104 protein-coding genes, 1 tRNA gene and 1 riboswitch (2 of these 106 running past the window's edge) are annotated in these 115343 nt (G+C 59.8%); of the genes, 54 read left to right on the forward strand and 51 right to left on the reverse strand.

All coding sequences use genetic code 11. The annotated features are described in order from the left end of the window. Together gyrB and WFJ47_RS08480 are read left to right on the forward strand one after the other, a co-directional pair. Positions 1-1943: the 3' portion of a DNA topoisomerase (ATP-hydrolyzing) subunit B gene (gyrB, locus tag WFJ47_RS08475; protein WP_127102162.1), read on the forward strand. Its footprint begins 511 nt before the window's first position; only the last 1943 of its 2454 coding nucleotides appear in the window; the start codon falls outside the window, past its left edge; it ends in the stop codon at positions 1941-1943. Further along, the gene (locus WFJ47_RS08480; RefSeq protein ID WP_158625384.1) at positions 1933-2787 is read left to right on the forward strand and encodes a DUF3108 domain-containing protein; all 855 of its coding nucleotides are present in this window, start codon (positions 1933-1935) and stop codon (positions 2785-2787) included. The genes gyrB and WFJ47_RS08480 overlap by 11 nt, the downstream gene beginning before the upstream one ends. A gap of 52 nt (positions 2788-2839) precedes the next feature. Here the strand turns inward: WFJ47_RS08480 and WFJ47_RS08485 are convergent, their stop codons facing one another. Further along, the gene (locus WFJ47_RS08485; RefSeq protein ID WP_336762279.1) at positions 2840-3514 is read right to left on the reverse strand and encodes an HAD-IA family hydrolase; all 675 of its coding nucleotides are present in this window, start codon (positions 3512-3514) and stop codon (positions 2840-2842) included. Between the two features lie 105 nt (positions 3515-3619). Here WFJ47_RS08485 and glmU point away from each other — a divergent pair, with 105 nt between their 5' ends. From glmU to WFJ47_RS08520, 7 genes are all read left to right on the forward strand, one after another. Then, a complete protein-coding gene (gene glmU / locus WFJ47_RS08490; protein WP_336762281.1) occupies positions 3620-4987 on the forward strand; it encodes a bifunctional UDP-N-acetylglucosamine diphosphorylase/glucosamine-1-phosphate N-acetyltransferase GlmU in 1368 nt (455 codons plus the stop codon). Further along, on the forward strand, positions 4987-6810 hold the full coding sequence (gene glmS, locus WFJ47_RS08495) for a glutamine--fructose-6-phosphate transaminase (isomerizing) (protein ID WP_336762283.1): 1824 nt from the start codon (positions 4987-4989) through the stop codon (positions 6808-6810). The genes glmU and glmS overlap by 1 nt, the downstream gene beginning before the upstream one ends. Before the next feature lie 31 nt (positions 6811-6841). Further along, the gene (gene thiO, locus WFJ47_RS08500; RefSeq protein WP_336762285.1) at positions 6842-7813 is read left to right on the forward strand and encodes a glycine oxidase ThiO; all 972 of its coding nucleotides are present in this window, start codon (positions 6842-6844) and stop codon (positions 7811-7813) included. Between the two features lie 98 nt (positions 7814-7911). Then, positions 7912-8109, forward strand: coding sequence for a sulfur carrier protein ThiS (gene thiS / locus WFJ47_RS08505; RefSeq protein WP_127102304.1), 198 nt, complete (start codon positions 7912-7914; stop codon positions 8107-8109). A 3-nt stretch (positions 8110-8112) separates the two neighbouring features. Continuing rightward, entirely contained in the window at positions 8113-8886 is a 774-nt protein-coding gene (locus WFJ47_RS08510; RefSeq protein WP_336762288.1) for a thiazole synthase, read from the forward strand. Next, the gene (locus WFJ47_RS08515; RefSeq protein ID WP_336762290.1) at positions 8883-9494 is read left to right on the forward strand and encodes a thiamine phosphate synthase; all 612 of its coding nucleotides are present in this window, start codon (positions 8883-8885) and stop codon (positions 9492-9494) included. The genes WFJ47_RS08510 and WFJ47_RS08515 overlap by 4 nt, the downstream gene beginning before the upstream one ends. 105 nt (positions 9495-9599) lie before the next feature. Further along, a complete protein-coding gene (locus WFJ47_RS08520; RefSeq protein ID WP_336762292.1) occupies positions 9600-12188 on the forward strand; it encodes a cation:proton antiporter in 2589 nt (862 codons plus the stop codon). A 260-nt stretch (positions 12189-12448) separates the two neighbouring features. Here the strand turns inward: WFJ47_RS08520 and WFJ47_RS08525 are convergent, their stop codons facing one another. The 12 genes from WFJ47_RS08525 to WFJ47_RS08580 form a co-directional block, all read right to left on the reverse strand. Next, the gene (locus WFJ47_RS08525; RefSeq protein WP_336762294.1) at positions 12449-13957 is read right to left on the reverse strand and encodes a SpoVR family protein; all 1509 of its coding nucleotides are present in this window, start codon (positions 13955-13957) and stop codon (positions 12449-12451) included. Beyond that, entirely contained in the window at positions 13954-15264 is a 1311-nt protein-coding gene (locus tag WFJ47_RS08530; RefSeq protein ID WP_336762296.1) for a YeaH/YhbH family protein, read from the reverse strand. The genes WFJ47_RS08525 and WFJ47_RS08530 overlap by 4 nt, the downstream gene beginning before the upstream one ends. Before the next feature lie 20 nt (positions 15265-15284). Further along, positions 15285-17231, reverse strand: coding sequence for a PrkA family serine protein kinase (locus tag WFJ47_RS08535; RefSeq protein WP_127102310.1), 1947 nt, complete (start codon positions 17229-17231; stop codon positions 15285-15287). A gap of 296 nt (positions 17232-17527) precedes the next feature. Beyond that, positions 17528-18313 (reverse strand): MBL fold metallo-hydrolase, encoded by a 786-nt coding sequence (locus WFJ47_RS08540; protein WP_127102311.1) that lies wholly within the window; start codon positions 18311-18313, stop codon positions 17528-17530. Continuing rightward, entirely contained in the window at positions 18310-19092 is a 783-nt protein-coding gene (locus WFJ47_RS08545; RefSeq protein WP_336762435.1) for a TatD family hydrolase, read from the reverse strand. The genes WFJ47_RS08540 and WFJ47_RS08545 overlap by 4 nt, the downstream gene beginning before the upstream one ends. Positions 19093-19103: 11 nt before the next feature. Next, a complete protein-coding gene (gene metG / locus WFJ47_RS08550) occupies positions 19104-20645 on the reverse strand; it encodes a methionine--tRNA ligase (RefSeq protein WP_336762299.1) in 1542 nt (513 codons plus the stop codon). Next, on the reverse strand, positions 20642-21583 hold the full coding sequence (locus tag WFJ47_RS08555; protein ID WP_336762302.1) for an AAA family ATPase: 942 nt from the start codon (positions 21581-21583) through the stop codon (positions 20642-20644). The genes metG and WFJ47_RS08555 overlap by 4 nt, the downstream gene beginning before the upstream one ends. Further along, entirely contained in the window at positions 21580-22209 is a 630-nt protein-coding gene (gene tmk, locus WFJ47_RS08560) for a dTMP kinase (RefSeq protein WP_336762303.1), read from the reverse strand. The genes WFJ47_RS08555 and tmk overlap by 4 nt, the downstream gene beginning before the upstream one ends. A gap of 3 nt (positions 22210-22212) precedes the next feature. After that, positions 22213-23451, reverse strand: a complete 1239-nt coding sequence (locus tag WFJ47_RS08565; RefSeq protein WP_199751775.1) for a D-alanyl-D-alanine carboxypeptidase family protein — start codon at positions 23449-23451, stop codon at positions 22213-22215. A 9-nt stretch (positions 23452-23460) separates the two neighbouring features. Then, on the reverse strand, positions 23461-24333 hold the full coding sequence (locus tag WFJ47_RS08570) for an RlpA-like double-psi beta-barrel domain-containing protein (RefSeq protein ID WP_336762304.1): 873 nt from the start codon (positions 24331-24333) through the stop codon (positions 23461-23463). After that, positions 24320-25333 carry a lytic transglycosylase domain-containing protein gene (locus tag WFJ47_RS08575; RefSeq protein ID WP_408868640.1) on the reverse strand — a complete coding sequence of 338 codons (1014 nt, stop codon included), beginning with the start codon at positions 25331-25333 and terminating at the stop codon, positions 24320-24322. The genes WFJ47_RS08570 and WFJ47_RS08575 overlap by 14 nt, the downstream gene beginning before the upstream one ends. Before the next feature lie 53 nt (positions 25334-25386). Beyond that, positions 25387-25803, reverse strand: coding sequence for a hypothetical protein (locus tag WFJ47_RS08580; RefSeq protein WP_336762306.1), 417 nt, complete (start codon positions 25801-25803; stop codon positions 25387-25389). Between the two features lie 519 nt (positions 25804-26322). On the opposite strand from WFJ47_RS08580, the gene WFJ47_RS08585 reads away from it, so the two are divergent. The 13 genes from WFJ47_RS08585 to WFJ47_RS08645 all read left to right on the forward strand — a co-directional run bounded on the left by WFJ47_RS08585 (position 26323) and on the right by WFJ47_RS08645 (position 42150). After that, positions 26323-27360, forward strand: a complete 1038-nt coding sequence (locus WFJ47_RS08585; RefSeq protein ID WP_336762308.1) for a LacI family DNA-binding transcriptional regulator — start codon at positions 26323-26325, stop codon at positions 27358-27360. Between the two features lie 319 nt (positions 27361-27679). Continuing rightward, positions 27680-29095, forward strand: coding sequence for an MFS transporter (locus WFJ47_RS08590; protein ID WP_336762310.1), 1416 nt, complete (start codon positions 27680-27682; stop codon positions 29093-29095). 170 nt (positions 29096-29265) lie between these two features. After that, the gene (locus WFJ47_RS08595; protein ID WP_336762311.1) at positions 29266-30057 is read left to right on the forward strand and encodes a fumarylacetoacetate hydrolase family protein; all 792 of its coding nucleotides are present in this window, start codon (positions 29266-29268) and stop codon (positions 30055-30057) included. 82 nt (positions 30058-30139) lie between these two features. After that, the gene (locus tag WFJ47_RS08600; RefSeq protein ID WP_336762437.1) at positions 30140-31063 is read left to right on the forward strand and encodes a 2-hydroxyacid dehydrogenase; all 924 of its coding nucleotides are present in this window, start codon (positions 30140-30142) and stop codon (positions 31061-31063) included. A gap of 50 nt (positions 31064-31113) precedes the next feature. Continuing rightward, complete coding sequence (locus WFJ47_RS08605; RefSeq protein WP_336762312.1) at positions 31114-32556, forward strand: carbohydrate porin; 1443 nt, start codon at positions 31114-31116, stop codon at positions 32554-32556. Between the two features lie 64 nt (positions 32557-32620). Continuing rightward, positions 32621-33598 (forward strand): LysR family transcriptional regulator, encoded by a 978-nt coding sequence (locus WFJ47_RS08610; protein ID WP_336762314.1) that lies wholly within the window; start codon positions 32621-32623, stop codon positions 33596-33598. A gap of 75 nt (positions 33599-33673) precedes the next feature. After that, entirely contained in the window at positions 33674-35698 is a 2025-nt protein-coding gene (denD, locus tag WFJ47_RS08615) for a D-erythronate dehydrogenase (RefSeq protein ID WP_336762315.1), read from the forward strand. Beyond that, positions 35695-36693: a hypothetical protein gene (locus WFJ47_RS08620; RefSeq protein ID WP_336762316.1), complete on the forward strand. Its 999-nt coding sequence runs from the start codon at positions 35695-35697 to the stop codon at positions 36691-36693. The genes denD and WFJ47_RS08620 overlap by 4 nt, the downstream gene beginning before the upstream one ends. Before the next feature lie 28 nt (positions 36694-36721). Continuing rightward, positions 36722-38437 carry a dihydroxyacetone kinase family protein gene (locus WFJ47_RS08625; RefSeq protein WP_336762317.1) on the forward strand — a complete coding sequence of 572 codons (1716 nt, stop codon included), beginning with the start codon at positions 36722-36724 and terminating at the stop codon, positions 38435-38437. A gap of 110 nt (positions 38438-38547) precedes the next feature. After that, entirely contained in the window at positions 38548-39486 is a 939-nt protein-coding gene (locus WFJ47_RS08630) for an amidohydrolase family protein (protein WP_336762318.1), read from the forward strand. 75 nt (positions 39487-39561) lie between these two features. Then, on the forward strand, positions 39562-40323 hold the full coding sequence (locus WFJ47_RS08635) for an SDR family NAD(P)-dependent oxidoreductase (RefSeq protein WP_336762320.1): 762 nt from the start codon (positions 39562-39564) through the stop codon (positions 40321-40323). Between the two features lie 104 nt (positions 40324-40427). Further along, on the forward strand, positions 40428-41024 hold the full coding sequence (locus WFJ47_RS08640; RefSeq protein ID WP_336762321.1) for a VTT domain-containing protein: 597 nt from the start codon (positions 40428-40430) through the stop codon (positions 41022-41024). A gap of 7 nt (positions 41025-41031) precedes the next feature. Then, positions 41032-42150 carry a D-alanine--D-alanine ligase gene (locus WFJ47_RS08645; RefSeq protein ID WP_336762323.1) on the forward strand — a complete coding sequence of 373 codons (1119 nt, stop codon included), beginning with the start codon at positions 41032-41034 and terminating at the stop codon, positions 42148-42150. Positions 42151-42286: 136 nt separating this feature from the next. Here the strand turns inward: WFJ47_RS08645 and WFJ47_RS08650 are convergent, their stop codons facing one another. Further along, positions 42287-42739 carry an MlaD family protein gene (locus WFJ47_RS08650; protein ID WP_127102325.1) on the reverse strand — a complete coding sequence of 151 codons (453 nt, stop codon included), beginning with the start codon at positions 42737-42739 and terminating at the stop codon, positions 42287-42289. Positions 42740-42867: 128 nt separating this feature from the next. On the opposite strand from WFJ47_RS08650, the gene WFJ47_RS08655 reads away from it, so the two are divergent. Together WFJ47_RS08655 and WFJ47_RS08660 are read left to right on the forward strand one after the other, a co-directional pair. Continuing rightward, positions 42868-43713, forward strand: coding sequence for an undecaprenyl-diphosphate phosphatase (locus tag WFJ47_RS08655; protein WP_127102326.1), 846 nt, complete (start codon positions 42868-42870; stop codon positions 43711-43713). A 199-nt stretch (positions 43714-43912) separates the two neighbouring features. Next, a complete protein-coding gene (locus tag WFJ47_RS08660; RefSeq protein WP_336762327.1) occupies positions 43913-45319 on the forward strand; it encodes an amino acid permease in 1407 nt (468 codons plus the stop codon). Between the two features lie 242 nt (positions 45320-45561). On the opposite strand, the gene WFJ47_RS08665 is transcribed toward WFJ47_RS08660, so the two are convergent. The 9 genes from WFJ47_RS08665 to WFJ47_RS08705 form a co-directional block, all read right to left on the reverse strand. Then, entirely contained in the window at positions 45562-47283 is a 1722-nt protein-coding gene (locus WFJ47_RS08665; protein ID WP_336762329.1) for a dihydroxyacetone kinase family protein, read from the reverse strand. A gap of 54 nt (positions 47284-47337) precedes the next feature. Beyond that, positions 47338-48348 carry an ABC transporter permease gene (locus WFJ47_RS08670; protein WP_127102329.1) on the reverse strand — a complete coding sequence of 337 codons (1011 nt, stop codon included), beginning with the start codon at positions 48346-48348 and terminating at the stop codon, positions 47338-47340. Beyond that, positions 48338-49843 (reverse strand): sugar ABC transporter ATP-binding protein, encoded by a 1506-nt coding sequence (locus WFJ47_RS08675; RefSeq protein ID WP_336762332.1) that lies wholly within the window; start codon positions 49841-49843, stop codon positions 48338-48340. Before WFJ47_RS08675 ends, WFJ47_RS08670 begins: the two co-directional genes overlap by 11 nt. 31 nt (positions 49844-49874) lie before the next feature. Then, complete coding sequence (locus WFJ47_RS08680) at positions 49875-50798, reverse strand: substrate-binding domain-containing protein (protein WP_336762334.1); 924 nt, start codon at positions 50796-50798, stop codon at positions 49875-49877. Between the two features lie 31 nt (positions 50799-50829). Beyond that, the gene (locus WFJ47_RS08685; protein WP_127102332.1) at positions 50830-51297 is read right to left on the reverse strand and encodes an RpiB/LacA/LacB family sugar-phosphate isomerase; all 468 of its coding nucleotides are present in this window, start codon (positions 51295-51297) and stop codon (positions 50830-50832) included. Next, positions 51294-52148, reverse strand: coding sequence for a DeoR/GlpR family DNA-binding transcription regulator (locus WFJ47_RS08690; protein ID WP_127102333.1), 855 nt, complete (start codon positions 52146-52148; stop codon positions 51294-51296). The genes WFJ47_RS08685 and WFJ47_RS08690 overlap by 4 nt, the downstream gene beginning before the upstream one ends. Continuing rightward, positions 52145-52909 (reverse strand): triose-phosphate isomerase, encoded by a 765-nt coding sequence (locus WFJ47_RS08695; protein WP_336762336.1) that lies wholly within the window; start codon positions 52907-52909, stop codon positions 52145-52147. The genes WFJ47_RS08690 and WFJ47_RS08695 overlap by 4 nt, the downstream gene beginning before the upstream one ends. Positions 52910-53398: 489 nt before the next feature. Beyond that, positions 53399-55090, reverse strand: coding sequence for a glycerol-3-phosphate dehydrogenase/oxidase (locus WFJ47_RS08700; RefSeq protein ID WP_336762338.1), 1692 nt, complete (start codon positions 55088-55090; stop codon positions 53399-53401). Positions 55091-55102: 12 nt separating this feature from the next. Beyond that, the gene (locus WFJ47_RS08705) at positions 55103-56713 is read right to left on the reverse strand and encodes an FGGY-family carbohydrate kinase (RefSeq protein WP_336762340.1); all 1611 of its coding nucleotides are present in this window, start codon (positions 56711-56713) and stop codon (positions 55103-55105) included. 280 nt (positions 56714-56993) lie between these two features. On the opposite strand from WFJ47_RS08705, the gene WFJ47_RS08710 reads away from it, so the two are divergent. Next, positions 56994-57809: a DeoR/GlpR family DNA-binding transcription regulator gene (locus tag WFJ47_RS08710; RefSeq protein WP_127102337.1), complete on the forward strand. Its 816-nt coding sequence runs from the start codon at positions 56994-56996 to the stop codon at positions 57807-57809. A gap of 98 nt (positions 57810-57907) precedes the next feature. Here WFJ47_RS08710 and WFJ47_RS08715 read toward each other — a convergent pair whose 3' ends face one another. The 4 genes from WFJ47_RS08715 to WFJ47_RS08730 form a co-directional block, all read right to left on the reverse strand. After that, positions 57908-58963, reverse strand: coding sequence for an NAD(P)-dependent alcohol dehydrogenase (locus tag WFJ47_RS08715; RefSeq protein WP_336762341.1), 1056 nt, complete (start codon positions 58961-58963; stop codon positions 57908-57910). A gap of 116 nt (positions 58964-59079) precedes the next feature. After that, positions 59080-62226, reverse strand: a complete 3147-nt coding sequence (locus tag WFJ47_RS08720) for a CusA/CzcA family heavy metal efflux RND transporter (protein WP_336762343.1) — start codon at positions 62224-62226, stop codon at positions 59080-59082. 2 nt (positions 62227-62228) lie between these two features. Continuing rightward, positions 62229-63422 carry an efflux RND transporter periplasmic adaptor subunit gene (locus tag WFJ47_RS08725; protein ID WP_336762344.1) on the reverse strand — a complete coding sequence of 398 codons (1194 nt, stop codon included), beginning with the start codon at positions 63420-63422 and terminating at the stop codon, positions 62229-62231. After that, complete coding sequence (locus tag WFJ47_RS08730) at positions 63419-64801, reverse strand: TolC family protein (RefSeq protein WP_336762346.1); 1383 nt, start codon at positions 64799-64801, stop codon at positions 63419-63421. Before WFJ47_RS08730 ends, WFJ47_RS08725 begins: the two co-directional genes overlap by 4 nt. A gap of 735 nt (positions 64802-65536) precedes the next feature. On the opposite strand from WFJ47_RS08730, the gene WFJ47_RS08735 reads away from it, so the two are divergent. Both WFJ47_RS08735 and WFJ47_RS08740 read left to right on the forward strand, forming a co-directional pair. Further along, positions 65537-66151: a DUF2239 family protein gene (locus WFJ47_RS08735; protein ID WP_336762349.1), complete on the forward strand. Its 615-nt coding sequence runs from the start codon at positions 65537-65539 to the stop codon at positions 66149-66151. 2 nt (positions 66152-66153) lie between these two features. Next, positions 66154-66615, forward strand: coding sequence for an ester cyclase (locus WFJ47_RS08740; protein ID WP_336762351.1), 462 nt, complete (start codon positions 66154-66156; stop codon positions 66613-66615). A gap of 130 nt (positions 66616-66745) precedes the next feature. Here the strand turns inward: WFJ47_RS08740 and WFJ47_RS08745 are convergent, their stop codons facing one another. The 4 genes from WFJ47_RS08745 to WFJ47_RS08760 are packed head-to-tail and all read right to left on the reverse strand — an operon-like array spanning position 66746 to position 72889. After that, positions 66746-67087: a hypothetical protein gene (locus WFJ47_RS08745; RefSeq protein WP_408868637.1), complete on the reverse strand. Its 342-nt coding sequence runs from the start codon at positions 67085-67087 to the stop codon at positions 66746-66748. A gap of 16 nt (positions 67088-67103) precedes the next feature. Further along, positions 67104-68570 carry an efflux transporter outer membrane subunit gene (locus WFJ47_RS08750; RefSeq protein WP_127102374.1) on the reverse strand — a complete coding sequence of 489 codons (1467 nt, stop codon included), beginning with the start codon at positions 68568-68570 and terminating at the stop codon, positions 67104-67106. 14 nt (positions 68571-68584) lie between these two features. Next, complete coding sequence (locus tag WFJ47_RS08755) at positions 68585-71740, reverse strand: efflux RND transporter permease subunit (protein WP_127102345.1); 3156 nt, start codon at positions 71738-71740, stop codon at positions 68585-68587. A 9-nt stretch (positions 71741-71749) separates the two neighbouring features. Next, complete coding sequence (locus WFJ47_RS08760) at positions 71750-72889, reverse strand: efflux RND transporter periplasmic adaptor subunit (protein ID WP_336762353.1); 1140 nt, start codon at positions 72887-72889, stop codon at positions 71750-71752. 250 nt (positions 72890-73139) lie between these two features. On the opposite strand from WFJ47_RS08760, the gene WFJ47_RS08765 reads away from it, so the two are divergent. Further along, complete coding sequence (locus WFJ47_RS08765; protein ID WP_336762438.1) at positions 73140-73835, forward strand: TetR/AcrR family transcriptional regulator; 696 nt, start codon at positions 73140-73142, stop codon at positions 73833-73835. 24 nt (positions 73836-73859) lie between these two features. Here WFJ47_RS08765 and purF read toward each other — a convergent pair whose 3' ends face one another. From purF to WFJ47_RS08795, 6 genes are all read right to left on the reverse strand, one after another. Beyond that, on the reverse strand, positions 73860-75290 hold the full coding sequence (purF, locus tag WFJ47_RS08770; RefSeq protein WP_336762355.1) for an amidophosphoribosyltransferase: 1431 nt from the start codon (positions 75288-75290) through the stop codon (positions 73860-73862). A 75-nt stretch (positions 75291-75365) separates the two neighbouring features. After that, entirely contained in the window at positions 75366-75893 is a 528-nt protein-coding gene (locus WFJ47_RS08775) for a CvpA family protein (RefSeq protein ID WP_127102349.1), read from the reverse strand. A 23-nt stretch (positions 75894-75916) separates the two neighbouring features. Further along, positions 75917-76345, reverse strand: coding sequence for a hypothetical protein (locus tag WFJ47_RS08780; protein ID WP_336762356.1), 429 nt, complete (start codon positions 76343-76345; stop codon positions 75917-75919). A 90-nt stretch (positions 76346-76435) separates the two neighbouring features. Beyond that, on the reverse strand, positions 76436-76765 hold the full coding sequence (locus WFJ47_RS08785) for a multidrug efflux SMR transporter (protein WP_127102351.1): 330 nt from the start codon (positions 76763-76765) through the stop codon (positions 76436-76438). 217 nt (positions 76766-76982) lie between these two features. After that, the gene (gene thiC, locus WFJ47_RS08790) at positions 76983-78857 is read right to left on the reverse strand and encodes a phosphomethylpyrimidine synthase ThiC (protein WP_336762357.1); all 1875 of its coding nucleotides are present in this window, start codon (positions 78855-78857) and stop codon (positions 76983-76985) included. Between the two features lie 69 nt (positions 78858-78926). Continuing rightward, positions 78927-79068: riboswitch (TPP riboswitch) on the reverse strand. 109 nt (positions 79069-79177) lie between these two features. Beyond that, a complete protein-coding gene (locus WFJ47_RS08795; protein WP_127102352.1) occupies positions 79178-79426 on the reverse strand; it encodes a hypothetical protein in 249 nt (82 codons plus the stop codon). Between the two features lie 257 nt (positions 79427-79683). Between WFJ47_RS08795 and WFJ47_RS08800 the strand changes: the two genes are divergently transcribed. Then, positions 79684-80757, forward strand: coding sequence for a quinone-dependent dihydroorotate dehydrogenase (locus WFJ47_RS08800; protein WP_336762360.1), 1074 nt, complete (start codon positions 79684-79686; stop codon positions 80755-80757). 138 nt (positions 80758-80895) lie between these two features. Next, a complete protein-coding gene (locus tag WFJ47_RS08805; protein ID WP_336762362.1) occupies positions 80896-83256 on the forward strand; it encodes a mechanosensitive ion channel domain-containing protein in 2361 nt (786 codons plus the stop codon). A 77-nt stretch (positions 83257-83333) separates the two neighbouring features. On the opposite strand, the gene ubiM is transcribed toward WFJ47_RS08805, so the two are convergent. Next, positions 83334-84542: a 5-demethoxyubiquinol-8 5-hydroxylase UbiM gene (gene ubiM, locus WFJ47_RS08810; RefSeq protein ID WP_336762364.1), complete on the reverse strand. Its 1209-nt coding sequence runs from the start codon at positions 84540-84542 to the stop codon at positions 83334-83336. Next, positions 84539-85147 (reverse strand): nitroreductase, encoded by a 609-nt coding sequence (locus WFJ47_RS08815; protein WP_336762366.1) that lies wholly within the window; start codon positions 85145-85147, stop codon positions 84539-84541. The genes ubiM and WFJ47_RS08815 overlap by 4 nt, the downstream gene beginning before the upstream one ends. Before the next feature lie 78 nt (positions 85148-85225). Between WFJ47_RS08815 and hisB the strand changes: the two genes are divergently transcribed. The 10 genes from hisB to WFJ47_RS08865 all read left to right on the forward strand — a co-directional run bounded on the left by hisB (position 85226) and on the right by WFJ47_RS08865 (position 91610). Continuing rightward, positions 85226-85822: an imidazoleglycerol-phosphate dehydratase HisB gene (gene hisB / locus WFJ47_RS08820; protein WP_336762368.1), complete on the forward strand. Its 597-nt coding sequence runs from the start codon at positions 85226-85228 to the stop codon at positions 85820-85822. Continuing rightward, complete coding sequence (locus tag WFJ47_RS08825; RefSeq protein ID WP_336762369.1) at positions 85819-86166, forward strand: hypothetical protein; 348 nt, start codon at positions 85819-85821, stop codon at positions 86164-86166. Before hisB ends, WFJ47_RS08825 begins: the two co-directional genes overlap by 4 nt. Continuing rightward, on the forward strand, positions 86163-86804 hold the full coding sequence (gene hisH, locus WFJ47_RS08830; protein ID WP_336762371.1) for an imidazole glycerol phosphate synthase subunit HisH: 642 nt from the start codon (positions 86163-86165) through the stop codon (positions 86802-86804). The genes WFJ47_RS08825 and hisH overlap by 4 nt, the downstream gene beginning before the upstream one ends. 41 nt (positions 86805-86845) lie before the next feature. Next, on the forward strand, positions 86846-88150 hold the full coding sequence (gene hisA / locus WFJ47_RS08835; RefSeq protein ID WP_336762440.1) for a 1-(5-phosphoribosyl)-5-[(5-phosphoribosylamino)methylideneamino]imidazole-4-carboxamide isomerase: 1305 nt from the start codon (positions 86846-86848) through the stop codon (positions 88148-88150). Beyond that, positions 88138-88899, forward strand: coding sequence for an imidazole glycerol phosphate synthase subunit HisF (gene hisF / locus WFJ47_RS08840; RefSeq protein ID WP_336762373.1), 762 nt, complete (start codon positions 88138-88140; stop codon positions 88897-88899). The genes hisA and hisF overlap by 13 nt, the downstream gene beginning before the upstream one ends. Positions 88900-88957: 58 nt before the next feature. Beyond that, a complete protein-coding gene (locus WFJ47_RS08845; protein WP_408868641.1) occupies positions 88958-89437 on the forward strand; it encodes a phosphoribosyl-ATP diphosphatase in 480 nt (159 codons plus the stop codon). Positions 89438-89440: 3 nt separating this feature from the next. Beyond that, positions 89441-89830: an HIT domain-containing protein gene (locus WFJ47_RS08850; RefSeq protein WP_336762375.1), complete on the forward strand. Its 390-nt coding sequence runs from the start codon at positions 89441-89443 to the stop codon at positions 89828-89830. A 44-nt stretch (positions 89831-89874) separates the two neighbouring features. Next, positions 89875-89950: transfer RNA gene (locus tag WFJ47_RS08855), tRNA-Glu, on the forward strand. Between the two features lie 129 nt (positions 89951-90079). Further along, complete coding sequence (locus tag WFJ47_RS08860) at positions 90080-91201, forward strand: site-specific integrase (RefSeq protein WP_336762376.1); 1122 nt, start codon at positions 90080-90082, stop codon at positions 91199-91201. Positions 91202-91469: 268 nt separating this feature from the next. Then, entirely contained in the window at positions 91470-91610 is a 141-nt protein-coding gene (locus WFJ47_RS08865) for a hypothetical protein (RefSeq protein WP_336762377.1), read from the forward strand. A 325-nt stretch (positions 91611-91935) separates the two neighbouring features. Here WFJ47_RS08865 and WFJ47_RS08870 read toward each other — a convergent pair whose 3' ends face one another. The 4 genes from WFJ47_RS08870 to WFJ47_RS08885 form a co-directional block, all read right to left on the reverse strand. Next, a complete protein-coding gene (locus WFJ47_RS08870) occupies positions 91936-94812 on the reverse strand; it encodes a Hint domain-containing protein (RefSeq protein ID WP_336762378.1) in 2877 nt (958 codons plus the stop codon). A 1269-nt stretch (positions 94813-96081) separates the two neighbouring features. Continuing rightward, positions 96082-96855 carry an SDR family oxidoreductase gene (locus WFJ47_RS08875; protein ID WP_336762379.1) on the reverse strand — a complete coding sequence of 258 codons (774 nt, stop codon included), beginning with the start codon at positions 96853-96855 and terminating at the stop codon, positions 96082-96084. 61 nt (positions 96856-96916) lie between these two features. Further along, positions 96917-97498 (reverse strand): carboxymuconolactone decarboxylase family protein, encoded by a 582-nt coding sequence (locus WFJ47_RS08880; protein WP_229719793.1) that lies wholly within the window; start codon positions 97496-97498, stop codon positions 96917-96919. 718 nt (positions 97499-98216) lie between these two features. Continuing rightward, positions 98217-99092, reverse strand: coding sequence for a LysR family transcriptional regulator (locus tag WFJ47_RS08885; RefSeq protein ID WP_336762380.1), 876 nt, complete (start codon positions 99090-99092; stop codon positions 98217-98219). A 118-nt stretch (positions 99093-99210) separates the two neighbouring features. Between WFJ47_RS08885 and WFJ47_RS08890 the strand changes: the two genes are divergently transcribed. The 8 genes from WFJ47_RS08890 to yghU all read left to right on the forward strand — a co-directional run bounded on the left by WFJ47_RS08890 (position 99211) and on the right by yghU (position 105009). Then, positions 99211-99372: a hypothetical protein gene (locus WFJ47_RS08890; protein ID WP_158625400.1), complete on the forward strand. Its 162-nt coding sequence runs from the start codon at positions 99211-99213 to the stop codon at positions 99370-99372. Beyond that, positions 99365-100000, forward strand: a complete 636-nt coding sequence (locus WFJ47_RS08895; protein ID WP_336762381.1) for a glutathione binding-like protein — start codon at positions 99365-99367, stop codon at positions 99998-100000. Before WFJ47_RS08890 ends, WFJ47_RS08895 begins: the two co-directional genes overlap by 8 nt. Before the next feature lie 30 nt (positions 100001-100030). Continuing rightward, a complete protein-coding gene (locus WFJ47_RS08900; protein WP_336762382.1) occupies positions 100031-101134 on the forward strand; it encodes an alkene reductase in 1104 nt (367 codons plus the stop codon). A gap of 112 nt (positions 101135-101246) precedes the next feature. Then, positions 101247-101921: a peroxiredoxin-like family protein gene (locus WFJ47_RS08905; protein ID WP_062164577.1), complete on the forward strand. Its 675-nt coding sequence runs from the start codon at positions 101247-101249 to the stop codon at positions 101919-101921. A gap of 67 nt (positions 101922-101988) precedes the next feature. Then, on the forward strand, positions 101989-102405 hold the full coding sequence (locus tag WFJ47_RS08910) for a carboxymuconolactone decarboxylase family protein (RefSeq protein WP_186807680.1): 417 nt from the start codon (positions 101989-101991) through the stop codon (positions 102403-102405). A 150-nt stretch (positions 102406-102555) separates the two neighbouring features. Beyond that, positions 102556-103305, forward strand: coding sequence for a glucose 1-dehydrogenase (locus WFJ47_RS08915; RefSeq protein WP_336762384.1), 750 nt, complete (start codon positions 102556-102558; stop codon positions 103303-103305). 106 nt (positions 103306-103411) lie between these two features. Beyond that, complete coding sequence (locus WFJ47_RS08920) at positions 103412-104128, forward strand: glutathione S-transferase N-terminal domain-containing protein (RefSeq protein ID WP_222547447.1); 717 nt, start codon at positions 103412-103414, stop codon at positions 104126-104128. After that, a complete protein-coding gene (yghU, locus tag WFJ47_RS08925; RefSeq protein WP_122049726.1) occupies positions 104125-105009 on the forward strand; it encodes a glutathione-dependent disulfide-bond oxidoreductase in 885 nt (294 codons plus the stop codon). Before WFJ47_RS08920 ends, yghU begins: the two co-directional genes overlap by 4 nt. Before the next feature lie 48 nt (positions 105010-105057). Here yghU and WFJ47_RS08930 read toward each other — a convergent pair whose 3' ends face one another. The 4 genes from WFJ47_RS08930 to msrB are packed head-to-tail and all read right to left on the reverse strand — an operon-like array spanning position 105058 to position 107511. Further along, a complete protein-coding gene (locus tag WFJ47_RS08930) occupies positions 105058-105702 on the reverse strand; it encodes a DUF1109 domain-containing protein (protein WP_336762389.1) in 645 nt (214 codons plus the stop codon). Beyond that, on the reverse strand, positions 105689-106219 hold the full coding sequence (locus WFJ47_RS08935; RefSeq protein WP_255424179.1) for a sigma-70 family RNA polymerase sigma factor: 531 nt from the start codon (positions 106217-106219) through the stop codon (positions 105689-105691). The genes WFJ47_RS08930 and WFJ47_RS08935 overlap by 14 nt, the downstream gene beginning before the upstream one ends. A gap of 30 nt (positions 106220-106249) precedes the next feature. Further along, the gene (msrA, locus tag WFJ47_RS08940; protein ID WP_336762393.1) at positions 106250-107041 is read right to left on the reverse strand and encodes a peptide-methionine (S)-S-oxide reductase MsrA; all 792 of its coding nucleotides are present in this window, start codon (positions 107039-107041) and stop codon (positions 106250-106252) included. Between the two features lie 8 nt (positions 107042-107049). Next, positions 107050-107511 carry a peptide-methionine (R)-S-oxide reductase MsrB gene (gene msrB / locus WFJ47_RS08945; protein WP_062164583.1) on the reverse strand — a complete coding sequence of 154 codons (462 nt, stop codon included), beginning with the start codon at positions 107509-107511 and terminating at the stop codon, positions 107050-107052. Between the two features lie 162 nt (positions 107512-107673). Between msrB and WFJ47_RS08950 the strand changes: the two genes are divergently transcribed. The 3 genes from WFJ47_RS08950 to WFJ47_RS08960 all read left to right on the forward strand — a co-directional run bounded on the left by WFJ47_RS08950 (position 107674) and on the right by WFJ47_RS08960 (position 109504). Next, positions 107674-108297 (forward strand): cytochrome b/b6 domain-containing protein, encoded by a 624-nt coding sequence (locus WFJ47_RS08950; protein WP_336762395.1) that lies wholly within the window; start codon positions 107674-107676, stop codon positions 108295-108297. Then, positions 108294-109043, forward strand: a complete 750-nt coding sequence (locus WFJ47_RS08955) for a molybdopterin-dependent oxidoreductase (RefSeq protein WP_336762397.1) — start codon at positions 108294-108296, stop codon at positions 109041-109043. The genes WFJ47_RS08950 and WFJ47_RS08955 overlap by 4 nt, the downstream gene beginning before the upstream one ends. A gap of 107 nt (positions 109044-109150) precedes the next feature. After that, positions 109151-109504: a pentapeptide MXKDX repeat protein gene (locus WFJ47_RS08960; RefSeq protein ID WP_336762399.1), complete on the forward strand. Its 354-nt coding sequence runs from the start codon at positions 109151-109153 to the stop codon at positions 109502-109504. Positions 109505-109671: 167 nt separating this feature from the next. On the opposite strand, the gene WFJ47_RS08965 is transcribed toward WFJ47_RS08960, so the two are convergent. Further along, positions 109672-110550 carry a LysR substrate-binding domain-containing protein gene (locus WFJ47_RS08965; protein WP_336762401.1) on the reverse strand — a complete coding sequence of 293 codons (879 nt, stop codon included), beginning with the start codon at positions 110548-110550 and terminating at the stop codon, positions 109672-109674. A 98-nt stretch (positions 110551-110648) separates the two neighbouring features. On the opposite strand from WFJ47_RS08965, the gene WFJ47_RS08970 reads away from it, so the two are divergent. After that, on the forward strand, positions 110649-111494 hold the full coding sequence (locus tag WFJ47_RS08970; RefSeq protein WP_336762403.1) for an NmrA/HSCARG family protein: 846 nt from the start codon (positions 110649-110651) through the stop codon (positions 111492-111494). A 637-nt stretch (positions 111495-112131) separates the two neighbouring features. On the opposite strand, the gene arfB is transcribed toward WFJ47_RS08970, so the two are convergent. Together arfB and WFJ47_RS08980 are read right to left on the reverse strand one after the other, a co-directional pair. Beyond that, positions 112132-112554: an alternative ribosome rescue aminoacyl-tRNA hydrolase ArfB gene (gene arfB, locus WFJ47_RS08975; protein ID WP_336762405.1), complete on the reverse strand. Its 423-nt coding sequence runs from the start codon at positions 112552-112554 to the stop codon at positions 112132-112134. A gap of 463 nt (positions 112555-113017) precedes the next feature. After that, positions 113018-113938 carry a LysR family transcriptional regulator gene (locus WFJ47_RS08980; protein ID WP_336762407.1) on the reverse strand — a complete coding sequence of 307 codons (921 nt, stop codon included), beginning with the start codon at positions 113936-113938 and terminating at the stop codon, positions 113018-113020. A 93-nt stretch (positions 113939-114031) separates the two neighbouring features. Between WFJ47_RS08980 and WFJ47_RS08985 the strand changes: the two genes are divergently transcribed. Both WFJ47_RS08985 and WFJ47_RS08990 read left to right on the forward strand, forming a co-directional pair. Further along, positions 114032-114208: a hypothetical protein gene (locus tag WFJ47_RS08985; protein ID WP_336762409.1), complete on the forward strand. Its 177-nt coding sequence runs from the start codon at positions 114032-114034 to the stop codon at positions 114206-114208. 28 nt (positions 114209-114236) lie between these two features. Then, a complete protein-coding gene (locus WFJ47_RS08990; protein ID WP_336762411.1) occupies positions 114237-115019 on the forward strand; it encodes an NAD(P)H-dependent oxidoreductase in 783 nt (260 codons plus the stop codon). Between the two features lie 292 nt (positions 115020-115311). On the opposite strand, the gene WFJ47_RS08995 is transcribed toward WFJ47_RS08990, so the two are convergent. Continuing rightward, a protein-coding gene (locus WFJ47_RS08995) for a hypothetical protein (RefSeq protein WP_336762412.1) crosses the window boundary here: on the reverse strand, positions 115312-115343 show its 3' portion. 160 nt of this gene lie beyond the right edge of the window; only the last 32 of its 192 coding nucleotides appear in the window; its start codon lies off the right edge, out of view — the gene reads right to left on this strand; it ends in the stop codon at positions 115312-115314.

Consider the following 115343-nt stretch of genomic DNA (forward strand, 5'->3'; position numbering starts at 1 on the left):
TCATCGGCGCGAGTGAAGAGCCGCGTGGCACGCTGGTCACATTCAAACCCAGCAAGCAGACCTTCACGAAAGTCGATTTCGATTTTGCCATTCTCGAACGCCGCATGCGCGAATTGGCGTTTCTGAATTCCGGCCTCGAGATCGTGCTTCGGGACGAGCGTCACGCCGAAAACAAGGAAGTGGTATTCTGCTATGAGGGGGGGCTCAGTGCCTTTGTGGAATATCTTGACGCGAGCAAGACCTCGATCGTCACCCCGCCCATCGTCGGTGCAATCGATCATGCCGAGAGTGGCATCCGCGTTGAGTTTGCGCTGACCTGGAATGACAGCTTCCATGAAACGATGCTGTGCTTCACCAATAACATCCCCCAGCGCGATGGCGGTACGCATCTGGCCGGGTTCCGCCAGGCCCTGACACGCGTCGTGGGCAAATACGCCGATACCGGATCGTCCAAGAACGCTGCCTCCCTCACGGGTGAAGACATGCGCGAGGGCATGACGGCGGTGCTGTCGGTGAAGGTGCCTGACCCCAAATTTTCGTCCCAGACCAAGGACAAGCTTGTTTCCTCCGAGGTGCAGCCTGTTGTGCATGTGACCGCGGCAGATGCCATCGGGCATTGGTTCGAAACCCATCCGCGTGAAGCCAAGGCCGTGATTGCCAAGGTGAATGAGGCGGCTGCGGCGCGTGACGCTGCCCGGCGCGCCCGCGAGCTTACCCGGCGTAAGGGCGTGCTCGATGTGTCCTCGCTGCCAGGCAAGCTGGCGGATTGTCAGGAGCGCGACGCGAGCAAGGCCGAATTGTTCATCGTCGAGGGTGACTCGGCAGGCGGTACGGCCAAGCAGGGGCGCGACCGTCGTTTCCAGGCTATCCTTCCACTCAAGGGCAAGATCCTCAATGTCGAGCGGGCGCGTTTCGATCGTATGCTCGGCTCTGCTGAAGTCGGTACCCTGATCACGGCGCTCGGCACCGGCATCGGTCGTGGCGATGTGGAGCAGGGTGGTTTCTCGATCGAGAAACTGCGCTACCACAAGATCGTCATCATGACGGACGCCGATGTTGACGGATCCCATATCCGCACGCTGCTGCTCACCTTCTTCTTCCGTCAGATGCCGGAGCTGATCGAGAAGGGATATCTTTATATCGCCCAGCCGCCGCTTTACCGCGCCAAGCGCGGTAACGAGGAACGCTATCTGAAGGACGATGCGGCTCTGGAGCAGTATCTGCTCGACAAGGCGCTCACCAATGCCACGCTGACCTTGTCGAGTGGCGAGGTGATCGCGGGCGAGGCGTTGATGGAGCGTGTCAAGGCCATGGGGCAGGTGGCGAAGACCCTGACGGCGATGGCGAGCAAGATTCCGGTCTGGGTGCTGGAGCAGGCCTATGTGGCGCGCGCCCTGTCCCTCGGGCATGAGATTGCCCAGGAACGCGCGCCTATCCTGCAGGCGCGTCTCGATGCCGCCTCGCCGGTCAATGAGCGCGGCTGGATGGTAGGCCCGACTGAAGACGGAGGCCTGCGGCTGGCGCGCAGCGTACGCGGCGTAGGTGAAGTCTATACGCTCGATGCCGTGCTGCTGCGTTCGGCAGAGGCGCGCTGGCTAGCGGGAGAAGGCGGCCGCATCGCCGGAGATTTCGAGGGTGCGGCGAAATTGGCGCTCGACAGCCAGGCCGTGGAACTTGCGGGTCCGGCCATGGTTTTCGACCGGGTGGTGCAGCAGGGGCGCAAGGGCCTTGCCATCAACCGGTTCAAAGGCCTTGGCGAGATGAATAATGAGCAGCTCTGGGATACGACCCTCGACCCGGCAACCCGCATCCTGCTTCAGGTCAAGGTGGGCGATGTGGAAGATGCCGGGCAAGTCTTCTCGACCCTCATGGGCGATGTGGTGGAGCCGCGTCGCGACTTTATCGTCGGCAATGCCCAGAAGGTCGCCAATCTTGACGTTTGAGTGTCTGACGTCGCGCGGGGCGCTTTCGCTGGGTGCGGCGCTGTTAGCGCTTGGCGGGCAGGCTTGCGCTGCCGATCTGGGCAATGGGGCGGCGGCACACTCAGCTGCTTCTCCCGCAACCAATGTGGGTCAGACAACCGCCATTTATCGGGTCTATAATCATGGCCTGCATGTGGTTGATGCCACGGCGGATTATACCCTGACGGAATTGGGGTACGGTATCAGGACCACGCTCCATGCCGGTGGGTTCATGAGCCTGTTCCTGCGCATGGATATTCAGAGTACGGCGCAGGGTCATTTCGACCATGACTGGGTTCACCCGGTGGGTTACGAAAGCGCTGGCTATTCGCGCGGGCGCCACCGCAGTGTTGTGCTGCAATACGCTGATGATGCGCCGCACATCGTGACTCTCGACCCCAAGGAGAGCGATCGTGAGGATGTGCCACAGGCCGAGCTGTCCCATTCAATGGACACGCTGAGCGCCATGGCGCTTCTGCTCGAGAATGTGCGCCATACCGGCAGATGTGACGGCAATGCCCATGTGTTCGATGGGCTTCGCTTGAGCGCCATGACATCGCATGGCCCCTTCAAGGGGGAGGTCCCCGAGACCTTTGGGCAGAAATTCAAGGGCATCGCGCTCCGATGCGATTTCGTCGGGCAGCAGGAAGCGGGGTTCATCAAGGACTCATCCCATCTCGACGTGATGAAGGCTCCGCATCCCGGATCCGCCTGGTTTCAGGACATTCCGGGTGTCGGTCTGACGGCAGTCCGTATCGAGTTCGAGCATCCCAAGCTCGGCCAGATGACGGCGGTGCTGGATCATACCCCCGTCATCCAGCCCTGATGGCGGGACGTTTCAGACGGTGGGACGCGTTGTCCCGCCGTCGAACGTACCCCTATATCGGTCGTGAGAGATCGTAGATCAGACGGGGAAGTTCGGCCACACAACCCGCGATGGCGGTGGCATGGGCGCTCATGCTGCGATCGCCGTAGCCCCAGCTGGCGAAAAGGGCTGGCATAGGCACTGCCAGAGCGGCCGCGATATCGTTTTGGTGATCCCCGATCATGATGCCATGTGTGGGCTCGGCATTGATCATGCGCATAGTCTTGCGAATATGATCCGGATCGGGCTTGCGGACGGAGAAACTGTCTCCGCCCCCAATGGCGTCGATCAGCGCGGCGATGCCCAGCTCCTCCACAATCGCCTGAGCCGCCTTGAGCGGTTTGTTGGTGCAGATCACACAGGCAATGCCGCGCTCATGCAGCGTGGTCAGCATAGACACTGTGTCCGGAAAAAGCCGGGTCTTCTCGGCGGCGCGTGGCTCGTAGAGTTCCAGGAAACGTCTTGTTGCTTCGTCGCGGTCGATCTTGTCAGTATCGCCCCCATAGATCAGGAGCCGGTCAACCAGTTTTCGTGCCCCGTCACCGATCATCCCCCTCACTGTCTCAGCATTGGGCTGATGCAGATCATAGGCTTTGAGAAGCGCCGCACCGCTCTCGGCCAGGTCGGGCAGGCTGTCGATCAATGTTCCATCCAGATCGAAAACGGCGGTCTTGATTTCGGTGCTCACGGGCGAAAGTCCTCACAAAGCGGGCGAATGCAATAATCAGCAATCCGAAGTGACAGAGCTGCGGTTTGACAGCTCTCTGTCGGGTTGGCTACGCCACGTAACGATATGACATCACTTTCCATTTCCGACGGCCAGCCCGTTCGCCATCACAAACCGACGACCGCCGTGATCCTTGCGGCGGGGCTCGGGACACGCATGCGCTCTAGCCTGCCTAAAGCTCTGCACCCGCTGGGGGGACGCCCCATGATCACGCATCTGATCGAGACGGCGAAATCCGTGTTCGACAGAATCGTGGTTGTGGTCGGGCCAGATATGGCAGCGCTCGAAAAGGCCGCGGCTCCCTGGCCCTGCATCGTGCAGAGCGAACGCCTCGGAACAGGTCATGCTGCCAGTATGGCGGAGGAGCTGTTCGGTGAGGGGGATGTCGCTATACTCTACGCCGATAATCCCCTGATCACCGAAGAAACCATGCGTATCCTGCTGGCGACGCGACAGGAGAGCGGGGTTTCGCTTGCGCTGCTGGCGATGCGTCCACAGGATCCTGGCCGTTATGGCCGCGTCATCGTTCGGAATGGATGCGTTCAGGAAATCATTGAGTGGAAAGATGCGAGCGAGGCGCAGCGCGCTATTGATCTGTGCAATGCCGGGGTGCTGTGCGCCGGTGCGCAGGATCTGCGTCGGTGGCTCGCCGCATTGGGCAATGCAAACGCCCAGGGTGAGTATTACCTGACCGATGTCGTGGCTCAGGCCGCACGTGAGGGCATCGTGCGTCACGCCGAAGCGCCTGCGGATGAACTGGCCGGTATCAATTCGCGTGCCGAACTGGCCGCTGCAGAGGCCAGCTTGCAGAAGCGTCTGCGTGTAGCGGCACTCGAGGCTGGTGTGACTCTCGTTGCGCCCGACACAGTCTTCTTCTGCACTGATACGATCATCGAGCCTGATGTGGTGGTCGAGCCCAATGTTGTGTTCGGGCCCGAAGTGATTGTCCGACGAGAAGCGCGTATCCGGGCATTCAGCCATCTGGAGGGATGTGTCGTCGAACGCGAGGCGATCATTGGCCCGTATGCGCGGCTGCGTCCTGGAACTGTCTGTGGCATTGCCTCCCATGTCGGGAACTTCGTCGAACTTAAGGCAACCCAACTCGGCGACGGGGCCAAGGCCAATCACCTCACCTATCTCGGTGATTCGACCATCGGCGCCCGTACGAATGTCGGGGCAGGGACGATCACCTGCAATTATGATGGCGTTTTCAAGCACCGTACCGTCATTGGTGACGACGTCTTTGTGGGATCCGACTCGATCCTTGTTGCGCCTGTGACGATAGGCAGCGGGGCGCTTCTGGCGGCTGGCGGCGTCATTACCGAGGATGTGGAGCCCGGCGCTCTGGCTCTGGGTCGTTCGCGACAGATCAACAAGGCAGAGAGAGGGCGTAGCATTCGTGACGCCCTGCGTGCGAAGAAGGAACAGGGCTGATGTGCGGAATCTGCGGCGTCGTCGGACACAAGAATGCCACTCCGCTCATCGTCGAGGCGCTTAGGCGCCTCGAATATCGCGGATATGATTCTGCCGGGATTGCCAGCCTGGAGGACGGGCGCATCGCCCGTCGTCGTGCGGCGGGCAAGCTCGATAATCTGCAGGCTGTACTGGATATCCAGCCTCTGACCGGTATCACCGGGATTGGGCATACGCGCTGGGCGACACATGGTCTTCCCAATGAGACCAACGCTCACCCTCATGCGACCGATCGTGTGGCGATCGTGCATAACGGCATCATCGAGAACTACGAGGAACTGAAAGCGGAGATGGTGGCGATCGGTCGCCATTTCACCTCGGAAACCGACACTGAATGCGTTGCCCAGCTGGTCGATTTCTATCTCGATCAGGGGATGGCGCCGCGCGAGGCCGCCAGCAAGACCCTGGGCCGCCTTCAGGGCGCGTACGCGCTTGCAATGATTTTCACCGGCCATGAGGGGCTCCTGATCGGGGCGCGCCACGGCGCACCGCTCGCGGTGGGCTTTGGCGAAGGTGAGATGTTTCTCGGGTCAGATAGTCTCGCCCTTGCGCCACTGGCGCGACGCATTGCCTATCTGGATGACGGGGATTGGTGCGTGCTCCAGCCTGATAGTGTCGAGTTCTATGACGCATCCGGGCAGCGTGTGCAGCGTGCTGTCCAGACGATCGCACTGATCGCGGGAACGGTCGGCAAGGATGGCTATCGCCACTACATGGAAAAGGAGCTCCATGAACATCCGGTGGTAATCGGCCAGACATTGCAGCGCATCATCGACCCCGTGACGCGTGACATCGCCCTGCCTGAATTCCCGTTCGATATGGCGGAATTGCCGCGCGCCATCATCACGGCCTGTGGTTCTGCGTTCTACGCTGGCCTGGTTGCCCGCTACTGGCTCGAGGCGGAGGCACGTTTGCCGGTCGATATCGATGTCGCTTCCGAGCTGCGTTATCGCAATCCGCCGCTCACGCCCAGAGGCATGGCGCTGATGATCTCGCAATCGGGGGAAACAGCCGATACGCTTGCTGCGTTGCGCAGCCTGCGTGAGCGTGAGCAGCACATCGTCTCCATCCTCAATGTCGAGGGAAGCACGATGGGCCGCGAGAGCGATGTTGTGCTCGGAATGGTCGCCGGCCCCGAGATTTCGGTTGCCAGTACCAAGGCCTTTACCGCTCAGCTCTCCGTTTTGGCCGTGCTGACCATCGCCATAGCCCGTGCACGTGGCGTGATGTCAACCAAGCGCGAGGGCGACCTCCTGGCGCATCTGCTGGATCTGCCGTCGCGGGCGGCTGAGGTCTTCTCGAGGGTGAGCGATATCCAGGCCATGGCGGCAGCCGTGTCAGAAGCGCGCGACGTGCTCTATCTGGGCCGGGGTATCTGCTTCCCGGTTGCTCTGGAAGGCGCCCTCAAGCTCAAGGAGATCTCCTATATCCACGCCGAGGCTTATGCGGCGGGCGAGATGAAGCACGGACCGATCTCGCTGATCGACAAGGATGTGCCCATTGTCGTCATCGCGCCTTCGACCATTCTGTTCGACAAGACGCTGTCGAATATCCAGGAGGCAAAGGCGCGCGGCGGACGCATCATGGCCTTTACCGACCAGAAGGGGGCGGAAAGGCTGAGCGGTCTGGCCGAACATATGGTGATCCTGCCCGATGTCGATCCGTTCGTGGCCCCCATCCTCTACACGATTCCGGTCCAGATCCTGGCCTATGAAGTGGCCCTGCGTCGGGGCACCGATGTCGATCAGCCGCGCAATCTCGCCAAATCTGTGACCGTGGAGTAACCTGCCCCAAAACAGTCAGGGGGCCGTAAAAATGCCAGGATCGGGACCAGCGATACTCATCCAGGGGGCGGGCGTAGCTGGCCTCGTGACTGCCGTCACCCTTGCGGAAAAAGGGGCTCAGGTCACTTTGCATGAGGCCGGTCCGCGCATCGGAAGTGGGGCCTCGTGGTATGCTGGCGGCATGCTCGCGCCGTGGTGTGAGGCAGAATCTGCACCGGAAGAAGTCACACGTGACTCACTGGACTCCCTGCAATGGTGGGCTGATCACGTTCCGGGCGTGTTGCGCAATGGCAGCCTTGTCGTGGCGCCGCCACGCGATCAGGTCGAGCTTGCCCGTTTCGGGCGCAGGACAAGCCATTTCGAGACGATTGACGCGCCCAGGATTGCAGCGCTCGAACCCGATCTTGAGGGACGTTTTGATAAGGCGTTGTATTTTGCAGAAGAGGGGCATGTTGATCCACGTCTCGCTCTGGCGCGTCTGAAGGAGCGCCTCCTAACCCTTGGGGGGCATATCCGGCTCGATACCACCCGGATCGACGAGGATTTCGATTGGGTCATCGATTGCACCGGTATCGAGGCGCGTGAAGCGGAACCGAAATTACGCGGTGTTCGCGGTGAGATGATTCTGGTCCGCTGTCTCGAGATGCGTTTGCACCGTCCGGTGAGGATGCTGCATCCGCGCATTCCGATCTATATCGTGCCGCGCGAGCAGGGCATCTTCATGGCGGGGGCCACCATGGTCGAGAGCGATGACGACCGAGCCATCACCGTCAGGGCCATGAGCGAATTGCTGAACGCGCTCTACACGCTGCACCCGGCTTTCGCCGAAGCAGAGATCATCGAGGCGAATGCAGGCATACGACCGTCTTATCCTGATAATGTACCCCGTGTGCATTGTGACGGGCGTCGCATTACCGTCAATGGTATGTATCGCCATGGCTTTCTGCTGTCGCCTGCACGCGCAGCGGAGGTGGGACGCATCATTTTCCCGGGAACGCGCTGATCCCGCTGCGGGACCGGTCGTTCTGATGTCATGAAACAGGCAGTGTGCACCTGCCTTCCCGCTGCGCGTTGCGCTCAGACGAATTTGGAGGAAACGCCTTGCAGATAATCGTGAATGACGAGACAAAGCGCATCAGCAGTCGCTATCTCTCTGAGATCTTGATCGAGCTTGGCTATGGCGGATCGAAAGTGGCGACCGCAATCGATGGGGTTTTTGTTCCCCGCTCAGCCCGGTCGGGCAGAGAATTGCAGGAAGGCGCGAGGCTCGAGATTCTCGCCCCGATGCAGGGGGGCTGATCGATGCGCGCTTATGGAACTGAACTTGCTTCACCCCTGATGCTGGGAACCGCCTTGTATGACAGTCCCGCTGTCCTGGCGGCCTCGGTCAAGGCGGCCCGTCCCGGGGCGGTGACTGTGTCACTGCGTCGCGAGTCGGCGGGCGAGCAGGCTGGCCAGGCCTTCTGGGAACTTGTACGCGGGCTCGACGTGCCTGTACTGCCCAATACGGCGGGCTGTCATACCGTGCGTGAGGCCGTGACAACGGCGCAGATGGCCCGCGAGGTTTTTGACACTGACTGGATCAAGCTCGAGGTGATCGGGCAGGGCGATTTGTTGCAGCCCGATGTCTTCGCTCTTGTGGAAGCTGCCCGCATCCTGACTGAAGAGGGCTTCAAGGTCTTTCCCTATACGACGGAGGATCTGGTCGTTGCCGAGCGGTTGCTGCGTGCCGGTTGCGAATTGCTGATGCCGTGGGGCGCGCCGATCGGGTCGGGCAGGGGGCTCAATAATCTTTTCGGCCTGCGCGCCTTGCGCGCGCATTTCCCGGAAATACCGATGGTGATCGATGCAGGCATCGGACGCCCCTCCCATGCCGTGACGGCGTTCGAACTTGGCTATGACGCCATTCTGATCAATACGGCAGTCGCGAAGGCGGGTGAGCCCGTCGCCATGGCGGAGGCCTTTCGCTTGGCGTGCGACGTCGGCCGCCTGGCTCGTAAGGCCGATCCCATGGAGGAACGTGACATGGCGGTGCCCTCTACGCCCACCCTTGGCAAGGCAGTATTTGCGTCATGACCAGCCGTCTTCCGTCTCCCATTTACCCAGTTGTCGATCACCCGCGTTGGGTCGATCGCCTCGGCGCGGCCGGGGCGCGGTTCATTCAGCTGCGACTGAAGAACCTCGATCCGGAAACGCTGCGCGCCCAAGTGATCGAGGGACAGGAGGCCGCAGTGCGCCACAACGTGCGCCTCGTACTGAATGACTACTGGCAACTCGCCATCGAGCTTGGCATCGACTACATCCATATCGGGCAGGAAGATCTCGACACGGCTGATCTCGATCAGATCAGGGCAGCGCGCATTGCCTTTGGGATCTCGACCCATTCGCATGAGGAGCTCGCGCGCGCCCTTTCGGTCGCCCCTGATTACGTCGCCCTCGGTCCGATCTGGGAGACAAAGCTCAAAAAGATGATCTGGGACCCCCAGGGTGTCGAGAAACTGGCGGAGTGGCGGCGTCTGATCGGCCCGGATATGCCCCTCGTGGCCATAGGTGGGATCACCCTTGCGCGCGCGACCTCCTGTATCGCAGCAGGAGCCGATAGTGTTGCCGCCGTGTCCGACTTCATCGCTTCGGACACGCCCGAAGCTCAGGTGCAAGCCTGGCTCGCGTCCTGCGGCCACTGAAAAGACTTAATATTTCTTTCAGGATGGCAGACGAACCCTCGCCGTTGCGGGGAGATTCGCGTATAGGATGTGGGTAACACAAAAAATGAGGGAGAGCGCGCGCCCATGATGGTGACGGGACTGGCTGCCATTATTCTGGCGCTGGCGCTGCTGATGGTTCTGATCAGCGCGGTACAGCCTTTGGCCCGGCGGCTTGAGGTTTCGGAAACCGTTCTGCTTGCGCTGGCCGGCATCGGTATTGGAGCGGCGGCGGATCTGCTGCTCCGCTCTTCACTCACCGAGATTTTCGACGGTGCCGCAGAAACACTGCTCTATTTCCCGATCAATAGTGAAGCGTTCCTGCTGATATTCCTGCCAATTCTGGTGTTTCAGGGGGCGCTTGCGATTGATGTGCGCCGTCTTGCGCATGAAACGGCCACCGTTCTGCTTCTCGCGGTCGTCGCGGTTCTCGTCTCTACGCTCACCATTGGCATGGCGCTCTATCCCTTCGCGGGTCAGACACTGGTCGTCTGTCTGCTTCTTGGCTCTATCGTCGCCACGACAGATCCGTCTGCGGTGGCGGGGATCTTTCGTGAGATCGGCGCTGCGTCGCGTCTGACCCGTCTGGTTGAGGGCGAGGCGCTGCTCAACGATGCTGCGGCCATTGCGATTTTTTCGATCCTCCTCGCCTCGGTGACGTCTCACCGTCATATTGAACTCGGCGAGACGGTGATCGATTTCTTCGCGTCCTTTGGTGGGGCGATGGTTGTTGGTGTTGCTGTCGGGCGTCTCACGCTGCTTCTGATTGCAGGGCTCGGCGGATCGGCGGCCGCCGAAATCACCCTGACACTGGCCCTGCCTTATGTCGTCTACATTCTCTGCGACGAATTCCTGGGATTTTCGGGGGTGGTTGCAACCGCGGCTTCGGGGCTCACGCTCTCTGTCTATGGACCTTCCACCTTCAGACCGCAGGTCTGGCGCTTCCTGAACGAACTCTGGGTCCAGCTCGTCTTCTGGGCTGGTTCGTTGGTGTTTGTCCTGGCATCCATGCTCGTGCCGCGCCTCCTGATCGGTATGACGCGCTGGGACTGCGTTTTGATCCTGATCGCGACGGTGGCCGGGATGCTGGCGCGAGGCGCAGTGGTATTCGGGTTGCTCCCCATTCTGGCGGCCTTCAAGCTCTCACCACCGGTGCCGGCACCATTCAAGACCACTATGGTCTGGGGTGGGTTACGCGGCGCCATCACTCTCGCGCTTGCCCTCGCCGTCACCGAAAACCAGCGCGTTTCCACCTCTACCGCGCATTTCATTGGCATCATCGCCACGGGTTTTGTGCTCATCACGCTCCTTGTGAATGGTACGACGCTGCGATACCTGGTGGTTTTCCTCAAGCTTGACCAGTTGCCTGCCATCGATCAGGCGATGCGCCATCAGGTGCTCAGCAGCGGTCTGGCGCAGGTGGCGGAGCGTACGCATACGCTCGCCGATGAACTCGGCTTTGGGGCAGGGACCCAGAAAACGATCATCGGGCAGATCGAGCGACGCGCGCAGGAGGAAAGCGAAGCCAACACCTTTGATACCGCTCTGGGCGACCGTCAGCGCGTGACCCTGGCGCTGATCACTATCGCCAATCGCGAGCGCTCATTGCTGCTGGATCTGTTTCGCATACGCGGCTTGTCACGCCGGGTCATGGAAACCCTGCTGCGCTCGTCCGAAGCTATGGTAGATGGCGCTCGGCTGGAGGGGCGCTACGGTTACGTACGCGCCCTGCGCCGCAGGCTGCGGCCCACCATGCGTTTTCGTGTGGCGCAGATGCTGCATCGGCGATTTCATATCGATCAACCGCTCATGTTCTGCATGTCGGAGCGGTTCGAGATGCTTGTCATCGCGCATCTGGTTTCGCTCTCGCTCATGCGCTTCATGCATGAACGGCTGGAGCCTACGTTGGGCACACGCATCGGGGAGATCGTTTCGGAGGTTCTTGGTCGCCAACGCCGTATGCTTGATGACGCCTTGGAGATGATGCGCCTGCATTATCAGGGCTATTCCGAAGCACTGGAGAGCCGCATCCTGCACCAGATCGCGCTGCGCCTTGAGGAAGAGGAATATGATGAACTCCTGTCGGATAACCTCGTCAGTGAGGAGCTTCATCGCGAGCTGTTGAAGGACGTCGAGAAGCGTCAGGAGCGCCTGGAGAAGCCTCTGCGCTTCAACCTCAAGAGCGGCATCGAACAGAGGCTGCGCTCTTTCCCGGCTTTTCGGGGCGTGCCAGATGGCGTCCTGCACGATCTCGCCATGAACATCTCGCTGCGTTTTGCCTCGCCGGGTGAGGTATTGCTGCGTCGCAATGGCAAGATCAAGATGGTCTACGCTGTCGTGGCTGGTCTGGCTGAGGTGCACATTGCCGAGCAGGACGTGCAGTTCGGGGCAGGGGATTTGATCGGGGCGGCACCGCTCATCAACGAGACATTCTCACGTGGAACGGTGCGGACACTCCAGTTCTGCCATCTGCTGGCGATCCCGGCCTCGCTCTTTCGTCGTCTGGTCGAGGAATATCCGATCGTGCGCCGCACCATTGATGAGCGCGCCGAGGCGCGCCTGGCGGAAGGCCACAGGCTCTCGCTGGTGCTAGGAGGGGACAAGGAACCTTTCATCCCGGCGAGGGAACTGATCAAGGCGGGAAACCGGGAGAGCACCAACGAAAGCAACAGCTGAGACGTTGTTGCGGCTTGAAATCTGCCTCATGTTCGTTTGCGTTCGATTTGCTCCATGGTGGGTAGATCGAACTTCATAGGGCAAGGTTTGGATCCATCCCACAAAGCCCCTCTACCGAATATCTGAAAGTTCGATAAGATATATTATGCCAACTCGCATATGGTTCGATCTGCGATCTGGCCGCCATTTCTGCCGCGCACTGCGATCGTGATCGCCATTCTGGCTGCGCGACTGTGTATCGCGCGCAGCCAGAATGCGATTCACGCCAAGGCGTAGCTGCCAAGTTCCGCGCCAGTCTGACTGTCAACTTCCTTCAGAATGACGCCATAACCCCAGAGCGCGCCGAGATGTTCCAGTGTGAGCCTTGCATCCGTAGGTTGCAGAAGCTTCCCTGGACGTGTGCGGTGCTCTAGGCGCAATATGCGGTCCCCTGTCAGGTCCGCCCCGACGATCTCGATCTCCTCAGCCAGCAAACCCGGATCGTAAGAGGCCGCTACAGAGCGCCGGATGTCGCGATAGCCAGGATCGTCATGAATGGCGTCGACGAGGAGATATGGTTGAGACAGATCGTCCTCGAGCCGGAACAACCTGAAGTCGCGCATAACCTTCGGTGACAGGAACTGCTGCACGAAACTCTCGTCACGATACTCCGCCCAGGCGTGGTGAAGCGTGCCGATGGGATCCTGGTTGCCCGCATGCCCGGGGAACCAGCGTTTGTCCTCCTCTGTGGGGTCTGTGCAGACGCGTGCGATGTCGGTCATCATCGCGAAGCCCAGCGCATAAGGATTGAAATTGGGCCCTCCCCCTTCATCGAAGCCACGCTGGGTGATGACGTTGCTGGTCGAGTGGATCACCTCCAGAATGGCAGCGTCGTCGATCAGCTTCTTGTCATGCAGGCGATGCATGATGAAGTTGTGCACCCAGGTGGCGCAGCCTTCGTTCATCAGCTTGGCCTGCGGCTGCGGGTAGAAATACTGCGCGATCAGCCGGACGATGCGGATGATTTCACGTTCCCAATTGGCCAGGCGCGGGGCGTGTTTCTCGAGGAAATAAAGAATATTTTCTTCAGGCAGGCCAAGACTCGCACCTTGATCATCCGCGTCGCTGCCGGTCTTCGCCTGATGCTGCGCCTCGGGGAGTGTGCGCCAGAGATCGTTGAAGTTCTCATCCTCATAGGCACGCCTTTCCCTAGCGCGCTCCTGCTCCTGACGCAGATCGAGCCGTTTGCTGCCTGTATGACGGTCGACGCCCTGGCTCTGCAGGGCATGGGCGGCGTCAAGGATCCGCTCGACCGCCCTCACCCCGTATTTCTCCTCGCAGCGGGCGACGTAGCCTCGCGCGAATTCGAGGTAGTCTAGGATCTGGGTTGAGTCGGTCCATTCGCGGAAAAGCCGGTTATTTTTGAAAAAATGGTTATGGCCGAAGGCTGCATGGGCAATGACCAGCGCCTGCATGGTGGCCGTGTTTTCCTCCATCAAATAGGAGATGCAGGGGCTGGAATTGATCACGACCTCATAGGCCAGGCCCATCAATCCCCGTTTATAAGCGTTCTCATGCGAGACGAAGCGCTTGCCCGCCGACCAGTGCGGATAGCTGATGGGCATGCCGTGAGACGTATACACATCGAGCATCTGCTCGGAGGTAATGATCTCGATGCGATTGGGATAGGTATCGAGCTTGAGCTCCTCGCTCGCTATGCGGTCGATCTCCCCATAGCAATCCCGCAATGTCGAGAAAGTCCAGTCTGTGCCGGTGTAGAGCATGGTCATTCCCCTGCCCGTTCAGCCGCGCGTCGGGCGAACAGATCCCTGAAAACCGGAAAGATGTCGCGTCTGTCCTGAACCTGACGCATGGCCAGTTGTGGCGTTGTATCGGCGATCGCCTTGTAGCCGCGCCATAGATCGGTCTCGCTGCGCAGCAACGCACCGCCCATGCTTACCTCGACATAGGCGAAATACTGCACTACTGGCAGAATTGCCTCGGTCATCAGGCGATTGACCTTGTTCATGTCAGACGAGATATTGTCTCCGTCCGAGACCTGGGCGACGTAGATATTCCACTTATCGGTGGGATAGCGCTCGGATTGTACCTGATGCATGAGGTCGAGCGCGGTCGAGACAACCGTGCCGCCGGTGCGCGGGTCTGTAAAGAAGACGTCCTCATCGACTTCTTCCGCCGTCTCGGCATGGCGAATGAAGACGATCTCCAGCTTTTCGTAACGTTTTTCGAGAAACACATGCAGCAGCATGAAAAACTGCTTTCCCAACTCCTTCATCTTTTCGGTCATGGACCCCGAGACGTCCATAATACAGAAGATTACCGCCTGCGTGGTAGGCTTAGGCACAGGGGTAAAGCGTCGATAGCGCAGATCCACCGGGTCGACCCAGGGGATACGGGCGATACGCTGGCGAAGCGCATCGCGCCCTTCGCGCAGTTCCTGAAGCTTCAGAAACTGGCTGTCTGTGAGCGGTCTTTGCGCCTCGAGCGCTGAGATCTCCTCCTCGACATCGAGTAATTCCTGAGGCTTGGGGCGCTTGAGCCCGATACGGCGTCCCATTGAACGCCGCATGGTCCGTCCGAGATCGATCTGGGACGGAGAACCATCGCTCGTCAGGCCTGAACGGCTCGTTGCGAGAGAGGTGGTCGAGGCGATTTCGCGTTTGACCAGATCGGGGAGTTCGAGATCGTCGAAGAAGAGATCCAGAAATTCGTCCCGCGAGAGCACAAAGCGATAGGCGTCTTCGCCGCCGCCCTGATCGCTCGCGCTCCTCCCCTCGCCGCCTCCCTCTCCTTCCCCGCCTGGCGGGCGCCGCAACCTGTCGCCCTTGACGAACTCCTTATTGCCGGAAAGGACGAAATGACGTGTTCCCGCGCTGAATTGCCTATGGAAGCTAGGCTCGTGCAGGACATCTGCCGGAATTGAAACCGCGCTATCCTGCCCGATCTCGCGAATGCGCCCCTGGGCCGCAGCGTCGCGCACTGCGCTCTGGATGGCTTGGCGCGCCCTGGAAAGGACGCGCTGGCGGTTTTCGGTGTTCTTGCCGTGCGGGTTCGGGCGTCTGTCTATGATTTCCATGAAACGCTCCGTGAGAGAGGTCAGGCCGACTGCTTGACGCGCATGTACCATTCGACGAGGCGCCTCACCTGACGCTCGGTATAGCCGCGTGCCACCATGCGGCTGACAAACTCATCATGCTTTCGCTCGCTGGTGCTGTCCTTTTTTGACCCGAAACTGATGACGGGCAGCAGATCTTCGACCTGGCTGAACATGCGCTTCTCGATTACGTCGCGGATCTTCTCATAGCTGGTCCATGACGGGTTGCGCCCGCCATTGCTGGCCCTCGAACGTAGCGAGAACTTGACGACCTCGTTTCGGAAATCCTTGGGGTTCGCGATGCCTGCCGCCTTCTCCGTCTTGCTCAGCTCAGCGTTGAGCAGATCGCGATTCATCAGCTGGCCTGTATCGGGATCCTTGAAATCCTGGTCCTCGATCCAGGCGTCGGCATAATCGAGATAGCGGTCGAACAGGTTCTGACCGTAGTCGTTGTAGCTCTCCAGATAGGCTTTCTGGATCTCATTACCGAGGAACTCGGCATAGCGGCGTGCGAGATCGGATTTGAGTGAAGCGAGATAGGCAGCCTCGGTTTCAGCCGGGAATTGTTCACGCCGCACCGCTTGCTCCAGCACATACATGAGATGCACGGGATCGGCTGAGATTTCGGAGGCATCGTGATTGAAGGTGGCTGAGAGAACCTTGTAGGCAAATCGCGTGGAGATCCCCTCCATACCCTCATCCACACCTGCGCTGTCCTTGTACTCCTGCATGGCGCGCGCCTTGGGATCGGTCTCCCGGATGTTCTCGCCGTCATATACGCGCATTTTCGCAAATTGCGTGGAGTTGGGATGGGTCTTGAGGCGCGAGAGCACGGCGAATTGTGCCAGCATCTCAAGCGTGTGCGGCGCGCAGGGCGCATCGCCCAGTGCCGAGGACTGAATCAGTTTCTCATAGATCTTCGACTCTTCGGTCACGCGCAGGCAGTACGGCACCTTGATGACACAGACACGGTCGAGGAAGGCCTCATTCGTCCTGTTGTTGCGGAAGGACTGCCACTCCGCCTCGTTCGAGTGCGCCAGAATCACACCTGTGAAAGGGATCGCGCCAATGTTCTCGGTGCCGACATAATTGCCCTCCTGAGTGGCTGTCAGCAGTGGATGCAGCATCTTGATCGGCGCCTTGAACATCTCGACGAATTCGAGAATGCCCTGGTTGGCGCGGTTCAGGCCGCCAGAGAAGCTGTAGGCATCGGGATCGTTCTGACTGAAGTTCTCGAGCTGACGAATATCGACCTTGCCGACCAGGGCCGAGACATCCTGATTATTGTCGTCCCCGGGTTCGGTCTTGGCGACCGCAATCTGGCGCAGCTTGGATGGATTGAGCCTGACAACGGTGAAGCGTGAGATATCCCCGTCGAAATCCTCGAGACGCTTGAGCGCCCAGGGGCTCGCAATGCCGGTCAGCACACGGCGGGGGATATTATATTGTTCTTGCAGCGAGGTGGCGAAACGCTCCGGGTCGAACAAGCCAAGCGGACTCTCGAAGACCGGACTGATCTGCTTGCCGGCCTTGAGCACGTAGATCGGTTCGCGCTCCATGAGCGTCTTGAGCCGCTCGCCAAGGGAGGATTTGCCGCCGCCAACCGGGCCGAGCAGGTAGAGAATCTGCTTGCGCTCTTCCAGACCCTGCGCCGCGTGGCGGAAGAAGCCCACAATCTGTTCCACCGCATCTTCCATGCCATAGAAATCGGCAAAGGCAGGATAGGTGCGCACGGTGCGGTTCATGAAGATACGGCTGAGCCGCGGATCGCGCGCCGAATCAAGCATGACGGGCTCACCGATGGCCTTGAGCATGCGTTCGGCGGCGCTTGCATAGCAGCTGGGGTCTTCACGGCACAGAGACAGGTAGGAGGCCAGCGACATCTCTGTTTCCCGACGTTCCTCACGAAAGGAAGAAGCCAGCGTAAAGACGTCCGAGAATGAACTCATGACTCGTATGCTCCGATAGATCCTGCCACTGGGCCGGGGGGCGAAACGGTCACACCCACCGATAGAGATGCAGGCGATAAGTCGGGAAGTCAGGCTATGGGGAACGACGAACGGCGAAGCGACGACAAAGGGTGCGGAGCCTCGAATTGCCCCGACATTACGTAAGACTGACCCGGAAATGCCGGATTTGAGGGGAATTCATGCGGTGTCGAACAGTACCGGACTGACCCGATATGATGACGCTATCGCGATGTCGAACCGCGCTTCAACAAAAAACTGGTTAATGCAAAAAATTTTCAGACGGTCAGGGTAAGCCCATCATAACCCGGCTCTATCCCCTTGGGCAGGCGTTGCCGCAGCGTCTCGAAATCCAGTGCCGGGCCCATATGCGTCAGGATCGCGCGCTCCGGCTTGAGCCTCTCGCACCAGGCGATGACGAGATCGACCCAGGCATGGGCCACATGGGGTTCATATTGAAAGCACCCGACAATCCAGGTCCTGACGCCCGTCAGCGCGTTCAGCGATTCCTCGCTCAGATGCTCGACATCGGTGGAATAGGCGAAATCGCCGCAGCGTATGCCGATTGTGGGAATGCGGTAATGACGCTGCTCGAAGAGCTGTAGATCGAGATCGCAGAGCTGCAGGCGATCTGTGGTTGTGATAAGATGCGGTTCCGGTACAGGGCGGAAAAATCCTGTGCCGGTCCATGGGCGAAAGGCATAGCTGTAACGTGCCTCAAGCTCACGCATGACGGTCTCGGTCGCGTAAAGCGGCAACGGCGCGTCAAGCATACGGTTGATGGCCCGTAACTCATCCAGCCCGGCCACATGATCTGCGTGCTCATGGGTGTAGAGCACGGAATGCACGACACCGATCTTCTGACGCAGCAACTGGGCGCGCAGATCGGGGCCGGAATCGACTAGAAGGCGTTTGCCGCTATCGGCCTCGATCACAATGGACGAACGCGTACGTTCGTTACGCGGGTTCTGCGGGTCGCACGCCCCCCATATCCCCTCACCGTCAGCGCCCCCCACCATGGGAACACCGCCGGAACCGCCACATCCGAGGATGGTGACCTTCATGCGGCGCGCCGGAACAGAGCGTGGAAATTGCGCGTCGTCAGCTCGGCCAACGCCTCAGGCGTCAACTCGCGTTCCTGAGCGAGGCGTGCTGCCGTATAGGCAACGTAGCCTGGGGTATTGGGCTTGCCCCGCTTCGGGACCGGTGCGAGGAACGGGCTGTCGGTCTCGACCAGTAGGCGTTCAGCGGGCATGGCGCGGGCGACTTCGCGGATCGTCTCGCATTTGGGAAAGGTGAGCAGGCCGGAGAAGCTCACATACCCCCCGAGATCGATGGCCACGCGCGCGAGATCCATCCCCGAGGCGAAGCAATGCAGCAGGAAGGGAAACGCTCCCTTGGCATGTTCGTCACGCAATATGGCGGCTACGTCGTCATCGGCTTCGCGGGCGTGGATCACCAGAGGCAACCCGGTTTCGCGCGCCGCAGCGATATGCACGCGGAAACTGGCCGCCTGCGCAGCACGCACCGGTACCCCGCCATGCAGGTAATCGAGACCTGATTCGCCTATGCCGATCACGCCTTCCGGCTCGGCCAGCCGGACCAAGGTGGCGAGCTCGGGGGGCTCCTCCTCATCCACATGATCCGGATGCGTGCCAATAGCGCACCACACCCGAAGCGCAGGCGTATCATGGCGCGTCAGATCGATCTGGGTCTGGGCGCGCGATAGCCGGGTGCCGATCGTCACCATGCCGGACAGCCCGTGCTCCTTGGCGAGAGCAAGCGCCGCAGGCACATCATCGAGCCGGTCGAGGTGGCAATGCGTGTCGATCAGCCCCGTCATGTGCGCCTCACTCACGCCGCACTCTCGGGCTCGACATAGCGCGGGAACAAGCCCTGTGGTGCTGGCAGCGGGATTTCGGCCTCGAGCGGGGCCGAGAGCGAGGCGAAGTCGCGTGCCGTCTCCGACACGCCAAGCTGCGTCAGGAGCTTGTCCATGGTGCCCGGCATATAGGGCTGCAGCATGATGGCAATATGGCGCATCGCCTCATGCAGCACCCGCAGAACGGTCGCCATACGCACGAGATCGGTCTTCTTCAGAGCCCAGGGGGCCTGGCGGTCGATATAGCTGTTGCAGGCACGGATGACCTTCCAGACCTCCTCGAGACCGTCTGTCAGCGCAAAACGTCCCATCTGGCCGCGCAGCAGCTCCGGCAGGAGCGATGCGCTGGCGAGAAGTGCCTGATCGTCGTCGCTCAGCGTGTCGAAGGCGGGGAGCTTTGCTTCACAGTTGCGGGCGATCAGGCTCAGCGTCCGCTGGGCGAGATTGCCGAGATCATTGGCCAATTCGACATTAAGGCGATTGACGAGCGAGCGCTTGCTCAGATCCGAATCCCCGCCGAACGGGACTTCGCGCAGCAGAAAGAACCGCACAGGATCAAGACCATAGCTGGCCACAAGATCGCGCGGGTCGATCACATTGCCGATCGACTTGCTCATCTTCTCGCCTTCGATCGTCCACCAGCCATTGGCGAATACCGATTGCGGCAGATCGATATCGGCAGCCATGAGAAAGGCGGGCCAGAACACGGCGTGGAAGCGAATGATATCCTTGCCAACGATATGCGCCGAGGCGGGCCAGTATTTCATGCGTTCTGCATCGAAATCCGGATAGCCAAGCGCGGAGAGGTAATTCGTCAGTGCGTCGAACCAGACATACATCACATGGTCCGGATCATTCGGGACCGGGATGCCCCATTTGAAGCTCGTGCGGCTGATCGAGAGGTCTTTGAGGCCCTGACGGACAAAGCTCACGATCTCATTGCGCCGACCCATTGGGCCGAGAAATTCCGGGTGCTGCTCATACAGGGCGAGCAGTCTGTCCTCGAACGCCGAGAGACGGAAGAAATAGGAGGGCTCGCGCACCCACTCGACCGGCGCACCGGTGGAAGCCGTCTTGCGGCCATCCGCATGGGTTGTCAGCTCATCCTCGGAATAGAAGCACTCATCCCGCAGGGCGTACCAGCCCTCATAGGCGTCGAGATAGATATGGCCATTTGCGGCGACCTTTTCCCAGAGCGCCTGAGCCGCCTGTTTGTGACGCGGCTCCGTCGTGCGTATGAAATCGTCATAGGAAATACCCATGGCGTCGGCCATGCTTCGAAAATCGCCCGCGATGCCATCCGTAAAGCTCTGGGTGTCGATCCCAGCGGTCTGGGCTGCCTGCTCGACCTTCTGTCCGTGTTCATCCGTCCCGGTGAGGAAGAATACGTCCTTGCCGTCCAGACGGTTGAAGCGCGCCAGAACATCGGCCGCTATGGAGGTATAGGCATGACCGATATGCGGAGCGCCATTCACGTAGTAGATGGGGGTGGTGACATAGTAGCGTGACGTCATGGGGCACTCGCAATGGCGGCTGCCTGTCTGACAGCCTGATTCTTGTCCAGGTTGAACCGCTCTGTCTCGCGCTGCAGCGCTTGAAGGGACGCGAAAGCCTCCGCGGCCTTGCTGGCTTCGGTCAGCTTCCCCTGCCCGGCCAGTTGTCTGGCCCGGTTCGCTAGCCCCTCTCCTAGCAAAGAACAGAGCACGGCAAAACCATCATCATGGCGCAGTAATCCGGCCAGTGTTTCCGGATCGATTGCCATGCGCCCCTCCATCAATGCCTGGGCCAGCTGGCGTGCGGCGTCGTCCGTGCTCTGGTCACTGGCGAGCACCCGCCCTGGTGCGCCCTGAGCCTGGGCGACAAGCGCGGGAAGGCTGTCGGCAGCCCTGCCGTGACGGGTGAGGACCTGACGCGTCTCCTCATCGGAAAGAGGATCGAGGCCAAGAAGTCGGCATCGGCTGCGTATGGTTGGAAGCAGCGCTGACGGTGCGGGACAGGTCAGGAAAAACACTGTGTCGGTCGGGGGCTCTTCCAGCAGTTTCAGAAGGGCGTTGGCGGCATTGCGATTGAGCGCTTCCGCAGCATCCACGATGACGACACGCCATGCCCCGTCGGCAGCCGTATGATGCAGAAAATCCTGAACCGGTCGGACATCGTCGATGACGATCTCCTGACGCATGCGCTTTCGCTTCTCGTCCATACGTCGGGTGATGAGAAGCAGGTTGGGATGCGTGCCGGCCGTGATCTGGCGCCCTGCCCGGCTTTGCGGGTCTGTGCCGCCCAGAAGCAGGCGGGCGCAGGCAAAGGCAAAGCTCGTCTTGCCGATCCCCGGTTCGCCATGAATCATCCAGCCATGATGCAGCCGCCCTGACTCATGGGCGCGGCGAAACAACAAGAACGCCTCCGCATGGCCTGTCAGAGGTGAGGCGGCAAGAGAGTCCCGCTCGCTCATGCCGGCAAAGAGGGGCTGACAATGGCGAGGATCGCTGCGGCCACATCTTCGGGGCTCTGTGTCGCGTCAACGGGGCGAATGCGCGCCGGGGCAGTTCGCGCCAGATCGGCAAAGCCCTGCGCGATACGGTGATGAAACTCGGCTTTTTCCGCTTCGTAACGATCGGGTTTCCCACCACGGGCGGCAATGCGCGCCGCGCCGATCTCGGGCGGCACAGTCAAGAGAAGCGTGAGATCGGGCTCGCAGTCGATCAGACCACGCAGGGCATTGATGAAGCCGAGAGTCACCACATCGCCCCGCGCCAGCCCGTAACCCTGATAGACGAACGTCGAGTCATGGAAACGGTCGCAAAGCACGATTTCATCCCGCGCCAGAGCAGGGAGGATGACGTGATCCAGATGATCGGCGCGGGCGGCCATATGGGCGAGGGCCTGCGCTCTGAGCGAAAGTGGTGCCTCGCTGAACAGGATCAGCTCGCGTAGGGCTTCCGCCCCCGCTGAACCGCCTGGTTCGCGGGTCAGGACGACCTTGCGGCCCTGAGCCGTGAGGGTCTGATGCAGCAGGCGGATCTGGGTTGATTTTCCCGCCCCCTCTCCACCCTCGAAGGTGATGAAAAGTCCTGCCACGCCTTAGCTATGCGGCAAGGGCTTCGGGCCATGACCCAGACGGGCGAGCGCGCGTCCCACCAGGCCCAGGCGCGGCACGGGATTGGCCGCGACAAGATCGAGGCGGATATCGGGCATGCCCTGATTCTGCAGCACGAGCGCGCCCAGTGTCTGACCCGCCATCACCGGAGCAATGGCTGGAGACGGATATTCCACACTGATCTTGCTGCGCTGCTGCCAGCCATGCGGCAGTGTCAGGACGATATCGCGCGTGCCGACCAGCGCGACCTCGGCGGCTTCACCCATATAGACCGGCATGTGATCGACCACCTGACCGTGGTGGAACAGGGTGACGTTCTCGAAATTGGCGAAGGCCCATCCGAGAAGGCGTTCGCCCTCATGGGCGCGCTCATTCATGGACGAGGTGCCGTTGATCGTCATGATGACACGACGACCATCACGCTTCGAACTCGCGCAGAGTCCGAAGCCACCGGCATCGGTGTGGCCTGTCTTCAGACCGTCTGCCAGGCCCTTATCGACCAGAACGTTGCGATTGCCCTGCTTGATATTATTGTAGGTGAACTCCGTGGCAGAAAAGAGGTGATAATACTCGGGATAGTCACGGATCAGATGCATCGCCACGCGGCAGACATCACGTGCGCTCATATATTGCGATTCATCCGGCAGGCCGGTGCAGTTCATGAAATGGGTGTTGTTCATGCCCAGCTTGGCCGCTGTCTGGTTCATCAGATTGACGAACTGCTCTTCGGACCCGGCAATGCCCTCCGCCAGAACGATGCAGGCGTCATTGCCCGACTGGATGACCATACCTTCGATCAGGTCGGACACGGTGACGCTCTGCCCCAGAGGCACGAACATCTTGGAGCCCTGGGTACGCCATGCCTTCTCGCTGACTGGGAGGGATTGGGTCAACGTAAGATGTCCGGCGCGCAGCATGCCGAAGGTGATGTAGGCGGTCATCATCTTGGTCAATGACGAGGGCGGCATGTGCTCGTCGGCTGCCTTTTCCAGCAGGGTCGCACCCGTATCGAAATCGATGACACAAGCCCAGCGCGCTACCGTATCGAGGGGGCCAATAGGTGTTGTGGCCGGTGACGCGCCGCCAGGCGCAGGAGCGCCGGCGGGCGTTGACGGGGCGGCGGCGCTCGCTGCTGCTTTGCCTCGTCGCGGACGCGCGAAGGCAAACTGAGTTGAAGCGGCTAGTCCAGCCGCACCCGAGAGCAGAAAACGTCTTGTCCGCACGTCAACACCTTATTTGGCCACGATATGCGCGCCGGTGCCACCGCATTGGCGCGCTTGTGCTAATGCCCTATCCGCCTCGGGCACGGTTGTGAAGGGGCCGAGTGAAACCAGCCATGGGAGTCCGTTGCTGACTCCAGCTTGGGCCACGATATCCGCCCCGCACTGTGCTGCCACGCGCGACGCAGCGGCATGACCCGAAAAACTGCCAAGGACGACATGATAGGCCACGTAATCAGGCTGCCCCTGCATTACCGTCTGCGGCATGTCTGGCACGTAGAGCGCATTGGTCCCGGTCGATGCCTCGGTCGGTTTCAGGCCGAGCGTTTTCGTGCTGCCGTCATCGAGCGATTGCGCCACGATAGCCTCTCTTGGGGCGGCTGCGATCTCGAGCTTCGGGGCATTCGGGTTGGACTCGGCAATCTGTCGGCTCAACGCTTCGTCCTGCACGATCTCCACCGGTGTAGGAGCGGACCCCATGCCGAGCAGAGTCGCCACTCGGGGTGTTACAGCCAGCATACGCCCTGAGTTGGAGGGGCCGCGGTCATTGAGCCTGATGCGGACGATCCGCCCGTTGGTGAGGTTGCGAACGCTCACGACGGCGGGCAATTGCAGCGTCTGATGCGCGCCGGTCATGGACTGTGCCGACCAGACCTCCCCGTCAGCCGTCAGCCCGCCCCTGGGCTGCGCCTGAATGACAGCGAGGCCGGTTTCGGACAAATCGAAGTGCTCGGACGGGTAGAACCACGTCTCCGTACCCTGCCATGCCGTACCGATCACATAATGGGGAGCTGATTTCTGGGCCGGGGCGTCGTGATGACAGCCCGCCAAGGTAAGCCCTGTCCCACCCAGGATCGCGAATGCGAGCGCCTTAAGCGACTGCATAGCCAAGCAATCCAACACCAAGAGCATAGAAATCCGAGGGGTTATAGCGTCTGATCACGTCGAAGTTTTTGTAAACCATGAACGCTTCGGTGCCGGGGCCATCCGGGCGGATCACCGCCCCCGAAACGTCTTCACGTGAGAAGGCTGAGCCGTCCTCACGGCGCACTCCGAGAGCCATCCAGGCTGAAAGGCTCTGCTTGTTCCCACGACCAAGCTGCGTTTGCGCGATCTCGCGCGTCAGTTTCACGGGCTGGCCCCAGGGCGCGTCTGCCTGCCAACCGCAGCTATGGAGGTAGTTGCCTACAGAAGCGAAAACATCAGGTTCGCTGGTCCATATATTGCGCTTGCCGTCGTGATCGGCATCCACGGCGTAATGCAGATAGGCGCTGGGCATGAATTGCGGCTGCCCCATCGCTCCCGCGTAGGAACCGAGCATGGTTTCCGGCTGGATATCGCCATGGTCGAGAATCTGTAGTGCCTTGAACAATTCACCGCGGAAGAAGCTTGCCCGCCTGCCGTCATAAGCCAGGGTAGCGAGGGCATCGACGACAGAGAACGTGCCGATCTTGCGACCGAACCCTGATTCGAGGCCCCAGATACCCACGATCACGCGCGGATCCACCCCGTAGAGCGTGCCGGTGTTTTCCAGAAGCAGGCTGCGGCTCTGATAGGCAGCCTGACCCTGGCTGATGCGTGTGGCACTGATGACGCGTTCGCGATACTGCGCCCAGGTGAGTGTAAATTCGGGCTGATGACGGTCCAGCTTGATGACCCGCGCATTGGGTTCTTTGGTCACCGCCAAAGCGCGCGTGAGGGTGGCGGCGTTGATGCCCTTGCTCAGAGCCTCGTTTCGGACCGAGTCGAGAAAGGCAGCATAACTGCCGCCGGATGCCTGAGCGGCATTCTGCTTTGCCGCATGATGCTGAAGCGTTCGCGCCAGGCCGCTCCCGCTCAGGCAGGGGGCGGCCGTGACGGCGGCCAGTAACGAGCGTCTGTTCAGCACCTTGGTCTATCCTCGCCAGTTCGGTCCTTGCGGGATGCCGAAACTGTCGCTCAGCGACGGAGCGGACGGCCCTCGGCAGCACCATGCATGATGAAGTGCAGGAATGGATTGATCGTCAAGGGGATGTCAGGATTTGCCGCAATATACTCGCCCACCCTGAAATGCCCGTTGGGGTCGCGGCCTTCCAGATAGCCATGGGTCATGAAATGCTCGACCGGGTCCATGCCGCAAGCCCCGACATCGGGATAGGCGGCCAGATACCAGTTGGCGTCGAAATAGAGGGCCTCCACTGGGTAGCCATGGGTGCCCTGATCTGGCGTCGGCGCGGGAGCGGCTTCCACAGGAGAAGGAGCGGCGTCAACGGATACGGCGGCAGGCTCGGATTCCGCGCTTGCAGCGAGGTCAAGCTCCGCCGATGCGACCAGATCCGTCTCGGCCGGCAGGGTCGCCTGCGGCTCAGTGGTCATGGCCTTTTTCTTTGCTGTGGTCGTTCGGGACCGCGCTGTTTTTGCCAAGAGAAAATCCCCACATCAATAATGTTCGGTCGCGCGCCTTCTCAACGCGTCGATGCTGGCGGGTTTGCACTTGTCTCCCGCCAGTCTCTATTGTCGAAATCGACGCCGGACTGCCGAAATTTCATCTCACGATCAGCATGCCGACATCAGAAACACGTGCCCTATACCGGATATTCACATCTCGTTAGCGCCGAAACAGGGCGACGTGCAATGATCAATGCTCCTAGAGGACCAATCTCTTTGGGTCCAGTGACAAAAGATAAGTCTTTCAGTATATTTATAATGATAATCACTTTGTCATCTTCGGCGGAATTTTCGAGCGTTTCATTGCAGTCTATCGGTAAAACATCGGTATAGCGGCTGTCGGAGTGCCCTGATCTGGCGTGAGGCGATCCGGCGCGATATGGCGTGATGTGACGATTGTTTCCTCGTCGTCATCCGGCCGTTATTTACTGCATTTCCAGGAAAGCGATGACCAAGCCTGTCCGTCCCCCTGTCGTGAGCCTCCTCAATGTCGCGCAGGAGGCTGGTGTTTCCCGAGCCACGGCCTCTTTGGTCCTTCGGGAAAGCCCTCTCGTGGCAGAGGCCACGCGCGAGCGTGTGCGTGAGGCGATGCAACGGCTTGGGTATATCTACAACCGTGGTGCGGCGAATCTCAGGCAGAGCCGTACGGGAACCATCGGTCTCGTGCTCTCCAATATCGCCAATCCGTTTTTCAGCGCTCTGGCGGGGGGCGTGGACGAAGTCAATGATGAGGCGGATGTCGTCGGGTTCATCGCCGCCAGCAATGAGTCGGTCGATCGCCAGCTCCGTCAGATTCAGCGCCTGCGTGAACATAATGTGGACGGGGTCATTATTTGCCCTGCAATAGGCAGTGACGACCGCCTTCTCTCCGAACTGGAGCGTCTCGCCCTGCCCTTCGTGCAGGTATTGCGTGAGATCGAGGCAACGCGCGGGGATTATGTGGCGGCAGATTACGCGCTGGGCGTGCGGCTGGCGATCGCGCATCTGGTTTCCGAGGGACGGCGCCGTATCGTGTTTGTTGGGAACATGCCTGTACATTCCGCTGCGCTTGCACGCCTTCGTGGCTATGAGCAGGCGATAGGTGAATGCGGGCTGGAGGCGCAACCCGTGATCGCAGGCAGTCGTGACAACCGTTTCGACACGGAAGCGTTCGATGCGCTTCTCGCCTCCGCTACCCCCCCTGATGCGGCGATATGCTATAACGATATCATCGCTCTTGATCTCATGCATCACATCCAGAGCCGTAGCTTGACCGTCGGGCGGGATATTGCCGTGATCGGTATGGATGATCTGCCCCAGGCAGCGGCTTCTTATCCTGCGCTGACAACCGTTGCGACATCTCCCCGCCTCATCGGTCGCAAGGCCGCGTCCCTCCTGCAGAAAAGACTCGCGATGCCAGGGCGTGAGCGCCAGCGTGTCGTCATGGCGCCAGAGCTTGTCCTGCGCGCCAGTACAGGGCTCATGCCCCACGGCCCCTCCCCCTGATTTTCCGGGGTAGGCAACCACAAATCACACAACAGTGAAATTCGTGTCACATAAAGTCTGTGACTTTCGTGAGAAACTGGCGTTCTGTTGCATTACGATTTTGTTAGATCGTCTCTCTCCCTCCCACTGACCTGAATGGAATGACATCGGGGTGAGGTTGGAAGCGAGATTTAGATCGATCTAAATGGCAATGTTCAGACCGGGTGCGCAGGTGCCCAAGGCGGTATGTCATGACAACAAGCCTTTACGTATTCCACCCCCTCCTTGGAGATGAGTTGTCCCAGGCAGCGTCGACACCGATCACCACCGGGAGGGTGTGATGAGCACCATCGCCTTTGGTGCGCGCTCGAGCGATAAATCCCGCGGTCAGCCCCGCACCGAGGCGCTTGCGCCATCACGGACGGAGTTATCCGAGTCCGAACTGCGTCGCGCAGCCTGGACCTGCTCCATCGGCAGTGCGATGGAGTATTACGATTTCGCCCTTTACAGTCTGGCCTCGGCACTCATATTCGGCCCGCTGTTTTTTCCGAGCTCCATCCCCGGTCTCGGGCTGGTCGCGAGCTTTGCCACCTATTTCATCGGCTTTGCGGTTCGCCCTATTGGTGGCCTCTTTTTCGGCCGCCTTGGTGACAGGCACGGACGCAAGAGGGTCCTGCTTCTTACGGTCACGCTTATGGGGCTGGCCAGCGCCATGATCGGGCTCATCCCGTCCTACGGGTCGATCGGATATGCGGCGCCCCTGCTTCTGGTGCTCCTACGCATGGCGCAAGGTTTTGGGGCCGGGGCAGAGCAGGCGGGGGCAGCCGTCATGATGACGGAGTCCGCGCCCCGGCAGCGACGCGGCTATTATGCGGCCCTCCCCTTTCTTGGCATTCAGCTCGGCACGGTTGCCGCAGGTCTGATCTACTACGCGATGCTGACCGGCGTACCCGATATTACCCAGACCATGCTTTGGCGCGTCCCCTTCGTGGGAAGCGCCGTTCTGTTGTTGATCGCGCTCTATATGCGGCTGCGCCTCAAGGAATCGCCTACCTTTGCCAAGTTGCAGGACGATGAGCTGCATGAGGAAGTCATGCCGATCCGTGAGACGCTCACAACGTCCTGGCGGCCAATTCTCGCGGGGTTGGGCCTGCGCATGGCGGAGAATGGCGGCTCATCCATCTATCAGGTGCTGGCCATCAGCTATCTGGTGCATACGGTGGGAATGAGCAGCCAGTGGGGTACGCTCGTCCTGATCGGTGCCGCGATTGTGGGCGGTGTGACCATTCCTGTTGCAGGTATGCTGAGCGACCGGTTTGGGCGAGTGCGTGTCTATCGTGGCTTCGCTCTGCTGCAGGCCGTAAGCGCGTTGCCGGTCTGGTATGTGTTCAGCCAGGGGAATCCGGTCGCGTCGGCCGTCGCCTTGTCCTTTGCACTCGGTGTGGCGACCTGGGGCATGTTCGGAACTCAGGGCGCCTTTTTGCCCGAGATGTTCGGCCTGCGTCATCGTTATACCGCCGTCTCCTTCACACGTGAGTTTTCCTCAGTGATCGCGGGCGGTGTCTCTCCCATGGTGGGCCAGTTCCTGATCGCGATGTTTGCCCGGTTCCATATCGGGGGTGTGAGCAGCGGCAAATATGCCTGGATCCCTCTCGCGACTTATGTGGTGTTTCTCGCCTGCCTGGCGGTTCTCGCCACATTCTACATTCCTGAAACGAAGGGCCGCGACCTGATGGCGGCAGAGGATGCGCTGTGAGCGTGCTTCAGGGTCTGTTTCGGCCCGGCTTTCTGCTTCCGTGGTCGCGCGTTTTTTGCGGGGGTGTCGGGGCCGGGACGATCCCTGATGGCGCATCCGTGTCGAATACGGCCCCAGACCCTTTGTTCCAGACTCGACCCCTTCCCCTACATGACCGAAAGCGCCTTGCCATGAGTAATGCAGATACGCTCTCTCCCTCACGTGAGGCGCTTCTGACGGACCGTCTGATGGCCGTGCGCGACGGGGCTCCTCCGCTGATCCATCTTGACCCGACGCTCATTCCCGAAACGGAGACCGAAGCCTACGGAATTCAGGATCACGTAGCTCGGGCGCTGCAAGCCCGGTACGGATCCGTGATCGGATGGAAAGTCGGCGCGGCGTCGAGTGAGGCTGTCCCGTTCGCAGCCCCGCTGCATGAAGCGACGCTCTTTCACGGCGATACCGCCCTTCCCCGCGGTCTCTGCCGCCATCGGGGCGTGGAGGCGGAAATTGTCTATCGTTTTGCCCGTGATCTCCCCGCCAGAGAGCGTCCCTGGACCCTCGAGGAAGTACTCGATGCCATAGGGTCGGTCCACACGGCCATCGAGATCATCGATACGCGTTTTGCGGAGCCGAATTCCCAGCCGAGACTGGCCCATCTCGCCGATCAGGGGAGCCATGGAGCGTTGATCATCGGTCCGGGATCGGATCAGTGGCGCAGTCTGAGCCCCGTTAGTGAAACGGTGACACTTAATCTCGGCGATGGGCGTCGCATTACCCATATTGGGGGCAATTCCGCCGGTGATCCGCGACGATTGCTGGTCTGGCTTGCCAATCACGCCGCCGCTCGCGGCATGCCTCTTCTCAAAGGCTGTGTCGTGACGACCGGCTCCATGACGGATACGGTTTTTCTGCCTCCCGGATTGACCGTTACGGCGCAGATTGCGTCGCTCGCCCCTGTGAGCGTCACCCTCACACGCTGAGTCATCCGTCGAAACTCCGCCAGCATCCCAAGGCGCCCGGACACGCGGGCGCCGCCCACCCGTTTTTCCATGAGGCGCTATGATGAAACCCGATATTCTTCTTCTCGAGCCGATGATGCCCGCCATCGAGGCGGCGCTCGATAGCGCCTATAGGGTGCATCGCTGGACCGGCGGTACACCATCGGAAGGGGGGGCAATACGGGGTATCGTGACCGGCGGTGGCACGGGCGTGCCGCGCACTCTCATGGATGCACTGCCCTCCCTCGAAATGATCGCGATCAACGGGATCGGGACCGATGCGGTCGATCTCGTTGAGGCGCAGCGCAGGCACATTGCCGTCACCGTCACGCGCGACGTGCTGACCGATGATGTGGCCGACCTCGCCATGGCGCTCATCCTGGCCTCCATGCGTGATCTTCTTCCGGGTGACCGGCTTGTACGGGACGGACTATGGGGGAAGCAGGCATTGCCTCTCGCGCGCAAGGTCAGCGGCGCCCGGCTCGGCATTGTGGGCATGGGACAGGTTGGGCAGGCGATCGGGCGCAGGGCGCAGGCCTTTGCCATGCCGGTGTCCTACTACAGCCGGCGTGATCTCGATCTTCCGTTCACGCCTTTCGTTTCGGACCTCGTGAGGCTTGCCGAGCAGAGCGATGTCCTGGTTGTGGCGGCCTCGGGCGGTGCGCAGTCCCGACATCTCGTCAGCCGTGAGGTCATCGATGCGGTTGGCCCCGAGGGGCTCCTTGTCAATGTCGCGCGTGGCAGTGTGGTCGATGAGGCCGCTCTGGTGCAGGCCTTGCAGGAAGGGCGTCTGGGCCGCGCTGCCCTAGATGTCTTCACCGACGAACCCCATGTGCCCGAAGCTCTCTGGTCCATGCCCAATGTCGTGCTTCAGCCTCACCGCGCTTCGGCGACCATCGAGACGCGTCAGGCCATGGGGCAACTCGTGCTCGATAACGTGGCAGCACATTTTGCGGGCAAGCCCCTGCTGACGCCCGTCATTCTCTAACACTCCCCTCAGGTTCAACGCCCCGCGAGGGGTTTCCCGGATTCTGGATCATGAGACCACGGTTCTCACACAAGGCCCCGCCTGTCGCGGGGTCAATTCTGGCGCTCGCGCTCATTTCCGGCGCGACGCTGACCATTATGGCGCCAGATGCGCTTGCGCAGTATCGCGGGCCGATCTCTGAAACGGCCCCCCTCTTTGCCCTCGATACGCCGACCTCTTATGCGAATACGCCTTTCACGCCGCCGGTTGAAAGTATGGTTCTCCCTTGGGAGCGCCTGATCAAGCGGCTGAACAAGCGCGGGATCGGTATCGTGGTCGACTACACGAGCGAGAGCGCGCTGGTGCTCAATGCGGGGCATGCTGGGGATGCCGGGTACGCGCATCAGATTGGTGTCGAACTCGATCTCGACTGGGAGAAGCTGGCAGGATGGAAGGGGTTCGTTACTCACGCGGTGATCGTCAATCGCGCGGGGCATAATCTGGCCGCCGATCTGGGGGAGCGCTCCCTGAATGGTTTCCAGGAGATCTATGGCGGCGGCGGCAATGTGGGCGTGCATCTTGTCTATATGTACGGTACGCAGAACCTGCTTAAAGACCGTATGCAGATCGCTCTGGGCAAGATGCCGGTGAATATCGACTTCGCCAACTCCCCCCTGTTCTGCACATTCATGAACAAGTCCAATTGTGGCATCCCTAAATCTCTGACCCGTACGGCTGCGGGATACGGGACTTATCCAGGCTCTACCTGGGGCGCGAGGCTGCGTTACTGGCCGCTCCATGGCGTCTACGCCCAGACCGGTCTTTACGGCGTGAACCCCTACCTCAACAGCAATCAATATGATCGCACCGGGTTCAGAATGGGTACGGAACTCTACACAGGCGTCTATATTCCAACCGAGATCGGGCTCATCCCATCCTTCGGCGAAAACCAGCTCGTCGGGCATTATAAATTCGGTGTCGCCTATGATTCGTCCAACTACCGAGATCTCTATTACGATGCCGCCATGAACCCCGCTGCCGCAACGGGCCTCCCCTATCGCTGGACAAACGGCAAGACACAGCTCTGGCTCCAGGGGGATCAGATGGTCGTGCGTAACGGTCATGGGCCGTTGCAAGGCATGTATGTTCTCGCCGGTGCAACCAAGAGCCAGGGTGAGAACAGCCCCTATGACTGGCAGGTCTATGCGGGACTGGTTGATAGGGGGTTCTTCAAGTCGCGACCCAAGGATACATTCGGGGTGGAATGGTCTGAGACCTTCGCCAGTCACCAACTCGTCGCTTCGCAATGGATACGTTACCGTCAGGGGCGCTCACTGCCGGGAAATGCCACTTATCCGCAGAGCCACATCATGACCTTCGAGGCAACCTACAACATCCACGTCTTTCGCGGCCTGTCGATCCAGCCTGACTACCAACATATCTGGCGCACCAATCTCCAGGCCGACAAGCCTCAGGTCGATGCTGTTGGGCTCAAGATCCATGCCGTGCTCTGAATGTCCGTTGGGGAGGGATTGCAGATGAAACGCACGCTTTGTAAGAGATCCGCATAGACGTGATGTGACACGAGCTTCCGCTCCCTGCACCATTTCCGGCATGATCGACACCCTCGTATTTCGGCTCAAGTTCAGGCAGTTGCTGCTTCTGCGGCAGATCAGTCGCGAGCCTGCGCTCAATCGCGCTGCGCGCTCGTTGAATCTCTCCCAGCCGACCGCCTCGAAGCTACTGCAGGACATGGAAACCGATCTCGAAGCCCAGCTTTTCGAGCGTCATGCTCATGGGCTGACCCCGACGCGATCAGGGTTGGTGGCAATACGCCATGCCGAGCAGATCTTGGCCGATCTTGGGCGTCTGCGCCATGATCTGCAGGCGGTCGGACGTGGGCTTTCCGGGACGGTGACGATCGGTACGATCGGCGCGCCGCTCCATGAGATCATCACGCCTGTTCTGGTGTCGCTTGCAGAGACGGAGCCCGAGTTATGCGTCACTCTGCATGTCGGGACGAGCGACGATCTGATGAACATGCTCCATGCCGGGCGTATCGATCTCGCCATAGGGCGCGCGATCGAGGGTATCGGTTCCGACCTGCTGCTGGTTGAGGAACTGGCTTCGGAGCAACTGCTGATTGTTGCTGGCGCGCAGAATCCGATCAATGAGCGTATCCCCAAAACGCTACATGACCTGCGTGATGCGCGCTGGATCATTCATACGCGTCCCAGCCCCATGCGTCAGGCCATCGAGACAGCTTTCACGTTGGCGCGATTGCCCCTCCCTTCCTTTCCAATCGAGCTCTCCTCGGTAACCGCAACGATCGATCTTCTCTCCCAGTCGGACATGCTGGCAGTGGTACCGCGTTCGATCTACAAACTCTTCGCAAGGTCAGGAATTCTGCGGGAACTGCCGGTCTCGCTCCCCGACATCATGGGGTCCTATTCGCTCATAAGATTGCGCAACCGGACAGTGACGCCTGAAATGGATTATCTTGCCGGTGAAATAAGGGGGCGGGCTATCGGATTATCTGATAACGCCATCAAATAAGTCTTATCGACTTTGTAATGTCGCTCGTTTCTTCTGCCCGGGTTGATTGTGTAATCATACGGGTAGCCTGAAATCATGCATGTTCTAATCCTCGGTGCGGCTGGAATGCTGGGGCGAAAGCTGACCGAGAGTTTCATCGGCAGGCCCGATGGTTTATTTCCCGGGCCCTCAATCCTGACCCTCGCCGATGTCACGGCGCCGGAGGTGCCGCTGGGCTTTGCCGGTACGGTCAGCTGCGTTGCGGCAGATCTCGCTGCGCCTGATGCGGCGGCACAGCTCCTCGCCCAAAGGCCTGATATCATCTTCCATCTGGCCGCTGTCGTATCCGGCGCTGCCGAGACGGATATGGCGCTCGGTTACCGGGTCAATCTCGACGCCTCACGCGCCCTGTTTGAAGCGATCAGGGAGCTTCACGAGCAGGAAGGCTACAAGCCGCGCCTCGTCTTTGCCTCCTCCATCGGCGTGTTCGGTCGGCCTCTGCCCGATGTCATACCCGACAGCCAGATCCCGACCCCTGAGAGCAGCTATGGCGTACAGAAGGCCATGGTCGAATTGCTTCTCACAGACTATTCGCGTCGTGGTATTTTCGATGGCGTTGCGCCGCGTATCCCGACCATTTGCGTGCGCCCGGGCGCGCCGAACGCCGCGGCGTCGGGATTTTTCTCAACGATCATTCGCGAGCCGCTGATCGGGCGCGAGGCCATTCTTCCGGTGCCACGCGACACGCGCCACTGGCTCGCCAGCCCGCGCGCCGCTGTCAAGGCACTCCGTCACGCGGCGGAGCTCGACTACGCCTTGATCAGTCCTCGGCCAGTCTTCACACTTCCTGCCCTGAGCGTCACCGTAGAGGAGCAGATCGAGGCGTTGCGACGCGTCGCTGGCAACAGGGCCGTGTCGCTTATCCGTGAGGTACCGGACGCGTTCGTTCAGCATTTCGTCTCGTCATGGCCCAAGGCGTTCGACACGCATCGGGCGCTGAGTCTCGGTTTCGAGCCCGATGCGTCGTTCGAGGCGATCATCCGTGCGCACATCGAAGACGAGTTCGATGGCTGTGTTGACGGGGCGCCTCTTTCCTCGGCCAGCACGCCTGGCTCTGCCAGCATGAGCAGGGTCTGGGCATCGGCCCACGACAACGCGCCGCTCGCGCGGCATATCGATAAAAGGTCGAATGCCATGCCCTGGACTGCGAAGACCTGGCCGATTGCGGCCGCGATGATCCAGTATCCCCCTCTGCTTCCCGATGGGACTTCCGTGCAGGACCAGAGCGCAGAAGGCTGGGCCAGGACGCTCCTGGATGTAAGCCGTGCGGGGTTCACCGAGCTGGATCCGACTGATTGCTGGTTGCGCCTGGCGGATCTCTCAAAGCCCAGACAGCGCGAATTTCTGTCGGTCTGCGGCGATCTCGGGCTGTCCATCCCGGCCATCTCCACCTCGCGTCGCTCGGTGATCGATCCGGATCCCGACAAGGCCGATGCCGCGTTGTCCTATATCCATAGGGTGATCGATACGGCCGCAGAGATTGGTGCGCGCGAAATCGCAGTCGGTTTTGCGACGGCGCTGACCGAGCCTCAGCGCAAGGCGCTCTGGTTCTGGACCGCGCAGGGCCATCAGGACCCCGATGATCCGGCGGTCTGGAAAAAGGCCGTTACGCGCATTCGTGAGCTCGCGGATCATGCCCAGAGCGTTGGGGTCACCCTGTCGCTCGAGATGTACGAGGACACCTATCTGGGTTCGGCGGATTCCAGCGTGAAGTTCGTGCGCGACGTCGATCATCCCGCCTGCGGTATCAATGCCGATATCGGCAATCTTGTCCGGTTGCACCGCCCCATGGAGCGCTGGCAGGACATGATGAAGAAGCTCGCTCCCTATCTTCGATATTGGCACGTCAAAAATTATCTGCGCACGGAGGACGAGACGACAGGCATGATCGTCACGGCGCCTGCCCCCATGGAGCAGGGCGTTATCAGCTATCGCGCCGCGATCAACATGGCGCTCGAGCACGGCTATGCCAGCCCCTTCCTGGTCGAGCATTATGGTGGTGACGGGCTTAGTGTTGCCGCGCAGAACCGGGATTATATCCGGAGGATCCTGCCGCAATGACCCTTACGCGTTATACGAATACACGGGTCGGTTCCCGCTTCGATGAGAAGATCGCCCGAATGCGTGCCGGATCGGATACGACGAGCGACTTCATCCTGGCCGATGCCAAGGATGCCGATATGGCGGGTGGTCTCTCGGCGCTGGGCACGAACAGGGCCACCGGATTACCCTGCACCCTGTCGGAATTCGACGCTGCCATCACCGAGATCGTGAAGCAGGACGTCGTCGACATTCTGCTGGCATCCGTCTCGACCTTGGGGCGCCTCGACAAGACAGGTATTTTCGCGAACAGCCCGATCCGTCGCGCCGTTCGCCTCAATGATACCTCCGATCTATGGCGCATTCGGGGCGCGGATTACGGGCGTCAGCCATCCATTCCCTTCCGCACGGCCCGGCTCGATCTTCTGCCGGAGCCGTTTGGTCTTTATTCCATGACCTTCAGCGGTGATGCGCGAGAAGATGCGGAGAGCCTGTCGCGCTATCGCGACTTCAGGGCCGAGGCGCAGGCTGCAGGCGTTGCCCATTTTCTAGAGGTCTTCAACCCCGTTCATCCCCTGCTCGACCAAGACGATCACGGCGCGTTTCTCAATGATATGGTGAGCCGCACCCTTGCCGGAATGCATGAGAGCGAGCGCCCTGTCTTCCTCAAGCTGGCGTTTAACGGGGCAAAGGTGCTCGAGGCTTTTTGCCGCTACGACCCGACCCTGATCGTCGGAATCATGGGCGGTGGCAGCGGCACAACGCGAGATTGCCTCGAACTGCTTCATCAGGCGCAACAGAGCGGGGCACGCGCCGCGCTTTTCGGGCGCAAGATCCTGGATGCGGAGCATCCGCCCTCCATGGTGGCCATGATGCGTGCCGTGGTTGAGCGACGCCTGACCCCTGTCGAGGGGGTCAAGATCTATCACGAGGAGATCCTGGCGCGTGGTCTGTCTCCCTTGAGACCCATCGAGGCCGATCTGCAGGTCACCGAGCCCACTCTTCAACTGGCCTGAGCGGCCCCACAAGGCGGATTACGATAATATGGTCCATATCTGCGGCGACGAAGACGATTTTGCGACCCACGGTCTGCGCGCCTTCAACCACATCTTTCAGGATATCGTCCGCCCCGTTCGCAGCGGTGCGCTGCGTGCCCAGCCCGGACCCCAGGGCAAGGTGACCGTTCTCGTCGGAGGGGGCTCCGGACATTACCCGACCTTCTGCGGGTTTGTTGGACCGGGCTTCGCCGACGCCGTGGTGATGGGGGGCATCTTTGCCTCCCCCTCCATTCAGGCTGTCGCTACGATTGGACGTCTCGCGCATCGTGGCGGCGGGATCGTGATGGGGTTCGGCAATTACGCTGGCGATAACCTCAATTTCGGGATCGCTGCCGAGCGTCTGCGCGCCGAGGGGATCGATACGCGCATCGTGGTGACAACCGACGATGTTGCCAGCGCACCACCTGAAACACCCGAGAGACGGCGCGGCGTCGCGGGTGATATCATCGTCTTCAAGATCATGGGCGCCTCGGCGGATGCAGGCTACGACATCGACGCTGTCGAAGCCGTTTCGCGCAAGGCCAATGACCGAACGCGCTCCTTCGGCATTGCGTTCGATGGCTGCGCGCTTCCCGGAAGCCCGGAAAAGATCTTCACCGTCCCTGAAGGACGTATGGCGCTGGGGCTCGGTATTCACGGTGAGCCCGGAATTGATGAACATGATCTGGCGACGCCGGAGGTCATCGCCGAAGCGCTGTACTCTCGCGTCATGGCGGAGCGGCCGCCCGAGGCTCGTCGCCTCGCGGTATTGCTCAACGGCGCAGGCGCGACCACGACGGAGGAGCTCTTCGTTCTCTGGAACGCGCTCGAAGCATTATTCGAGCGCGATGGGCTCACTCTCATCGCCCCGCTTGTCGGCTCCTACGCCACCAGCCTTGATATGTATGGCTGCTCCCTCACCATCACCTGGCTGGATGAGGAGCTGGAGGGGTTCTGGCGTGCGCCCGTAAATGCTCCTGTTCTTTGCCGCCACAAGGTCGAGGGGGACTGGGTTCCGGCCTCGCGTCAGGCCATAGCCGAACTGCCCGTTCATTATGAGAGGGCAGAAACCGAGGCCGGCAGCCAGGCCGGGCGCTGCGTGGCGCGCGCCATTGCACGCCTTGCGCAGACCCTGCATGAGGAAGAGGCGATGCTGGGGCGCATCGACGCTATTGCGGGTGATGGCGATCATGGTCAGGGCATGGCGCGCGGCTCGCGCGCGGCTGCCAGAGCAGCCGAGGCCGCATCTTCCGCCGGCGCGGGTGCACGCCGTGTCCTCGAGGCCGCCGCTGATGCCTGGGGCGATCGCGCAGGCGGAACCTCCGGCGCGCTATGGGGTGAAGCGCTTTTTGCCTTCTCGACGGTTCTCGATGACCGGAGCGCCCTCGATGCGCGCGGTGTTCGTATGGGAGTGCTCAAGGCAGCGCGGCGCGTGAGGGAGATCGGCAAGGCCGAACCTGGCGACAAGACGATGGTCGATGCGCTCGCGCCTTTCGTTGCCACTTTGGAACGTCATCACGAACAGCCCGGTCCCATGGCCGAAATCTGGGCCGAGGCAGTGCAGGAGGCGCTTGCTGGGGCGGAGGCGACGAAGGCCTTTGCCGCGCGGAAGGGCCGCGCCAAGACGCATGGCGATCACAGCAAGGGCCATCCCGATCCTGGAGCCTTGTCCTTTGCCCTTGCCATGCAGGCACTCTCGCCTCTCGTTGCTGATTTGATCTGAGGGATCTCAGGCTGAGAGGCTGATGAAGAGCTGATGGATGTCAGGGCCAATAGCGGGGCTTGTACGCGCGATAGGGCCCGGTGTGTTCCCCGGCAGAAAGGGAGATCGTCATGGAACGACCGGGATTTATCGATCCCCATGTGCATCTGATCGATTTCGAGCAGATGCATTATCCCTGGCTGTCTCCGCCTTACAGCGCTGACGCGCCGACGGGTGAAACGCGCGCGATCGCGCGCTCCTATGGCCTCGGCAGCTATCTCGCTGACCTCGAGGGCTGGAATGTGCGTGGTCTGGTGCACGTTGACTCCGGCGTTCACCCGGATGAGATCCTGCGCGAGGTGCACCATGTGCAGTTTGTTCTGGACGCTGCCATGGAGCCCCGTGAAGGCAAGCCCCCTATTTTGGGCGCAGCGGGCATTGTTGCCTGTGCGAGACTGGACACACCCGATTTGGGGCATATCCTAGCAGCCCATAAGGTGGCGCCGCTTCTGCGTGGAGTGCGTCATATCGTGAACGCCCATCCGGAGCGGAAGCTGGCCTATCCGGAGCCGGACAGGACCCGCGATGCCGCATGGCAGGACGGACTTGCGATCGTCGCGCGACACGGGCTGACATTTGATCTGCAGTGCTATCCCGAACAGATGATGACTTTGGCCCCCTTGTTGCGGCGCCATGAGACAATGCCGGTTGTGATCGATCACCTGGGCATGCCGCTCTTTCATCTGTCGGGCGGTCGTGAGGCATGGCAGAGGGGTATGCGCGCGCTCGCTGCCTGCCCCAATATTCACGTTAAACTCTCCGGCTTCGGATTTGTCCGGCCCGATTGGCGTGATCAGGATATTGCGCCCGTGCTGCGCGAGGTAGTCGATGTCTTCGGGGTGGAACGATGCATGATTGCAAGCGATTTTCCCACCGATTTGCTCTTTGCCCCGGCGCGTCAGACACTCGATACGATCCTGCATTTTGCAGAAGCGTTCAATCAAACCGAAAAACGCGCCATGTTCGGCGCGGTAGCGGCACGTTTTTATCGCCTCGACATCGCATTCTAGCGCCCCCCGTTTATGGGGCTGTCCGCGGCATAGGCAGCGCGTTCGACCAGCCTTCGCCTCAGGAAAGGAACGACCATGCTTCTCGAAAACAAGGTTTTCGCCATCACGGGCGGTGCCTCAGGCATCGGCCGCGCTGCGGCGCTCGATGCTGCACGGCAAGGGGCCGATATCGCCATTACCGACGTGATGGAAGAAAAGCACGTGGAGCCCCTGCTCCGGGCGATCGAGGCGCAAGGGCGGCGCGCACTCTATCTGCGTGGTGACGTGGCAGCCCCTGAAACCGCAAATCGCTTTATTGACTCCATCAGGGAAACCCTGGGCGGGCTCGATATTTTCGTAAGCAATGCCGGGATCTGTCCGTTCCACGCATTTCTCGATATGCCGCCTGCGACATTGGAGAAGACGGTCAGTGTCAATCTGCTCGGCGCCTATTTCATGGTGCAGGCAGCGGCGAAGCTGATGGTCGCGCAAGGCCGAGGCGGTGCCATTATCGCGGTTTCTTCCATCTCCGCGCTCGTTGGTGGCGAGTTTCAGACACATTATACCCCAACCAAGGCCGGGGTGCTGTCTCTGATGCAGTCCACAGCGATCGCTCTGGGCCGGCATGGTATCCGGTGCAATGCCGTCCTTCCCGGCACCATCCGTACGGCCATCAACGAAAACGATCTCGCCGACGAGCGCAAGGCGCGCAAGTTGATCGAGCGCATTCCGCTCGGTCGCCTTGGAGAGCCGGAAGATCTTGCCGGCCCAATCGTCTTTCTCGCTTCCGATATGGCCCGCTATGTCACAGGGGCGTCCCTGCTCGTCGACGGGGGCTGTTTCGTCAATCTTCAGTAGGAACGCACCGTCCCGGCGCCCGGCGTTTCGACAGGCCTTCGGACCGCGCGGAATCGGTCCGGCCTGATTGGCGTTTTTCATCCGGCCATGGCACATGATGCGCCATGTCCAACGGTGCCCCCTTTCACGCCAGTTCTCTCTACCATCTCCTGTCTGTGGCTGGGGCTGCATGGTGGTCGAAAGGGCTCGCGGTAATCCTGGGGACATTCATCCTCGAAGACGCAACGACCATGATCGCTGCCATGTCTGTGGAGGATGGGCGTCTGAGCATCCCACTGGCACTGATCTCGCTCTATATTGGCGTGGCGGTTGGGGATCTGGGATTATACGGTCTGGGCGCCATCGGGGCCAAATGGCCACCGGCGCGACGCTGGCTGACTCTGCCCCGTCATGACAAGGGCCGGAACTGGTTTCACCGTAACGTGGTGCGGACTGTGGTAATCAGCCGGTTCATTCCCGGTGCTCGCTTGCCCCTTTATACGGCGTGCGGTTTTTTCCGCGCGCCTTTCGGCTCATTTGCCGCGAGCGCGGTTGTGGCTACACTGGTCTGGACCTCGCTCCTTTTCAGCGTATCGCTCCATGTGGGTGGATGGATGTCCGCGCATATGGCGAGCTGGCGCTGGTTCGGGATTGCGGGGTTCATCCTGACCATTCTCTTCGTCGGGCGGCTGATTGCCCGGTTCCAGACTTTCAGTGACTGATCGCCCAATGCTTCAGACCTTGCATGACACACTCGATACCGGCGCGACGTCCGAGACAGCGGAAAAGACGCCCCATCCTCTCTCGCTGTTCGAGTTCTGGCCGGGTTCGATCTTTTATACCCCGATCGTTCTTTACTGGATCGGCATGGGCTTGCGTTATGGTGATTTCAGCGTTCCCAGCGCCGCCAACCCGCTGATCGAGACGGGCGGGCTTTGTGGTGAAAGCAAGAGCGGCATTCTCGATCTGGCCGGACCAATCGCCCAGGACTGGATCGCCCCTTATGTCACGCAGATGCTGCGCAAGGGCAAGCGCGACCAGGACGCTGCGGTCCTGCTCGAGGCAATGGCCGCCCGGAATATCGGCTTTCCCGTAGTCATCAAGCCCGATATCGGCTGCAACGGGACGGGGGTGAAGCTCGTGCATGAACACAAGCAGCTCCTGCCCGTCCTGCGTGAATTCCCCTCGGGTGTGAGGATTCTGGCTCAGGCTCTGGCGACGGGACCGGTCGAGGCGGGCCTGTTCTACATACGCGAACCCGGGGCTGCTGGCGGGCGCATAACGTCCATCACCTATAAGGAGTCCCCCGTTCTAGAAGGGGATGGCGTTGCGACAATCCATGCGCTGATCGCGCGCGATGCCCGGACCAATCTGCTTCCTGACATCTATCTTCCCCGTCTCAAAGACCGGCTTGAAACCGTGCCCGCAGCGGGTGAACGGGTACAGCTCGTGTTCACGGGAAATCACTGCAAGGGGTCGATCTTCCGCGACGGGCGCAAGGATGCAACGGCCGCACTGACCGCGCGTCTCGACGCGATCATCGGAGACGTCAGGGAATTTCATTTCGGACGCATCGACGTCAAGGCGGCTTCAGTCGAAGCGTTGCGTCGCGGCGAGGATTTCGAGATCATCGAGTTGAATGGTGTCGGGTCTGAGGCGACGCATATCTGGGATTCCAGAACGACGCTGTGGGAGGCCTATCGTGCCCAGTTCTACCACTACCGTGCGGCCTTTCGCATCGGGGCGATGAACCGGGCACGGGGCTGGAAGACATGTGGCGCCTATACGATGCTGCGCTATTGGCGCAAGCAGCGCCGCCTGCTGGCCCTCTACCCGCTCAACGATTGAACGAGACAGGCCCTCCAGCAGGAGATTGGCCCTCTCGATGCACAACGGTCTATCGCTGTTTCCCACCCAAAGGGACGCGACTCACGCTCTTGGTCGCCCACTCCATCCGCTGAGCAGCCGCACCGATGGCTTGATGTTACTGGATGCCGGAGCCGAAAATGTAATTGCTGACCTGCTGTTCGAGCGAGGTCGGGGCCTGGGTATTTGTGATCATCCCATCAGAGGGAAGACGTGCCCGTGACTTCCCCGGTTCAATGGCGAGGGCGTTTTCAGACGTCATGGTGGGCGCGGCGATTGTCAGAATCGTGTCTGAAGGCAGGGAGAGATGACGATCGATCGAGAAATCAACCTGCGCCATCTGCGTCTGGGGATCGAGACTGATGCGCGATACCGTCCCGACGCGGACACCCGCCAGAACCACTGCAGCCCCCGCATTGAGCCCATTGGCCGAGACGAACCGGGCGTGAAGGCGCTGCGTATCGCCTGAGGGACCATGACGCTGGGCAACGGCATAGAGGGCGAAGCCCGATGCCAGCGCAAGCACCATCGCGCTCGCCAGAATCGCGCCTCCCCGGTTTTTTGCCGCCATTTTTGATTCATCCAGCTGTTATATGAGCGGAACTCTTCGCCCGAGACGGGCAGATGGTCAAGCGCGGGCTTGCGATCCTTGCCGGGGTGAGGCAGGAGAAAGAAACATTTATTTCATATTGAGCTGACATGACGCTGCTTCAAGCACTGGTTCTCGCTATCGTTCAGGGGCTGACTGAACTCTTTCCCGTAAGCAGTCTCGGCCATGCGGTATTGTTGCCCGCCTTGCTGCACTGGAATCTCGACGAACGCAGTGAGTTGTTCCTGCCGTTCCTGACCATGTTGCACTTTGGCACGCTTGTCGCTCTCTTTTGCTTCTTCTGGCGTGACTGGCTTGCGATTTTCAGCGGTGCCATCGGGCGTCATGGTCCGGCCATGCGAGAGCAGGCCATTCGTATTCTCGTCCTGCTCGTCGTCGCCACGATCCCGGTCGTCATCATCGGGGCTGCTTTCGAGCACAAGCTCAAGGTCATTTTCGGGACCCCTCTCGCAGTCGCTGTTTTCCTGTTTCTCAACGGGCTCATTCTGCTCGTGACCGAGTGGATGCGCTCCTATAAGGGGCGCAGGCCGCAACGAGCGATTGCCGATATGTCGGTCAAGGATGCGCTCGTCATCGGGTGCTGGCAGTGCCTCGCCCTGTTCCCGGGAATTTCGCGCTCGGGCTCGACGATCAATGCAGGGCTTGTGCGTGGCCTCGACCATGAGACTGCCGCCCGGTTTTCGTTGCTTATGGCCCAGCCCGCCGTTCTCGCCGCAACCGTCCACGAGGCCTGGAAGCTGCGCAGCATGACTGTCAGCTCCGAAATGATGCATATCTCGATCATGGCCGCTATAGCGGCCGGTGTTACCGCCCTGATCAGTACGGCGGTGCTGCTGAGATATTTCCGCAATCACGACCGCTGGGCGCTCTCGCCTTTCGCCTTCTACTGTATGGGGGCGGGCCTCGTTTCCATTCTCGCGATCGTTCTCTTCTGATAACGAAATCATTTCCACTTTGACGAGCGATCCGGCATGATCGGCTTTTCCAACTAGGGCGATTTTTACCATTCCTGACCTGGCCGCACCTTCCCCCTCCCCGTCGACGACCACGAACCGACGCAAGACGCTCGAGCAGGTCACGGCCGATTACGAAACGAATGGACTGAAACGCTCCCTTACAGCCACCCAGCTTGTGATGCTGGGGGTGGGATCGACCATCGGGGCCGGTATCTATGTCATGACCGGCACGGCGGCGGCCGAATATGCCGGACCGTCTATTCTCATCTCATTCGTCATCGCGGCGCTCGCCTGTCTTTTCACGGCCTTCAGTTACGGAGAGCTCTCATCGAGCCTGCCGGTTTCCGGCTCGGCCTATTCCTACGCCTATGTGTCGATGGGCGAGCGGGCAGCCTGGACAGTGGGCTGGTTGCTCCTGCTCGAATACGGGATTTCCTGCGCAGCAGTGGCTTCGGGTCTTTCGGGCTATGCCACAAGCCTGCTTTCAAGCTTCGGGTTCCACGTTCCTGCCGCGTTGAGCCAGGCAACCTTCCAGACGGTTCCCGGCAGCGGCGGCATGGCTATCACCTCCGGCTGGCGGTTCGACTTCGTGGCGACGCTTGCCATTGCGGTGGTTACGGCCTGTCTTGTGCGTGGGGTCCAGGAATCCGCGCGCGTGAACACGATCATCGTGTTCATCAAGGTCGGCGTGCTTTTTCTGTTCGTGGGCTGCGGGCTTTTCGCCCTGCATCCAGCCTATTGGCACCCTTTCATCCCGGAATATCGGGGCGGGTTCCAGTACGGCATACCAGGCATGTTTCGCGCTGCCTCTGTCATCTTCTTCGCCTATGTCGGGTTTGAGGCGGTTTCGACGGCTTCAGCCGAGGCCCGCAATCCCCGGCGCGACGTTCCGATCGGGATCATTGGCAGCCTGGTGATCTGCACGATCGTTTATGTGTGCGTGGCATCCATCCTGATCGGGATCGTGCCCTATCAGCAGCTCAATGTTGCCGATCCACTTTCGATTGCCGTGCGCGCCATGAAGCAGCCCTGGCTGGCTCTCTTCGTCAATATGGGTGCGACCATTGGCCTTTGCTCCGTTCTCATGGGACTTCTATATGGCCAGACGCGTATCTTCTTCGCCATGAGCCGCGATGGGCTTCTGCCGCCTGTCTTCTCATATGTGCACAAGCGCTTTCATACCCCCTGGACGGGAACGATCCTGCTCGGCGTGATCGTGGCGCTCGCCACGGCGACCCTGCCCATAGACGTGATCAGCGACCTCGTCAGTATCGGCACTGCTGCGGCATTCGGAATTGTCTGCTTTACGGTCATCTGGCAGCGCAACATGCATCCCGATATGCCCAGAAGTTTCAGCGTTCCTCTGGGCGGGTTTAGAATCAGGGGATGGTGGATCGGCATCACGCCCTTGCTCGGTATCCTCTTTTGCATCGTGATGATTGCGCCGCTCTTCGCCGACATGGCGCGCGCACTCATGCACGGTAATCCCGTGCCTGCTCTGCTGCTCATTGCCTATGCAGGGCTCGGCTTTGGGACTTACTGGTTCTACTCCCAGCATAATTCGAGCTTTGCCCATAAAGATTAGGCGTTCGGTCCCGCTCTGAAAACCATCACCTCCGGGGGCATGATTCCGGAAGGTCTAGGCCACACAAGGCGCCACCGATATGCCGGGGTCGTAAGAATTACCCACAGATTCCGTGGATGCGTTCGTGGGTAAGGGTGTGGATAACGGTCTGACAAGGTTTGGAATAAGGGGAGTACAGGCTCCCCTCTTCCCTGCGCTGCCTCTTTCCGGTGGCGCCTCCCCCTCTTTTAGAATGACCGGCCTTACTTGACGGCCATGGCGGCAAGCTCCTCGCCGATTACGCGGGCACTGAGCGCCATGGAGATGGCGCCGGCATCCGGATGACCCTTGCTTTTCTCGCCATGGGTACGTGCCCGCCCCAGACGGGGAAGCAGGTCCTTGGTCGCCTCCGCGGCTTCCGTGGAAGCCTGTGCCGCCTCAACCCAAGCCTTCGCGACAGTCAACCCTTGCCGTAATCCTGAATCGAATCCCTCAACGAGCGGCGCGAGCGCGTCCATCAACGTCTTGTCGCCCGGCTTTGCCTTGCCGAGCGCCGTGATCTTGTCCATCGCCCGTCTCAATCCGAGGGAAAGACCCTGCGCGTCCGGGACTGCGGAGTCATCGAAAGCCGTGCTGAAGGCAAAAAGTCCCGCCCCCCAGAGTGCTCCTGAGGTTCCCCCCGCCCGGTCGGCCCACGCATCGGCCGCCGCGGCGAGCACGGTAGCCGGGCCAGCGCCGGCCTCCACGGCAGCACGAGCGGCTCTGGCAGCCGCCGCCGCACCGCGTGCCATGCCCTGACCGTGATCCCCGTCACCAGCCTGGGCGTCGATATGGCCGAGTTCGGGTTCCGCTTTGGTCAGGGCCGCAGACAGTTTGATCATCATGCCTGCCACGCAGCGCCCACCCTGGCGACCGGCCTCCGTCAGGGATTTCATATAGGCGACGGGTGCTTCGGCGAGAATCGGCAGAGAGTTGCGATACGCCCCGCGCATCTCACCCCGACTGAGCGCCGCGCTCTCGACTGGCGCCCGCCAGAGGCGTTCAAGTTCGTCATCGAGCCAGGTCAGGGTAAGCGAGCAGCCCGCCATATCAAGGCTTGTGATATACTCACCGGCCAGGGGAGCGATGACTGTGTAGCCCGCATTTTCGAGCCTGGGGATGATTGCCTCCCATAGCACGAAAAGCTCCTCGTATTTCGTGCTGCCGAGGCCGTTGAGCAGGGCCGTTATGCGCGAACCGGCATTGGCCGGGGCTTCCTTGAGAAGGCGGTCGCAAAGAATGGCTGCCAGCTCATCCGGACGGAGCAGGTCGAGTTCGTCGATACCCTGCTCGCCATGGACGCCGAGGCCAAGAGCGAGCCTGCCCTGAGGAACATGAAAGAGCTTTTCCTTCTCACCCGGAAGCGTGCAGCCATCGAAGGCGACGCCGAAGGAACGCGTTTGGGCGTTGGCGCGCTTCCCGATGATTTCCACCTCATCGAGGCTCAGCCCGGCCTCAGCCGCAGCACCGATAATCTTGAAGACCGGGAGGTCCCCTGCAGTGCCGCGACGCCGGCTTTCCTCATGCGCGGGGGCGCTTGCGATATCGTCGGTCGTGGCGATCATGCGCGTATCGATGCCCTCGGCGCGCAGGCGCTCAGCGGCAATGCTGAAATTTAGTACGTCGCCCGCATAATTGCCGTAGCCGAGAATCACGCCGCCACCGAGATGAGCCTCTCGGGCGATACGCAGAATAGCCTGGGTGGAGGGCGAGGCGAACACATCCCCGGCCACTGCCGCATCGGCAAAGCCCGCGCCGACATACCCATTGAAAGCCGGGAAATGGCCCGATCCGCCACCCACCACCAGCGTCACCTTGCCCTGCTTGCCGGGAGTGGCGCGCAGGACGCCGCCGCGTACGGGCTGGACGATATCGCTATAGACACTTGCGAAGCCCCGCAGGGCGGAGGTCGCAAAATTCTCGGCGTCGCCACAGATCTTGGTCATGGGGTATCCTTGGTAAAGTCAGACGGTCCTGAGTGATTGGAGCGGGAAGCGCGTTCAGGCTTCCCGGTTGAAATAGCGTCGCGCAATGGCATCGAAGGAGATGGCGGCCACCACGATCCCGCCGCTGACGATCGACTGCCAGTAAGGCGAGATGCCGAAGAGCACGATCACGTTTTCGATGATCCCGATGATTACCGCGCCCAGTACCGCGCCGAACGGGCTGCCCAGCCCTCCGGTGGTGGCCACCCCGCCGATCACGGCGGCCGCGATAGGGGCCAGCACCCAGGTATCGCCGATGGAGGGCTGGGCTGTGCCAAGACGCGCGACCATAACGATACCGGCAAGAGCCGAAAGGAAGCCCGCCGTGGCAAAGGCGCAGACGCGGATGGCGTCCACCCTGATGCCCAGCATGCGCGCTGCGGCATTATTGCTGCCAATGGCGTAGACGTAGCGACCGAGCGGTGTGCGGATCATGACGAAGGACACGATGGCGAGGCAGACCAGCAGGATCAGGAAGGGCACCGGCAGGCCAGCCATCATGCCTCGGCCCAGGAAGCCGATATCGCTGGGGATGCCGGTAATGGCCACGCCCTTGGTGAGCACGAGATTGGCGCCCCCATAAACACCGGCCATGCCGATGGTGAGCACGAGCGAATGAAGGCGCAGACGTGTGATCAGCAGACCGTTGAGCAAGCCGCACCCTGTGCCCAACGCGAGGCAGAGCATGAGGGAGAGCCAGGGATTGAGCCCGGCCTGAACCATGAGGAGCCCGCCAGCCACGCCTGCCAGTCCGCCTATGGCACCGACCGAGAGGTCGAGTTCGCCAAGGATCATCAGAATGGCCTGACCGATGGTCACCAGCCCGACAAAGGCCAGGGAGCGTGCGATGATCTTCATGTTGAACGCGGTCAGGAAATTAGCCGAGAGCGCGCTGGACAGGACGAAGATGACCACGAGAGCGATCACGACACCGCAAAGCGGGTTGGCGGCCAGAGCCTTGAGCCTCTGGACCGGGTTCGGAGAGGAGGAAACGGAAGCGGCGTCGACAGAACGATCATGCGACATGTGTGGTCTCCGGAGAGCCGATAATGGAGGCGACCAGCGTACTGACATCTGTCTTGTCGTGGTCGAAGGAGCCGTTGATCCGGCCGGAATAGAGCGTGATGATTCGTGTCGCGCAGCGCTGAAGCTCGCTCATCTCGGACGATACGAGAATGATCCCCACCCCTTCCTCCGCCAGACGCTGCATGATGCGATAGATCTGGAACTTGGTACCGATATCGATCCCCTTGGTAGGTTCGTCGAAAATGAGCAGCCGGGGTTTGCGGGCCATGGCCCGTCCTATGATGGCCTTCTGCTGATTGCCACCGGAGAGGAACATGATCTTTTTCGATGGGGAGGACGTCCGCACATCGAATTGCCGTATGATCTCCGCAACGATCGATTTTTCGCGTGCGGGCGAGATCACACCGCCTTTGGCGATATCCCTCGTGACGGCAAGGGCAATGTTCTCGCGCACGCTCAGCATCGGAAAAATCCCGTGATGCTTGCGCTCTTCCGAGAGGTAGACCATGCCTGCCTGAACGGCCTTGTCAGGACGGTTGGGCGGGATGCGTTTACCATCCAGAGTGATGGTCCCGCCGCTGAACTTGCGGAAGCCGAACATGGCCTGCATGATTTCCGAACGCCCTGCCCCGACGAGCCCGGCAAAACCGAGGATTTCGCCGCGCCTGAGTGTGAAGGAGATATCTTCGAAACCGGGCCCTGAAAGATTCTCGACCTTCAATATCGTCTCGTCGCTGCGCGCCGAGGGGGATGACTGAAACTGCTCATCCAGCTTGACCGAGCTGCCTGACATCAGGCGTATCAGCTCGCTCTCGGTCATGCCCTCCATGGGAAAACTGCCGACGCTTCGGCCGTTGCGCAGGACTGTGACCGTGTCACCCAGCGCGAAGATCTCTTCCATCTTGTGAGAGACGAAGACGATGGCGATCCCCTTGGTACGCAGATCTTCGACGATGCGAAAAAGCCGCTCCGTTTCACGAGCGGTGAGAGACGAGGTCGGTTCGTCCAGGATCATGACCCTGAAATCTTCCTGTGTGGCGGCGCGGGCAATCTGCAGAAGCTGCTGATCGGGTACGCTAATTTCCGCCACTTTCTGATCGGGGCGCGCCTGAATGCCGAAACGGGCGATATAAGAAGCGGCCTCTTCCTTCATCGCCTTTTCAGAGACCGTGATTCTGCCGAAGCCCGAACGGCCGAACGGCATGAACATGTTCTCGGCGACCGTAAGATAAGGAAATAGGTTCAGTTCCTGCGGTACGTAGGCGACACGCCGGAACAGCCTGGGATCATGCAGCGCATCGGCATCGTCGATGACGAGCGCGCCCTCATCGGGGCGAACAAGGCCCGAGAGAGTCTTGATCAGGGTAGATTTTCCCGCCCCGTTTTCCCCGGCAAGGATATGGACCTTGCCGGGTTCGAGGGTCAGGTCGATGTGATCGAGGGCGACGACACCTGGATAGGCTTTTCGTATACCCGTCGCCTTGAGTAGGACCATGGCCCTGCCTCCCTCCTGAACGCGAAAGCGATTATTTGGAGAGCGATGCTTTGGTGATGATGTCGATACCCGTATCGATGTTCTTGGGTGTCTGCTGCCCCATGGCTTTCTGCCAGGCGGCGATCACGGCCCAGTATCCCTGCATTTCGGGACGGCTGGACGCCGAAGAATCAACTACACCATCCTTGATGAGCTGGAGCATATCGGTCAGGTTGTCGAGCCCGACCTCCTGGACCTTACCTACCTTCTCGCTCTCGCGAATGGCCTGGCCGATGCCTACCGGACCGGCAGCATCACAAGCAACCCAACCCGCAAGGTTGGGGTGGGCCTGCATGATCGCCGAGGCCTGCTTCTGGGCGGTTTCGATGCTGTCATTATCGATGCCGGTCGCCACCACCTTGATATCGGGATATTTGGTGAAGACCTTGAGCTCGCACCGGGCGCGCAAAGCATGATTGGGTGCTGTGGGCACGCCCATCATGATGGCGACCTCACCTTTGTGATTGATGAGTTTCGCCAGGCGCTCCGCTGCAAGGCTGCCCTGCTCGCAGAAATCGGCTCCGACTGCCGTGATGTCCATACCCTCAGGCGGGAGGGAGTCGAACACCGTCATCGGGATCTTCTCGTCGACCGCTTCCTGCATGATGGAGCGATTGCCCTTCTCGTCCAGAAGGTCGAGGATCAGGCCATCGGGATGTGTCGCGATGGCGCGCTCGATGATGTCGTTCTGGGTCGAGACATCGGCCGTTTGAGGGGCACGATATTCGACCGTGATGGTGCGACCTGTCGCCTTGCTGAGGAGCGCAGCGGCAGACTGGGCCCCGTTATTGGCCTTGTCGAACCAGGGATGAACGGCTTTCGGTATCATGACGAACCGCATAGGCGCGTTATCTGCCGCGTGGGCAGCAAGGGGCGCGAGGAGAAGAGCAGCGGTCGCGAGCAGAGCTTTTTTCATGAAATCAGACCTTTATGGTCGTGTTAATCCATTACTTGCAGGAATTCGGCGAGTATTTGCGGTCGAGAGCGTCGATACCATCAACGTTTTTCTTCGATGCGCTTGCCGGATCGAATTCCTTGGCAAGGAAGGAGTCCACGATGGTCTTGGCAAGCTCTGCCCCGACCACACGCGCGCCGAGTGTGATGATATGGGCATTGTTCGAGAGAGCAGCCCGTTCGGCCGAATAGGCATCATGGGCCTGCGCCGCACGAATGCCGGGGATCTTGTTGGCCGAGATCGCGACACCGATGCCCGTGCCGCAGCACAGGATACCGCGCTCGTATTCGCCTGAAAGAATGGCGTGACCCACGCGCTCGCTCAGTTCGGAATAAAGCTCGCTCTTGGCATCCACGGGGCGTGACAGATCAACCGCGTCTACCCCTTTCGACTTGAGATGTGCGACGATCTGCTGGGCCAGACCTTCACCGGCGCTATCGCCACCTACTGCAATTTTCATGGTCTTGTTCCTTTTGTGATGTGTTCAGGGGTGTCGGCATGCGCAGCGGTCAGCCCATCGTCCATCTGGGCGATATGCAGGTTGATGCCCGCGTCGAGCATGCGGTTCTTCTGACTGTCGGACACACCTGAATCGGTAATCACGACGTCAAAATCGGAAAGGCTCGCGAGACGGTTCAGCGCCGTCACATCGAATTTCTGGCTATCGATCATCAGGATACGACGGTCGACGATCTCCATCAGCGCCATCTTGCATTTGACGATTTCCTGCTCCTGATGGAACGCACCAAGGTCGCGCACGGCGGAAACCGACATGAACAGCGTATTCGCCCGAAGCGATTTGGTGCCCTGCTCGCACAGAATGCCAAGAAAGGCGTCAAAGCGCGGGTGGTATTTACCCCCCAGCGAAATGAGACTGATGTCGCGTGCGCCAGCGATCTGCGTGGCGATACCCATACTATTGGTCAGCACGGTGAGCGGCATGCCCGAGGGCAGGTTTTCCGAGAGCACACGCGAGGTCGTTGAATCATCGAGGGCAATGATATCGCCTGCCTTGATGAAGCTCGACGCAACACGGGCTATCGCCTGCTTCTCGCGTGAGGCACGTCGCATGCGATGGACGACGCTCGTTTCCATTACGCCGCTGGCGAGCATGGTCACGCCACCATGCACCTTGCGCACAAGTCCCTGTTCGGACAGGGCGTGAAGGTCGCGATGAATGGTCATGCGGCTCGTCGAGAACCGGTCGACGAGTTCCTCGATCTGGGCGCCCCCATTCTCGAGAACGTAGTCCAGGATCTCCCGACGACGCGCCGAGACGGCCTTGCTCTCGACGCCAGTCGCGCCGCTCATGACACCACCGACCGGATGATCGCTTCAAGGCCCGAAGGGTCCCAGGCCGAGCGCCCAATGAAGACGCCGTCCACATTATCAAGGGCCGTATAACGTGCGGCATTATCCAGCGACACGCTGCCGCCATAGAGCACGGGCACGCGCTTAGCCGCCTCGGCGCCAACCAGTTCTGCAAGGACGCTGCGCAGCCGGGTATGAGCCAGCGCCACGAAATCGGGTTCGGCTGCCCTCCCCTTTGCGCCTATCGCCCAGACCGGCTCGTAAGCCAGAAGGACCGTTCCAATCTCGTCCGCGCTCAGGCCATGGAGCGCCATCTTGGTCTGACGTGCGAGCGTCTCATGGGTGACGCCAAATTCGTATTCCTCAGCGCTGTCACCGATGCAGATCAGCGGGCGCAGCTTGTGGCGTATCGCGGAGCGCACTTTGAGATTGACCGTGATATCGGTTTCACCGAAATGTTCGCGCCGCTCGGAATGGCCCAGCTCGATCATGTCTGCGCCGCATTCGCGCACCATGTGCGGTGAGATCTCGCCAGTCCAGGCGCCGTCATCTTCCCAGTGCATGTTCTGCGCACCAACATGCCAACGCGTACCTGACAATGTGCCCGCAACTGCTTCGAGAGAGGTAAAGGGCGGGATCACGAACGGCGTGATTTCTTCGGGTACCGTCATGGAGGCGATTTGGCCGACCGCATCGCGCGCCGCAGCCGGACCCTTGTTCATCTTCCAGCTCGTTCCGATCCAGAGCGGTTTTCTGGGCATCCTGTTCTCTCTCCGTATCACAGCTGCGAACAATGTAACGTGCTGATGTTATGATATGGATCTTCCTAACATCGTAGAAGAGAAAATATCAGAATAACCGTTCACGTTGATATGATTGATAGCCCCGCGACGTCATGAAACGACATAAAGCGGCGTGTTTTCATCGATTTGCGTCTTCGGTCACTCTGTTATGAGTGCCTTGCCCACGATGTGATCCTGATGTGCCGAAACATCTGAGTTGCTTGAAATCCGTGCATCTTGCGGTTCCGCTTATCGAGATACGATGAACCCGTCGATCGCGCAGACCGTTTCCGTCAGCCGTTGCCTCTGTTGCCCAAAGCTGGGACCGTCTCCAGGCGTGCCTCGGCTGCAACGCCCCGTCCCGCGCCTGGTTTGCCTTGGGATCGGGGGCAAGAGAAGACATGCCGGCGCCGGGACATTCCGCCCTGCCAGCGGTGAGGCATGCGCGGCGTGGGGCGTCGCCCGCGCTCAGGCAGCTTGCGCTTTGGCGAGATTTTCGGGCAGCCCGTGTTCCTTTACCGCGCGTGTCCAGTTCTGCTCGATCTGTTTTTCCGTCGTTTCGGTGCTCCAGTCGAGCGCTTCGGCCATGACGCCGCAGATCTCGACGATCACTGCGTGAGACAGGCAGCCGCTCAACGCGATGGGCGTACGCCTGAACAGGAGATCCCCCGCATCGCGCACCAGTTCCTCGGTCGTGACATACAGGATTTCATTGCGCGTGTAGTCCCGGAGCGAGCGTAGAGCCGTGTCAGGCGAGCGGGCGCAATAAGCCGCAACCCGCTCCGCCGTCGTGCCATAGCGCTCGAAGAGCGCGGTCGCCCGCTCGAGATCGACGCTGTGTCGGCTTGCCAATGATCTGAGCCAGGAAGGCCGCATGGAGGCCGACGGATAGTCGCGCCCGCCACCCAGCGCACGCTCACGCGACGACACCCGACGTTTCCTGTGCAGGAGAGCCAGGCTTTTATCTGCCACTTCCTCGGCCAACCCGCGAAATGTGGTCCATTTCCCCCCCACGAGGGACAGAACGGGCGTAGTGCCGGTGTAGTCGGTATGGATAATGTGATCCCGGCTGATGGCGCCGGGGTCATCCGTATTGGAGGCCGGAAGCGGTCTCACCCCGCAATAGCGATAAAGCACGTGCCCAGCCGAAAAACTGAATCCCGGAAAGAGATGGGCGAGCATCTCGATCATATAGCGCTCTTCGTCCTCCGAGCAGTGCGCCTGATCAGGGTCCTGCACCGGAATATCCGTGGAGCCGACCAGCACATGGCCCATGAAGGGATAGGCAAGGCAAATGCGCCCGTCAGGTGTGCCGAAATACACCATCTGACCATTGAGCTCCTGGTAGAGTTCGGGATGATCGAGGACGAGATGCGATCCTTTCGTACCGCCGATATAGCGTGTCGACAGGCCGATATCCCGATTGACCTGATCGATCCATGCCCCTCCAGCATTGACAATAAGATCGGTCGTGACGCTCTGACGTGTCTGGTTCTTGAGGTCGCTCAGGGTCAGCCTGCCATCGGTGAACCCCTCCACACGCGTATAGGTCTTGACGGCGCAGCCCAGGTTCAGACTCAGCGCATCCTCGACGCATTCAAAGCCGAGGCGCTCTGGCTGACTGATAGCGGCGTCGTAATATCGCCCGGTTGCGATGACCCTGGGGGCCATATGAGGCCAGTTCCGCCGCATTTTCCGTCCGAGCGACAGCTTGTGGCGCGGCATGACACGAGCGCGGCGCCCGAGGAAATCATAGATCTGCATGCCGATTTCGGTCACGAGGACACCGCGATCGGCCATCTTGCTCTTGCGCCCCATGAATCTGAGAAGCGACGGGACGATCCCGCCGAACCAGGAATGGATGGGGATGATCGTCGGGAGCGGCCGCACGAGATGCGGGGCGTTGCGCAGGAGCAGGTTGCGCTCGAGCGTCGACTGCGCAACGAGGCGGAACTCCCCCGTCTCCAGATATTTGATGCCGCCGTGGATCAGGCGTGAGGGCGCTGCAGACGCGCCAGCACAGATATCGCCCCGATCGATGAGAAGGACATTGACTCCCTGCATGGCCAGCTCCCGAAACAGGCCCACACCGTTGATCCCTGCCCCGATAATGGTGACATCGAAATGGGTTGAGTCGAGTTGCGAGGCGGTGTGGGTCATGATGGTTCCCGATCAGGATGGGAGAGAGGCGGCCTTTGGGCCAGTGGGCGTGACGACTGGAGCGTGGGGCGCCGGGAGGAAGGAGGCGTCGTCGCTCTGATCACTGTGCAGTGAAGGCCAGAAAGGCTCGAGGACGCGCGCGATAGCGGTGTAGCGGGCATAGATCACATCGAAATATGCGGAGAGTTCAGCATCGGGTTCGAAGCAGCGCGGCTGGACACTCTGCGCCTTCACTGCGTCCTCGAGTGAGGCGAACATACCGCACGCAACGCCTGCCGTCAGGGCAGCGCCAAGGGCTCCGGCTTCACGAACCGGCGAGGTCGCGACACCGCGACCGAAGATATTGGCGAAGAGTTGCCCGATTTCGGGGCGTCGGCTGCCCCCGCCGGAGATCCCGATACTATTGACCGCCCCCGTACGCAGCAGATCCTCGACGTGATGGCGATGATTGAAAATCGTGCCTTCGATCATGGCCTCGAACAGATCGAACCGGTCGTGCCAGGATTGAACGCCCAGGAACGAAGCGGTTGCTGGCGTCTCGAACGGCGATCCGAAGAGATAAGGATGATAGAGCGGAATCTGACGCGCCATACGACCGGAGTGAAATTTCGCGATAGCGCCGTCGATCAGCCTCGCGGCTGAATCAGGGTCTTCCGGCGCGACATAGCGGGCCATCCACTCCAGATTGCTCGCGGAAGCCGGAGAAATGGCCATGCAGTTCCAGAGCCCCTTGCGGAAACCGGACCGGCAGGCCCACTCAGCCCCTGTGACGGGACGATCACGCAATACCTCGTTGATGGAAAAAGTCCCGGCAGTGACGGTCATATCACCCGGCTGTATCTGACCCAGACCGACGGCCGCAGCGATAACATCATGCAAACCGGCCGAGACGGGCGTCCCTTCGCGCAGGCCTGTCAGGGCAGCGGCCGCGGCACTGACCGTGCCGGCTCGGTCACAGGAATCGAGCATGACCGGCAAGGCAGGGGCGACGGCCGAAAGCCCGAGCATCTCGAGTATTTCCGGACAATATTCCTGGCTGAGCAGCCCCGTAAATGCCGTACTTGCTTCAGTACGATCTGTGGCAATCTGCCCGGTCAGACAAAAGCGCAGCCAGTCCTTTGCGAAAAACACGGTGCCGATGGCGTCGTAGCGCGCGCGATCATGCTCCCGGAGCCAGGCAAGCAGGGTGGAGGCGGAATAAGGGTAAGGGCGTTGCCCGGCAATCGGCATCAGCCGGTCGAGCAGACCTTCGCGCTTCCAGAGTTCATGGATGCCGTAGGCCCGGCTGTCGAGCGACATGATGCCGTGCCCCAGCGGATTGGCCTGGCGGTCAAGCAGGAAAACCCCGTCCCCATGCGCTGTCACCCCGATCCCTGCGATCGCCTCGCCAGATAGCTGCGCGTCGGCAAGTGCGGACCTGATCGTTGCGGCGACGGCTAGCCAGGTTTCGTGCAGATCGCGCTCCACATGGCGGGGTATATCGGTGACCTGAGCCATACGGGCCTGACCGACCCCAAGGATGCGGCCGTCTGGCGCAAAGATCACAGATTTGGCTGTAGTGGAACCACAATCGATGCCGATCAGACAGCCTTTCTCATCCTGTTCACGCTTGTCAGTACTCATGATGATCCCATCGCCTGAAGGAATAGGGCGTCCGGAGTCTGTTCTATGCGGAAAGAAAATGTGTCGAAAATCACATTGTAGTGCGATCTATGTGACAAATCATGCGAGTCATCTGTAAGCACGTTGGCTACGCGGCATTCGACAAGACTGCGCCACAACTCTGTGAGATTTGAGGATCAGCTTGTCGCTATGAGATATTTGTGATATTTTTGTTATGTAATCTTTTGGTCTGCTTGGCCCATCATAGCGAAGCATTTTTTGTCAAAGGCAGTCTTCGACCATGAGTGACGACCTCACCTCGCCACCCCCGCTTGATGGTTATCCCGGGATCAAACGTCAGAACCTGAAATCGCGTCAGCAACAGATCCTCGACCTGCTCTTTGAGCAAGGGAATGCGAGCATCGAGTTTCTGGCCGAGCATTTCGATGTAAGCCGCATGACCATACACCGTGATGCCCATGCGCTTGCCAGCCAGGGGCTGATCGACAAAATTCATGGCGGGATCACCCTCAAGAACCGTGCTCGCACGGAGAAGAATGTCGCCTATCGGCAGCATCGTGCGGCCAACCTGAAAAAGGCCATCATCCAGCGCGCTGTCTCCATGATCGAGCCGGGACAGGTCATTATTCTCGATGATTCGACGACTGTCGCGGAGATGCTGCCGCTGCTGCCGGCACGCGCACCTCTGACCGTGATTACCAATGCCGTTGGGGTGGTGCAGGCTCTCGCCCCCTTCCCCGGTATCAAGATCATCTGTCTCGGTGGCGACTACAGCAATTCGCGCAATGCGTTTTTCGGACTCGTCTGCGAGCAGGCTGCCCGTTCGCTTCGAGGGAACATCATGTTCATGTCCACCTCGGTGATCTCGGGGGACACGGCGTTCCAGAACGATCAGGATGTGGTGAAGGTCAAGCGCGCCCTCATGGCGATCGCAGATCGCTGCGTTCTGCTTGTCGACAGTACGAAATTCCGCCAGGGCGGGCTACATCGCCTTACATCGCTGCAGGACTTCGATCGTATCCTGACCGATAGCCAGATCAAGCCGGTCGTCGTTTCGGAACTCGACGCCTCGGGCATCACGGTCGAGGTTTGCTGAGAGGCGCGTTGGGCCCGAATGTCTCGCACATGTCGGAGGAGAATGACCCCTCTGCGTGTTGGCGAACGGGGAGAGGTTGTCCCCTCCCCGAATCCCGATCAGGCAGCGTTTTCGAGCGTCGCCATATCGATGACGAAGCGGTACTTCACATCAGACTTGATCATGCGCGAATAGGCGTTCTCGATCTCGTCCATGGCAATCATCTCGATATCGGAGGTGATGCCGTGTTCACCGCAGAAATCGAGCATCTCCTGCGTCTCGGCAATGCCGCCGATCAGTGAACCAGCGAACTGCCGACGCTTCATGATCAGGCTAAACACCGCGACCGGCAGAGGTTGTTCGGGCGCACCGACCTGGACCAGCGTGCCCTCACGCTTGAGCAGGTTCAGATAGGTGTTGATATCATGCTCGGCGGCTACCGCGTCGAGAATGAAGTCAAAACGTCCTGTCTCGCGGGCCATTGCTTCGGGGTCCTTCGAGAGAACGACCTCATGCGCGCCAAGACGCAGCCCGTCCTCGACCTTGCTCTGCGAGGTCGTGAACAGCACCACCTCGGCACCGAAGGCGCGCGCAAATTTCACGCCCATATGGCCCAGCCCGCCAAGGCCGACGATACCAACGCGCTGACCGGGACCCACTTTCCAGTGGCGCAGCGGGGAGTAGGTGGTGATACCGGCGCAGAGTAGCGGCGCGACAGCTGCGAGGTCGAGGTTCTCGGGTACTTTCAGAACAAAGGCCTGGTCGACGACAACGGCCTTAGAATAACCCCCATAGGTGTTGCCACGGCCCTGCTTGTCTTCACCGTTATAGGTGCCGACAAAGCCGTTCTCGCAATACTGCTCAAGGCCGTCCTTGCAGCTGGCGCATTCACGGCATGAATCCACCATGCAGCCTACGCCAGCCAGGTCGCCCACCTTGAACTTGGAAACCGAGGCGCCGACCTCGCTGATGCGTCCGACGATTTCGTGGCCGGGAACACAGGGATAGACGGTGTTGTGCCACTCGTTACGCGCCTGATGAATGTCTGAGTGACAGACGCCGCAATAGAGGATGTCGATGCGGACATCATCGGGGCCGGTATCGCGGCGATCGAATGTGAAGGGTGCGAGACGTTCAGAGGCGCTCTGCGCGCCATAGCCGATACAGGTGAGCATCGTTTTTCTCCGACTGGGCTTGCGCCGTTACAACGAAAATCGCCGCGCTGCCGCAAGGGCAGTCACGGTGACTATTTCGTAGCATGTCGAACTAACGTCCGATATGGCTCCCCGGTTCACTCTGTCACTGCTGCCCGCGCGCGGTGCCCCTCACGCCAGGTGGACAGGCGTATGTAAAGGGTCGGCAGCACCAGCAGGGTGAGCGCCGTGCAGGAAATCAGGCCGCCGATCACGACTGTCGCCAGGGGCTTCTCGACCTCGGCTCCCTCGCTCATGGAAAACGCCATCGGGAAGAAGCCGAGACATGCGACAGTCGCCGTGGCCATGACGGGGCGGAATCGCTCCCGGGCAGAGGTAACGGCGGCTTCCACCGCGCCGAAACCGGCGAGGCGTTTGTCACGGATGTAGGAGATGAGCACCACGCCATTGAGCGTCGCAACGCCGAACAGGGCAATGAATCCGATACCCGCCGAGATGCTGAACGGCATGGCGCGTATCCACAGTGCGATGATGCCGCCTGTTGCCGCAAAAGGCAGGTTTACAAACACAAGGGCCGCCAGCCAGACATCGCCCAAGGCCAGGATCAACAGGCAGAAAATCAGCACGAGCGTGATAGGGACGACGATCTCGAGACGCGCCACCGCGGTCTGAAGATTGCGGAACTGCCCGCTCCATTCGATGCGATAGCCAGGCGGCAGTTTGATCTGCGTTTTGACCGCCCTCTGCGCTTCCTGAACGAAGGAGCTGAGATCACGGCCACGTACATTCGCCTGAACCATCATGCGCCGCTCCCCCTGATTGCGCCGGATGGCCGCAGGACCGTCGCGCATGGTGATCTCGGCAACCTGATCGAGGCGCACCGAGTGGTCGTCACGGGTCAGGACAGGAAGCAGGCGGATATCGTCGAGGTCCTGACGCGCCTCGGGCATGATACGGACTTCGGTCGGAATGAGAGCATCCTGCAGGGCAACGGGCGGGCCAACATGGCCGCCAATCGATTCCACAACGTCGAGAACCTCGGACGTATCGACATTCAGGCGGGCAGCCGCGGTACGATCGACATCGATATGCAGATAGGGGATGGTCCCGACATCCTGCGGCGCGACATCTGCCGCACCCGCGACGCCGTCCACAACGCGGGCGGTACGCGCTGCGAGGGCCATGAGCGTGTCGATATCCGGGCCATAAATCCCGATAGCGATCTGTGACCGCACGCCCGATTGCAGATCATCCATGCGCATCTGGATGGGCTGGCTCCAGGAATAGAGCGAGCCGGGATTGTTCTTGCGTAGCGCGGCATCGAAGGCCCGGATGAGCCCTTCCTGCGTGTCGGCAGTCTTCCAGTCGCTGCGTGGCTTGAGCAAAACATAGGTATCCGATTGCTCGCCACCTTGCGGGTCGGTCGGAATGGCAGAGGTGCCGCTGTTGCTTACCACCATACGGATATCGGGGAACTGCTTCAGCGTGCGCTCGATCTGCTGGATGGAACGCAGAGAGGCATCTAGGGAGATACCGGGCAAGCGGGTGGAGGTGACGATCAGATCGCCTTCCTGCAATTGCGGGATGAATTCCCCACCCAGTCGCGTCGTCAGGCCCAGAGACAGGACCAGAACCACGAGCGCGATCCCCACCACCATTTTCCCATGCGCCATGCACCAACGCGAGGCCGGACCAAAGCCACGCCTCAGAAAACGGATGAAAAATGTGTCGTGTTCTGTCCCGCTTTCGGGGGCGGGATGCCCCTCGCCCCCATGAGAATCTCCTTCATGCGCGCCATGACCGGGCTTGATGCGCATGATGAGGGCGGCGAAGGCGGGTACTGCCACGAGCGCATAGATCAGTGAGGCGATCAGCGCCAGTATAACAGTCTGAGCCATGGGCCGGAACATCCGCCCCTCGACGCCTTCAAGCGTGAGTACGGGCAGATAGACCATGATGATGATCAGAATGGCGAAAATGACCGGCCGCGCAACGGAAGCCACCGTGGTGGCAATACGCTGGGTGAGCGGCACGGATCTATCGGCCTGGCTCGACAGAACGCTCTCTACAATCACGAGCGCACTATCTACCACCATGCCGAAATCGATGGCACCGAGACTGAGCAGATTGGCCGAAATGCCTAGATGGCGCATCCCGACCATGGCTGCCACGAGTGAGAACGGAATGACCGAGATGATCACCAGCGAGGCCCGCCAGTCGCCGATCACCACCAACAGGACGAAGAGTACCAGGAGCGCACCGAGGATCAGGTTCTCCTTGACCGTGTGGATCGTGACATCGGTCAGTGTAGCGCGGCTGTAATAGGGTTCGAGCGTCACGCCCTCGGGCAGGGTCGAGACGATCTTGGGCAACGCCGCGTTGATACGTGCGAGCGTGGCTTTCGCATTGGCCCCCTGCTGCAACAGAATGACGGCATTGACGATCTCGCCTTCGCCATCGCGGGTAACGCCGCCCAGTCGTGGCAGACGCCCCTCCTGTACCGCGCCGACATCGCGCACATGCACGACCCCGCCATTAGGCATGCTGCGAACCTGTACCTCGCCAAGCTCGTGCAGGCTGTCGATCAGGGAGCGTCCGACGATGATATGCTGTTCGTCATTATGCTCGATCCAGGCGCCCCCGGCGGCTTCGTTATCCTTGTCTACGGCATTGAAGACATCGGATACCGAAACACGGAACTGGCGCAATGCCATGGGGTTGAGCGCCACCTGATAGGTCTGTGACGCGCCGCCATTGATATTGACGTCGATCACGCCCGGGATGAGCCGCAGCTTCGGGACCACGTTCCACGTCATGATACGGTTCAGCGTGGCAAGAGATCGATCCTTGCCGTGGATCTGGATCTGCAGGATCTCACCCATGCCCGTCGCCATGGGACCCATGGTGATGGACAGTCCCCGTACCGAAACTGCATTGCGCGCAAGCGACAGTCGCTCGGCCACGAGCTGTCGGGCGCGATAGATATCTGTCCCGTCATCGAAACCGAGATAGAGCACCGACACACCCGTACGTGAGACCGAGCGCATCGAGTTGACGCCCACGATCCCCGACATGACCGTTTCGATCGGGAAGGTCACCAGACGCTCGACCTCTTCGGTCGGCAGGCCGGGGGCACGCACCGACACCAGAACCTGACGCGGTGAAATATCGGGAACCGGCTCGACGGAGAGAGAGCGCAGGTCGGCAATTCCTGCGATCATGAGCAGTATCACCGCGCCCAGAATGGCCGCGCGTCCCTTCAGTAGGGCAAGCATGAAACGCATGATTACCTCTGGCCCCCGGCCTTGTCCTTTTCGAGGGGCGGCGACAGCAGGGCCTGGGATTTAAGGACGAAGCTTCCATCCGTCACGACGGTTTCGCCGGGCTTCAGACCGGACGTCACGACAATCGTCCCGTCCAGCTCGGGCCCCACAGAGACCTTGCGCGCTTCATAGTGTGACTCGTCCAGACGCACGAAGACACAGCTCTGGTTGCCGATCGTCTGGATGGCAGCCTGCGGAATGAGCACACCGCTGACCGTGCTGGTCGAGAACAGCCGTGATTTGACGAGCATCTCGGGCCTGAGGAGGCGCTGGCTGTTATCCACCAGACTGCGCACCAGAACATGGCGTGTCATAGGATCGACACTTCCCTCGATCAGGTCGATGCGGGATTCGATCGGCCGGGAGTCAGGGGTAGGCCAGGTGAGCTGGCGTCCCCCGCGCGACAGGCGCGTCGCCTGCTGCTCTCCTACCTGCGAAACGACCCAGACATGAGAGAGATCGTCGATTTCCACCGCCGCCGCCGCGCGGTTGGAGACTTCCTCTCCCACCGAGACGATGATCTTGTTCACGATGCCGTCGATTGGTGAGATGACGGAGGAGTGCAACCCGTCGGCGCGTTCTGCCGAGGAGGTGAAGCGCGCCAGTCTTTCCCGCTCGTTCTGCACGAGGGCTTCGCTGCGCTTGACCGTGCCCTGGGCATCACGCAGGCGCGAATAGCGTCGCTGGGCTTCCCCTTGCGAGACCGCGCCTCCCTGAAGCGAGCGTGCGCGATCATAGGAGAGGCTTGCGTCGTCGCGCAGGGCGCGTGCCTGTTGCAGGGCGGCTTCGGCCGAGAGCAGGCGTTGCCGTTCATCGCTGAGGCTGAAATCGTCATAGGTGAACAGGACCTGCCCCTTTTTGACCACTTCGCCTGGTGTGACGAGAACAGACTGCACCCTGCCCTGCCCTACCGGATGCAGCCGGGCGCTCTTGCGGTCATCCTGATCGATATAGGCCGGGACATCGACATGCGGAGGGAGAGCCCCCTTATGGCCGATCGCCACATGGATCCCCTCCGACCCGAGGGCTTCCGGTGCGATCGTCAGGGGGGCTGTGGGCCATAAAGCAGCGGCCTGCGCATAGGCGTTGGGAGTGAAAAAGGGATTTGACGCGCCGAGCATCAGGATGGAAGCGAGGGGCAGGAAGGCGTATTTCATGGGTAGTTTCCTGCCATCAGGCTCATTCGGATCATGGCGGCGTGCCAGATTACATCGGCTTCCGCACTGCGTTGGCCGGCCTCCAGCGCCGCGCGGCGGGCGCGCAGATATTCGATCACCGGCGTCTCACCCACGCTCCACGCATGCTCGAGATCCCCGGCACGGGCATTGAGGGCGTGTACGGAGGTCGTGGTGTGACGCAGCATCGACAGCGCCGAGCTCAGGCTGGCACGTGTCTGTCGATACTCTACCGTCACCTTGCGCTGGGCGAGCACGGCGTCGCGCTCGGCGGCGCCCATGGCCTTGACCTCTTTCATGATCATGGGCGTGTTGCGCGCCTCGCTGGGGAGCGCCATCGAGAATTGGACCCCCACCTGTGTATCCCAGGGGCTGCCATACTGGCCCTGCTTGACGACCTGAACACCCACTTGGGGGTTGGGCATGTAGGAGTGCCGCGCCACGGAATAGGACGCCCGTGCGCTCTTGGTCACGGCATTGGCCATTTCGATGCGCGGGTCCCGTGCCGGGTCGAGGGCGAGGTTCTGCGTGCCCAGGATACGGCCGTCCAGCGAGAGAATATCAGGGATCTCATCTGTGCCGGTCAGGGCATCGAGCTCGGCACGTGCGCTTTCCAGAGCCTGCTCGGCCTGGGCGATCTGGGCGTCGAGATCGGCTTTCTCGCCCACCACTGCGTCGAAATCCGAGGAGGCGATTTCGCCAGCGCGCAGCCCTTGCTGTGAGCTGCGTACCACACGGTCAAGGAGATCGCTCGTGGCGCGCAGATTGCCGATCTTTTTCTGCAACAAGGTCGCACTGCTGGCGAGGTCGAGCACTCTGACCGAGCTCAGGAGATGCTGAACCTTGATCCGCGCGCGCGCCACGGCTTCATCTGCCAGCGCATTGCGCATGGTCGCCGTGCCCTGGCCCGGCAACCAGAGCGGAATGCTGATGCTGCCTTGGTAGGTTGTATAGCCAAGATTCGTGCCGATGAAATGGTCATCGAGATACTGCCCAGCGAGGATCGGCCCGTCTGGAAACCAGGATTGCGCGGCGTTGGCGTTTTTGTGTGAAGCCGAAGCGTCGATCGAGAAGGACTGGTTGGCCGGATCGCGGTCCCAGGCAGCGCGTATGGCGTCGTGGAAACTCTCCGCCCGGGAAGCCGGCGCTGTGATCGCGAGACCGAGCATGAGTGAGAAAGCGACCCCGAGGGTATGCCCGTTGCGTCTTGTCCCGGCACGAACAGAGTTGACGCGAGAGGGTACGCTTTTCGGCGTCACGACAAAGGGCGGCGCAGCCGCTGAGGGCGCGGCAGGAAAACACGCGGCATGGGGAGCCGAGGTGCGGAACGGCAGCCTGTTCGACCAGAGAATCACTGACATGATGGCGCGATCTTAGGCGCAGTTGCGCGGCGCTCCGCGACAAAACTTGGCTGGACAATAAAATAAAAAATAACTGTTGCCAGAGTGGCAGCAGTCATGGGGGCAGTAACCGGGGATGGTACCGGAAACGATCAGTGGCAAGCCAATCAGGCGTTGCGCCAAATGGCCGCCATTCTGGAGCACTCGGCGATTGTTGGACTCACGACAGGCGGCTGATGCAACCGCTCGTGAATGCATATTTCTTAACCGCGTATCTCGGTGCTGATCGGCGGCGCATGTTACGTACGCCTGCTATATGGGGATGCCGTCTAGTTTCTTTACCCAATGCGCATGGCGGTTCTTGAGGGCCTTGTTCTGGGTGTATGCAGCGTCGTCATCTCCCTCCAGTCGTTCGATCACGTCGAAAGAAAATGCGTCCTGTCCGTGCTTCCTCCATATCTCCTGGAGTGACTTGAACGGATTACTACTATTCCTGAGCGTGAACCAAAGGCGGTTCTGGATAGTCGCAAGGTCCGGGGCTGCACCAATCCATACATGAGCCGATGCCACGCATCGAACGGCGTAAATCCCAGCCTCGCGTTTTCGCTCCTTATAAGCCGCGATCGCTGACCTGCGTTCGCTCGCTTTCATCAAGTTCCCCCTTTTACCAAGGCTCTATCCTAATTCAGAACGCTACCTGGCACAATAACATCCGGGTAAATTGATTTATGTTTTCGTCCGGGTATAAGTGGGAGAATGAGCACATATCTCTCTACACGTTGCACGGCTTTCGCTGGGGTCAACCGGATAGCCACAGGTTCGTTGATCGACGTCGCCTTGACGATCAAGGGAATGGAAGATCGCATAGAGGGCCCGATCCTGACATTTGATGACGCGTCCGGCGCGGTCATAGACCTCGACCTTCGCGGTGGCACCGCAGAGATTGTCACGCGCCTGACCGGGCGCGGTAAGGCGAAAGCATTTGATTCGGGACACCAGGGCGGGGGCACTAACGGACCGGGTCGATCGCGAGGCCGTCCAAAACTGGGTGTGATCGCGCGTGAAGTGACTTTGCTTCCGCGTCATTGGGAGTGGCTGGCAAAACAGCCGGGAGGAGCGTCGCAAGTCCTACGCCGTATCGTAGACGAAGCGCGCCGTGCTGACGGCGGAAAGTCCGATCTCAACGCGGCTCATGAACGCACATATCGCTTTCTCTCTGCGCTCGCCGGCAATCTTGTCGGATACGAGGAAGCAATTCGCGCCTTGTTCGCTGGTGACTACAAATCCTTCAACGGCCGGATGGCTACATGGCCGTCCGATATCCGTGACCACGCCATCACTCTTTCCCAAAGCGCTCCCACGCAGGAGTGACCATGATAGGATCCAGTCAGCGCAAACTGCGTCTTGCGGCTTTCATCCGCCATGTATGGGATGAAGGAGACGCGGATGCATCTGACGATTACGTGGCGGAGGCCTATACGGTCCATCATGATCCCGGGGATCCTTGGGAGGGCAGAACGCTTGATCGCGCGGGCTTCGAGGATCGGGTCAGGAAATCACGAGCGGCCTTCCCGGATCAGAAATTCGATATCCAGGGATTGTTTGCCGATGGCCAGAGCGTTGTGATGACCTGGCTATGGTGCGGCACCCATCGGGGGGATCTGCCCGGCTTTCCGGCAACGGATGAAATGATCAGGATGTCGGGAGCTACAGTATATACTTTTAATAACAGCGAGCTTCTGACCGGACACTGGCAGATTTCTGATCGGCTCGGCGTTTTCCAGCAGCTGCAGCGTAACAGAGGGAAGAGCTCGTCAGCCAGAAGCCAGAGATAGGCTGATGCGCCTGGATCCCGGGCGACCGATTTTCGTGCCGCCAGGTGCGAACGGTAAGGGGTATGATTGATGGGCGTGTATCCGTGCCCTGGTCATGTATCACCCCTCAACCGCTCCCACAGGCTGGGTATCAGTTACCCAGTGGCTGGACGTGCGAGACTTTGCCGTAGCGATCGTAATAGATTACGGCGTCTCCACGCCGTTGCGCGTAGCCATCCGGTGTGCCGTCGGGGCGCTTGAACAGAATGCGATTGGCGTCGGGTTGTTCGATAACCTTGTCGCCTGGGGGGCGATATTTGAACATGCTGAAATCCGCTTCCGCCTTGGGAAGGGCGGAGGAGCGGGCAAGCTGATGCATATCCGGCTTTTTCTTGCTGTCATCGTCATCCTGAGCCGACGCGAGAACGGGGGTCATGACGACCCCCATACCCAGAGTGGCGAGTGCGAGATGACGGAGTTTGGACGGTTTCATCCGGGTGTTTCCTGTATCAGCCTTTGTTCCGGGCGGCGGGCGGAACCGAGGCTGTCGCAACGTCGGATGCGCTCCAGCCGCCGCCCAGAGCCCGATAGAGCGTTACCAGATTCTGGTAACGCGCCAATTGCACGTTGATCAGGCTCTGTTGCGCGTCATACAGGCTGCGCTGCTGTGTCAGGGTGGTCAGATAGGTATCGATACCCGTGTTGTAACGCATCATCGCCAGATCGTAGGCCTGCTGGGACGACTGGACCAGCCCCTTCATATGCGTGTCCTGCGCGAGATAGGTTTCACGCGCTGTCAACGCATCCGAGACTTCCTTGAACGCCGTCTGTACCGCCTTCTCGTAGGTGGCGATCTGAGAAAGGCGACGGGCCTTGCTGATCTTGAGGTTGCCCTCGTTCTGCCCCCAGGTGAAAATCGGGAAGGTGATGTTCGGCGAGACCGACCAGGTCTGGGCGCCTGGGGTGAAGAGATGCCGGAACTGCAGCGAACTCACGCCCTCCTGCGCCGTCAGCGTCACCTTCGGGAAGAAGGCTGCGCGCGCCGCACCAATATTGGCATTGGCACCGATCAGGTTGTGTTCGGCCGACTGGATGTCGGGACGCTGGGCGATCAGGTCCGAGGGAAGACCCGCCGGGAGATCGCTCAGAAGTGTCTGACTGCCGAAAGGCTGCGGCGCAGGCAGGGTATCGGGAAGCGGTACACCAACGAGCAATTGCAGCTGATGCTCGTCCTGAGCCATCTGGCGCTCATATTGCGCCTTGTTGCTCGCAGCCTGTTCGACCTGGGTCTGGGTCTGAGCGAGGGTCAGCGCGTCGGACTCGCCGTGATCGTATTTCAGGCGGGTCAGGCGGAGTGTGTCGCTCTGTGAGGTCAGGGTCTGATCCGTCACCCGTACGAGTTCGCGGTCCGCTAGCCATTGCAGATAGGTATTCGCTACCTGCGATACCATGCTGATCAGTACGGATTGCGCGTTCATGCGCGATCCCAGCAACTCCTCGGCCTGTTGGCGCGACAGATTGCGGATGCGGCCGAACAGGTCGATTTCATAGGACGAGAACCCGATATTCGCCCCGTAATAGCGCAGCATGGCTGTCCCACGCCCCAGACCCGGTGCGAAGGAGAAACCTGCGGTCTCCGACGGAGCAAAATACTGTCCCTGCCCTGTCACGCCAATCGGCGGGAACAGCGAGGCGTGCTGCACCTCGTAGCTGCCCTGGGCTTCCATGATCGCAGCCGCCTGGCTGCGCAGGTCGCGGTTGTTGCGCAGGGCGAGTTCGATCAGCGCGCGTAGCCGGGCATCGGTAAAGAAGTGCTTCCAGCCAATATCGGATGCGGCCTGGCCCGCGAGGGCCGCCGTCTTTCCGGCATCGGCCGGATAGGCATTCTGTACCGGCTGGGTCGGCCGGTTGTATTTTGGCGCCAGATCGCACGAGGCGAGCATGGTGAACGCCAACAGGGCGCTCACCGATTTCATGGTCTTCATGGTGCTCATGCGCCCTCTCCCCGAGCGGCTTCGTTGCGGTGTTCATACGGATCGACACGATCCTTCATGCGGGTCACGCGGAACAGGCGCAGGATCACCACAAAGAACACAGGGACAAAATAGACGGCCAGCAGCGTTGCCGAGAGCATGCCGCCCACGACGCAGGTGCCGATGGCGACACGCGCCGCCGAGCCTGCGCCTGTCGCGATTGCCAGAGGAAACACACCGCAGACGAAGGCGATGGAGGTCATCAGGATCGGACGCAGGCGCTCGCGGCCGGCCTTGAGCACCGAGTCCTCGAGTGAATCACCCTGCTCGAAGAACTCCTTGGCGAATTCGACGATCAGAATGGCGTTCTTGACCGAGAGACCTACCGTGGTCAGCAGTCCGACCTGAAAATACACGTCGTTATCGAGGCCACGCCACAGCGTGGCGCCAATAGCGCCGAGCACGCCAAGCGGAAGCACCATCAGCACCGAGAGCGGGATTGCCCAGCTCTCATAGAGCGCAGCAAGGCAGAGCAGAATGACGATGGCGGCGAGAGCATAAAGAGGGCCCGTGGCACCGCTCGAGGCGACCTGCTCGTAGGAGATACCGGTCCATTCATAACCGATCCCCTTGGGCAGATGCTGCAGGATCTTTTCCATTTCCTGCATGGCCGCGCCAGAACTGGTACCCGCTGCGCCCTGCCCCTGAAGCTCGAACGAGTTCAGGCCGTTATAGTCTTCCACCTTTTGCGGGCCGACAATCCAGTTGCCTGAGGCAAAGGCGTTGAATGGCACCATGGCCCCTGCCGTGTTCCGGACGTACCACTTGTTCAGATCCTCGGGCGTCATGCGCGCCCAGGCTTCACCCTCAATATAGACCTGCTTCACGCGATCGCTGCGCATGAACTGGTTGACGTAAATCGAGCCGAATGCCCCCTGGATAGTGGTATTGATCTCGGCATTCGTCACGCCCTGCGCATTGGCACGCTCACGGTCGATGTCCAGGTGGAATTGGGGCTGGTCTTCCAGACCCATGGGGCGCACGGCCATCAGCTTCGGGTTCTTGGCGGCCTCCGCGAGCACCTGATTCCTGGCTGCCAGCAGCGCCTGATGTCCCAGATGCCCGTTATCCTCCAGCTCCAGATCGAAACCGGCAGCATTGCCCAGTTCCATGACGGCGGGCGGATTGATGGCAAAGATGATCGCTTCCGGGTCCATCCAGAAGTGCTTCATGATTTCGCCGGCCACTGACATCGTCGTGTTCTTGTAGCCGGGACGTTCATCCCATGGTTTGAGTCGGATGAAGAACGCACCCGCGCTCTGGCCCTGACCGGCGAAGTTGAAGCCGTTCATGGCGAAAACGGACTGCGCGATATCACCGTATTTGTGCATGACATAATCGGTGATCTTGCGGTTGACCGCTGCGGTCTGGGCATTATTTGCACCCGGGCGCATGGTCACCTGACCGAAAATGATTCCCTGATCCTCTTCCGGCAGGAAGCCACCGGGAACACGCATGAACAGGAAGACGGCACCACCGGCAAAAGCCGCGAAGATCAGCATGCTGACCACACGACTGCGGACGAGGCGTCGCACCCCGCCCAGATAGCCATTGGTCATACGGTCGAAATTACGGTTGAACCAGGCGATCGGGCCCTTCTTATGCTCCTTGTGCGTCGGCTTGAGCATGGAGCCGCAAAGCGCAGGTGTCATGACCGTGGCGACGAGCACCGAGAGCCACATGGCCGAGACGATGGTGATCGAGAACTGACGATAGATCACCCCCGTGGAGCCGCCGAAGGCAGCCATAGGCAGGAACACAGCTGTCAGAACGAGCACGATACCCACGAGCGCGCCCGTGATTTCATCCATGGACTGGCGTGAGGCCTCCTTGGGGGAAAGCCCCTTTTCGCTCATCACGCGCTCCACGTTTTCCACCACAACGATCGCGTCATCCACCAGAAGGCCGACGGCGAGCACCATGGCAAGCATGGTGAGCGTGTTGATGGAGAACCCGAGAGCCGAAAGCACACCAAACGTACCAAGCAGCACCACTGGCACGGCGATGGTGGGGATCAGCGTGGCGCGGAAGTTCTGCAGGAAGATCAGCATTACCACGAAGACGAGGGCAATAGCCTCGAGGAGCGTGATGACCACTTCCTTGATCGACAGGGTGATGAACGGCTCTGTGTCGAGCGGATAAACGGTCTTCAGACCGCGCGGGTAGAACTTCTCGAGCTCGGCCACCTTGGCGCGCACGGCATTTTCCGTCGTGAGCTGGTTCGCTCCCGGTGCGAGCTTGAGCGCCATACCGACAGTCGGCAGGTTGTTGTAGAACGACGACAGATTGTAGTTCTGCGCGCCGAGTTCCACGCGGGCTACGTCGCTCAGATGCACCTGCGATCCGTCCTGCTGGACCTTGAGCACGATCTTCTTGAACTGCTCGGGCTCGCTCAGGCGTGTGGGACCGATGATCGTCGCATCGAAGCCGATTTCCTTGGTGGCGGGCAATCCGCCCAGTTCGCCCGAGGAAACCTGGATGTTCTGCTGCGAGATCGCAGTCTGGATATCGCTGACGTTGAGTGCGTATTTGTAAAGCTTGTTGGGGTCCAGCCATACGCGCATCGCGTATTCCGAACCGAACAGGGTGTGATCGCCCACACCCGACACGCGCGATAGCGGGTCGGACACGTTCGAAGCCACGTAATCGGCAATATCCTGACCCGACATGCTGCTATCGGTCGAGATGAAGGCGAGAACGAGCATGAAGTTCTTCACGGCCTTCGTCACGCTCAGGCCCTGCGCCACCACTTCGGTTGGCAGGCGCGGCTGTGCGAGCTGCAGCTTGTTCTGCACCTGAACCTGCGCGATATCGGGGTTGGTCCCCTGCGCGAAGGTCAGGTCGATTTCCATATGGCCACTGCCGTAGGAGGAAGCCGAGAGATATTCGAGATGATCGAGGCCGAACATCTGTTGCAGGATCGGGCGGACGGTCGTGTTATTGACCGTTTCGGCCGAGGCGCCGGGATAATCGACCGTGATCGCAATTTGCGGTGGCGCGATCGACGGGTACTGGGCGATCGGCATGCGGAAAATGGCAACCGCACCGACCAGCATGATGATCAGCCCGATGACCCAGGCAAAGATCGGTCTGTCGATGAAGAAACGAGACATTGAGAACTCTTATCCTGCGTGCGCGGGCTGGGCGTCGGCTGGCTTGCCGTCGGCGGATTTCTCGACAGGTTTTACGATGGCGCCGGGATGCGCCTTCTGGATACCTTCGATGATGATCCTGTCACCATCATTGAGACCGCCCATGACGACCCAGTCACCATCGAGCGCGCGGTCGAGCTGCACGAAGCGCATGGTCACCTTGTTGTCGTTATCCAGCGCGTAGACAAACGGATCACCCTTGGGATCGCGCTGCAATGCAGGCTGCGGAATGGTGATGGCCTTGGGGTCCACACCTTCAGCGACCTCGGCATGCACATACATACCAGGCATCAGCAACCGGTCGGTGTTCGGGAATTCCGCACGGACCACCATCGTACCCGTGGCCGGGTCCACCGTGACTTCCGTCAGGCGCAGTTGCCCCTTCTGATCGTAATGGCTGCCATCCTCGAGCGTAAGCTCGACAGCGGCTGCGTTGCCCGAGACCTTCTCCAGCTTGCCGCTGGCGAATTCGCGGCGCAGACGAAGCATGTCCGAAGTCGCAAGATTCACGTCCACATAGATCGGGTCCATGCGTGTGACCGTGGCGATAGCGTTGGTCTGACCAGCCGTTACCAGCGTACCAGGTGTCACGAGCATGCGTCCGATACGGCCATCGATCGGTGAGCGAACCTCGGTCCAGTCCAGATTGACTGCGGCGCTGTCTACATTGGCCTTTGCCTGAGCGATGTCGGCTTCAGCCTGCTTCGCCGAGGAAAACGTATTATCGTAGTCCTGTTTGCTGACAGCGTGAGCAGCGGCCAGCGGGCGATAGCGCTCCAGCTGGGCACGAATGCTCAGCGCGGCTGCCTGGGCGTGCAGGAGCTGGGCCTTTGCCTGATCGTAAGCCGCCTTGTAGGGCGCAGGATTGATGACATAGAGCAGCTGACCGGCCTTGACATCCGTGCCCTGCTCGAAGCTGCGCTTGAGGATCACGCCGCCAACCTGCGGACGCACCTGTGCCTGTTCGAAAGCCTCGACACGCCCCGGCAGGGACGTGCTCGTCTTGAGCGCATGGGGGTGCACGGTATAGACGCCCACCGTTTGCGGCGGTGGTTTGGGGGCGGCTGCCTTGTGTTTGCAGCCCGAAAGATCCAGCGTCAAAAGTGCCAAGGGAATGAGACGTAGCGAAAGGCTTGTTGTCGCCTTCAAATTCCACGGTGAACGGGCCGTGTAAGACGGAAATGCTCGCATGCTGGCGCTATCCAAAATGACCGATGTTCAAGAAGGGTAACCGTAAACCGTGCGCTCGCGCCAAAAAAGGTTTCGGAAACCCTTGAGTTTCTCTGCCATAGGGAACTATACGGTTTCCGAAACCCGGTCAACGGACCAGCAGCAGCTTGGAGCGATTTTTCGCAATACAATGTCAAGTACGACCCAAACAAAGGCCAGTCACGCCCAAGCCCAGGAATCAGGTCCATTGCGAAGGCACTGTGGTCGCCCCCCTGTATTGTGTGAAACCGAAAGGCGCGATAAAATATTCGATGCGGCAGAGATTGTATTGCAGCAGCACGGTTACTCAGGCGCTTCGATGGATCGTATCGCACAATGCTCGAATATGTCGAAAAAGACACTCTACCATATGTTCGCGTCCAAGCAGGAAATGGTGGAACATCTTCTGCGCGACAGACTTTTACTGTCAGGACTGCGCGACCTCGAGCTGCAGGGTGAAACGGTCGAGGATCGTCTCGTTTTCGGACTCGAGGCGCTTGCGATTGCCATGATGGCCGAAAAGCGTCTCAGCCTCATTCGCGTCGTGATTGCTGAAGTTTCCCGCAACCCGGAGGTCAGTCGTTTCGTGCGAGAGTTCTTCTCCAGCGCCGCCGGGCCTTTTCCGCTGCGCGTGTGGCTCGAGCGCATGGTGGAGGAAGGCAGTCTCGAGGTGGATGACGTCGAGCAGGCCTCGGATATGCTTTTTGGTGGCGCGCTGGCGACATCCATGCTCTGCGAGCTGAGTCATTGCCGCCCAAGGCAATATTGGGACGAGACGCCCGGCTATCTGCGGCGGGTGGTCAGGATGTTCCTGCACGGACTGGAAAACGAAAAAGGGGCCGTCTAGGCCCCTCTTTTGCTTCAGCCGAGATCAGGCGACGAGGCGCCCGTCCTTGTCGACCAGTTCGATCGGATAATCACCGGTGAAACAGGCATCGCAAAAGCGTCCCTGGGCGCCTGTGCGGCCATCATGACCGAGCGCGCGGTAGAGCCCGTCAAAGGAAATGAAGGCCAGGCTGTCCACCCCGATGGCCTCGGCCATCTTTTCGATTGTGTGCGTGGCGGCGAGCAACTGGCTCTCTTCGGGTGTGTCGATCCCATAGAAGCAGGGATGCTTGGTGGGCGGGCTGCTGATGCGCATATGCACCTCGGTCGCCCCGGCCGCACGAACCATATCCACGATCTTGCGAGACGTTGTGCCACGTACGATCGAATCATCCACCAGTACGACCCGCTTGCCCTTCAGAACGGGCGTATTGGCAGAGTGCTTCATGCGCACACCGAGATTACGGATCTGATCCGTTGGCTCGATGAATGTCCGTCCGACATAGTGATTGCGGATGATCCCCATCTCAAACGGAATGCCGCTCTCGGCAGCGAAGCCCATGGCTGACGGTACGCCGGAATCTGGGACCGGGACGATCACGTCAGCTTCGACGCCGCTCTCACGTGCCAGTTCGACACCGATCTGCTTGCGTGCATCATAGACCGAGTGGTCCTCGAGGATCGAGTCAGGGCGGGCGAAGTAGATATATTCGAACACGCAAAAGCGCGGGCTGGTCTGGGCGAAGGGGCGCATCGAGCGGATGCCGTCATTATCAATGATGACCATCTCGCCCGGCTCGACGTTACGGACGAACTCAGCGCCGACGATATCGAGGGCGCAGGTTTCGCTGGCCAGCATCCAGCCCCCATCGGCCACTCGCCCCAGGATGAGCGGGCGCACGCCCAGAGGATCGCGCAATCCGATCAGAAAGTCAGGGGTCAGGGCCACGACCGAATAGGCACCCTTGACCTGTTTCGCGGCATCGACCAGGCGCTCGAGCACCGTGGCATAGAGCGAGATGGCAATGAGATGGACGAACACCTCGGTATCGGTCGTGGACTGGAACAGACAGCCACGCTTGACCAGAGCCTGACGCAGCGTGGCGGCATTGGTCAGATTGCCGTTATGCGCCACCGCCAGACCGCCGAACTCAAAATCGGCATAGAGTGGCTGAACGTTGCGCAGAAGTGTGCCGCCCGTGGTCGCATAACGGTTATGCCCAATGGCACCGCTGCCCCTGAGTGTGTTCATGACGCGCGCATCGCTGAACACATCGCCAACCAGACCCAGTCCCTTGTGCTGACAAAATCTTTCGCCGTCGTGACTGACGATACCCGCTGCCTCCTGACCGCGATGCTGAAGCGCGTGCAGGCCCAGAGCCGCTAGCGCCGCCGCGTCAGGGGCACCCCAGATACCGACGACACCGCATTCTTCATAAGGACGGTTCGAGGGTTCGAGTGTGGCGGGATTCATCATCGGGCGGCGCTCCTTGGCAGGGTCACACTGGGTGTTCGAGGCGGGCGTGCGAGACAGATCATCGGGGCGACCCGATCAGAAGGCAGCCTCATGGCCTGTTGCGGGCGGCATGGCAAGATGAAGTTGCGGGAAATATGGCATGAGTTCCTGTGCCAGGTGCACCCCCGCCACGATGTAGGGTCCCGACTGGCTCCCCGCAATGAGGGAATGCGCCATACTTGCCCCGGCGATCGAGACGACCAGAAGGTATAGCACGACCAGCAGGATATAGCCGCGTGCAAACCCGAAGAAGAAGCCGAGAAGCTTGTCGGTTCCCCCCACAAGGACACTGCGCAACCCGGTCGCGAAGCGCTGGGCCACGGTGGAGAGTATCAGAACGAGCACGATGAAGGCCACGATATAGGCAAGCGCGGAGGCCGCTAACGGGTCACTCACCTTCTGGGAGATCCAGGGCAGGATCAGTGGTGCGATGCGTGCGGCCAGGATGAAGCTTCCCACCCAGGCGGCCAGACTGAAAACTTCCTTTGCAAAGCCTCTTGCCGCGCCCCAGAGCGCAGAGACAAGTAGGATGAAGAGGGCGGCAATATCGGCAGAATGTTCCATGAAGCGCGTCGAATTCCGCTCGATCAGGGGAGTTTCGTCGAGGAAGGCCGCCAGAACCGGCGAGCCGTATCGACGCTGGACGGTATGTCCCGGTTGATCTGGTTCAGCAGGTTACCCAGCTGCACACGATGGTCGATCTCGCGCCAGACGGCTTGCGGGTCAATCCCTCTGGATGCCCAGAGCCGGATGAGCGCATCCAGGAACGCGGCGCTCTGCTCGACGAGGTCCTCCCTCTGACCGAGGCTGTAAAAGCTGGTGCAGCGGACGATGGCATGGGCGAGGTCACGTCTCAGCGTATCGTCGGGGACGGTGACAGGCGAAGGTCTGGGCGCATCGGATCCGCGCTTCTTGCGTCCCTTGCCACGTGAGGCCGGCTTGGTGAGCGCGCGCTCGTTCCCCTCTCCTGTCGAATGGAGCGTGATGAGTCTGTCAATGATATGGGGGTGAGCCAAGGGCGCCTTCATGCAACCGGCATATGGATCAGATCGGGCAATCGTCAATCAAATCCGAGGGGTCGGCATCAATTTGATGATGATTAACCCTTAATGCATGACCGAGCGTGAGAAAACATTCACGATCACCACACCCACGATGATCAGGCTCAGGCCAATCAGCGCAGGCATATCCAGCGCCTGCTTGAACTTGACCCAGCTTATGGCCGAGATGAGGACAATCCCTACGCCGGACCAGATGGCATAGGCAATGCCGGTGGGCATGGTCCGCAGGGTGAAGGAGAGCGCGTAGAAGGAAATGCAATAGCCAAGAACGCTGAGCATACCCGGGACGGGGCGCGTAAAGCTGTCCGACATCTTGAGCAAGGTGGTCGCGAAGACCTCGGACAAAATTGCGATCAGGAGACAGATATAGGTCATGCGCCCTCTTGGTCTTGTTCGGCTTCCCTTATCCCAGGCACAGGGACCTGTCACGCCTGCTTCCGTTTCCCTCCGGGCGCCTTGAGGATGTGAGTAGAAACCCACCCTGAGCAATCTGGTTCGAAGCGGGACGCGCAAAGGCCGCAGCGCCCCGACGCTGCGGCCTTTATCAAAACGAGTTCGGCTCCGGCAAGGTAAGGTGAAAAGGTAACCTATGTCAGGCTGGCTCGACCTCTCCGGATTTCAGATAAAGCTTGCTTCCATGGGCCTTGAAGCTCTCTTTCATCTGTTCCATCCCCTGCTCGCGCTCGGCATTGCGTCGGATGTCGTGGCTGATCTTCATCGAGCAGAATTTGGGGCCACACATCGAGCAGAAATGCGCCGTCTTATGCGCCTCCTTCGGCAGGGTCTCGTCATGGTAGCAACGCGCCGTGTCGGGATCGAGCGCAAGATTGAACTGATCCTGCCACCGGAACTCGAAGCGGGCGCGTGAGATGGCGTCATCCCTGATTTGTGCGGCCGGATGACCTTTGGCGAGATCGGCCGCATGGGCCGCGATCTTGTAGGTGATCACTCCGACCTTTACATCGGACCGATCGGGGAGACCCAGATGCTCCTTTGGCGTGACATAGCAAAGCATGGCGCAGCCATACCAGCCGATCATCGCCGCTCCGATACCTGAGGTGATATGATCGTAGCCAGGGGCGATATCGGTCGTCAGCGGACCGAGTGTGTAGAAGGGGGCCTCGCCACATTCACGCAGCTGCTTGGTCATATTGATCTTGATCTTGTGCATGGGCACATGACCCGGCCCCTCGATCATGACCTGACAACCCTTCTCCCAGGCAATTCGGGCGAGTTCGCCCAGGGTTTCAAGCTCGGCGAACTGCGCCGCGTCATTGGCATCGGCGATCGAGCCGGGACGCAGACCATCGCCCAGAGAAAAGGAAATGTCGTAGCGACGCATGATGTCGCAGATCTCGTCGAAATGCTCGTACAGGAAGTTTTCACGGTGATGGGCCAGGCACCACGCCGCCATGATCGATCCGCCGCGTGATACGATGCCCGTGGTGCGGCCCGCGGTCAGCGGTACATGGGCGATGCGCACCCCAGCGTGGATGGTGAAATAATCGACGCCCTGCTCAGCCTGCTCGATGAGCGTGTCGCGATAGATTTCCCAGGTGAGGTCTTCGGCCACGCCCCCCACCTTCTCCAACGCCTGATAGAGCGGCACGGTGCCGATCGGCACCGGTGCATTGCGCAGGATCCAGTCGCGGATGTTATGGATATTACGCCCGGTCGAGAGATCCATGACCGTATCCGCACCCCAGCGGATCGACCAGACGAGCTTCTCGACTTCCTCAGCTGCCGAGGAGGTCACGGCCGAATTGCCGATATTGGCGTTGATCTTCACCAGAAAATTGCGCCCGATGATCATGGGCTCGAGTTCTGGATGATTGATATTGGCGGGGATTATGGCGCGGCCTGCAGCGATCTCCGAGCGGACGAATTCGGGCGTGATGAAAGTCGGGATCTCGGCTCCGAAATCCTCTCCATCGGCGCGACGCGCCTCGGCGCCCTCGACCATGGCAGCACGGCCCAGATTCTCGCGATGTGCGACGAAGATCATTTCCTCTGTGATGATCCCGGCGCGGGCGAATTCATATTGCGTGACCAGATCGGCCTTGTCGCCACACAGCACGTCATGGGGTGCCGGACAATGGGGGACGGCCTGATCGCCTTTGGCGAAACCGTTGTCTTCCGGCTTGATGGCCCGGGTTTCGACCACAGGGCTGAATCCGCGTCGGGCCAGCCAGGCGGCGCGGATTGATGGCAGGCCGAGCGACACATCGGCATGGTAGCCGGGGGCGGTGTAAGGCCCCGACGTATCGTATACGCGTACTGAAGGCTCATTGGCACTCGGTTCCAGATCGATTTCCCGGAACGGCACGGTGATATCAGGACGCCCCTCGGGGCTGGATATGACTTTGCGCGAGCCCGAGATCGGACCCGTAGTGACCTGCCCATGGGCAGGGGCTCGGTCGCGCGCCGTAACTTTGGTGGAGGATTGCAGCGTTGAGTCGTCCATCATGTCTCCCCTTGCAACGTGGAGTTATGTCCGACAGCGCAAGAGCAGGATGAACGGGGTCACAGATCGGGACTTGGCCGCTCACACCAATCCCTACGCCGGTACGAACCGGATCAGGTTCTTCGCCCACATGCCGGGGCGAAAGGGTCGCTGCGCTGCGGGGAGCCCGCCATCAGCCTCTCAGCCTCTTGTCGAGGCCCCCCCTGGTATGGCGCGAGTGTTGCGGCCTCACGGGCCGGGTGTCAATCGGAATTCGAGATCAGGGCTGTCAGACCCGCGTATCGACGACGTCAACGCCCCTGCCCCGCTTGTTGCGGCGAAGTTCAGGCGCGCAGACGGCTTGCCCGTCCGGTCATGGGTTTGAGCTGGCCAATCTCCTGGTCGTGACGGCTGAGCCCAGCCGGCGTGATGTGAAATCGGCCATCTGTGCCAAGGGAGACGAAGCCCATGGCCTGAAGACGCTCCAGGCATGGCTGGTCGCGCAACCCCTGTGGGCGACCGATCCCCTCGCAGAGCAGGGTGCGGTGCAGGGTCGAGCGACAGCAGGTTTCGAGATAGGGTTCATCCCACATGATGGCCTCTCAGGTCGTCCAACGGCGTGAGCAGGTCGCTCGCGCCTGTCTTTTCACGATTGGCGGCGCGGAGCAACCGAAGAACGCGATATGGCGCTGTGGTAGCGAGGCCCAAAACCGCTGGCATGTCGGGTGATGCCGCCCGCCTCCCGCCAACTCGTGGAAACTGTAGAAGAGGTGATCGTGGCACCAGGGGGTCGCTCCTGAGCGTGAGCGCGGTATAAAGAGCGCGATTGCGTTCAAACCCGGGTAGTCCCATGACTTTTTCTCCCTTTTCGACCCTCGCGACCCGCCTGATCCACGGTCTCGATCCTGAACACGCTCATGAGGCGGCAATCGAGGCATTGGCGCTCGGTATGGGGCCAACCGCACCAAGGGATGTGCCCGCGTTAAGCACACGCTGCATGGGGTTACGCTTTCCGAACCCCGTGGGTATGGCCGCGGGATTCGACAAGAACGCCCGTATACCGATGGCTCTGGCCCGTATGGGGTTTGGCCATGTCGAGTGCGGCACCGTTACACCGCGCCCACAGGAGGGGAATCCAAAGCCAAGGCTTTTTCGCCTGACCGAAGACCGGGCGATCATCAATCGGATGGGGTTCAACGGGGACGGTATCGACGCCTTCGTGACCCGGCTGACGCGTTTTCGCCAGCTTCGGGCAACACGCAGCGCAGCGCTTCGGCGCGTGCCCATCGGGGCCAATCTGGGGATCAACAAGCTCGGCGCGCAGCCTCTCGAAGATTACCCCTACCTCGTTTCTCGCGTGTCTGAACTGGCTGATTACATTACCATCAACTTGTCATCGCCCAACACGCCAGGGCTTCGCGACCTGCAAACCGCGCGAACCCTGAGCGATATTCTGGGTGCGATCCGCGCCCGAAATCCTGGTCACCCGCCGCTCGCAGTCAAGCTTGCGCCCGATCTTGATCCGGCTGCACTGCCCGACATCGTCGCGGCGGCGATCGAGGGTGGCGTCGCGGGGCTGATCGTCAGCAACACGACGATCAGTCGCCCCTATTCATTGAGCGACGCGCAAGCAGGTGAAAGCGGTGGCCTCTCCGGTAGGCCGCTGGCGCAACTTGCCCTCATGATGCTGCGTCGGGTCGTGCCTTTGGTCGCCCGGCGCGCGGCCGTGATCTCCTGCGGGGGGATCGAGAGCGGCTTCGACGTTTTCGAACGCCTGCGTGGCGGCGCGGATATGGTGCAGATCTATACCGCGCTCATCTATCAAGGCCCCGGACTGGCGCAGAAAATCAAGAAGGAACTTCTGACCGAGCTTTACCGCACCGGTTATGAGTCGATCACAGATCTTCGTCAGGCAGAATTCTGAACAAGGGCGGGCATCTGTCCAGTCGGGGTGGAAGACGCGTCGAGCGGAAGGGAAAACCCTTGCTTCTCCAACTCGTTCATTCCCGAGATCCAGGTTCAAAAAGGCATAGAGGAGGCACAAACCGCGATGCCAGTATTCATGAGACGCTCCGGTCTCACCGTTATTCTCGGGGGCCTGTTTGCCCTGATTCTCTCCATCGCGCCTCCTGTCGCCATGGCAGCGCCTGCCGGAACCGTCCCGAACGGTGCCGCAGGGCCGCTCGTCCCTTCGGCCGCGGATGGCTATGGCTGGACGACGGTCTCGGGAACGCTGAATCGCCAGATTGCTACCGCCCAGAACCAGCTCAAATACATTTATGGCCAGCTGAACCGCACGGATATCGTGCTCGGGAGTGAGACCCTTTCCGAGCTTTCGGACCAGGTCGATGCGATCACGTCGATCGCGCAATCCATCCAGACGCAGGCGGCGTCCTATCAGACCGTTTATGAGAGCTATCTGGACATTGTTGGTGCCAAGGCCGATGGGGAAAGTCAGGCGATCGTCACACAGCGGGCGCATTTGCAAGCTGTACTGCAGGACATCAAATCCACGGTGACACAGGGGCGTCTGCTTGGCTTGCAGGCCAAGCAGGTGCAGCTCGAGGTCCAGCGACGCGGTACCGTCAGCCAGCAGGAGCTGCTGTCAGAGCGTATTGCTTCCCCCCTGACGCTCACTTTCTGGCGCAATCTTTATGCCGAAGGGCCGGCCCTGCGCCTTACCCTCGCCCCACCCGTCAATAATGGCTATGCGGGCGTTCTGTATCACTGGCCCTTTCTCGTCGGCGCGCTCGTCGGCGCGTTTCTGCTGACGGCCCTGCTCGCACGTCCCGCGTACTGGCTGTTTCGCCAGCTCGAAGGCAACATCGTGCGCCGTTTCACTGGCGACATTCTCTCCGAGCATCATCGATCCTTCATTCCGGTTGCGATGTCCGGGATCGTCTGTGGCTTCGTCATGTTCCTGGTGTGGGAAATTCTCGCCGGCCTCTTTTCGCTCGATGAGGGGCGTAGCCCGCTCTTCATGAACAGTATCGCAGGGATTATGCCGCTTTGCGGGTTCATCCTTGGCGCGGGCCTCCCTGCCCTGAGCCGAGCGACAGCCGTGGACGGAGCAGATCAGCGCGCCGCACGCGCACTATGGGGCGTGGATTGGTGTATGGCGGTGATCGTCCTGCTCCAGACAATTTTCATCACCATTGGTATGGAGAATGCATTCCCGGTCACGGCGCGTCGTCTGATCGAGGCAATCTTCACCCTCGCTGTGACGCTCCTTTTCGTCGGTATGTGTCGCCGCCTCACGCGACGCACCGATGCGCGCCTGGCGCCGGCCGTCTATGGTATCGGCTGCCTCGTCATGGCCGTAACCTGGATTGCGATCGCGCTTGGGTTCCTGGCTTTCGCCTTCGCCGTAGCCGTATGGTCGGTGGCGCTCTCGGTCAGCTTCGCAACACTGTTCCTGATCTCGCTTGCAACGAAGGAGTTTACGGCGCGGAATTTCTCGACCGCGTCACTTGTCTCCCGCCGCCTGTCACGCCTGGGGGTTCACTCCAATCGCGTTGCTCAGTTTGGCGTGTTGTTGTCTGGTGTCATCAACATTGCCCTGATCATCGTGTTTGTTGCTGTCTGCCTCTCGGAGGGGAGTCTCGATATCCCGGTGGTGGCAGACAAGGTCAACGGGCTGTTCGTTGGTCAGACCATCAACGGTGTGCAGTTCTCGCTCAATACGGCTGTATTCTGCATCGTTATTCTGCTCGTTGCCTATTACGCGATCCGCGCTTTCAGCCAGTGGCTTGAATCACGCCTCTTCCCGACGACAAATCTCGATATCGGCGCACGGACGTCGATCCTGAACATTTTTAACTACGTTGCCTGGATTGCCGTGTTTCTGATGGTACTTTCCGAGGCCGGGGTAACGGTGAAAAACCTTACCTGGGTGGTGAGTGCGCTGTCGGTGGGTATCGGCTTCGGCCTCCAGGCGATTGTGCAGAACTTTGTTTCCGGAGTTATCCTTCTCGCTGAGCGCCCGATCCGTGTGGGTGATCTGATCGAGCTCGGGTCGATCAAGGGAGATGTGAAGCGGATCAGCGTTCGATCCACCGAGATCGGACTCGGAGACGGATCGACCATGATTGTTCCGAATTCCCAATTCATTACCTCGGCGGTGCGTAATGCGACGCTCGGAACCTCGTTGAGTGCGGCCTCGGCAACCGTAACAATCTCACCTCGTGCCGACGCGACGAAGGCGCAGCTGGCTCTGATGAATATGATGAAGCAGCGCGAGGATATTCTTCAGGACCCCGCCCCCGGCGTCGCAATTTCTGCCATCACGGATACCGGGATCACGCTGGCGCTCTCGGCCAAGGTATCTTCTGTCCGTGATGTTGGCGGCGTGACGAACGCCATCATGTTGGACGCCTATCGCGTATTGCAGGAATCGGGATTGGAATTGGGCAAGCCGTCCTAAAGGCGCACGAGAACAAAAAAGGCGGGAGACTTGTCTCCCGCCGCTTTTTCGTCCTGTGTTTCCAAGCCACCCCGCAATCAGGCGGTATGGCTACGATCCATCAGAAAGCCGGTGACCATGGATTTGAGCGGGGCAAGACGATCGGCAACGGCCAGTCCGGCCTTGCGAAGGGCGAGGGTCGGTCGGGCGTCATGCGTGTACAGCGTCGCGATCCCGTTCGTCGCCGCGAAAAGAGGTGCGGTGGCCCGACGATGACGACGTTCGAACGCGCGCAGGGCTGAGGCACTTCCTGGATCGGCATCGGCACGGGCAATTTCCTCGCAGAGGATCGCCTGTCCCTTGAGACCGAGATTGAACCCATGCGCCGTGATGGGATGCATTCCGACGGCCGCGTCACCGATTAGCGCGAGGCGCGTCGTCTGGAAGCGATGGGCGAATACGGTTTTAAGGGGGTACGTGACCCGATCGCTCTCAACACTCATCTGGCCCATGCGTGCCTGGGTCCGGCGGGTGATATCGGCGCTGAACGTGGCCGTGTCCATTGCCTTGAGGGCTGCGATCTCTCCCGGGTCCAATGTCAGAACGAGAGATGACAGATGACCCGGCTGGCCGTCATCTGCCACAGGCAAGAGTGCGATAGTCTGGCCTTCGTCGAACCATTGAAGCGCCACGCCCTCATGTGGGAGCGGGTGGCGCATACGGCAAACCATGATCTGTTTGCCGAAATCATGCACGAGCGCGCCGATACCGCGCGACTGGCGGATTTGAGAAAACCGCCCATCGGCTGCAACGAGCAAGGCGCTTTCGAGCAAGGTGCCGTCATCGAGCAGGATGCGAGCAACATCGCTGTTACCCGAGCTACTGACGACTTTTTTGCCTGCAAGCACCGTGATGCGCGGTTCCTGACGCACGGCGTCGTGCAGGGCGGTGCGGATCAGATGGTTGGGAACGAGGTAGCCGAGCGCATCGCTCGACCCTTCCGGTGCTCTGAAAAGCAGTGCTCCGGCCTCGTTCGGGGGTACGTCCTGTCCCGTCTCGATACGGGCAGTGCGCAGTGGCGAGATTGCCCCCTCGGGGATACGCGACCAGATATCGTGGCTGTCCAGCCAGCCGCGCGAATGATGGGTGAGTGCAATTTCGCGCCCATCGAAAGAAGGGGCAGCGAGCACGCGATCAGGTGCGGGATCGGTGACCGTCACACGCCAGCCCCGCTCGGCAAGGGAAAGGGCGCAGGCGAGCCCCGCGGGACCAGCGCCAGCAATCGTGATGTCAGGCTTGGAACTCACTTGTCGGCCTCGAAGCGCACCGGTTCGCTTTTCCAGAAGGCCATGTAATCGCTGATATCGGGTCGCTTGCTTCCGTGCACGGGTTTATCGGGCGTGCCGACGAAAAGGAAGCCCGCAAGGCGCTGGGCGTCCCCCAGCCCCAAGGCCTCACGGAAACAGGGTTCCTCGGCGAAATCGCTCGAGACCCAGAATCCGCCAAAACCTTCGGCATGCAGGGCGTTGAGTACATTCATCGCACCAGCGCCCACCGAAAGCTCCTGCTCCTGTACCGGAATCTTGCTTTGGGGATCGAGTGCCATGACCAGAGCAATCGTCATGGGCATTTCCGAAAAGCGCTGACGCCGCTTGGCGATCTTTTTCTCGGGTACTTCGGGGTCAGCCGAGAGCATGGCCCGCACAACCTGTTCAGCAAACTCCGCACGATGCTTGCCCTTGATCACGATATAGCGCCAGGGCCTGATCTTGCCGTGATCGGGCGCGCGCAATCCAGCCGAAAGGATGCGGCCGATCTGCTCCTTGTCGGGGGCTGGTGCGTTCAGATGATCCGTCGAGGCCCTGGAAAGCAGGACTTCGAGGGCGGGGGACGATACGGGGGAACTGCTCATGCTCGATAGATGGCAAGCTTCCGATCTCTCGCCAAGAGGCCATCGCGTATTCGCGCCGAATAGTTTATGGTTGACCCCATGACAGAAGCCAGACAGTCCCGCCTTCACCGCAAGACCGGTGAGACCGATATTTCCGTCTTCATCGATCTCGATGGCAGCGGTCGCGCCGAACTCGATAGCGGGATCGGGTTCTTCGATCACATGCTCACGGCGCTCGCCAAGCATGGCGGATTCGACCTCGAAGTGCGTTGCCATGGTGACCTGCATGTGGACGGACATCACACCGTCGAGGATATCGGCATTGCGCTCGGCAAGGCCTTCGCACAGGCCCTGGGCGATAAACGCGGGATCACGCGGTTTGGCCATGCCCTCGTGCCGCTGGATGAGGCGCTCTGCGAGGTGGTCGTGGATATTTCAGGACGGCCCTACCTCGCCTGGAATGTCGAATTCGTGCGCGAGCGGATTGGCGAGATGGATACAGATTTGTTCGAGGAATTCTACCGCGCATTTGCCATGGCTGCGTCCATCGCTCTGCACATTACCTGTAAGGCGGGGCGGAATGCCCATCATATTGCTGAAAGCGGCTTCAAGGCCTTTTCCCGCGCCTTGCGTATGGCCGTGGCAATAGACCCGCGTGTCGGCAGCGCGGTGCCCTCGACCAAGGGGGTATTGTGAACGCCTATTTGGCCTTCGGCGGGGAGGCGTCATACCCGACCGCTCTGATCAAGCAGGGTATGCATTGGCGTCTCTTATTCCTCGGGCCGATCGGTTTTCTGCTCAGTGGCTGCTGGATCGCGTTTGCCATTAGCGCCTGTATCAGCGCCGTGGTGCTGCGTTTTACCGGTCCGGCCGGTCTGTTCCACGCTTATATCCTGAACTTAGTGCTGGCCGTTTTTGCAGCGGAGATCATGGGATGGGAGATCCGGCTCAAGGGTGGCGTACCTCGCAGCGTATGGCTGGGAAGGAGCATGGCTGATGCCAGACTGCGTGCTGCCGACTCAGCGTCGGGTGCAGCATGAGAAAGATCGTTGTCATCGACTATGACGGAGGAAATCTTGCCTCCGCCGCTCAGACGGCAAGGCATGTCGTCACGACACAAGGCCTTGATGCGGACGTCATCATCTCGGGAAGACCGGAGGATGTTTTCGGTGCCGATCATATCATCCTGCCGGGTCAGGGCGCCTTTGCGCATTGCGCAGCGGGACTTGGTGGCGGACTGCGTGAGGCCCTGGTGGAAGCCACTGATCGCGGGACGCCGTTTCTCGGCATTTGTGTGGGCATGCAGCTCATGGCTCAATGGGGGCTTGAGCATGGGCGAACGGCGGGACTTGGCTGGATTGATGGTGAGATTGCCCGCATGGATGCGGCGCTAGAGGCCGGGCTGCGCCTGCCGCATATGGGGTGGAACGTGCTCGATTTCGAACCTGGCCACCACGCGCTGACGGCCGGACTTACCCCGGGAGATCACGGGTACTTTGTCCATTCCTACGCGCTTACGGGCTGGAACGAAGACGATATCGTCGCGACTGCCGGTTATGGCGGGCGGGTGCCGGCCATCGTGGCTCGTGGCAATCGTTGCGGAACGCAGTTTCATGTCGAGAAAAGCCAGAAGACCGGTTTGACGATCATGGCTAATTTTCTGAGCTGGATGCCGTGACCCGTATCGCGGAGCGTCTCTCGCGTATTGATGAAACGGATATGGCCGCGCTATGCGAGATCACCACGGCAGCTATTCTGGATGGGGGTGGTCTAGGCTGGCTCATCCCTCCTGGACGCGCCGTTCTTGAGCGCTACTTCAATGGTGTCCTCATGGTGCCGGAGACGCGATTTTTCGTTGTGCGCGACGAGGACGGCCAGATTCAGGGCTGCGCGCAGCTCGTACGTCCGTCGCGTAACAACGAGGCCCAGGCACAGACAGCCCAGATCCGCGGATATTTTGTGGCGCCATACATGCGTGGGCGCGGGCTGGGGTATGTTCTGGCCGATGCCGTCATAGAGGCGGCTCGGGCTCTTGGCTGCAGGGTACTGAACTGTGAGGTGCCTGAAACGCAGCACTCCGCCCTGTCCATGTTCCGGTCACTTGGTTTCGAGCACTGGGGAACGCATCCTTTTTACGCCCGGAGCCATGAAGGAACCATCAAGGGGCTCTTCATGACAAAGCGCCTCGATCCAGGCGCTTCTTCCATCACCAGACAAAAACGGCAGTCCGAAAAGGAAAGCACCTTGGCGAGCACGGATACTTCCACGCAGCGGCATCTCATCCTCTATCCCGCGATCGATCTCAAGGACGGCGCCTGTGTACGCCTGCGCCGAGGGGAGATGGATGAGGCGACGGTCTATTCTGACAACCCTGGCGCGCAGGCCCTTGCTTTCGCGCAGGCCGGATGTTCCCGACTGCATGTGGTGGATCTCAACGGGGCTTTCGCGGGGCGTTCCGCCAATGGGGCCGCGGTCGAGGCGATCCTTGCCGCAACGGATCTTCCTGTCCAGCTTGGGGGCGGTATTCGTGATATGGCTGGTATCGAACGCTGGCTTACCGCCGGGCTCGACCGGGTCATTCTCGGTTCGGTTGCCGTGAAGAACCCGGAACTGGTGCGGGAGGCCTGTCGGGCTTTTCCGGGCAAGATCGTTGCCGGAATTGATGCGCGTCATGGGCGTGTTGCAACCGAGGGCTGGGCAGAAGTGTCTGAGCTGAATGCGCGTGACCTCGCCCTGCGCATGCAGGATGCAGGTGTTGCTGCTGTCATCTTCACCGAGATCACCCGTGACGGCATGCTGGAAGGTCTCGACCTCGAGCAGACGGCTGATCTTGCGCGCAGGCTTTCCATCCCGGTCATCGCGAGCGGTGGAGTGGGCTGCGCCCAGCATCTTCGTGACTTTCGGGCGGTGGCCGATGAGACGCCAGGCCTTGACGGGGTTATCGTGGGGCGCGCGCTCTATGATGGTCGGGTATCGCTCAAGGAAGCGCTCAGTATCGTCGAGGGCACGTCATGCTCAAGCTGAGAGTCATCCCCTGCCTTGACGTCAAGGATGGGCGCGTGGTGAAGGGCGTGAACTTCGTCTCGTTGCGCGATGCCGGTGACCCAGTGGAGCAGGCTGTCGTTTATGATGCAGCCGGAGCCGATGAACTGACCTTCCTTGACATCACGGCCAGCGTTGAAAACCGCGATACCATCTATGATGTGGTTCGGCGCACGGCCGAGCGTGTCTTCCTCCCCTTGACCGTAGGCGGAGGGGTGCGCGCGCCCGAGGACATGCGTCGTTTGCTTCTGGCGGGAGCGGATAAATGCGCAGTCAATTCGGCGGCTGTCGTCAATCCTGAGTTGATCAACGAATCAGCAAATCGCTTTGGGAGCCAATGTGTCGTCGTTGCCATCGACGCCCGCTCCGACGGTAAGGGCGGCTGGGAGGTCTATACAAAGGGCGGCCGCCAACCCACAGGGATAGACGCCGTGGCTTGGGCGCAGGAAGCCCAGGCTCGCGGTGCGGGCGAGATCCTGTTGACGAGCATGGATCGAGACGGCACGGGAGAAGGCTTCGATCTCGATTTGCTGCGCAAGGTCTGTGGCACGGTTACAATTCCTGTGGTGGCCTCGGGTGGCGTGGGAGAACTTGCGCATTTTGTGGAAGGCGCGAAGGCGGGAGCGAGTGGTCTGCTTGCCGCCAGTGTCTTTCATTTCGGGACATTCGGCATTGCCGGGGTCAAGGCGGCCCTCGAAGAGGCTGGTCTGCCAGTGCGCCCGGGAAACTGATGCGCTGCGCGGAAAGCTTTGACCTGCCCTTTTGGCAGCATACGACGATGAATGGGAAATGATCATGGCGCTCGCCACGAAAAGAACGACACGCAAGGCTGATGGCGGCGGCGCCAAGAAAGGCGGGGCCAAGCCGGCCTCAGCCAAGAAGGCACAGGGTAAGAAGGGGGCGTCCAAGAGTGCCGCGCCTCCTGAAGTGCAGCAGACGGATGCTCAGGTTCTGGATCATCTTTTCGAAACGGTGTTGTCGCGTCGCGGAACGGACCCGTCGCTAAGCCACTCCGCACGCCTCCTTTCGCGGGGACGCAAGAAGATTGCTCAGAAGTTCGGTGAGGAAGCGGTCGAGTGCCTGATCGAAGCGGTCGCAGGAAAGCCCGCAGAGCTTATCAGCGAGAGTGCGGATGTGTTGTACCATCTGATCGTGATGTGGGTGGATGCGGGCGTCACCCCTCAAGAAGTGTGGCAGGAGTTGCGTCGCCGTGAGGCCATGAGTGGCGTCGAGGAAAAAGCCTCGCGCCCGCGCAAGACGGGGGAATGAGCCATGGCTGTTGATTTGAGCCTTCCCTACGATCCAGGCAATGTCTTTGCGAAAATCCTGCGTCGTGAGATTTCTGTACAGATTCTCTATGAGGATGAGTACGCCCTTGCCTTCCCTGATATCTCCCCTCAGGCAACGATTCATGTCCTGATCATTCCAAAGGGTGCTTACGTGTCTTCGGCGGATTTCGGGGCGTCCGCGAGCAATGACGAAATCGCGGGCTTTGCGCGAGCAATCTCCAAGTTGGCCGAGCAACTGGGTCTGATCCGCAACGGATATAGACTGATCAGCAACACAGGACCTGATGCCGGTCAGGAGGTTCCGCATTATCACGTGCATCTGCTCGCAGGTGAAAAACTGAGTGCGAAATTAATCAAGAAAAACGCAGAATGACCCTTGCGGGCACCCCCGCGATGTCATAGAAGGCACCTCGCCTCGTCCCATTCGTCTAGAGGCCTAGGACACCGCCCTCTCACGGCGGCAACAGGGGTTCGAATCCCCTATGGGACGCCATTCGATTTTCCGCAGTTTTCTGCGGGTTCCAATGGGTAAAGAGCAAAATCCTGATTTACCAGAGTGTTGATTTTGAGCCATTCCTGAGCCAATCGGGAAAATATGGCTCTTTGGTATCAGGGGCTTCGCATGAGCGAATCAGAAAGATCAGGCATCGATCCGGCCACAGGCAAACAACTCCCCAAGGGCGTATGGTACCGTGGACCCGGCCAGTATCAGGCTCGCAAGATGGTCGATGGCAAACGCCTGAGAAGGACCTTTGCATCCTCAGCACTGGCTCGTCGCTGGCTCACGGAAAAACGTGCCGAGGTCGATCTTCGCCAGTTCAAGGACACATCGTCTCTCGACAAGACGCCTCTCAGACGACTGGTGGAGCGCTATCGCGACGAGTGCATGGCCCATCGCCAGGCGGACCGTACGGGCCACATCCCTGCCCTGCTCGATGACCCTGTCGTCAATGTCATGGTGAGCAAATGGCAACCTGCTGACGTTCGGGCCTTCCGTGATCGCATGCTGTCCGACGGTTATGCGCCAGCGACCGTGGTCAAGCGGCTCAATCTTCTCGCAAGCATCATTCAGCACGCGATCAGCGAATGGGATATCCACACGGTCAATCATGCCTCCGGCAGAGTTGTGAAACGGCCGCAAGGCGCCGACAGGAAGCGTAACAGGCGATTGGCCATGCTAGACTATAACAACACTCACCAGAGTGAGTATGACCGCCTTGTGGAGGTCGTTTCGACCTCTGAGCATGCGGATGATGTATGGCTTGTCAAATGGTCGATTGAACAAGCATGCCGTCTATCGGAATCAGTTTCTCTTTGCTGGAAAGACATCGATTTTCGCAGTCGCACACTGTCGCTTGCCCGAGTGAAGAGCGAGCGCCATCGGGAGGAACTTGGCCCCGAGAAGCGCCCCCTGACACCCGGTGCACGGCGCCTCCTCGTCGAGAAACTCAAGCAGATGCCGCACAGGCCCGAGCTGCGCGAGAAGATCTTTGAAATTGGCAATGAGAAGGCGTTTTCTGTCCGCTTTGGCCGGATGACAAAACGGGCGGGCTTGACCAACCTCACCTTTCACGATCTGCGCCATGAGGCGACGTCGCGTCTCGCGCGCTATCTTGCAAACCCCCTAGATCTGATGCGGGTCACCGGACATCGCGATCTGAAATCGCTCGATCGATACTACCAGCCCATCATGCAGGAACTCGCGGACAAGATTGAGGCTAATGAGCCAACGCCTATGAAATAGTCGACTAAATTTCCCTACTTCCGATAATTCTTATTATCGGAAGTAGGTGGGCGCGCGTGAAACGGCAGCGGATGGAGCAAAATCCCCATCCCAGAGGTGCGGTTTTGATGTGGCGTAAATCACCGCATTAATCTTTATTATCGGAAGTAGGGGAAGTGGCTGCGAAGCGACAGCAGATGGCACAAAATTCTTGGCTTAGCGACACGGTTTCGCTGTGGCGCAAATTAACTCGCTGCTTATAAGGTCGCGCTTTCAGCCAGGTGTCGGCTTGATCGCTCAACAAGAGATCGCATCGGGATCGGAGGCTTTCCTGCGCTTGGGCTGGGCCGACGGGCATTACGAACCCTATGAATTCGCCGACATCGATAAAACGCTTGCCGCGGGCCTGTCGCTGGTGAGTGCACGCTAGCACCGCCCAGACGATACGTTTGGCGTGGCCTGTGCGATTGATATCGCTTCAGAGCCGTTGAAATCCTATTTGGCGGCCGGCGGTACGGGTTTGCTGGTGGGGGACGGCCGGTTGCCTCGTCCAAAGGCCGAGCACGCATCGAGACCTACTACGATGCATCGGTCCAACGGTTGGGTCATGTAACGTTAAGTCATCAGTGGATCGGCAATCCGGCCTATAATCGGGACCGCGGTCCGGTCTCGATTATCGCCGTCAGGCTTCATACGCGATTCTGAGTGCGTCGGTGCCCTCTTACACTCAAAAAGACGTCACCACCTCACTGTAATCATAGTGCCATGTCTGCTTCCTCGCAGTCCGAAGCAACGCGATGGAGCCCTGAGCTGATGATCTGTATGGATAATGTGCCAGGATATTCATCGTTACTGCATACTCTTAAGGGCAGGAAAGCATTTCCTGCGGTCCAACGATACGCATCCAACTCCAAACCATGCCATCCGGCTAGATCCTCATAGAGGAGGTGGTCTCCGATGACGCTCATCCCCTTAGCCCCAAAAAACGAGATATCTCCGATCAGGACACCCAGAACCCGACGGTCATCGACATAAGGCCCAATAGCTTGACTTGGCTGGCTAGCGCGCGAACGTACCCAGACACCTGCCGTGAGAGGCGGAATCATGAACATGATCCGGTCCCCCTTTTGCCGCAGCGGCATAATGATCTCGCCTAGTTCGGTCACCAGATGAAGATCCGGTCGATCCGTCAGCACCGGCGCTTTCGGCACATGTCCTGTGCGGGCGACGAGCGCTGCATGGATCGGCTCAACAAAGTCACGCGACGTATTCAGTGATAAGCGTGATGATCCGCTTTTTCTCCGCCCGAGATAAAGAGAAGGCACGGTATGGTTGTCAAACTGGTCGCGATTGCCTGTGTCTAGATAGCTCTCCGTCAGCGCTCCCTCGGCCCAGATCGCTTCGTGAGTGTTCAGCTCTACATGGTAATAGGTATAGGCGCCGATCGTTCGGTCGATGATAATCGACACATCGTTGACCAACATACGGGCGGGTACGAGCTTACCGTCGAACACCATGCAATGTTCCTGTGTAACCAGAAGGTCACGTGTGGGGATATTATCGGATAGCGCCCCGGCGCGGATACGGATGAGCCAGTTTTCTTCGGGTTCACGTTGATCGGCAACAGTAATCGAGCGATAGCCTATCCATTTGATGGGCATGGCGCCATCAGGGACGAGGACAAGCACGCCTTCCGCGAGGTCTTCCACACGGCTCTCCCCCCCAGGGGTGGCAATCCGGGTGCCTTCAGCAAAGCAGGTTGTGTAGACCGTTCCGCCGTTACTATCCGACAGGAGCTTATAACCTTGCGTGTTGGCGCCCGGCACATTGAGTGTGTAATCGCCGGTCTTTGTACGAATTGTGATCCCCGAAGCGGTTGTCAGGACTTCTTTGACGCTGTCTCTGGGGATCGAAGCAAGATCGATCGTGTCTTCCGGAGACCAGCCTGAGATCGTATTCGTGGGCATCACCGTACCCTCAATGACCAGGACCGCTCCATCGCCAGAGAGATTGACGGCGCCAGTCCCCGCCGTACCATTTAGAACCAAGGTACCGCCAGACGAGACAGTTGCGACACCGCTGAGCATGCCCCCTGAGGCGATGCTGAGTTTGCCTCCCGAGTTAACGGTGGGTTTTGTTATCAGTGCCCCGTTCTGGACATTCATGGACACGTTGTTTGAAACAACCCATGTTCGTGCGCCAGAGTCAGTGTAGCCGGATTGGAGGTTGAATGTTCCGCCGTTGCTCGTGAAGGTCGTGTTTGTCGTTCCAAGCGGGGCGTAGACATTGATTGTTCCCCCGTCCAGCGTCGTGTTGACCGCAGAACCGCCATTGAGAACAGTGATCACTCCCCCCTTACCGGCAAGGGAGTTGCTTAGAACGCCATTGCTGCCGACATTGATCGTCCGCCCGGAGAGGGCCTGTCCAGCCGGACGATCCGTAACGTATGAGGCATTGAGATTGATCGTGCCGCCAGCCCCATCGGTAAAGCCAAAGTAACTCGTCTTGGACCCGTTGAACGTCAGAGTCCCGCCGCTTACGCGAACTCCACTGATGTATCCGTTTGCAGTGAGCGTAGCGCCGCTACCGACAAGCTGATCATGGACTTCGCCATTGGCAGCCACTGTCTCAACCGTTCCCGCGCCAGTCAGCAAACCACCTGAAACAACGCCTTCAACAGTGAACGATCCTTTGAGAATACCGCCCGGCTCGCTATTCAGCTGCGCGCCATTCAGAATCGTCGCACCGTTTTGCGCAATTGCAATGCCGCCGGCCTGGAGGTTGATTGTCGGAAAATTCCCACTCCCAGGCGGGGCGTAGATCGTGCCGAAGGAGAGTTCGCCGCCGGACGAGATTGATGCGACACCGCTGAGCATGCCCCCTGAGGCGATGCTGAGTTTGCCTCCCGAGTTAACGGTGGGTTTTGTTATCAGTGCCCCGCTCTGGACATTCATGGACACGTTGTTTGAAACAACCCATGTTCGTGCGCCAGAGTCAGTGTAGCCGGATTGGAGGTTGAATGTTCCGCCGTTGCTCGTGAAGGTCGTGTTTGTCGTTCCAAGCGGGGCGTAGACATTGATTGTTCCCCCGTCCAGCGTCGTGTTGACCGCAGAACCGCCATTGAGAACAGTGATCACTCCCCCCTTACCGGCAAGGGAGTTGCTTAGAACGCCATTGCTGCCGACATTGATCGTCCGCCCGGAGAGGGCCTGTCCAGCCGGACGATCCGTAACGTATGAGGCATTGAGATTGATCGTGCCGCCAGCCCCATCGGTAAAGCCAAAGTAACTCGTCTTGGACCCGTTGAACGTCAGAGTCCCGCCGCTTACGCGAACTCCACTGATGTATCCGTTTGCAGTGAGCGTAGCGCCGCTACCGACAAGCTGATCATGGACTTCGCCATTGGCAGCCACTGTCTCAACCGTTCCCGCGCCAGTCAGCAAGCCACCTGAAACAACGCCTTCAACAGTGAACGCACCCCTGAAAATAGCCCCAATCTGGCCGCTTAGCGTTCCCCCGTTGGTGACAGTTGCGCTGTTGACTACGCCGCCACTGGCAACAATGTATGCACCGGTTGCTGGAATGGAAATACCTGAAACTATTTGCCCAGATACAACAGACGTTGTCGCCATTTCGGCCTCTTTCTTTAATTCAATTCAGATCGATCTGCGAATGCACAAATAAATAATAAAGCGTTATTTATGAAGAGCGCGCACGGGTACTTACGCAAAAGTGGATGCCACTTTTACATCTGCGGTATATTCTATTGTGTTGTATTCTTATTGTCTGACTACAGCGAGCAACAGATGAGACACCCTATTCGATCAGCGAGATCGGCGGACCTACATTGTGCTTAGTATGAGTCGGAGAAATTCGTAAGCACGTCAAACATGCATGCATTTGCACGCGAGTGAAGCTCGTGGCGTCGGCCCAGATCGTGAAGCCGACACACCGAACGGTTCGACAGTAATTACGAATGAATAGAGCCACGTCTAACACCCTTCACGAAGATTTCGCGCCGGGCCGTCCCGGACTTGAAGCTCTAGAAGAGGCAGGAACGTGGTCTCTGCGAGGGATTGTCTAACAGCCCGCGCAAGCATTGTCACCCTCGAAAATAAAATAGCATTAAATTTTAATATCCGCCGTTGGATTTTTGTATATTTTTCCATAAATTAGGTAAGGTAAATTAAGTGATGAAGCGCGTTATTATTAGGGCGCGCGCTCCGGGACTGCTGCCGGTTCATTCCTCTCGTCGGGGTTGGGAACAAATTCCGACCAACGAATGCGAGATCGCCACCAGCCTGGCTTGATAGGGTCAAGCGTCCGGTCATCGTCGTCTGAGACGCGAGAGGGCAAAGGCCCATACGTAGCTAGACAAAACAGCAGCTACTGTCGCCGCCGCGCTGGCCGCAGCGATGTCCGCACGCGCCACGGTCTCGTTTTCGGCGGCCTGTAGGCTATCGATCCGGCGCGTCGGCCTCAGTGCGTCAGCGAGATCGAGAGCGTTCGCCCGTACGCCAATCGGCAAGGTATACGGCGGCCCAATGGGGAAAAAGCGGATGGGGCGCTCGCCTCCCTCCCCCACTGAGAGAAAACCGCCCCCAAGCAGGTTTCAAACATCCCCCTACATCCGATAACCGCCGTACATTATCGGAAGTAGGGGGGGGCGAGGGGGTTATAAGGCCTAAGATCCCCTCCTCAGAGGCATGTCTCCACCCTGGTGCGTAACCGTCAGAATTTTGCCGACATAGTATTATTACGCGTCGTGAGGCGTGCCACGCTCAACTACGCGTGCCGACGAGTGACTCTATCAGGGGAAGACGATATAAGACTAAGCTATGCGGATTTTGGTTCACGCCTGCTACGATTCAGTATGTTCGCGGAGCCGCTTCCGATATCGATCATCCTTTTCCCAGACTGCTACCGCCGTCGATGAAAAGCGACTGGCCTGTGATGAAGCTGGCAAGGTCTGAGCAGAAGAAAGAAATCGCTGCTGCGATTTCTCCGGGGCGGCCAAACCGTCCAACAGGCACACCTGCAAGATATCGCGCCTCGCCGTCGCTACCAGGCTGATTATTTGCGCGAAAGAGCTCCGTCTCCGTTGGGTCCGGGGCGACGACGTTCGCTGTGATGCCATATGCAGCGTATTCAATCGCGATTGTCCGCGTGAGGCTCTCGAGTGCAGACTTTGCAGCCGCATATCCGGCACGATACGGCAATCCGCGAGTTGTGAGACTGCCAACATTTACTACGCGTTCAAACTTGGCATCGCGCATGCCTGGAAGCAAAGCCTGCGTAATCTGTAACGCCGGACGGAGGTTGGACCCAAGCAGCGCCATAAAGTCTACGTCCGTGACGCCCTCAAAGCGCTCATGTCTCGCAATACCGAAATTATTGACGACGCCCAGCACGTTACTGCGGCTGGCGATATTTCTGGCCAGCTTCCGGATCGCGTTGCTATCAGTCAGATCACACGAGATGAACTCGCCCGGAAATTTTCCCGCAATCGAACGGGCTACGCCAATAACATGCCAGCTCGCGTCAGCAAGCGCCTGCGCTGCCGCCCGCCCGCCCGATGCCTTTCGACGCGCTTGTGATGAGAATGGACTTATCCAATGGAAGCCCCCCCGATAAACAAATTTGAGGTTCAGCCGATGAGCGCGGGGGCGTATCAAGACACCCCACGACACCTCGACCGAGGAACTTCCCTCGACCGTTTGCCAAAATGTGCTGTGTTCAGTCTGCTACACGCAGTTTGCCCGGGGCGGTCCATTCGGCACCCGCCATGAAGCTGTCCAAAGGTGTATGGGCGAGGTGGTTGGTATAATTCGAGATCAGCTTGGTGGCTGCAAGTACCAGTACGTCGAGTACGGACTGATTAGTGTAGCCAGCAGCCTTGAATGCGTCGACATCAGCTTCGCTCAGGACGCCACGACTGCGTGTCACCAGCGCCGCGAATTTGCGCAAGGCTTCAAGCTTGGGGTCGGCAAGGGCCTTCCCCTCACGGATCGCCCCGATTGACGCATCGTCGACTTTTGCCATGCGCGAAAGGTTGGTGTGACCTGCCATGCAATAGGTGCACTCGTTTTCATAGATGATCGACAGATAGGCAATATTCCGCTCGACGGGAGAGAAGCTCGTTTTTTCAGCAATCCCCCACAAGGCAGCGTATGCCTCAAGCGCCGCAGGGCTCTCGGCTAGAACGCGATGCAAGTTGGGGATAAAGCCCCAGGCCTGCTGTACCCCGTTGAGAATGTCTGCTGATGCCTTCGGTGCATTTTCGATATCATGCAGCTTGAACGCATTGGTCGTCATCATGAAAACTCCTGTATCCTTGCTTGCCAATATGACAATCAGGAAACGGAGATTTCGTATTTTCCTCTCGCTTGGGGAGCGGGGTAACAGCAATAACGCTTGTTCTTGAATGGAATGGCCGGGCCCGATCGTAGTGGATCGATGAGAGCAATATATCAAGTCAGGTGCCACCCGTCATTGACCTGTCGATGTCGAACTCCGCCTCAACGTCTCAGCACAGCTGGCACACTTTCAGGGCTGCGTGCTCATCTCCACACTGATCCGTCCAGTTATTTCAGTATACTTATGGGTCTCACGAGAGTGATTTTGCTTCGCAGATTGTCAGAGTATGGCCCGTAACACCGAACGCTGCGCGGCCGCCAAAACCAGAGACTTCGACTGGAGGTAAACATCGGTGGGGAATGGTTGGGTGAGATCTCAAGGCCGCTTTGACAAATGGGGAATGTCGGGACAGCGATATTCTTCGCGTATGGATGATTGCAATAAGTGCATAAGATACAGTTATCGCTCGTAGTCTTCCTACTTTTCGAGAGGCTGCTTTGCTGAGCGCGTCGCATGTCGCAGACGGCAAACCAAATCGATCAGAAGCAGAGCCGCCCCCGGAGATTCATCAGAAACCTGCTTCTCTAGCATAGCTGATCCAAGGCGATCGCAACTCCAGCCCGCGTCTCTCTCAATATCGCGTCAGAGAGTATGCGCACCAAGCGGCGGCACCCTGCTTTCATTCCATCAAGCCCTGAACAAAATCTGCAAATTGCCTCGCCTTTGCGGTCATCATTCTCCCCGTGGGGAAGACAGCCCAAAGGTCGATATCAGGCAAAGACCATGCCGGAAGCAGGCGCGTTACGGCGCCGCTCTCCAGTTCAGGGGCAAACATCCAGTCCGAGGTGATGGTCAGGCCCATATCAGCGAGTATGGCTGCCCGCAGGCCTTCGGCAGCGCTGACCCTAAGACGCCCCGCGACGGACACCGAGACAGCCGAGCCATCCCTTTGAAATGACCAGACATTGGGGAGCTGACTGTAAACGATCGCGTTGTGATCAGCCAGATCGGCAGGGACCAACGGCATGCCCGCACGCGCCAGATAGGCTGGTGTGGCCAGCACCGAACGTTTTCCTGTCGCCAGCTTGCGTGCGACCGCCGAGGAGTCGGCCAAAGCCCCCATACGCAACGAGATATCAACCCCCTCGGCCACGAGATCGATCATCCGGTCATCAAGCAGAATATCCACATCGAGCTGCGGATGCGCATCGAGAAATGCCGGTAGCCGCGGTATGATGTGCAGTCGCGCAAATGTTGTCGCCGCCGATACACGCAGGCGCCCGGACAGGCCGCTCCCTGCACCACGCGCGGCGAGCTCTGCTTCGTCGGCCTCCTGAAGCGCATTGCGTGCGCGTTCATAATATGCCTGCCCCGCTTCGGTGGGTGTGAGGCCATGAGTGGAGCGTATGAGCAGGCTGACCTGTAGCCTCGCTTCGAGCTGTGCCACGATTTTCGACACAGCGGGCTGACCGACATGAAGCTGCCGTGCCGCTGCTGAGAATGAACCCGTTTCGACCACACGCACGAACGTGGTCATCGCCTGATATCGGTCCATCCTATTCCTCCCGGGAATGATGCTTATCGCATCGAGCCATCTGCCATGCCCAGTGAAACAGAGGCAAACCAGACCTGCAACCCGGTCAGCGTCGGGGAAGGATGGAGCAGGCTTCAGGATGATCGTTCATTTCACCAACGCCGTATCAACACGACCGGTGTCGCATTTCATCTCGGCCTATCAGCTCACGGGTGACCTGCCACAAGCCATGGTCGCCGCCCTTCTCCCGGCGCTCTCCGCTCTCCTTGCAAAACCTGATGGAGGAACCGCTCATGATTGAGGTCTACGCTTTCGCGACGCCCAACAGCGTCAAGGTTACCATCGCGCTGGGAGAGCTCGATCTCGCCTATGCGCTACACGGCATCAATATCCGGCAAGGCGAACAGGGTACCACGGCCTTTACGACGCTTAATCCTAACCAGAAGGTTCCGGTACTGGTTGATCACGACGCTAGGGATGAGAAGCTCGTCCTCACAGAGTCTGCAGCCATACTCGTATACCTGGCTGAAAAAACCGGCCGACTTCTCCCTGCAACCGGGGCCGAACGGGCGCGCGTTTTCGAGCAGCTTTTCTTTCACGCCTCTGCCCTGAGCCCCGCCTTCGGCCAATCGGGTTTCTTCCAGCGTTTCGCTAGCGAGAAACTGCCTCTCGCGATCGAGCGCTTCGACAAAGAGGCAAAACGCGTCCTGCATGTGCTCGACACCTTGCTGGCGCACCGGGATTTCGTGGCAGGCGATCATTTTACTATCGCCGATATTGCCCATTTCGGTTGGCTCTGGCGGCGCAGTTTTCCCGGCCTCACCCTCGATGACACCCCTCATATCGCCCGCTGGTACGAGCGGATTGCGGCCAGACCTGGCGTTCAGCGCGGTATCGCCCGGGTTGAAACGCTCGCCGCCCCAAACTGATCCTCTTCTGATCGCTCCGAGGTTATTCCCATGAACAAACTTTCTACGCCCTTCAATGCCGGGGCGCTGTCGCTCGGCCACAGAATCGTCATGGCACCCCTTACGCGCATGCGGTCGGACCATACTGGCAAGGCCAATGCCCTCATGGTGCTGTATTACAGCCAGCGCAGCTCACCCGGCGGTCTTATCATCTCAGAGGCAACACCCGTTGCGCTCGAAGGATACGGCTATGCCGGCGCGCCGGGCATCTATGACGACTCCCGGATAGACGGGTGGCGCAAGGTGACCGAAGCCGTTCATGCACGCGGTGGCAAGATTGTCATGCAGTTGTGGCACGTAGGGCGACAGTCGCATCCTGATCTGCAGCCAGGTGGTGCAGCCCCGGTCGCGCCCTCTGCAATCAAGGCAGAAGGCGACGCCTATACGCCCAGTGGCCCTGTCCCGTTTTCCATGCCGCGTGCCCTTTCGCTGGAGGAAATTCCCGCGGTGATCGAGCAGTTCAGGGAAGGTGCCGCAAGGGCAAAGCAGGCAGGTTTTGATGGCGTGGAAATTCATGGCGCCAATGGCTATCTGCCAGACCAGTTCCTGCAGGACGGTACCAACCACCGCACCGATGAGTATGGTGGCCCGATCGAGAACCGCGCTCGCTTTCTGTTGGAAGTGACACAGGCAGTCATATCCGTCTGGGGGGCAGACCGCGTGGGTGTTCGCCTGAGCCCAAGTGGCACCTACGGCTCGATGTCAGACAGCAACCCCCAAGAAACCTTCGGTTATGTGGCGGAGCAGCTGGACAGGCTCGGCATCGCCTATCTGCATGTGGTTGAACCCCGCATCAAGGGCACGGAACTCATCGCCGAGAGCGAACCTGTGGCCGCGCGTGATCTGCGCGAAAGATTTCGGGGCACGCTGATCGCGGCAGGTGGGTTCGACAAAAACAGTGCCGCAGCCGTGCTCGCATCCAGTGATGCCGATGCCGTCGCCTTCGGCCGGCATTTCATCAGCAATCCCGATCTGCCTGAGCGCCTGCGCGGGGACCTTGCTCTGACAAATTACGACCGCTCGACCTTCTACGGCGGCGATGCTCGTGGCTACACCGATTATCCCTTCTTCGACGCCTCGACACCAGAGCAATAACCACCGCGGTTATTCCACCAGGGAATGACCATTAGTCGTACCTGCCATCATCCCTCCGGCACGGCGACCTCCTATCGTCAGATCCGTCACCAGATTTCAAGGAAACGAACCCATGACACTTCAGGCAAAGCTCGACGCCTTCAAGACCGATTTCGAAGCCGGAAAGCCCCCCTATAACGTTCCGCATAGCGTCATCGAAACCATGCACCGTGCCACCGCCGAGCTGGTTGCGTCCGGCGCTGCGGAAAAAGCCCTCAAAGCCGGAGACAAGGCACCCGTTTTTACGCTGAACGACCCCGAGGGTAACCCTGTCTCTTCTGCTGATCTTCTGGCCAAGGGGCCTTTGGTCATCAGCTTTTATCGCGGTGTGTGGTGCCCTTACTGCAACATGGAATTGCAGGCTCTCGAAGCGGCACTTCCCTCATTTCGTGAGCTTGGCGCCCATCTGATCGCGATCTCCCCGCAAACTGCGGTAAACAGCCGAAAATCAGTCCGCCAGAATGAACTGCAATTTCCGATCCTGTCTGACACGCATAATGACGTCGCCGCGCAGTTTGGCCTTCGCTTCACCCTGCCTGATTATCTGATTGAGCTTTACAAGAATCTCAAGAACGATCTGCCCGGTTTCAATGGTGACGACAGCTGGACGCTGCCTATGCCTGGCCGCTTCGTCATTGGTCAGGACGGCGTCATTCTCTATGCCGAGGTCAATCCGGATTATACGCGTCGCCCGGAACCTGCCGACATGCTTCCTGCCCTGCGCCACGCGACCCAGTCGGCCGACTGATTACTCCATCCATACCGCCCCGGCTCGCGCAGGGGCGGAGTTTTTCACTAAGGATACGGAGAGAAATATGCGCTCCAATGACATGGGCAATAGCTTCACTCGCCATTTGATGGGTGACGAACAATCCGCCAAGCTCATCGCGGCATCACAGTCAGGCACATTTGGCGCAGCCATAGCCGGGTATGCAGTCGATCATGTTTTCGAGGACATCTGGACACGTGAAGGGCTCGATCAGGCGCGTCGAAGTCTCATCACCATGACCGTCATGGTTGCGCTGCGCCAGCCTCATGAATTCGGCCTCCATATGGGTTTTGCGCTCGATCACGGTATGAAGCTGAAGGAAATAGAGGAGGCTCTGATACAGATGCTCCCTTATGTCGGCTTCCCCGCCATTTCCGGTGTCATGCCTGTCGCTGCGAAGATCATTGCTGAGCGTGGACTCGACAAAAGCGAAGAGTATGAAGGCCATCGCGGTCTGCTCTGAGCCCTCACCCAAGTACTGTACCCTGCCGGTAGAACGGGCCTCGTCTCGCGCTCCCGATGACATCCAGCCTGCGGCGTTCACGAACCTCTCTGCGCCCCTCTCGCGCTTCGTGAGTACTTCACGGCAATCTGCCTTCGAAAAGGAACAGTTATGACGAAACTGCATCGAAAAACGGCCCTTGTGACCGGAGGAAGCAGCGGGCTCGGGCTTGCAATCGCAACGCGTCTCATCGCTGAAGGCGCATTTGTCTATATCACCGGTCGGCGACAGGCCGAGCTTGAGCGGGCTGTAGCGGCATTGGGCAGTCAGGCCGCCTCTATACAGGCCGATGTCAGTCTCCCCGGCGATATCGAACGCGTGGTGGAAACGATACGGCGTGAACGTGGGGCTATCGATATCCTGGTCGCCAATGCCGGTATCGTTCTGCCTCAAACACTCGAACAGGCAACACAAGCCAATTACGATCGGACGTTCGATATCAACGTGAAAGGCCTGTATTTCACGATCAGCAAGGCACTTGGCCTGTTGCGGTCTGGCAGCTCAGTCATCCTTGTCTCATCCATCGCTGCCAATAAGGGTGTGCCTGGCTATGGCACATACAGCGCAAGCAAGGCTGCAATACGCAACCTGTCCAGAACCTGGACGGCCGAACTGGTCGAACGCGGCATACGGATCAATACCCTCAGCCCCGGACCGTTCGACACACCAATCATGGACAGTCAGGCCGATACGCCGGAAGGTGCCGAAGCCGTCAAGCGTCAATGGGCTGCAGCCGTGCCCATGAAGCGATTGGGGCAGCCAGAGGAACTTGCTGCGGCCGCGCTCTTTCTGGCTTCTGATGAAAGCAGTTATGTTGCAGGCATTGACCTCATTGTCGACGGTGGTGCGGCCGCGGTCTAGGGCTCCGTGATCACCACAGGATTGCGATCACCAGTACGGTGGAGCGTCAGCAGGACCCGCCCATACTGCCAATCAGACTGACATGGTTTCGCAAGGGTGAGCTATCATGATCCGTTTTTATTTCCATCCCACGCCCAACCCGGCGAAAATCGCCCTCATGCTCGAGGAAACCGGTTTGCCCTATGAGGCCATACCGGTCGATACCCGCAAGGGTGATCAGCATGACCCGGCGTTTCTCGCGATCAACCCCAATGGCAAAGTGCCTGCCATTATCGACACCGAAGGTCCTGCGGGCCCGGCAACACGCGTGTTCGATTCCAATGCAATACTGCTCTATCTTGCTGAAAAGACCGGGCAATATCTTGGGACCCCCGCGGACCGGCCTGAATTGCTGTCATGGTTGATGTTTATCGCATCCGGACTCGGGCCTTTTTCCGGTCAGGCCGTGCATTTTCAGCATGCAGCGCCCGCCGGGCTGGACTACGCCGTCAATCGGTACAGGCGCGAGGTCGAACGACATTACACAGTTCTCGACCAGCACCTCACGGACCGCCGTTACATCGTGGGCGATACTTTCACGATTGCCGATATGTCTGCCTGGGGCTGGCTGGAGCGTGCGCCCCGTGTGCTCAAGGAAGATTATCCGCTCGAGCGCTGGCCTGCACTTGCTCGCTTCATGCACGACATCAATGCCCGACCGGCCGTGTCGCGCGTACAGGCGCTCATGAAGAGGCACGCATTCAAGACCGATATGGACGATCAGGCACAACGGGCCCTCTTCCCATCCAATTTCCCTATCCACAATCGGGAGCAGCGCTCATGACCGCTTCGGAAAACTATACACCGCCCAGTGTCTGGACATGGGACAAACAGAATGGCGGCAAATTTGCCAGCACCAATCGCCCTGTCGCCGGGCCGACGCATGAAAAGAACCTCCCCGTAGGGCATCACCCGCTCCAGCTGTACTCACTGGGTACGCCCAATGGGGTAAAGGTGACGATCATGCTGGAGGAACTCCTGGCCCTGGGACATGAGGGGGCGGAATATGATGCCTGGCTGATCAATATAGGGGATGGCGATCAGTTCGGATCGGGCTTTACAGCCATCAACCCGAATTCCAAGATCCCGGCGCTGGTCGACCAAAGCGGGGGCACCCCCCTGCCCGTCTTCGAATCAGGATCGATCCTGCTTTATCTCGCCGAGAAATTCGCGGCTTTTCTGCCTCGGGATGTTCCATCGCGTACGGCCTGTCTGAACTGGCTTTTCTGGCAGGTCGGCAGCGCACCCTATCTCGGCGGCGGCTTTGGCCATTTCTATGCCTACGCCCCTGAGAAGATCGAATATGCAATCAACCGGTTTGCCATGGAGACCAAACGCCAGCTGGACGTTCTCGACCGGCAGCTTGCCAGGCATGAATATATAGCAGGCGACACCTATACAATCGCCGATATGGCGATCTTTCCCTGGTATGGCGGCCTTGTTGAAGGCTGGCTCTATAATGATGCTGCACAGTTTCTGAGCGTTCAGGAGTATTCCCATGTGCAGGCGTGGTCAGCCCGGTTGCTCGAACGCCCTGCTGTCCAGCGGGGCCGGATGGTGAACAGGCTCTCAGGCCCGCTCTCTTCCCAGCTTCGCGAACGCCATGACAGCTCGGATTTCGAGCTTAGAACGCAGGACAAATTGCCGAAAGACAGCGCGATCTGATCGCTTCCACCCCGCCGCATCGGGCGATGCACCCCGCATCGCCCGGAACTACCAGCGTATCAGCCACGGCAATACCAGACGCGTGCTGCAGGCCACCAGCGCACAGGCCAATGAATACCAGACGACGAGATAAAGCGGGTCATCAAAGGGGCAGGCAAGAGCAAAGACGAGCGCACCAAAAGCCGCGCCGGCAATGCCAGTGACCCACGCCGTACCGCGCACATCAACCGGTGCGCCGCGGCGCACGATTACACCCAGCGCGAGGACAGCGGGCAGAGCAAGCTCTACGATCTTGCGTGCACAGACCATACCGTGCGCCGGATCAAGCCTGAGCCATAAAACCTCTGGCCCAGCCTGAAGCGCATCCACAAGCCAGCCAAGGGCAAAAAGAACAAGAGCGGTCACGCCCAGCCAACGCAGCCCCTGCCGGGGCGAACGCGTCGGGTCGAGCGAGACCAGCGCCGAAGCAACGCCCAGCCCGACGATCAGGAGCAGCCCGATTGCCTTCCACCAGAAGCTCATCATGTGCATGGCATGGGGCATGTCAGGGCGCATCATGCCAAACCCGAGCACTGCACCAATCTCGACCCCGGCGAGAACCGCGAGGGTCAAGGCATCGCGCCAGAGCGAGCGCCTTCGGACGGGGCGAAGATCGGTTACAAACTGCTCGATCAAGGGATCATTCACCATCATTGCCTCCCATCACCAGAGTGCTCATACGACTCAACCCACGATGGATATTGACCTTCACCAGCGTCGCGGATTGCCCTGTGCGACGTGCTGCCTCCTCTATGCTCAAACCCTGCAACTTCACCAACCTGATCGCTTCTGCTGGCCCCGGCTTCAACTGTGCCAGAAGCTTTTCCAATGCATGAGCCGTGGTCACCTGTTCCTCGTGATCGCCCACAGCCACCGTCTCATCAAGCAGGGTCGTTTGTGTACGTCTCGCGGCCCGGAGGCGATCAATCCATTTGTAACGCGCAATGGCCGCAATCCACGGGCCGAATTTCTGGGAAGGATCGAAGGTGTGACGCTTCTCATGCACCGCCATAAGGGTGTCCTGCACGGCGTCATCGACCATTGAGGGCGGCAGGCGTTTGAGGAAAAAACGACGCAACCATGCCTGTGCCTCGCCCAGCACCAGGCGATAAGCCTGTGCATCTCCTGCCTGCGCGGCCTCCATCCAACGGCTCCAATCCGCTTCTGTCAAAAATCTGCTGCCTTCATGCGTGACCGGAGATCATTTCCTACCGCTATCATTTGACATACGTAAAGACCCAGGTGCCGTAGAAAGTGCGAGGACCGGCTCTGTCCGCCAGCTTGCCGGAAAGCTGGCACGCAGTGCGTCCAACCGCGGGGCATCATAGGTCTCGATGTAGATATTATGCGGATAACGCGCGGCAAAATTCTGATGCTCTCTTTCCGCCCCGGTAAACGCCTTGTCAGGCTGAACATGCGTTGCGATGGGCTGGGTAAAGATATGGGCGGCATCAAGCTGCGCGATATAGGCCTCTGCCTCGCGCGCCTGTTGCGCTGTGCGCGTGAAGATGACGGAACGGTATTGTGGCCCCGTATCGGGGAATTGCTGGTCGATCTGCGTCGGGTCCAGTGCCACGGTGAAGAATATCCGCATCAGCGTACCAAAGCTGACAAGGGTGGGATCGTACTCGACCTCAACCGATTCCGCATGACCGGTATCGCCTTCGCTGACGCGTTCATACTGGGCCGTGTCACGCGCTCCACCGTCATATCCAGCTCGAGTAGCCGTGACGCCTCGCACATGCTGGAATATGCTCTGCACCCCCCAGAAACACCCTCCCGCAAAAACGACGCTGGATGGGGTCATCCCTGGACGGGAATCATCGGGGGGTGCCGTCATCTGCGCGACGGGTTTGTCGTTATTGGTCTTTGCCACGATAACGGGCTCAGGCAAGGTCGGATAGGCAGACGCCCTTGAGGCGACCTCGTGCAGAATCCCATAAAGGCTGAATGTGGCGAGCGCGATGCCAAGCACGTTTTTTCTGATCATCATGCGAACTTTCAGACTGGCCTGAAGGTAAGGGCTGCACCGTTCATGCAGTAGCGCAATCCGGTCGGTTGGGGACCGTCATCAAAGACATGGCCAAGATGACCACCGCATGTCGCGCACCGTACCTCCGTGCGCTCCATGCCAAGACTGTCATCCCCACGCTCCTGAACAGCATGGGGCAGCGCTGCCGTGAAACTTGGCCAGCCCGTCCCGCTTTCGAACTTGCTGCGTGAGTCAAATGCCGGCGTTGCGCAGCCTGCGCAGGCAAACCGCCCCTGTCGGTGTTCGTTCAGGAGCGGGCTGGACCAGGGTGCCTCTGTGCCAGCCTCGCGCAGAATCTCGAATTGCTCCGGTGTGAGCAGGCGCCGCCATTCAGCAGCACTATGCGTCACGGGATAAGGTTCTGCGCCCCAGGCGCGGCCCGACAGAGCCAGACAGACTGAAGCAAGGCAGAATTGTCGACGCGATGTCATGAACTTCGCCCTTTTGCTGAATTTCACTCCATCCTTCGTGCTGCACCGTGCAGAGGTTACGGGCAGCCACAATGTTTTTGTTCGTTCCGTGCCGTAACTTTTAGGGGCCTGCGCACGAAGGAAGCTCTGCCAGCCTCCAGAAGACTCAGGGAACGAACTGCCATGTCACGATCGCGACGCGCGCCCGCATCGATCATACGCCTCACCCATTGGGCAGGCACGCTTGCCATGCTCGTCATGATCGGTAGTGGCTGGCAGATCTATAACGCCTCCCCTATCCTGCCTTTCGAATTCCCCGCTGCCATCACTCTTGGAGGCTGGCTTGGCGGCGGCATTGCCTGGCATTTTGCTGCCATGTGGGTGCTGATGGGGGCGGGGCTGGTTTACGTTGTGTATGGCGCCGCAAGCGGGCATTTTCGCAATGACCTGCGCCCCGCAGGACCGCGATCTGTGGTGAGGGATATTGGGCAGGCCGTGCGCCTGAAGCTCTCCCACAAGGCCGGGCACTACAACGCCGTACAACGTGCGCTCTACACGGGCGTGCTTGTGGTGGCTGTGCTGACGGTCACGACGGGCCTCTCGATCTGGAAACCCGTGCAACTTGGATGGCTGACCTGGTTGTTCGGAGGCTACGACATTGCCCGGTGCATCCATTTTGCCATGATGAGCCTGATTGTGGGCTTTCTTCTACTTCATGTCGCGCTTGCCCTGATGGTGCCTGCCACCTTGTGGGGCATGGTGTTCGGGCGACGCATGCCAGATAGCGACAAGGAGAGCGTATCATGAGCCCGCCGAAAATCGACCGCGCCGGTGTCGCGCCTGAGTTGCGCAAGCTCGAACGCAGGCTCTTCCTGCGGAACAGTCTTTCTCTTGGTGGGCTTTCCCTGCTGTCAGGCTGCGCACTGGACGATAACGCGTCGGTGGAACACGCACTCAGCCTGATGTCACGTTTCACCGACCGGATGCAGGCGCTTCTTTTCAGCCGTCAGCGCCTCGCAAGGGAATTTGACCCGTCACGCATCACACATCCCTTTCCATTCAATGCCTATTATGACGAGAGCGACGTAAGGCTCGTCGAGACTTCATCCTGGCGGCTGGAGGTGAGCGGGCTTGTTTCAGACAAGAGCCCCTGGTCGGTCGCCCGGTTTCGTACCTTGCCGCAGAAAAGGCAGATCACGCGACATATCTGCGTGGAGGGGTGGAGCGCTATCGGAGATTGGTCGGGGGTTCCGCTCTCTGTATTCCTGCAACATGTCGGGGCCGATCTACGGGCAAGATATGTGAATTTCCGCTGTTTTGATGATTACAGCACAAGTATCGATATGGCGACGGCACTTCATCCGCAAACAATCATGGCGCTGGATTTCGGCGGGAACCCTCTCCCACCCGCCTATGGCGCCCCGATGAAGATCCGCATCCCTACAAAACTCGGCTATAAAAACCCGAAATATCTCGCCTCTATCGAGGTCACGAATCATTTCCCGGGCGGATATTGGGAAGACCAGGGGTATGACTGGTTCGGCGGTTCATAAAAAAGCACACAAGCGTGTAACCTGCGGCAAGGCTGAGGCGAAAGAAAAGATATCGGAAGCTGGCGTGTCCATTTTCCGATCCTTTAAACCGATCCAGGAATGTAATCATGTCTTTTCGTACACTCGCTCTCGCCTGTACCCTCTCTTCGACAATGCTGCTGGGAGCCCCTGCCTTCGCTCAGAACACCATGTCACAAGGGACGATGTCGCGGGGCGCTATGGCACATGACAGCATGTCACACGGTGACATGTCCTCCGACAGCATGAAGAAGCATGCCATGACGAAGGACGAAATGGCGCCCCACGGGATGTCGAAGCAGTCCATGAGCAAGCACGGCAGCATGATGAAGTCAGAGGGTATGGAAAAGAAGAACAAGATGAGCAGTGCGATGAAGCACGACCCGATGGAACATGACGCGATGAGCAATGACTCGAAAGGCGACATGGCAAAGCCGAACTAAGGGCCAGACGCCTGTGGCCAAAAGCCACAGGTCGTCCCTTTGGGGCGTAATCGGGTTCTGGTCCTAGCGAAATGTCAAACAGCGCCGGGGCACGTTAGAAAAGATGACATCAGAGAGCTTTCGCCTTCGCTGCCGATAAGCTGTATCCCATAGGATAATACGAGTAGCTATCGTGTCAGATGTCCACGCAAGGCATCGATAAAAACTCGAACCTTGGAGGAGAGGCTCCGATGCGCGGCGTAGACCGCATGTACCTCCACCGTCTCCGCTTCATAATCGGGGAGCAGTCTCACAAGTCGCCCTTGCTCGATTAAAGGGCTTGCCAAGAAGGCAGGCAAACGCCCGACACCTCCCCCGCTCTCAAGGACGACCTGCAGGACGGCGGGCTCCGGGATGACGGATCGAACAGCGACAGGTACGCAATGCTCGCGATCAGAGCGATCCCTGAAACGCCAGATCGACGGTTGATCGGTCCACCCAAGCAACTCGTGATCGGCCAAGTCGTGTGGCGTTTGGGGCCTACCTCTTTCCAAGAGGTAGGCTGGGTTCGAGCAGGGCCATAATTCGATCCTGCCCAGCTTGCTGGCGATCAGGTCGGAGTCGGGCATGGCCCCTATTCGGATTGCCACGTCGACATCCTCCCTCGCCAGATCGACGATCCGGTTCTCGGCCTCAAGATGAACGCGCAGATCAGGGTAGTCTCGCAGAAAATGCGGCAGCATCGGCGCCACCAGCCCGATTGCGAATGTCGTTGCTGCGCTGATTTTTAGAACCCCTCGAGGTTGCCCCGTCACCCCATCGAGGGCCGCGGCAGCCTCATTCAGATCGTCCATGACGCGTCTAGCATGGATCAAGAGTATGCGCCCGGCCTCGGTCAATCTGAGGGCATGCGCGCCGCGTTCGAACAGCTTCGCCCCGATTTCCCTCTCCAGACGGGATAATGCCCGGCTGAGTGATGATTTGGGCGTTCCCGTGACGCGCGAGGCTGCGCTGAGGCTCATGGTCTCCGCAATGCGCAGAAAGCTGCCGAGATCATCTGAGTTCATGGGCTCGTGTTCTAGATATGGAACAAGACGTCTACGATGACGCACCTGCCCTGTCCAACGGGAACGGCTTATCGTACCTCTGTATTGAGGGGGCCGAGATGTCAAAACCAGTCATTCTGATTACGGGCGCGACCGGACAACAAGGCGGAGCCACGATCCGCGAGATGCAACGTCGAGGGCATTGGCACATTCGCGCGCTCGTCCGGAGCCCACAGACGCCAAAAGCAGTCGCTCTGGCAAAGCATGGGGTTGAGCTCGTTCATGGTGATCTGGACGACGAACATTCCCTGCGATTGGCGCTTGACGGGGCAGAAGGCGTTTTATCTGTCCAGTCGCCCATGAAGATCGGTCCAGCCGGTGAGGAGCGACAGGGAAAGAGGCTCGCCAGCCTCGCCAAGAAGAGTGGCGTGCGGCACTTCGTGCAGTGCTCCGCAGGCGGGGTTGAGCGACGGAGCGGCGTTCCCCATTTCGAGAGCAAATGGGCGATTGAGCAGCACATTGCGTCACTGAACTTGCCGGCTATGGTTCTGCGTCCAGCGGCCTTCATGGAAAACTTTTCGAGCCTGATCTTTCGGATCACCATGCTCTCCATGATGAAGACCTATCTGAGGCCGGATCAGGCTATGCAGCTTGTCTCGGTGCAGGATGTCGCTTGGTTCGCGGCGGAGGCGTTCGAGAAACCTGATCAGTACCTTGGTCGGGTCATGGAGCTTGCAGGCGATAGCGTGACGGCCCGCGCCGCAGCGTCAATTCTGAGCGATACCGGAATACGCCCGAGCCGCGGCTTTACGATTCCCTCTGTCATGCGAGCGCGCCTGCCCGAGGACTTTCGTCTGATGTTCGAGTGGATTGCGCGAGACGGGTTCAAGGCTGATATCCCCGCTCTGCGATGCGAGCGCCCCTCATTGCTTACACTCGAGGAGTGGACACTGCAACGCGCGTAGGATAGCCGCCAACGTCTGTCGTAGTCTGACGATCGGATCGGTCGATGCCGCATAGCGCGACAAGGAAGCCGATATTTGAAAATTGACAAGCTTCTTTCGGTTTTTGACTCCCGGTTGCCTCTATTACCGGTAGTGCAGCCAGTGGGCGCAAAGTATCGAAAACCGAGCTTATCATGCAGCCAGGCCCGGAGGAATTTTAAGCGCGTGATCTCCTCAGCGGAACCAGACAGTTTTAACTATCGGTTTTTTTTGGAATGGTCGGCCCAGGGTTCAGATCGAGTCCCGCAAAGATTTGTTCATAGCACCGAGGACGTTTCTCCCGAAATGATGGGCGCAGTCGCATTCAAAACCGGAGCACAAAATTTGATGCCACACGTTCGAAAGATAATCCTATGTATCCATGAAAAATGAGCATAGTAGTATATGTGGAACGACTCTCTCTATAGGCAGAATAGAGAAACTGGTTTGTGTGATTAGTACTCTGACGATGATGATCTACGCTCCTCCTTCGCGCCATATTACGGAGACTAAGCTGTTTTCATGGAAATTAACGGCGGGAGTGAGTGGACAGTCGCCTAGTTTCTTTGCAGCGCGTGTATTCGAAAACTGGATGCTTTCGCGAATTCGGCCGCGGGGCTCAGTCCTCGCGGGGCGCAGCCCGTCCGCGCTTGATCCCCGCGCGATGGGATTTGCCGTCCATCCGGCGCGCGCGGGCCGCTCGCCCCGGGCGCGTAGGAACCCGGAACGCCTGACGGTGGGCAGCTTCGCGGATCATTGTGGTCAGACGTTCAATTGCGTCCTCGCGATTGCGGATCTGCGTGCGGAAGCGCCTAGCCGTGATGACGACCACGCCATCTCGCGTCGCCCGGCTCCCGGCAATTTCCAGCAATCGCAGGCGCACCCGTTCAGGCAGGGACGCGGAACGCGCGACATCGAAACGTAGCTGCGCTGCGGTCGCAACCTTGTTGACGTTCTGGCCGCCGGGCCCCGACGCCAGAATATAGCTGATCTGAAGTTCGTCATCGGCAAGAGACAGGCCGGGGAGAATGGGAATTGCCATGATGCGCCCCATAGCATATCGCACCGCGAAATGCCCGCACGCGCTGTGTATGAAGCGTTCAGGCGCCTCTGTAAGGAGGTCGATTACCCCGCATCCTCCCCGAGGCGCCTGCCGCAGAGCACGCCTCTAACGCTATCACATTTGGGCGTGATCGAGAACAAGCAACCCCACTGGCTTTGCCATACACATTTCAAAAAAAGAAATTTAGGGTGCCCTTGGGTAAGTTCATCGTGATCACGAATACTTTCATCAATTAAAGAACTTTCAGGTGCCCGCTTCAAACCATCGTCTCTTGCTGCGGCTCAAGCATTTCCACAATAAACAAGAAAGCGCACTTCAGAGACTGCTGGCTCTCGCCGATGTACTCGAAGCCGTACAGCTGCGCCGCCTTCTTTGCGGACGCTTGCGGGCGTGAGCAGGCAGCCGCAGAGCGGACATCGCGTCTGGCTGTATAACATGACAATCATACCCCGACATCCGAAACCGTTGTCCGAGCGACGACCGCGATCATCTCGCGCATCCACCGGTGCAACGGATGCGTGGCGGTGCGATCATGCCAGGCCATGGCGATGGTAAAGCCCGGGACGCGGATCGGCGGCGGCAGGATCTGCAACGCAAGGCCACGTCCCTGCACGATGCGGCGCGGCACGAGGGCGACCATCTCCGAGCGGGCGACCATCTCCGGTACCATCAGAAAGCCTGAAGCCGAAAGCATGACGCGCCGGGCATGTCCTAGGGCCGCCAGCGCGACATCGGTCGGTCCTGAGAACCCGCCGCCCTCGGGCGAGACGATGATGTGTTCCAAGCTGCAAAACGTCTCGAGGTCAAGCCAACCCTGCAGGACCGGATGATCGGCCTTGCTGATCGAAACGTAATTCTCAGTAAAGAGCGGCTTCATGCGCAAGCCGTCGGGAATATCTTGCGGTATTGTCAGATACAGGTCTGCAAGGCCCTGTTCGAAAGGACGAATTCCGGCCTCAATGTCGGCGGTACGCCAGGCGATCCGTATCCCGGGGGCTTCCTTCCGCAGACGAAGGACCAAAGGCATCAGCACGGCGTACTGAACATAGTCGCTAGCGACGATCGCGACAGTGCCCTCCGCCGTCGAGGGAACGAACGGGTTTGCGGTGGCCACCACGTCGCGCACGCCGTCCAGGGCCGCGCGCAACGGCTGCCGCAGGGCGATGGCGCGGGCGGTCGGCACCATGCCGCGCGGCCCGGGCAGCAACAGTTGATCACCCAGCACGATCCGCAGTCGCGCCAGCCGCGCCGAGAGGGCGGGTTGGCTGAGGTTTAGACGGCGAGCGGCACGGGTGACGTTTTGCTCGGTCAGCAGCACGTCCAGCGTTGCAAGCAGGTTGAGATCGAGGGATCCGATATCCATTCAGTGGATAGCAACACACAAATCATTCGATTTCAACAATACCTCATATCGGCGCATCATCCTCAGATACAGACCACGAAGGACATCGCCGACATGAGTTGCATCTTGAACGTCCACGCCTATCGCAATCCCTGCGAGGCCTGCGATGAAATCGATGCCGTCTACGGACACCCGGCGATCGACCGTTCCTTTCCTTTCGCAGAGCTCAACGACGCCGTCCGGCTACAGAAGAGCGGCAGGCACGCCGGCAACGTCGTTGCCGAACTCTGATCAACGTATACAGTAGGAGCATCGGACCATGAACATACTTATCGTTTACGCGCATCCTGAACCCACTTCGCTGACACGGCAGATGGTCGACGTGACCGCCGAGACGTTGTCGGCAGCGGGACATACCGTGGTTCATTCGGACCTCTACGGCATGAAGTGGAAGGCGGTGTACGACGCCGACGACTTCCCCATGCGTAACAACCCCGAACGACTGTCTTTCATCGCGGAGTCGGGACACGCTTACGCAAGCGGGCATCAGACGCCCGACGTGATCGCCGAGCAGCAGAAACTGCTCGCGGCTGATGCAGTGATTCTGCAATTCCCGCTGTGGTGGTACGGCGTGCCCGCGATCCTGAAGGGCTGGATAGAGCGGGTCTATGCCTTCGGTTTCGCCTACGGCTATCACAATGGCTCCAACCAGTACCGCTTCGGCGAGGGTATACTCAAGGGCAAGCGAGCGCTGGTCAACGTGCAGGCTGGCGGCCCAGCAGCCGATTACGGCCCGCGGGGCATCAACGGGCCGATCGAGCAACTGCTGTTCCCTTTGACTCATGGCGCGCTGTTCTACCCCGGCATGGAGGTGCTTCCAACGCATGCGGTTTACGGCGCGGGTCGCGTTTCCACGGCGGAAGAAATGCAGGCGATCAAGATAGCTTGGCGTAAGCGTCTTGATGGGCTGTTCACAGACGCGTCGATTCCTTTCCGGTTACAAAACGGCGGTGACTTCCCCGATCACCACACCATGGCCAACCACGTTGCGCCGGGCCAAACTGGCCTCGCCGCGCACTTTTCCGACCGGGCCGACCCATGAAAAGCGAAGAAGCGCGGGCCGCGCTGCCGAGACGCTAAACCAAATCAGACTTAGACGCTGGCCGCGCTGGCATCAGAAGCCGCCGTTTGATCGCCACTCGCGCGGAATGGCACAATTTCACATGGTGCCGTCGGCTGCGTCCGCCTTCATTGCAGACGTCAGGTTACGATCTTTGGTTTGTTCGAAGCAGACGTTGCCAGCAGCGCGCGAGAAACAGTCTGCACCAATCCTTTTGCAGTTTCGTAGCGTTCGATCGGCCGTCCTCAGACCTTTTCGGGACCGAGGACCTGGCTCAGGATTCTAGCGTCTTGGTCAAAATTTTAT

The sequence above is a fragment of the Asaia sp. VD9 genome (assembly GCF_037150015.1).
Classification (GTDB): domain Bacteria; phylum Pseudomonadota; class Alphaproteobacteria; order Acetobacterales; family Acetobacteraceae; genus Asaia.

Coding starts and splice junctions, on each gene's coding strand:
- glmU (WP_336762281.1), top strand. CDS start 3,620: ATGACATCACTTTCCATTTCCGACGGCCAGCCCGTTCGCCATCACAAA.
- glmS (WP_336762283.1), top strand. CDS start 4,987: ATGTGCGGAATCTGCGGCGTCGTCGGACACAAGAATGCCACTCCGCTC.
- thiO (WP_336762285.1), top strand. CDS start 6,842: ATGCCAGGATCGGGACCAGCGATACTCATCCAGGGGGCGGGCGTAGCT.
- WFJ47_RS08510 (WP_336762288.1), top strand. CDS start 8,113: ATGCGCGCTTATGGAACTGAACTTGCTTCACCCCTGATGCTGGGAACC.
- WFJ47_RS08515 (WP_336762290.1), top strand. CDS start 8,883: ATGACCAGCCGTCTTCCGTCTCCCATTTACCCAGTTGTCGATCACCCG.
- WFJ47_RS08520 (WP_336762292.1), top strand. CDS start 9,600: ATGATGGTGACGGGACTGGCTGCCATTATTCTGGCGCTGGCGCTGCTG.
- WFJ47_RS08525 (WP_336762294.1), bottom strand. CDS start 13,957: ATGACCATGCTCTACACCGGCACAGACTGGACTTTCTCGACATTGCGG.
- WFJ47_RS08530 (WP_336762296.1), bottom strand. CDS start 15,264: ATGGAAATCATAGACAGACGCCCGAACCCGCACGGCAAGAACACCGAA.
- WFJ47_RS08535 (WP_127102310.1), bottom strand. CDS start 17,231: ATGAGTTCATTCTCGGACGTCTTTACGCTGGCTTCTTCCTTTCGTGAG.
- WFJ47_RS08540 (WP_127102311.1), bottom strand. CDS start 18,313: ATGAAGGTCACCATCCTCGGATGTGGCGGTTCCGGCGGTGTTCCCATG.
- WFJ47_RS08545 (WP_336762435.1), bottom strand. CDS start 19,092: ATGACGGGGCTGATCGACACGCATTGCCACCTCGACCGGCTCGATGAT.
- metG (WP_336762299.1), bottom strand. CDS start 20,645: ATGACGTCACGCTACTATGTCACCACCCCCATCTACTACGTGAATGGC.
- WFJ47_RS08555 (WP_336762302.1), bottom strand. CDS start 21,583: ATGAGCGAGCGGGACTCTCTTGCCGCCTCACCTCTGACAGGCCATGCG.
- WFJ47_RS08570 (WP_336762304.1), bottom strand. CDS start 24,333: ATGCAGTCGCTTAAGGCGCTCGCATTCGCGATCCTGGGTGGGACAGGG.
- WFJ47_RS08580 (WP_336762306.1), bottom strand. CDS start 25,803: ATGACCACTGAGCCGCAGGCGACCCTGCCGGCCGAGACGGATCTGGTC.
- WFJ47_RS08585 (WP_336762308.1), top strand. CDS start 26,323: ATGACCAAGCCTGTCCGTCCCCCTGTCGTGAGCCTCCTCAATGTCGCG.
- WFJ47_RS08590 (WP_336762310.1), top strand. CDS start 27,680: ATGAGCACCATCGCCTTTGGTGCGCGCTCGAGCGATAAATCCCGCGGT.
- WFJ47_RS08595 (WP_336762311.1), top strand. CDS start 29,266: ATGAGTAATGCAGATACGCTCTCTCCCTCACGTGAGGCGCTTCTGACG.
- WFJ47_RS08600 (WP_336762437.1), top strand. CDS start 30,140: ATGAAACCCGATATTCTTCTTCTCGAGCCGATGATGCCCGCCATCGAG.
- WFJ47_RS08605 (WP_336762312.1), top strand. CDS start 31,114: ATGAGACCACGGTTCTCACACAAGGCCCCGCCTGTCGCGGGGTCAATT.
- denD (WP_336762315.1), top strand. CDS start 33,674: ATGCATGTTCTAATCCTCGGTGCGGCTGGAATGCTGGGGCGAAAGCTG.
- WFJ47_RS08620 (WP_336762316.1), top strand. CDS start 35,695: ATGACCCTTACGCGTTATACGAATACACGGGTCGGTTCCCGCTTCGAT.
- WFJ47_RS08625 (WP_336762317.1), top strand. CDS start 36,722: ATGGTCCATATCTGCGGCGACGAAGACGATTTTGCGACCCACGGTCTG.
- WFJ47_RS08630 (WP_336762318.1), top strand. CDS start 38,548: ATGGAACGACCGGGATTTATCGATCCCCATGTGCATCTGATCGATTTC.
- WFJ47_RS08635 (WP_336762320.1), top strand. CDS start 39,562: ATGCTTCTCGAAAACAAGGTTTTCGCCATCACGGGCGGTGCCTCAGGC.
- WFJ47_RS08640 (WP_336762321.1), top strand. CDS start 40,428: ATGTCCAACGGTGCCCCCTTTCACGCCAGTTCTCTCTACCATCTCCTG.
- WFJ47_RS08645 (WP_336762323.1), top strand. CDS start 41,032: ATGCTTCAGACCTTGCATGACACACTCGATACCGGCGCGACGTCCGAG.
- WFJ47_RS08650 (WP_127102325.1), bottom strand. CDS start 42,739: ATGGCGGCAAAAAACCGGGGAGGCGCGATTCTGGCGAGCGCGATGGTG.
- WFJ47_RS08655 (WP_127102326.1), top strand. CDS start 42,868: ATGACGCTGCTTCAAGCACTGGTTCTCGCTATCGTTCAGGGGCTGACT.
- WFJ47_RS08660 (WP_336762327.1), top strand. CDS start 43,913: ATGCTGGGGGTGGGATCGACCATCGGGGCCGGTATCTATGTCATGACC.
- WFJ47_RS08665 (WP_336762329.1), bottom strand. CDS start 47,283: ATGACCAAGATCTGTGGCGACGCCGAGAATTTTGCGACCTCCGCCCTG.
- WFJ47_RS08670 (WP_127102329.1), bottom strand. CDS start 48,348: ATGTCGCATGATCGTTCTGTCGACGCCGCTTCCGTTTCCTCCTCTCCG.
- WFJ47_RS08675 (WP_336762332.1), bottom strand. CDS start 49,843: ATGGTCCTACTCAAGGCGACGGGTATACGAAAAGCCTATCCAGGTGTC.
- WFJ47_RS08680 (WP_336762334.1), bottom strand. CDS start 50,798: ATGAAAAAAGCTCTGCTCGCGACCGCTGCTCTTCTCCTCGCGCCCCTT.
- WFJ47_RS08685 (WP_127102332.1), bottom strand. CDS start 51,297: ATGAAAATTGCAGTAGGTGGCGATAGCGCCGGTGAAGGTCTGGCCCAG.
- WFJ47_RS08690 (WP_127102333.1), bottom strand. CDS start 52,148: ATGAGCGGCGCGACTGGCGTCGAGAGCAAGGCCGTCTCGGCGCGTCGT.
- WFJ47_RS08695 (WP_336762336.1), bottom strand. CDS start 52,909: ATGCCCAGAAAACCGCTCTGGATCGGAACGAGCTGGAAGATGAACAAG.
- WFJ47_RS08700 (WP_336762338.1), bottom strand. CDS start 55,090: ATGACCCACACCGCCTCGCAACTCGACTCAACCCATTTCGATGTCACC.
- WFJ47_RS08705 (WP_336762340.1), bottom strand. CDS start 56,713: ATGAGTACTGACAAGCGTGAACAGGATGAGAAAGGCTGTCTGATCGGC.
- WFJ47_RS08710 (WP_127102337.1), top strand. CDS start 56,994: ATGAGTGACGACCTCACCTCGCCACCCCCGCTTGATGGTTATCCCGGG.
- WFJ47_RS08715 (WP_336762341.1), bottom strand. CDS start 58,963: ATGCTCACCTGTATCGGCTATGGCGCGCAGAGCGCCTCTGAACGTCTC.
- WFJ47_RS08720 (WP_336762343.1), bottom strand. CDS start 62,226: ATGCGTTTCATGCTTGCCCTACTGAAGGGACGCGCGGCCATTCTGGGC.
- WFJ47_RS08725 (WP_336762344.1), bottom strand. CDS start 63,422: ATGAAATACGCCTTCCTGCCCCTCGCTTCCATCCTGATGCTCGGCGCG.
- WFJ47_RS08730 (WP_336762346.1), bottom strand. CDS start 64,801: ATGTCAGTGATTCTCTGGTCGAACAGGCTGCCGTTCCGCACCTCGGCT.
- WFJ47_RS08735 (WP_336762349.1), top strand. CDS start 65,537: ATGAGCACATATCTCTCTACACGTTGCACGGCTTTCGCTGGGGTCAAC.
- WFJ47_RS08740 (WP_336762351.1), top strand. CDS start 66,154: ATGATAGGATCCAGTCAGCGCAAACTGCGTCTTGCGGCTTTCATCCGC.
- WFJ47_RS08745 (WP_408868637.1), bottom strand. CDS start 67,087: ATGAAACCGTCCAAACTCCGTCATCTCGCACTCGCCACTCTGGGTATG.
- WFJ47_RS08750 (WP_127102374.1), bottom strand. CDS start 68,570: ATGAAATCGGTGAGCGCCCTGTTGGCGTTCACCATGCTCGCCTCGTGC.
- WFJ47_RS08755 (WP_127102345.1), bottom strand. CDS start 71,740: ATGTCTCGTTTCTTCATCGACAGACCGATCTTTGCCTGGGTCATCGGG.
- WFJ47_RS08765 (WP_336762438.1), top strand. CDS start 73,140: ATGTCAAGTACGACCCAAACAAAGGCCAGTCACGCCCAAGCCCAGGAA.
- purF (WP_336762355.1), bottom strand. CDS start 75,290: ATGATGAATCCCGCCACACTCGAACCCTCGAACCGTCCTTATGAAGAA.
- WFJ47_RS08775 (WP_127102349.1), bottom strand. CDS start 75,893: ATGGAACATTCTGCCGATATTGCCGCCCTCTTCATCCTACTTGTCTCT.
- WFJ47_RS08785 (WP_127102351.1), bottom strand. CDS start 76,765: ATGACCTATATCTGTCTCCTGATCGCAATTTTGTCCGAGGTCTTCGCG.
- thiC (WP_336762357.1), bottom strand. CDS start 78,857: ATGATGGACGACTCAACGCTGCAATCCTCCACCAAAGTTACGGCGCGC.
- WFJ47_RS08795 (WP_127102352.1), bottom strand. CDS start 79,426: ATGTGGGATGAACCCTATCTCGAAACCTGCTGTCGCTCGACCCTGCAC.
- WFJ47_RS08800 (WP_336762360.1), top strand. CDS start 79,684: ATGACTTTTTCTCCCTTTTCGACCCTCGCGACCCGCCTGATCCACGGT.
- WFJ47_RS08805 (WP_336762362.1), top strand. CDS start 80,896: ATGAGACGCTCCGGTCTCACCGTTATTCTCGGGGGCCTGTTTGCCCTG.
- WFJ47_RS08815 (WP_336762366.1), bottom strand. CDS start 85,147: ATGAGCAGTTCCCCCGTATCGTCCCCCGCCCTCGAAGTCCTGCTTTCC.
- hisB (WP_336762368.1), top strand. CDS start 85,226: ATGACAGAAGCCAGACAGTCCCGCCTTCACCGCAAGACCGGTGAGACC.
- hisH (WP_336762371.1), top strand. CDS start 86,163: ATGAGAAAGATCGTTGTCATCGACTATGACGGAGGAAATCTTGCCTCC.
- hisA (WP_336762440.1), top strand. CDS start 86,846: ATGGCCGCGCTATGCGAGATCACCACGGCAGCTATTCTGGATGGGGGT.
- hisF (WP_336762373.1), top strand. CDS start 88,138: ATGCTCAAGCTGAGAGTCATCCCCTGCCTTGACGTCAAGGATGGGCGC.
- WFJ47_RS08845 (WP_408868641.1), top strand. CDS start 88,958: ATGATCATGGCGCTCGCCACGAAAAGAACGACACGCAAGGCTGATGGC.
- WFJ47_RS08850 (WP_336762375.1), top strand. CDS start 89,441: ATGGCTGTTGATTTGAGCCTTCCCTACGATCCAGGCAATGTCTTTGCG.
- WFJ47_RS08860 (WP_336762376.1), top strand. CDS start 90,080: ATGAGCGAATCAGAAAGATCAGGCATCGATCCGGCCACAGGCAAACAA.
- WFJ47_RS08870 (WP_336762378.1), bottom strand. CDS start 94,812: ATGGCGACAACGTCTGTTGTATCTGGGCAAATAGTTTCAGGTATTTCC.
- WFJ47_RS08880 (WP_229719793.1), bottom strand. CDS start 97,498: ATGATGACGACCAATGCGTTCAAGCTGCATGATATCGAAAATGCACCG.
- WFJ47_RS08885 (WP_336762380.1), bottom strand. CDS start 99,092: ATGGACCGATATCAGGCGATGACCACGTTCGTGCGTGTGGTCGAAACG.
- WFJ47_RS08890 (WP_158625400.1), top strand. CDS start 99,211: ATGATCGTTCATTTCACCAACGCCGTATCAACACGACCGGTGTCGCAT.
- WFJ47_RS08895 (WP_336762381.1), top strand. CDS start 99,365: ATGATTGAGGTCTACGCTTTCGCGACGCCCAACAGCGTCAAGGTTACC.
- WFJ47_RS08900 (WP_336762382.1), top strand. CDS start 100,031: ATGAACAAACTTTCTACGCCCTTCAATGCCGGGGCGCTGTCGCTCGGC.
- WFJ47_RS08905 (WP_062164577.1), top strand. CDS start 101,247: ATGACACTTCAGGCAAAGCTCGACGCCTTCAAGACCGATTTCGAAGCC.
- WFJ47_RS08910 (WP_186807680.1), top strand. CDS start 101,989: ATGCGCTCCAATGACATGGGCAATAGCTTCACTCGCCATTTGATGGGT.
- WFJ47_RS08915 (WP_336762384.1), top strand. CDS start 102,556: ATGACGAAACTGCATCGAAAAACGGCCCTTGTGACCGGAGGAAGCAGC.
- WFJ47_RS08920 (WP_222547447.1), top strand. CDS start 103,412: ATGATCCGTTTTTATTTCCATCCCACGCCCAACCCGGCGAAAATCGCC.
- yghU (WP_122049726.1), top strand. CDS start 104,125: ATGACCGCTTCGGAAAACTATACACCGCCCAGTGTCTGGACATGGGAC.
- WFJ47_RS08930 (WP_336762389.1), bottom strand. CDS start 105,702: ATGATGGTGAATGATCCCTTGATCGAGCAGTTTGTAACCGATCTTCGC.
- msrA (WP_336762393.1), bottom strand. CDS start 107,041: ATGATGATCAGAAAAAACGTGCTTGGCATCGCGCTCGCCACATTCAGC.
- msrB (WP_062164583.1), bottom strand. CDS start 107,511: ATGACATCGCGTCGACAATTCTGCCTTGCTTCAGTCTGTCTGGCTCTG.
- WFJ47_RS08950 (WP_336762395.1), top strand. CDS start 107,674: ATGTCACGATCGCGACGCGCGCCCGCATCGATCATACGCCTCACCCAT.
- WFJ47_RS08955 (WP_336762397.1), top strand. CDS start 108,294: ATGAGCCCGCCGAAAATCGACCGCGCCGGTGTCGCGCCTGAGTTGCGC.
- WFJ47_RS08960 (WP_336762399.1), top strand. CDS start 109,151: ATGTCTTTTCGTACACTCGCTCTCGCCTGTACCCTCTCTTCGACAATG.
- WFJ47_RS08965 (WP_336762401.1), bottom strand. CDS start 110,550: ATGAACTCAGATGATCTCGGCAGCTTTCTGCGCATTGCGGAGACCATG.
- WFJ47_RS08970 (WP_336762403.1), top strand. CDS start 110,649: ATGTCAAAACCAGTCATTCTGATTACGGGCGCGACCGGACAACAAGGC.
- arfB (WP_336762405.1), bottom strand. CDS start 112,554: ATGGCAATTCCCATTCTCCCCGGCCTGTCTCTTGCCGATGACGAACTT.
- WFJ47_RS08980 (WP_336762407.1), bottom strand. CDS start 113,938: ATGGATATCGGATCCCTCGATCTCAACCTGCTTGCAACGCTGGACGTG.
- WFJ47_RS08985 (WP_336762409.1), top strand. CDS start 114,032: ATGAGTTGCATCTTGAACGTCCACGCCTATCGCAATCCCTGCGAGGCC.
- WFJ47_RS08990 (WP_336762411.1), top strand. CDS start 114,237: ATGAACATACTTATCGTTTACGCGCATCCTGAACCCACTTCGCTGACA.